This window comes from Flavobacterium piscinae, from assembly GCF_004122145.1.
GTDB lineage: Bacteria > Bacteroidota > Bacteroidia > Flavobacteriales > Flavobacteriaceae > Flavobacterium > Flavobacterium piscinae.
Genome location: NZ_SBKQ01000007.1, coordinates 1 through 115,343 on the forward strand (window position 1 = coordinate 1; position 115,343 = coordinate 115,343).

Consider the following 115,343-nt stretch of genomic DNA (forward strand, 5'->3'; position numbering starts at 1 on the left):
GCTATTGACCGTTACTGTTGGAATAGGATTTACCGTGACAGTTATTGTAAAAGTATCTGTACAAATATTCGGTGAGGTACCAACTGAAGCCGTTACTGTATAAACTACATCTATTGGAGCAGTGGTTGTATTGGTTAATGTCTGACTTATACTCGTTTGTGCTGTAGCCTCATCCGACGCTCCTGTAATACCTGCCGGTGATAAAACTGTCCATGTGTAAGTAGTGCCGGTGGGTACAATCTCTGGTGAAGCGGTAACCGGAACAACACTAAATGTCTCTCCGGAACAAATTGATAATACTTTATCATTAATAATCGGTAAAGGATTAACCCTTACTGTAATGGTAAAAGTATCCGAACAAATATTAGGAGCAGTACCTGCTGAAGCAGTTACTGTATATACTACATCCAACTCAACCTCGGTAGTGTTTGTAAGTGTTTGACTAATACTTGCCTGCGGAATAACTTGATCGGAAGCACCGGTAATTCCTGCCGGAGCTACAACTGTCCAAGTATAAGTTGTTCCAACAGGAACTAAATCTGTTCCATTTGTTGTTGGATTTACTGTAAAGACTTGACCGGAACAAATGGATGGTGAAAAGTCGGAAATACTTGGCTTAGGATTAACAACAACATTAATATCAAATGTATCGGTACAAATGTTAGGAGCTGCACCTGTAGAAGCTGTAACAGTATAGGTTACAAGCGTCGTAGCATCAGTTGTATTGGTCAAGGATTGACTAATAGATGTTTGGGGAACAGCTTGATCTGCAGCTCCCGTGATTCCGGCTGAAGCTGAAACCGTCCATGTATAAGTAGTTCCGGTTGGAACAAAATCTACACCAGCTGTAACCGGTGTTACACTAAAAGAATCTTCAGAACAAATTTCAACAAGAATATCTGAAATTGAAGGGCTTGGGTTAACTGTTAAACTAAACGTAGTTGTTCCAAATGCAGAAGGATTAGCATTCTCTTCTACTCGAACATATATTGTCTCAGTGGTACCATTATAAGCATTTGCCGGAACAATTGGTGCTGCTCCAACATTAGCATCGGCTTGATTGGTATGGTATGTAACAGTATATAAAGTAGGATCTAATCCATTTAAGGCATCATCATCATTTTGGGTTAAATCAAAAATTTCAAAATTATCGTTTAACGTCACTTCATCACATAAAACCAAATCAGAAGCGTTTGGATCTAAATCACATGAATTCCATTGAATTACAAACTCTTTTATACGATTACATCCAGTATTAAAATCTAAAACACTTGCATAAATAGTTTGAGGATTACTGATGGCTACATAATCTGTAGGATTAGGAATTTGATTCAACAATAATTCAGCGTCTGCTTCGGTTATAAAATAGCCAATACTGAAAGCAAACGGATCTCCACTTCCAATCATTACAGCATCATTTTCAGTAAGGTCAAAAAGATTTTCACATTCATTCAAATCATTAGGATCTGCTCCACTATCCGGAAATACTTCAACCAAAAAATCTCTTTCTACTTCTGTAATTTGTCCACATTGGTTGTAAGTTGCCACTGCAGTATAAGTAGAAGTAACTGTTGGACAAACGGTGATTGATAAGTCAGTACTGAAAGGTAATCCGTTTTCTAACCATTGAAAGGTTGTTGCTGATGGTCCGGAAGGCGTGAATCTCCATGCTTCGTTGAATGCAGACCATTGCGTATTAGTATTTCTACCTGGTGGCACATACCCTAAAGTACCTGCTTGATTCATTATACCGACAACTCCTCCTCCGGCTGGATTGTTCCATGTATTACAAGGTGTTCGACTTTCAATATAAACTTCAATTATATTTGAAACTTCATATAAAACCATTTGATACGTCTGAAGACCTACACCTTGTCCGCATTGGAATTGACCAAAATGGAAAAAGTTTACAATTAATTTTCGGCAAGGATAAGTTCCTTCTAGTTTCCATCCAGCAAAACGTTCATTTGGAGATGGACCTAAAGCCGGATTTGTATCTTGATAAACACCATATATTGCATTTCTAATTGGAAAACCAGGATTTGGAACTGTTAACCCAAGTAAATTCCATGGACTACCTCCATTAGGAACAATACCTGGATCGAAAGAAATAGTTCCATTTGATCCAACATGACAAGAGGTATATAAATTACCAAAAAAACAGAAATTAAATGGTAAATTAATAGTACTAGACCAAACATCATCTGTTGCTAAATTAATAGGATTGTAGGTAGGATCGTTGTAAGCAGCTTGCGGACAGTAATCAATTGAACTTATGGTATATTGTGTAGTAGAACCTAAATCCACATAAGAAGCTGATAAATCAACACATTCTCCAACTTCACAAATTTGAGCTGAAGAAGCATCTCCTAAATCAACTCCACCTGCAGTAACAGTTGCACAACCATTTAAATTAATGGTAATAGTTACACTATCTGTCAGTGGAGCAGTACATCCCGGAGGATTTTGAAAAATACTAATTAACGTAAATGTGGTGGTGGTGGTTAAAAAAGGTGTTGTAAAAGAAGCAGTACCTGCAGCATTTATTGGAATATTATAAAATGCTCCAGAACTAGATGATACTGTTACATTTGTATTGGGTGTTCCACTGAATGTTAATACAGTAGGCCCCGGGCATCCTGTCACATCTCCACTTGTAAAGGCTGCTGTTGCAGAAATGGATTGTACAGTAACTGTAACTGTCTTAGTAAGGTTACAAGTAACATCGGTTACAAATTCGATATCATCGATAGCAAAATCATTTCCTGCCGATGTGATAACTCTATCGTAGATACAAATCTCTGCAATGGTCGCTGCACCGGAATTCCATGTGTAAGTTCTTTGCACCCATCCACAAGTAGTTGAAGGAGCTAGATTAGAACCTATTGAAACACCATTAATCAATACCTCTAAATTCGCAGGATTTGGCGTAGCAACGGTTTGAACCCAATACGAAAATGTATAATCTTGCCCTGGGGTTACCGGAACAGTTTGACACCAAACACTATCATTCCCTGAATTTGCAATTGAACCATCAGCTACTAACATATTTCCGGTTCCTGTTGTATTATCAGTACAATTAGAAAAACCGGCAAACCACGATTGTGAATTAGTAACCACTGCATAGGCACCTTGCACCCCAACCGGATTGACAGGATCTAAGTATTGATAATCACTTGTAAAACCGGTGTTGCCTAACGAAAAATCACCATTAAAAATTAGATTTAGAGGTGTGACAGTAGTTGTATTGACTGTATACGTAGTTGTAACGTCCGGACTAACTACTATTGAGGCACTCGTTGGATCTGCAATTGATGGATCAGCCGGTACAGCTGTCCAAATATAATCATCTGCACCTGAAGCTGTTAATGTGGCAGATTCACCTAAACAAATCGTTCTATTTGGAGTTATTGTCAAATCATTTGGTTCTGTAATAATTATCCCGGTTGTTGTTGCTGTATTTGAATCTGAATCAGTAACAGAGGCTGAATAACTCCCTGCAGGAAGTCCTATAAAAACTCCGGTTGTATTGGTTTGATTAACAGGTCCTGAAATAGAAAAAGAAGTATACGGCTGAGTACCGCCTTGTCCATAAACAACAATAGATCCGTCATTAGCACCAAAACAAGATATATTAATGGATGAAAAATTAATATCTAAAGGTTCTAAACGTTCTAAAATAATTTCGTCAATGGCAAAATCATTACCAACGGTACTTTGATTAATATTAAATAATTCAAATCTTCGAAAAGGAGCACCCGGTTCAGAAACGGTATATTCAAAACTAACTTCCTGCCAACCTGTTGAAGGATTAGTGACTGTATAACTACCATTGAAATAGGTTGCGGCAGCGGCCATCACTCTAAATCCAATTTCAGGTTGTGGATTGGTATTGTTGACTGAGCGAATAAAGAATCTAAAACGATAGGTTTGTCCGGCTTCCAATAAAATATCCCCGTTGGTTTTCCAAAACACTTCGGATTGACCTGAAGCACCATCACAAACCATCATTAATCCGGTTCCTGTTGAATAATCGCCGGAATTGATGAAATTATTGGTGTTTAGTAAAAAAGGATTGTTAATTATGGCATACTGTCTAGGAACACTATTTGCTTGTCCGGCTCCCGGATTAGTAAAATTATAATCGGATTGGAAACCAATTCCGTTTCCTTGCTCAAAGTCTCCGTTTGGTATTAAATTTTGAGCACTTAAAAAGCTGATTACAAAACAACTAAATAAGGAAAATAGTATTCTTTTATTCATAATTTGAATTTTTTAAAGCCCGAAATTTACATATTTTTAACTTATTATTATCTTAAAATTTCTATTTTTTACAATTCATTTATTTATGTCAAAAAATTTCTATGTTTTGTTTATCTTTGCAGACTTTACTACTTTATTGATTTATATAAAAATTTAATGAATAATAACGATACTTTTTCCGATGATTTAGGTGACAACCACATTGGTAGTTCTGTGGATAATCCCATGCGAAAAGATGCATTTGAGTTAACTGATGAGCAAAAAATTGAGTTAATTAAAAAAGATGTAGCCAACATCTTATCCACCCTTGGAATGGATTTAACCGATGACAGTATGAAAGGTACTCCAAATCGTGTAGCTAAAATGTTTGTCAAAGAGATTTTTGGTGGATTAAATCCTTCAAAAAAACCCAGTTCGTCTACTTTTGAGAATGGTTATAAATATGGTGAAATGTTAGTTGAAAAGAACATAACACTTTATTCAACCTGTGAACATCACTTGCTTCCAATTGTGGGAAGAGCTCATGTAGCCTACATTTCGAGTGGAAAGGTAATTGGCTTATCAAAAATGAATCGTATAGTTGATTATTTTGCAAAGCGTCCACAAGTGCAAGAACGATTGACGATGCAAATTGTAAAAGAATTACAAAAAGCTTTAAATACAGAAGATGTGGCGTGTGTGATTGATGCTAAACACTTGTGTGTTAATTCCAGAGGAATTAGAGATATTGAAAGCAGCACGGTGACCTCTGAATTTGGTGGGAAATTTAAAGATGAAAAAGTGCGAAGAGAGTTTTTAGATTATATTAAATTGGATACGAAGTTTTAGGAAGTAGGAAGTTGATAGAAAGTAGTTTGGAGTTAAAATTTAGAAATAGTAATGAAATTATACGAAAATCAGACGTTAAAAATATACAATTCACTTTCGGGTGAAAAAGAAGTTTTTAAACCCATTCACGAAGGAAACGTTGGGATGTATGTTTGCGGTCCAACGGTTTACAGCAATGTACATCTTGGAAACGTAAGAACTTTTATGAGTTTTGACGTGATTTTTCGCTATTTTCTTCATTTGGGTTACAAAGTTCGCTATGTTAGAAATATTACCGATGCCGGCCATTTGGAAAATGATGCTGAAGAAGGAGAAGACCGCATTGCCAAAAAAGCCCGCATTGAACAACTGGAACCCATGGAAATTGTGCAACGTTATACCGTTGATTTTCATACCATCTTACACAAATTAAATTTTCTACCTCCTAGTATTGAGCCTACTGCTACCGGTCATATTATTGAACAACAGGAGATTATTAAAAAAATTATTGACAATGGATTTGCTTATGAATCAAATGGGTCGGTTTATTTTGATGTAGTAAAATTCAACGAAACGAATCATTATGGCAAATTAAGTGGTCGTAATATCGAAGATATGATTGCCAACACACGTGATTTAGACGGTGTTTCGGATAAAAAAAATCCACAAGATTTTGCCTTATGGAAAAAAGCTGAGCCGCAACATATCATGCGTTGGCCTTCACCTTGGGGAATTGGTTTTCCCGGTTGGCATTTGGAATGTACAGCGATGAGTACAAAATATTTAGGCGAAACGTTTGATATTCATGGAGGTGGAATGGACTTGAAATTTCCTCACCACGAATGTGAAATTGCACAAAACGAAGCGTGTACGGGTCATAGTCCGGTGAACTTTTGGATGCATGCCAACATGTTGATTTTGAATGGAAAAAAAATGGCAAAGTCAACCGGAAATTATATTTTACCCAATGAAATTTTCAGTGGTGAAAATGAAATTTTAAGTAAAGCTTTTTCGCCAAATGTGACTCGTTTTTTCATGCTTCAAGCTCATTATAGAAGTGTATTGGATTTTTCTAACGATGCCATTGTTGGTTCCGAAAAAGGGTTCAATCGATTGATGGAAGGCATGGAGTTGTTGGATAAATTAAAAACCGGCTCCTCCTCTACTTTGGACATTTTGGCTTGGAAAAAAAGCTGTTATGAGGCGATGAATGATGATTTTAATACACCAATTTTAATAGCCCAATTGTTTGAAGGAATTCGTTTTGTGAATCTAATAAATGATGGTAAGGAAACGATTAATGAGAATGATTTGAATGAATTGAAAGCTACTTTAAAGGGATTTATTTTTGATGTTTTGGGAATTACAAATGAACAAAATGCAAATGATAATTCAGGAAAATTAGATGGTGTGGTGAATTTAATGATTCAAATGCGAAACGAAGCTCGTGCGAATAAAGATTTTGCTCTTTCAGATCAAATTCGCGATCAACTTTTGTCTGTTGGAATACAGTTGAAAGATGGGAAGGATGGAACGAGTTTTAGTGTGAATTAGTTAGAATTGTTTCAAGTTTCAAGTTTCAGATTGAATAAATAACATATGAAATCACTTTGCCATTGAATCAGTATATTCTTTAGAAATCAAAATCAATGCTAAAAAAAATAATTCAGCTTCCTTTTATTTTTCTGATTCGGTTTTATCAAGCGGTGATTTCACCATTAACTCCCGCCACTTGTCGATTTGAACCAACTTGCTCACATTATTCTGCAGAGGCCATCCAAAAACATGGTGTTTTAAAAGGAATTTGGCTTTCTTTAAAACGTATTTCTAAATGCCATCCATGGGGAAAAAGTGGTTATGATCCGGTTCCTTGATAACGTTTTTTAAGAATTAATTACATGTTCGAAATTGCAAGTTCTGTGAAATTCGTTTACATTTACGTCAAATAACATATTTATGGTTACATCATTTTTGGCTTTTGTCTGGAATCCCTCTGAAGGATTTGAAATTGGTCCGCTCACAATTCGCTTTTATAGTTTAATGTTTGTCGTTGCTTTTGCATTGGGATGGTACATCATGAAATACATTTTTATAAGAGAAAATGAGCCATTGGAAAAATTAGACAGTTTGTTTATTTACACCGTTATTGCAACTTTAATTGGTGCTCGATTAGGACATGTAATTTTCTATCAATCTGAGTTATTTCGCGAAGATCCTTTAAGTATACTATTGCCTATTCGTACAAAACCTGAATTTGAATTTACGGGGTTTTCCGGTTTGGCAAGTCATGGTGCGGCAATTGCAATTATTTTGTTTATGATTTATTTTAGTAAAAATATCATGAAACAATCGTTGCTATGGGTTTTAGACCGTGTGGTAATCCCAGTCGCGAGTGGAGCAATCTTTGTTCGCTTAGGGAATTTTTTTAATTCGGAAATTGTAGGGCATGAAACGGATTCAGCCTTCGGAATAAAATTTGTTCAAGATTTTTACAGTAAAAAAGATGCTGTATTAAATACAAAAATAGCCAATCCAAAAGAAGCCTATAAAGCGATTTCTGAAAATCCGGATTATGCTTTTTTATTAGACAAAGTTCCGGCTTTGCATCCATCGCAATTATATGAAGCATTTGGTTATGTATTCGTATTTCTAATTTTGTTTTTTATGTATTGGAAAACAGAAGCCAGAAAAAAAGAAGGATTACTTTTCGGAATGTTTATGGTATTACTGTGGTCGGTTCGTTTTATTGTTGAATTTGTAAAAGCAAGCCAAGGTGGATTTGAAAAGTATACGTTATTTAATGCCTTAACAACCGGACAGTGGTTAAGTATTCCATTTATTTTGATTGGGTTGTATTTTATTTTTAGACCGAAGAAAGTATAATTTATTATTTATAATTTTAAACTAACCGACTCATAGAGTCGGTTTTTTTATTGAATTAAATGCAAATAGTAGCTTCTTGAAATGATATGTAATTGTGAAATACTACATATTAATTTAAACCCCACAGGTATTAAAAAAAAGATTTGATTCATCTTATGGAAAACTTATTTTGTCATTTCAATTCTTTATTCAAATCGTTATTACCATTTTTTAATACGTTGAGATTTCAAAGTAATAACCATAAAAAAACCCGACCTAAGCCGGGTTTATAATTATAAGCAAATTAAATTTACTACGCTTCTTTCTTCAAAGCTCTTTTTCTTTCTTCTTGCTTGTTTACCGTATCCGCCATAATTGGTGTTGCAATGAATAAGGAAGAATAGGTACCAACCAAGATACCAACCAAAATAGCAAAAACAAATCCGCGAATCGTTTCACCTCCTAAAATAAAGATGGCAAACAAAACGATTAAAGTGGTTAACGAAGTATTTATTGTTCTACTAATGGTTGTGTTCAGTGCTTTATTTACAACTTGATTAAAAGTACCTTCTTCATGCGTTCCTAAAAACTCACGAACACGGTCAAAAACGATTACTGTATCATTCAAAGAATAACCAATTACCGTTAAAATAGCCGCAATAAATGCTTGATCAATTTCCATGTTGAAAGGCAAAATTTTCCAGAATAAAGAATAGATTCCTAACACAATGATTACATCATGGAAAACAGCACCAACCGCACCAAGAGAAAATTGCCATTTTCTAAAACTAATTAATAAATAAAGGAAAACAACTAAAAGCGAACCTAATACAGCCCAATAAGAATTTGTTTTTATATCTTCTGCAATAGTTGGTCCTACTTTTGAAGCTTGTAAAATACCAATCTCTTTTCCATCATAGTTGGTTACAAATTCTTTGTATTTAGTAGATGGAAAATAAGATTTTAAACCATCAAATAATTTTCTGTTAACTTCTTCATCTACTCCTTCACTTTCTTCATCAACTTTATATTTTGTAGTTATTTTTAATTGATTGCCACTACCAAAAGTTTTGGCTTCAACATTAGTTCCGAATGTTTTTGTCAATGCTGAGCTAACTTCACTTGCCACAACTTCTTTATCAAATCTGATTTGGAAAGTACGTCCACCCACAAAGTCAACCCCTTGATTTAAACCGTTTACAAAAAACAATGAAACTAAAGAAGCAATTACAAGCACGCTTGAAATGGCATAAGCAATTTTCTTTTTCCCTAAGAAATCAACATTCATATTTTTAAACCAATTGTGTGTCATTGGAGTTGAAAAAGTTAGGTTTTGATTATTTCTAACACTCCAATCTAAAAACAAACGAGTGATAAATATTGAAGTAAATAATGATGTACCAATACCAATTAATAATGTAGTGGCAAATCCTTTAATTGGACCTGTTCCGAAAACTAATAAAATTAGAGCTGTTAAAGCGGTTGTAATATTCGCATCGAAAATAGAGGACATCGCACCTTTCCAAGTGAATGAATAGTTCACAGCTTCTTCTAATGTTTTACCCGCATCCAATTCTTCTTTTGCTCTTTCAAAAATAATTACGTTCGCATCTACTGCCATACCAATGGTTAAAACGATACCGGCAATACCGGGTAACGTTAGGACAGCACCTAAACTTGCTAAAATTCCAAAGATGAAAAGAATGTTTACTAACAAGGAAATGTTAGCATATACTCCGGATTTACCATAATATAGAATCATCCATAACACAACCAAAGCCATTCCGATAAGGAAAGATAACATCCCGTTATCAATTGCTTCTTGTCCCAATGAAGGTCCAACTACATCTGATTGAACGATATCTGCTTTTGCAGGTAATTTACCGGCTCTCAATACATTTGCTAAATCTTTGGTTTCATCAATTGTAAAAGTTCCTGAAATTTCAGAGTTACCTCCCTGGATTGGTCCGGAAGAAACGCCTGGTGCAGAATAAACAACATTATCTAAAACGATCGCAATACTACTTTTCTGAGTAAATGCTTTACCGGTTAACTCTTCCCATTGTTTAGCTCCTTTACCATTCATTTGCATAGAAACAGCAGGCTTTCCAAATTGATCAAAAGTATCTCTTGCATCTACCACAACACCACCACTAATAGCGGGTTTTCCAGATCTTCCGTCAGATTTTAAAGCATATAATTCTACTGCATCAACTTTTTCTTTTTTCTCATTATCGATAGTAGTTGGTTTTCCCCATACAAAACGTGCAAAACGTATTTCAGGAGATAATAAAGCTTTACTACTTTCTCTATTTAAATAATCGTTAATTGTTGCAGTATCTTTGGGAGCAAAATACCCCAAAACAGGACCACCACCATATGACAACATTTTATCAAATAAAGGATTGTTTCCTTTAGCATTCGCTAAAGAATCTTTTGTAGCATCGGTTAATAAAGTATCGATACCTGTTTTCACGGTTTCTTTTGTATCAACTTTTACTTCTGTCGCTTTCAAAGCTTCATTTAATTGACCTAAGTAAGGTGCAACTTCTTCAAATTTATGTGTTTCCCAAAATTCTAACTGAGCTGTACTTTGTAATAATTTTTTAATACGATCAACATCTTTAGCTCCCGGTAACTCTACTAAAATTCTACCGGTTTCTCCTAATTGCTGAATGTTTGGTTGAGTTACACCAAATTTATCGATACGTTTTCTTAGTACTTCAAAAGCACTTAATACTGACTCATTTACTTTTCTTTTGATAACGGCTTTTACTTGATCATCATTCATCTTAAGATCAATCTCTCCGTCTAAATTTTTGTTAAAGAATACATCCGGAGAAGCCAATTTTACTTTTCCTTGAGATTCTGCATCAAACGCTTCAAAAAAGGCATCCATATACGTTTGATTTCCTTTGATGTTTTTGGTTGCATCAGCTAAAGCTTTATTAAAAACCGGATCTTGTGAATCATTAGATAATCCAACTAAGATATCTTTAACTGATATTTGAAGAATAACATTGATTCCTCCTTCAAGGTCAAGCCCTTTGTTGATTTGTTTATCTTTAACTTCATTATAGGTGTAATCTGCAAACCCTAAGCTGAACACTTTTTCTCTACCGATTGAGTCTAAATACTTAGCTTCTTTAGCTACATCATCTCCGGCAAAAGCTTTGGCATCCGATTTAACTTTATTGGCCACAAAAGTGAATGAAAGTTGGTAAATACATACCAATGCAAATAAAATTGCGAAAAATTTAATAAGTCCTTTACTCTGCATTATTACTCGAATTAATTAATTTTTGTTGGTTAAGGTTTTGATTTATAAGCAAAAAGAAAAAATCTCCTTCTTTTCGATTTTATAAAACGTGCAAATATATAATTATGAATAGGATTAACCAATTAATTTATGGATTAATCTCAAAAAAAAGACTGCAAAAATGCAGTCTCTTCTATATAAAGTAAAAAAAATTAAGCTAAAACCGATTTCAAGTCTGCATTCATTGCTCGAACTGCATCAGCACTTTTGGCAAATTTTGCTTTTTCTTCATCGTTTAAGTCAATAGCGACAATTTTTTCTATTCCGTTTTTACCAATAATACATGGCACTCCGATACATATATCGCTTTGTCCGTATTCTCCTTCTAACAAGACAGAACAAGGTATCATTTTCTTTTGGTCGTTCAAGATGCTATCCACTAAATAAGCCACAGAAGCTCCCGGAGCATACCAAGCAGATGTACCTAATAAAGCCGTTAACGTTGCACCTCCCACCATCGTATCGGCAGCAACTTTCTCTAATCGTTCAGTAGATAAAAATTCAGAAACGGGAACCCCATTATAAGCGGCTAAACGAGTCAAAGGAATCATGGTTGTATCGCCATGACCACCAATTACCATTCCGTGAATATCATTGGCTGGTTTATCTAACGCTTGTGACAAATACGTTTTGAAACGCGAACTATCTAATGCTCCACCCATTCCGATGATTCTGTTTTTAGGTAAACCGGTTGCTTTTAAGGTTAAATACGTCATGGTATCCATAGGGTTTGAAACCACTACTACTATGGCGTTTGGCGAATGTTGCAATAAACTTTCAGCTACTGATTTTACAATTCCGGCATTAATTCCGATTAACTCTTCACGTGTCATACCCGGTTTTCTTGGAATTCCTGATGTAATGACAACCACATCACTACCGGCTGTTTTAGAATAATCATTTGTGCTTCCCGAAACTTTAGTATTAAATCCTAGTGTGGTTTGTGTTTGCATAATATCTAACGCTTTGCCTTCTGCAAAACCTTCACGGATATCTAACAAAACTATTTCGCTGGCAATTCTTCTGTAAGCAATTGCGTCGGCACATGTAGCACCAACATTACCTGCTCCTACAATGGTAACTTTCATTTTATTAATTTTTAATAATTATCTAATTGGTTTATGCGTCAATGTTAGCATAAACTGCATTTTTCTCAATAAACTCTCTTCTAGGCGGTACTTCGTCACCCATTAACATGGAGAAAATTCTATCTGCTTCCGTTAAACTGTCAATTGTAACTTGACGTAATGTTCTGAAATCCGGATTTAAAGTAGTCTCCCAAAGTTGTTCGGCATTCATTTCTCCCAAACCTTTATAACGTTGAATGGCTGCAGAACCTCCCATTCGTTGGTTAATCATATCCCGTTGATCATCATTCCAAGCATATTCTTTTTTATTTCCTTTTTTTACTAAATATAAAGGAGGTGTTGCGATATAAACGTGACCGTTTTCTATCAACTCTTTCATAAATCTAAAAAAGAACGTTAAAATTAATGTAGAAATATGACTACCATCCACATCGGCATCACACATGATGACTACTTTATGATATCTTAATTTTTCTAAATTTAATGCTTTTGAATCTTCAGCCGTTCCGATAGTTACACCTAAAGCCGTAAATATATTTCTTATTTCTTCGTTTTCAAACACTTTGTGGTGCATTGCTTTCTCCACATTCAGAATCTTACCACGAAGCGGTAAAATTGCCTGAAATGCTCTATCACGACCTTGTTTTGCTGTTCCACCCGCAGAATCTCCCTCGACTAAGAAAATCTCACATTTTTCTGGATCTTGTTCAGAACAATCCGATAGTTTACCCGGTAATCCACCACCGCCTAAAACGGTTTTGCGTTGCACCATTTCACGAGCTTTTTTCGCTGCATGACGGGCTTGTGCTGCTAAAATTACTTTTTGCACAATAATTTTTGCATCATTTGGATTTTCTTCCAAATAATTCTCCAACATTTCCGCAACCGACTGACTTACCGGAGAAACAACTTCACGGTTTCCTAGTTTGGTTTTTGTTTGTCCTTCAAATTGTGGTTCTGCAACTTTTACCGAAATAATAGCCGTTAATCCTTCACGGAAATCATCCCCTGATATTTCAAATTTCAATTTATCTAATAGACCTGAACTGTCGGCATATTTTTTTAATGTACGCGTTAATCCCATACGGAAACCTTGCAAATGCGTACCCCCTTCGTGTGTGTTGATATTGTTTACATACGAAAAAATATTTTCCGAATAACTCGTATTATAAACTAATGCCACTTCCACAGGAATCTCGCCTTTTTCATTATCCATGCTAATCACATGCGAAATGATTGGCTCACGGTTTCCATCTAAAAACTTAACGAATTCTTTCAATCCTTCTTTTGAATGAAACGTTTCAGTGACTAATTCACCTTTATCATCCAAATTTCTTTTATCACACATCGTAATCGTGATTCCTTTATTCAAAAAGGAAAGCTCACGCATACGAGCTGCTAAGGTATCATATGAATATTCAACAGTTTGAGTAAATATAGTGGTATCAGGTTTGAAAGTTACCCGAGTTCCACGTTTGGTTGTTTCCCCAATTTGCTTTACCGGATATAATGCTTTTCCGCGTTCGTATTCTTGCTCGTATATTTTTCCGTCTCTAAAGACAGTTGCTCTCAAATGGTCAGAGAGTGCATTCACACAAGAAACTCCAACCCCATGAAGACCACCGGATACTTTATACGAATCTTTGTCAAACTTACCTCCTGCTCCAATTTTGGTCATAACCACCTCAAGAGCCGAAACACCTTCTTTTTTGTGAATATCGACCGGAATTCCACGTCCATTATCTTCTACCGTGATGGAATTATCTTCATTAATAAAAACAGTGATGGTATCACAATGTCCGGCCAACGCCTCATCAATCGAGTTATCCACTACTTCATAAACCAAGTGGTGCAAACCTCTCACACCGGTATCTCCAATATACATGGAAGGACGCATTCTCACGTGCTCCATTCCTTCCAGTGCCTGAATACTATCTGCTGAATAACTATTCTTTTTGATTTCTTCGCTCATATAAATTTAATGCTAAAATGTATTTTTTGTCAAACACGCAAATATACGGAATTGTGAGGGATTTTCTATCATAACACCATCACAAAGAAGATAAGTTATTAACAAATTGTTGATTTTTTATCTGTATTTTTAAGAAGTATTCGAAACAGACAATTTGATAATTAATGAAACTTTTAACACCAAAAAAAAGCGTTCCCCACAACGAGAACGCCTTTAACAAACAAACTAAACTTCAATCTTAAAACTTTTATACCGGTATATCGATTTTAATTTTTGCAATGGTTGTATCGGCCTTAACGTGAGCGGCATTCGCTCTTCCGCTCGGGTCTTGGTTTTCTTGCCATTTCGGAATCCATTTTCGCACCGTTTGAGCGGCTGCAATTTGTGGGAAATGTTTGTGGAAAATTCTTCTATAAAAGAACGCTTCCTTTGTAATCGGAGTATTATAAGGAAACAATTCTGCTGCTTTTTCAAATTCTTCATCCGTAACTTGGCCGGAACAGTATTCGATTAACGTATCAATCCAGTTGTACCCTACTCCATCTGAAAATTGCTCTTTCTGACGCCATAATACTTCTTCCGGTAAATACGGTTGTTCCGGTGTGTCAAATGCTTTTCGAAGAATGTATTTTTCAATTCCATCATACGTTGAGGGCATTTTTTCTTCCGGTTTTACTTTAATAGCCAATTCCAAAAAGGCTTTGTCTAAAAACGGAACTCTTGCCTCCAGTCCGTGAGCCATCGTCGATTTGTCTGCACGCAGTAAATCGGCTGTAAATAGCTTTTGTACTCGTTCGATGGTTTCTTTTTGAAAATCTTCAACACTTGGTGCATTTCTAAAATATAAATACCCACCAAAAATCTCATCAGCTCCTTCTCCCGAAAGCACTACTTTGATTCCCATATCGGTAATCGCTTTTGACAAAAAGTACATGGGTGTACTCGCTCGAACGGAGGTGACATCATAGGTTTCCAAATGCCAAATCAATTTATCTAAAATTTCAATTCCTTGTTCGATGGTAAAATGAATTTCATGGTGTTGCGTACCTAAAAAATCGGCTACTTTTCGGGCAGCTTGTGCATCCGGAGCTTCTGCATCTAAACCAATTGAAAAGGAATGTAATGTTTTGCCCATTTCTTTCATATAACGAGAAGCAATGGAAGAGGTTAACGAAGAATCTAATCCGCCGGAAAGTAATACTCCAATTGGCACATCGCTCATCAAACGCTTGCGAACACTTTCAGATAAAGTTTCCCGAATGGCTTTTAAATCCAACTCTTCTACTGCTAAAGTTTCATCTTCCCATTTGGGTTGGTAATATTTTACAAATCCTGTTTTCTCAGTGTAATAATGTCCCGGAGGAAAAGTGGAAAATGTTTTACATTGATCGGCTATGGCTTTCATTTCGGAAGCAAAATACATTCTTCCACGTTCATCCAAACCGTAATAAAGCGGTTTTACTCCTAGTGGATCACGACCGGCAATAAAATCATCTCCGTCTATCACCACAAATGCAAACATTCCATCAAGCATGTCACAAAAATCGTAACCAAACTTTTCATACAAATGCACGATTACTTCGGAATCCGAAGTGGTTCTGAATGTATGGTCATTTAAAATTCCGTCTCTTAATTTTTGGTGATTATAAATTTCGCCATTATGAATCATCCAGGCGGATGATGTTCCTTGAATTGGTTGTTTACCGGTATGCAAATCAACAATAGATAAACGTTCATGGGATAAAATGTGTCCATTCTCCGTCACATGCAAATCACTTTCATCCGGACCGCGGTGCGACATTCGTTTAGACAATTCTTGAACCAATGATTCATCTTTTCCTTTTCCAATTATGGCTAATATTCCACACATACTATTTTGCTTTACTAATTATACTTTAATTGATGAAGCAAAAATCAATATTATGTTTATTTATTTAAACACAAAAACTATATTTGATTATAATTTAAAACTATAAAAATTATTTTACCGAAAAAATGAAACTTAAAATCTCAAATCCTGCTATTTTCAATTACAATCTTTAAATTTCATGAAATGGATTGAATTTTGTATGCTACATTATTGAGTGAAATTTGGTCGCCTACAACGCATCCCATCAACATTTGAGCTAAGGGTGCTTGCGGAGAAATGGCAAAAATCGTTCTTTGATCAAGTTCTACTTTTGGCAAACTAACGGAAATCAGAAAATAAATATCGTTAGCTAAAACCAAACTTCCAGTTGTTACTTTAGCCAGCTTTTTTTCAAAATCAATGGAATCAAAAATGGATTTTGTTTCCATAACTTCTTTCAGTTTTTGATTGAGTTTTTCCTGTTCCAAATGCATCATTGATAGAGCCGTTTCGTGTTTATCACCGGCTGAACCTTTGGCATCGTTTTTGGCATCTTCGGTTAAATCAGCAATCATTTGTCGAAGTGAATCGATTTTGGATTGGAGGAAATTGGAATAGTGTTGGGTGATTTTTGGTTTCATTTTCTGAGTTGCTGAGAGGCTGAGTTGCTGAGAGGCTGAGTTTAAAAAAGTCCGCAAGGTTCATTTAAAACTTTGCGGACTCTTTGTGAAAATCTTTGTTTGCGGTTAAACAAACTTAAAAATCAAATTTATAATTCGCTCCCAACACCACTTGAATTTGTTGTGCAGGGAAATTCATCCATCGTTCATACGATTGATTGAATAAGTTGTTTCCTCTTAAAAACAAAGTCAAACGTTCGTTGTATTTATAACCAACATGAGCATTCACATCAAAATAGCTATCTAAAGTAACTGTAGTAAAAGTTGAAAAATCTGGTATAATAACTTGGTCTTTTCTTTCTCCAACAAAGAATAAATTCAGACCAGCATACCATTTTTCGGTAATGTTTGCATCTACATTGGCACCAAAAGTGATGGATGGTAAATTCCAAACTTCATCCTGATTTTTTGCAGAAAGACTTCTGAAAGTTCCATTGATTCCGGCTGAAATATTTTTAGACAAATCGGCTTTTACTTCTCCGAAAAAGCTTACTGTTTTTACATCATCATATACTACATCAAATGAATTTCCAAAAGCATAAGGCTCAACATCAGTTGGTAAAGCAGGATCTAAAGCCAACGGAAACGCATTGTTTCTGAATAAAGCTTTATCATTTTCCTGCATGAATGAACCGCGAACATTATAACTGATATTTCCGGCTAATTTTCCTTTTAAACCGGCAAAAATATCATACGGTCTGCTGGTAGGTGCTACCCATAAAGTGGGTGACAAAAATGGATTTTCGTTGGTAAACTCACGGTACGAATTTTGTTGTAAATTTCCATCGGCTCCGGCATAAAATATCATCAAATCGCCTACTAATTTATAGGAAGCAGTAATGTTTGGGTAGATAAAAAACTTACTGTCACTATTTTCTAAATCAGCACTGTAAAAAAGTGAAACACCGATATCAAAAGCCCAATCATCTTGCGTTAAAGAAATGGATGGATTTAACCCAAAGTTGGTGAAACCATATTTAATTTCATTCAAATCAAAATAATTGCGTTCGAAACTTCCGGAAACATAATCAACAATAACATTGGTTTTTACGGCAACTTCCATGATATCAAACTCAAATGAAGGTTTTATCAAAAAACGATTTTCAGCAGAACCAAAATTATCCCAAAAACGATTAAATTTCAAACTGGCTCCTGTGAAAAAACTATCTTCCATACCAATTTTTCCACCTAAATAAAAGTTGTGATAGGTGTGTGATGGATCAATTTCATTATAAAAAACTTCATCTCGATTAAAATAATTTTGATCAATTCCGTACCAATTATACACTTGATGTTGATACCCTAAATCAGCGGTCCAATTGAAATTGCGTTGTTGACTTCCATACGTAACATCCAACGAAGTATTATAGAATTTATCATCTAAAATCACTTCTTCAATTCCGCCTTGAGAAGAATGATGACGCAACATTCCGCCAACATAATCACTTCGGCTTAATTGTTCGGTGATAAATAATTCACCCACTATTCTTGCATAATTTCCAAATCCAAGTGTTGCATAATTATTATACAATTTTTCTTTTTTCGGTTTATCTACACCTGCCGCTTTTCCTTTGGCCGGTGTGAATGTGGAGGCAACCGGAAAAGAAAAAATGTTGTACTGAATTTCTTCTTTTTTAGAGTTATCATCATCGTCTAAAGAGGGCGTTTCCTTTACTTTAAAGGCATCTGAAATGGTTGCAGAATAAGGTTTCACTACATTCACAACTTCGGTTCCGATGTTTTCATCTTTCTTTTGCGAAAAACCAATTTGGCTTATCAAAAAAAGAATTACTGCAATGGATTTATTTAGAGTTGAAATCTTCATGTCTTTCATTTTTGTAATATAAATTAGTTTTGGATGGATGAATTGCGTTTAGATTCTTCGGCTTTGATGGCATCTAATTCTTTTTGAGCTTCTTCGACAACGTCTGTAAATTCTTCAAAATTTTTGATTACACTTTCTAAGATGTAAGTAGCTTGGAAACTATCGTTTAAGGCGTAATTATTTTTTGCCATTAACACTAACCCTTTTGCACTGAAATATTGATAACCGGAATAATCTTGTGCTAATTTTTGAGCCACGGCATTTGACGGTTCATATTTTCCTTCTTTGTTTTTAAAATAGGCATCATAATATAATGCTTCGGCAGCCAATTCTCCTTTTGCAATCGTTTGTAACTTAGCATAAGCCGCTTTTGCTTTCACTTCATCATTGGTTTTGATAGCAGAACGAGCGATGATAATCTGAGCATCACTTTTAATTCGGTCATCTACTTTTTGATTAGCCATCACTTTATCGGCATACGAAACAGCGTTCGTATAATCCTTTTGCTCATAATATGACTTCATCAGATTGGATTGTGCAAAAGTGATATTTTGCGGAAAATCAGCTTCTGCTTCTAAGCGTTTTAAAGCGGGAATGGCTTTGGCATAATCTTTTTTCTTGAGATGAATTTCGGTTAAACGAGCCAAACTTTGTTCGGTGTATTCACTTCTTGGTTTAGAAACTACAAATTCATAATGTGGAATCGCATTGTTTTCTAAACCATCTGCAAAATACAATTGAGCTAAATAGAAATTGGCTTTTAGTGAATGAATTCCGTTGGGAAAACGAGTGACATAATTACTAAATCCGGTAATTGCTCCTTTTGGATTGTTTTGTAAATATTGTTTTTCAGCTGATTCATACGAAGTATTATCTAAATCGGCATCGGAAACTTCCACATAATCCAATGTTTTCACCCAATCGGCATATTCATTTACATTTCCGGTATCTACATAAATTTGACGGGCTGTGTTTACTGCTTCCAACGATTCAGGTGTCCGCGGATATTCTGCAGCTACTTTTTTCAATTTTGTGATGGCCAATTGCGGTTTTTCATCATTGTAATAAATTAATCCCTGACGCAATATGGCTTTCGCAGCAAATGAACCATTTTTGTATTCATTAATTAATTGATCATAGGTTTTTAAAGCCAAATCCGACTTGTTATTATTTGTATACGTGTTTCCTAATTCGAACAACACATCATCTCGGTATTGCGATTTTGGATAACTTTTCAGGAACGTATTCAAATCTTCTATTTTCTTATCATTTCTGTTAACGAAACCATAACTCAATGCTTTTTGATAGGCGGCATAATCGGCATCAACCCCTTTTAACTCAATGGCTTTGTTGTAGGCTTCCATAGCCGGCCAATATTTAGCCGAAACAAAATAGCAGTCACCCATTCGCAAATAACTATCATTCAAACGTACTTTATCCTCTTTTACGGCATCAATATGATTTTGAAAATAGCTTGCAGCTTGTTCGTATTCTTTCAACTTAAAATGTGCATAACCAATATTGTAATTGATATTTTTATATTCCGGAGTTGATTTAGCTTCTGCAAAACCGGCAAATTGTTTGAAAGTTAGCATCGCCTCGGCAAAGTTATCCAACACATATTCCGTTTCGCCTTTCCAAAAAGTGGCACGAGCGGTAAATTTTGGATCTCTAGGTTCGGCAATAGATTTTTTAAACATTTTCATGGCTTCTGTAAAATCGCCATCGGTGTATAATTCCAACCCTCTATAAAACGTTACTTTTTGATAAGCTGCTTTGTTGGAGAAGTTTTTATTTTTTTCGATTAATTCTAACGCTCCTTTGTAATTCTTTGAAGTAATGAATGAATTAATTAACAAATTTTCTACTTCTAATTTGTTTGGATTATTAGGGTATTTTTCTAAAAAGGCTGACAAAACCCCAGGAATCGTTTGGTAGGAATTTCCAATTTCATAACTCAATTTCGCATAATTTAAAAAAGCATCCTCTTGAATTTTCAGGTCAAATTCCATTTCCGAAGCATTTTTAAACGCATTCAACGCTTGTTGTTTTTTGTCGGTTTTTAAATAGCTTTCGCCTAAATGATAGTAGGCATTTTGTGCAACCCCATCGTTTCCATTGATGATTTTATTAAATTGATTAATCGCATTTTCAAAATCGCCTTGTTTATAATAGGAATAGCCGAAAAGATAATGATCCGTATTACTCCATTTCCCTTTTTTACCTTTGTAATTTTTCAAATAGGGAATCGCTTGGTCATATTGTTTTAAATTAAAATAACTTTCACCAATAATTTTATTTAACTCCGATTTTTCCATGGCATCGCTTTTAGCCATAGCAGCCGTTCCTAAATCGATTGCTTTTTGAAAATTGCCAAGTTTAAAATTCATGTCCGCTTGGTAATAGGACATTTTTTCTTTGTATTTCTGCTCCCCTTCCACTTGTTCAAAATATTCGTTGGCCACTTTGTAATCGTCTTTTTCATACGACATATAACCTAAATAATATTTTGCCTGTGAACCATATTCTTTAGAATTAACAACTTTATTGAAATAGCTTGTCGCTTCTTTTTTCTTACCTCCTGAAAAATTTGCATAACCTTTTTGAAAATTAAATCGTTCACGTTCACCGGCAGTCAAATTGCTTTCATCCACTTTTTCAAACCATTGTAAAGCTTGCGGAAATTTTCCCTCATCAAAATAATAATGAGCCACCTCGATGTAAGCTTGATTGTGTTTTGAACTCGTTGGATAATCCGCTACGAATTTTTCCATCAACAAATCGGCATTCGGTTGATTAAGGCGAATGGCACAATTGGCAATGTAGTAGGCACAATCCGATTGTACTTCATCACTTGCTTTTTCTTCACTTACTTTCTTGAAAATAATTTGGGCCGATTGATACTGTTTTTCTTTGTATAATTCTATCGCACGATTATATTCTTTTAAATCATGTGTGTAAATTTCTGTTTTTTGGGCTAATGCGGAGAAGTGTACCGCTAACCACGTTAGGAAAATAAACCAATTTTTCTTTTGCATGGGATTCGATTTTGTTTGATTTACAAATTTAGGGTTTGCTTTATGTAGTAACGAGGTGATGAAGGTGTTTATTATGAACAAGGTTTTAAACAATTGTTAATCCTCACCCCCAACACCTCTCTTTCTGAAAAGCAAAAATTATAACCAATTTTAAAACTCAGTTACTCAGCATCTCAGCCAAACTATAACTTTAAAAAAATAAAATTTTGAAAACCATCGTTAACTTAGTACTTTTACCACTTAAATTATACTTTATGTCTACTACAATTGCCTCGTTAAAGAATGTCAATATTTTTCAGGAACAAAATATGGTTTTAAAAAACATCTCATTGGAAGTCAACCGAGGTGAATTCATCTATGTAATTGGAAAAACCGGTTCCGGAAAAAGTAGTTTTATGAAAACGCTTTACGCCGATTTGCCTTTAATAGAAGGCGAAGGTTATATTGTAGATTTTGATTTAGCCAAATTAAAAGAAAAAGATATTCCATTTTTGCGTAGAAAAATTGGAATTGTTTTTCAGGATTTTAAATTATTGCCAGACAGAAGTATTTTTGACAATTTAGAGTTTGTTTTAAAAGCAACCGGTTGGAAAGAAAAAGCTGAAATGAAATTAAAAATAGATGAAGTGCTTGAAAAAGTAGGCATGAAATCAATGCTACACAAAATGCCACACCAACTTTCCGGTGGTGAACAACAACGTGTTGCCATAGCTAGAGCTTTATTAAACGATCCGGAATTAATTTTAGCTGATGAACCGACTGGAAATTTAGACCCACAAACCAGCGTTGAAGTAATGGAAGTATTGCGAAAAATCAACCAAAATGGTAAAACCATTATCATGTGCACCCATGATTATGCTTTGATTATGAAGTTCCCATCCAAAACGTTGAAATGTGAAGACAGCACTATTTTTGAGGTGGTGCAAAGAACGGTTTAGATTTTAAATAATTGGCTATAAGAATCAGAGTGAATGGATAGGTCATAATATGAAAACGATCTCCTTGATTACTTGATATTCCGGAAATACCAATGATGTAAAGTATAAAAACTGCTACAAAAAGTAGAAATATATCTTTTTTGTAATATTTTCTAATCATAATTAAGCTCAAAACTATTCCTAAAATAGTCATTATTCTATTTTGATATTTAGTTAGCCAGATTAGAAATGATTTGGTTATTTCAAATCTTTTTGAATTATTGATGTTTGAGTATGTTATCGGAACAACATTTGCCGAAGCAGTATTCCATACAAAATTATGTAGATATGCTTTTACTAAATTAATTTTATTGTTTTGCAGTTGTTCAATAATATCAGCTTTTACAATCTTCTTTTGATCGTGTACTTTAAATGTAAATAAATAATCTGCCCTTGGATTATTCATTTGATCAAAATCAGTTCCTTTTCGGTAACAATCTGCCTTGGAAAATAAATAATTATAAAAAGTAACACTGTCAATATAACTAATTGTAAAATCTCCAAATTGATATTTTATACCAATAGCTTGAATTAAACATAAACCAATAGAAGAATACAGCACAATCATAATTTTTTTTGTATAATTTCTAATGAGTTCACGAATAAAATAAAGGAGCATTAACAATGCAAAAAACTTACTTGCCGGCTTAATCAACATACTCAAAACTATAATGGAAAGTGCAAATACTAACCATTTAAACACTTTTGTCTGCCTGTATTTTTGCAAAAAATAAAAGCTAGCAACCAGAAAAAAAAGAAAAGGAGTTTCAGCTAAAAAATGAAAATTATATAATGAAATTCCGAAAAAGCAAATGAATAAGATAGACAACCAAAAAGCCACTTTTGTTGAAACATACTGAATAAAAATCTCATACATCAAAAGTATAGTCATCAACCAAAACACTCCATTTATAAATTGAGCAGTTAAATATAAGTCGAATTCAGATGCCCCAAAAACAAGTGGAAAACCATATATGGCTGCCATAAGCAACGGTCGATTACAATGTCCTCGTACATACCAATATAAATTTGTAGCAGACTCATTGTAATTTGTAGCATCCGGAAAAATAAGCGTTTGTTGATGTATATCTAACAATACAACTAATAAAAGTAAACTAATCATGCCTATTCCTGCTAAAAGGAAATGATTGGAATACTTTTTAAAAAAAAGTGTCATAAAATTATATAAATAAGTTTTCAATTTGTTGAAAAGAACTAAATTGCTCATTCAAAAAATACAGACCAAAAATAGGGTATTATTTTCAATTTTATGGAAAACAAAGGCAATCCAAAAAAATTATCTATTATTATTCCGGCTTACAATGAAGCTCGAACGATTCATTTAATTTTGAATAAAGTACGAGCGGTTCAATTAAATGAATCCATCATTAAGGAAATTATAGTTGTAAATGATGCTTCTACAGACGAGACTGAAAAAGCTGTATTAGACTATCAAATAGCTCATTCACAAGAAATAAATTATTATAAACATGAAACGAACAAAGGAAAAGGAGCTGCTATACACACCGGAATAGCAAAAGCAACCGGACATTATATTATCATTCAGGATGCTGATTTGGAATATGACCCGAACGAATACAACATTCTATTAAAACCCATTTTAGAAGGGCATGCCGATGTGGTTTACGGTTCACGCTTCATGGGTGGAAAGCCACATCGGATTCTGTTTTTTTGGCATACCATTGGCAATCGGTTTTTGACTTTTCTATCCAATATGTTCAGTAATTTGAATTTAACAGACATGGAAACCTGTTATAAATTATTTGATGCAACTATTTTAAAATCAGTAAAACTGAAAGAAAAACGGTTTGGTTTTGAACCGGAAGTTACTCAAAAAATAGCCCGAATAAAACAAATACGGATATATGAAGTTGGTATTTCCTATTATGGGAGAACCTATGAAGAAGGCAAAAAAATAAACTGGAAAGATGGTTTTAGAGCCATTTGGTGTATTTTTAAATATGGATTATTCAAACTCTAACTATGTTATCCATACTCATTCCAACATATAATTATACTGTAATTGAACTTGTTCAAAACATACACCAACAATGTTTAGCTTGTTCAATTTCTTTTGAAATTATTTGTTTGGACGATTATTCCGCAAATCATTTTCAGCATGAAAATGAACAAATAAAAGAATTAAGTTATTGTTATTACTTTAAAAATGAATCAAATTTTGGCCGAACAAAAACAAGACAAATCTTAGCCGAAAAAGCCAAATTTGAATGGATATTATTTTTAGATTCCGATGTTCTTCCTGAAAATGATAAGTTTATAGAAAAATATATTACTCATCTGAACAACTCAACTTCTGTAGTTTTTGGAGGTTATAAATATGAAAAGAGACAACCGGAATCATCAAAAATATTGCGATATAAATACGGTAGAGAGCGAGAAGAAAAGTCAGCAGAATTCCGGTCTAAAAAACCTTATCAATATGTGTTTTCAGGTAATATGTTAATTCAGAAAAAGTTATTTTTTGAATTAAATTATGTTGAAAATGATAAATTTTATGGTATGGATATTTACTTTGCCTATCAACTTTTTTCAAGAAAAATAGCCGTTCATCATATTAATAATGCTATTTTTCATCGTGGTTTAGAAAGTAATGAGGTGTTTTTTGAGAAAGCATTACAAAGTGTCATTTCCAGAAAACGATTTTTAGTAGACAAAGTTGATATTGAACAATTGAATCCGCTTTTAGCTTATTATAAAAAAATTAAAAAATACAGATTAATGTTTATCTCCAAATTATTTTTTAAGATTTCTAGGCAATTTCTAAAAAGAAACATTTTGAGTAAAAACCCGAATCTTTTTTATTTTGATTTATATCGATTAGGTTATATTTGTTCAGAAAAATAAATAAATGCACCCTTTTTTTTCCATAATCATTCCTCTTTACAATAAAGAAAATGCGATTGAAAACACCTTACAAAGCGTTTTTAATCAGTCGTTTACTGATTATGAAGTAATTGTGATAAACGACGGTTCCACTGACAAAAGTGAGCAAAAAGTAAATACATTTTCTGATGAAAGATTTCGTTTATTTTCTACTGAAAACAAAGGCGTTTCACAAGCAAGAAATTTTGGAATCAGCCAATCAAAAGGAAAGGTAGTTGCTTTTTTGGATGCAGATGATTATTGGTTTCCAACTCATTTAGAATCATTGTATCAATTGTCCAAAAATTTCCCTGAGGCAGGATTATTAGCCACCAATTATCAGTTTTACTTTTCAGATAAAAAAATAATACAACCTACTTTTGATGGAATTCCTGCCGAAAAATGGAGTGGAATTGTGCCGGATTTTTTTGCATCCAGCATGAAATTTCGTTTAGCATGGACAAGTGCCGTTGCAGTAAAAAAAGAAACTTTTGAAACCGTTGGAACTTTTGATGAAAACATCACATTAGGAGCCGGTGAAGATACTGATATGTGGATCCGAATTGCTTTGAACTATCCGGTTGCGTTTGATAATGAAGTTTCTGCCTATTATCAAATGGCAACAGAAAACCGAATTTCATTGAGCAAAACATTAGAAAGAAAATTTTCTAAACTAGATAAATTTTCAATCGAAGAACAAACAAATTCTTCCTTAAAAAAATACTTGGATTTGTATCGTGCAGAATTTGCATTAAAACACAAACTGGCCGGTGATGAAAAATCATTTCACTTTTATAAAAAGGCCATCTCAAAAGAAAATTTACATTGGAAAACAAAATTTCTTTTCAAACTTCCAACTGTATTATTACAACAACTATATTTTCTGAAAAAAAAATTGGAACTATTTGGCATTTCAACCAATGCATATCATTGATTTTACTTACTCAAAAATTCTTGATAATCTCTAATGTAATCCGATTCTTCAAAAACATCTGAAGCCAAAACCAAACAAACCGAACCGGAAGAAAAGTTCTTAAGTTCACGCCAAATGCTTTCTGTAATAAACAATCCTTCAAAAGGTTTATTTAAAGTGACGGTTTTAGTATTCGTACCGTCGTTTAAAATCACATCAAAACTTCCACTTAACGCAATGAGAAATTCTTTTTGCTGAATGTGAGCATGGCCACCCCGCTCTGCCCCAGCCGGAACGTCATATAAATAATAAACGCGTTTGACTTCAAACGGAATTACATCCTTTTCAATGACTGAAAGATTGCCTCGGGTGTCAGGAATTTTAGGAATAGCAATTAATTCACAATCTGTTACATATTTTTTTATAGTCATTTTTTCCTAAAATAGCTTGTTTGTAAAGGTTTGAAATATCAAAGAAAGAAATTTTTCTTTGTTTAATTTCAAAAAATAATTTTAAAAGTATCCAAAATTGATAAGTTGAACTAAAATTACGATAATAAAAAGCTCCCGAAGAATAATAAACGGTTTGTTTACTTAAATTAATTGAGGAATACTTTTCATCATGATAACATAAAACTTTGGGAACAAAACCGACAGTTATATTTTCTTTATCTAAATCTAAAAGTATTGAATTTTCTTCACCCAGTTCAAATTTTCCACCCAATCCAAAGTTTTCATCATACAAAATGGTTGTCTTGTCAAAAACAGTTTTTTTGAAAACAAGTTCAACCGACATGGTATTTAACAATTCCAATTTATTCAAACTTTCAATAAAATTGGTTGGATAGTTTCTTAAAAATTTCTTTTTAAATGATTGCACCTGAAACCTTAGTATGTTTTGATTTGGAAAAATTTGAAAGGAATGAATCACTTTTTCACTGAAATCATCAGCAAAAACAACATCATCATCCGTGAGAATCAGTATTGATTTTGATGCATTTTTTATACCGAGATTACGACTTTTAGACAATCCTTTTTCAAAAGAATTAATCACTTTAACTGACTCAAATTCAGAAACTAACACGTTATTTTCTGTGGTTTGATTAATAATTAAAATAGAAAAGGCTGAAAAATGACACATCGGAAACATGGGAACTAAAAAATTCAACGAAGTTTGATTCATCGTTGAAATAATAATTTCCAAATCGTTCGGCGTAAATTGGTTTGTCAATTTGTTTTATATTTACACAAATATAAAAATTTCATCTTCATTCATGCGAATACTTTTAGTTGGAGAATACAGCCGTCTGCATAATTCCCTAAAAGAAGGGCTTATTTCTTTAGGTCATGAAGTAATTCTGGTGAGTCATGGTGATCATTTTAAAAACTATTCCAGTGATTATTCAATAAAACCAATCTTTTTTTCAAGATTTTGGATTACAAAAAAAGTACGAAATGCTTTCAAACGATTTTTCAGTTTTGATTTTGAAAAAATGGAAAGAGCCATTCGATTTTATTTGATTTTACCAAAATTAAAAGGATTTGATCACGTTCAACTGATTAATTCGGATGCATTAGAACTCCATCCGAAAGTATCCTTATTTTTTTATAAAAAATTATTTGCCCAAAACAAAAAGGCATCACTTTTGGTTTGTGGCGATGAAACTCCGGTGATTGAGTATTTGCTGAAAAACGAAATGAAACATTCGATTCTGAGTCCGTATTTGAATGATTCTTCTTTAAAAAAACAGTATCGTTTTTCATTAAAATACCTTCAACCCACTTATAAAAAAGTTTTCAATTGGTTAAAAGACAATGTAAATTCAATTATTGTTTCGGATATGGATTATAAAATACCGATGGAAAAAATGAATTACAAAGTAAACTTTATACCAAATCCCATCAATACACATAAAATACTATTTTCTGAATTAAAAATGGATGAGAAAATAATTATTTTTTTAGGAATTAATCGGTTGAGTTACGATAAAAAAGGAATTCATTTTTTTGAAAAAGCGTTGAAAATAATCGAGGGAAAATATGCTGATAAAGTAGAAATTATTATCACAGAAAACATTCCTTATCAACACTACATTTCATTATATAACAAAGCTCATATTCTTTTAGACCAAGTTTATGCCTACGATCAAGGTTACAATGCCTTAGAAGCGATGGCAAAAGGAAAAGTAGTTTTCACCGGAGCTGAACAGGAATTCGAAGACTATTATGAATTAAATGAACGAGTTGCTATCAATGCTTTGCCCGAAGTGAATGAATTGGTAAACGAATTATCCTTCTTAATTGATAATCCGCAAGAAATCATTACAATTGGAAAAAATGCGAGGGCTTTTATTGAAAGAGAACACGATTATTTGAAGATTGCAAAGAAGTATTTAGAGGTTTGGAAATAATATTACATCTAATTTCCTAAAATCAATTAATTTTAGTCATAAGTTTTTTTATATATTTTTTTTCCAAAATAGAGTATAAATAACTAACAATGATTGTAAATGTAAGAGCAATCAAAAATAAAAAAATGAATTTGGTATTTCCATGATATCCAAAGTCTAAACGCTCAAAAAATCGAATAACTAATTGATGCCACATATAAAAAGGATAACTTAAAGCTCCTAAAAACAGAAATATAGATTTTTTTAAAATATAGTTTGAAATAATTCCTTTTTCAACACTAAAAATAAGGATAAAAAAACCGAGAGGTATCCAAAAGTAAATTGAATAAGCAAAGGGTAAAAAAATCTTCGGAAAGAAATTAGCAACTATAAAAAAAATCAAAAAAACGATTAAAGATGAAACTTCTAAAATAGAATAATTGTATTTTTTTTTGGAAAAATAATGACTTAATTTAAACAAATAAATTCCGAAAATAAAATCAAAGATTCTTAATATTGGAGATATGTAGAATAATGCATGATGTAATTTTTGAGGAATGAAAAGCATTAAAATAAAAATCCCAATACCAATTGAAAGAATAAGAAAGGTAAATTTTCTCAATGAAATTGTCGAAAAAAATGGAACAATAAAAGGAAAAACAAAATAACAAAACAGCAATACTGAAACATTCCATGAAACTCCGTTAAAACTAAAATAGAAGTCACCAAAAGGAATAAAAGCTTGTATTAGAAACAAGTTAACAAAAAACTTCGCTGAAAAAAACATACCATTTTCACAGACATCTTGTAACACAAAAAATACCGCAACTAGTAGTGTAATAATATGAAGCGGATATATTCTCTTTAGTCGCTTTAAAAAAAACTCCTTCTTTGATATTGAATTGGAAATTAATCTTTTTTCATAGACATACATTAAAATAAATCCACTCAAAATTATAAAAAAAGCATGCCCAACGGAAACTTTTGTAAGTCCCAAATGTCCAATAAATACCAAAAATGAAAATAAAAAACGTAAAGAAGATAGTGATTTTTTCATTTAAAAAGGTAATTTCTAAATTTTACGGAGAGAACGAATAAATAACAAAAATATGTAATTGCATGTGTCAAAACAGCTCCTTCTGCACCAAAATGATTTATGGTAAAATAACCCACTAAAATTAATATAGAATACGAAAATATTTCAGTTATAAAATAAGCAATCGTCTCTCTTTTGGCTAAAAAATGTAATGCTAAAACCCAAGAGCAAACTTTAAAAAAATCACCAACTAATTGCCAAAAAAACAAGTTAGATACGGACTGAAATTCGGTTGTAAACAATAACGATATTATCAAATTACGACAAAAATAAATCAAAACAATACCCATAAAAAAAACGGGAACAATTGTTTTGTAATAATTTCGAAAAATTAATTTGGTTTCTTCTTTATTTGAAACGGCCAATTGCGGAAGAAAATACATACTCATTAAAGAAGATACAAAAAGCATATAATAACTTGAAATTCTACTCATCGACTCCCAAAAACCTGCAACATCGATTCCGGCAGTATTTATTAAATGATTTCGTAAAAAAATATAAATTAATGGTCCGCTAATAGCTGAAAAAAGTGCCATTGCCGAATAAGAACTTAAATTGTTAAGAATACTTTTATCGAAAAATTTTAATTGAATAAATTGGAATAACTTAATTTCTTTAAACACAAAAAATGTAGCAATAAAAAAATTAGTTATTGGGGCTAAAACCATCGCAAATAAAGCTCCTAAAACATTGTAATTGAGTACTAAAAACAAAGAAAACACAAACCCAAAAATATTTCCAATAACAGAGATGTAAACTACTTTTTTGTATTTCTCTAATCCGTTGATTAAGGAAGTAAAAAAAAGTGAAAATCCATAAAACGGTAAACTAAAAATGATAGCCTTAATAATAATTTCATATTCATTCTCAGAACCGAACAAATAAGATGCAATTACTTCTCTAAAAACATACAATCCAATTCCAAAAAGTAAGATAAACAAGGTTATAGTAATAGATACTGTAGAAATTAACTTCTTAAATTGATTTTTATCTCCTTTAAATTGTGCTGTATATTTTACAATACCATTCTGAAAACCAAGTGTTACAAAGCTTTCAAGCGAAGTTTGAAAATTTCTTAAATTACCAACCAAAGCCATACCTGCAGGACCTACATAGATGGCTAAAATTTTTGAAATTACTAGTCCGAATCCAATTTTTAAAAGAATAGCAAAACTGTTCAATGAGGATATTTTGAACCAAGCTGCACCGATTATATCCTTTAAAAACTTCAATTAGTAGTGGTTTAGAGCATGAATTATTTTACTTACTTCCTCCTCCGTCAAAACAGGACTCATCGGCAAACTCAACACTTCCCGATGTATTTTTTCGGTAATGGGAAAAGATAATGCATTAAATGATGCCAATGCTTTTTGTTGATGTGGCGGTATAGGATAATGAATCATGGTTTCAATTTCATTTGCTTTTAAATAGTCTTGCAATTCCTTTCTGTTTTCTGTACGGATGACAAACAAATGAAACACATGATTTGTTGAACCATCATAATGTGGTAAAGTAATTTTATCGTTGTTGATTTCAGCTAAAAAACGCATGGCAATTTGTGTTCGCTTATGGTTATCTGCATCTAAATCAGGTAATTTTACATTCAAAAAAGCGGCTTGCAATTCATCCAAACGCGAATTAATTCCGATAAAATCATTGACATATTTCTTCTCGGAACCATAATTTCGCATGGCACGAACTATTTTATTCAAATCCTCATCATTACTAACCACCGCTCCACCATCACCCAAACAACCTAAATTTTTGGAAGGGTAAAAACTGTAGGCTTTTGCATTTCCAACTCCCAACTCCTTACTCCCTACTCCCAACTTCGCTCCGTGTGATTGAGCAGCATCTTCTACAACCAATAAATTATGTTGCTTTGCAATTGCTTCTAATGTATCCATTTCGGCTAATTGACCGTATAAATGAACCACAAGAATAGCTTTGGTCTTAGGCGTAATTTTTTCAGCAATCAAATCAGGATTCAAATTATAAGTTTCCAATTTGGGTTCAACAAAAACAGGAATTAAATCGGCTTGCAAAATCGATAAAATACTGGCAATATAAGTGTTTGCCGGAACAATTACTTCATCGCCTTTTTGTAATTTTCCTAATTCGATGTAAGCTTTAAAAATTAAAACCAACGCATCCAATCCATTTCCAACTCCAATACAATGCTTGGATTGACAATAATTGGCAAAATTTTGTTCAAATAATTTTACTTCATCTCCTAAAATATACCAACCACGTTGCATAAATACATCCATTTTTTCATGGAAAGCTGTCTCATACCGTTGATTGACTTTTTTTAAATCGTAGAATTTTATCATAATACAAATGAGTAATAATTCTGTTCTGAAATCGAACAACCTAATTCTTGCTTTTGTTTTAACAATCCTTGATTAATACTATTGCCTTGGTTTTCACTCACTGTTCCCATATCAAAAAAGTCAAACTTATCTTTGTATTCATTTAGTAAAGTAATAAATAAAAAATCTAAAGCTCTCATTTTTTCTCCTAAAGAAGTGGTAGCTCCATATTGCGATTTTACGCCATTTTTAAAAACAAAAAGTGTTATTCCTGCTAAAATTTCATTTTCAAAATAAACATTAAACTGTTTTATATTTTCCGGAAATTTCGAATGTAGATAGATTATTTCTTCTACAGTATGAACTGGGTTTGCATTATGTTTTTCTTTTAATCTTGGAATCAAAACATGATTCCAAAATAATTGAAAATTAGCATCTTCTCTAATTTCTAAACCCAAAGAGGAAACTCTCCTAAAATGCTTTAATTTACTTTTTGAAATTGAATAATTACTTTTAAAATCAATGAACAAGTTTATATCTTTTCTATACAAATCAGCCTTTTTTTGAACTAAAGAATATTCCATTTCGAAATAACTCTCATCGGTATAAAAAGGCAAAATCGGTTTGATAAAAAAATTTCTAAACTGATTTGTTTTTAAATAATCTTTTAATGATTCAAAAATTGTGATAATCGTTGTTCTTTCAAAATTGTCCTTGATAACTACCCCCCCATAGGTTAATCCCTGATGCGAAAAAAGTGTATCTTCTATTCTATTTGCGGGCAAAACAGCTACCCAACTTTTACCATCCTCAACAATTAAAGAATAATCTTCAAATCGATCTTGATGGTAGTCCATAAAATCACGATGAAAAAGAAAAGTGGCATTTTTTGCAAGAGCAATAAATTCATTCCAAGCCGAATTATCTGCTGAAGTATATTTTCTGATGGTATAATTTGGCACGAACTTTAGCAAAATATAAATCTTAATAAATAAAAACAGTATCTTTAAATCCCAAATAAAGATAACGATTCATTATGAAACGAAAATACAATTATTTTCTGTTATGGTGGCTACATTTTTTTTTATTCCCGGTTTTCGGGCAAGAAGTGCAACTGTATCAGCAATTTAATGGTCGTTTTGATTTTACTTTTATTGGAAATACGTTAAATACACAAGAAAACTTAGGGATTTTAAATTCTCCTTGTATCATCAATACTTTCTCGTCTGCTCAATTGGATTTACAACCGGAAGACACTATTGAAAAGGCCTATCTTTATTGGGCTGGTTCAGGTCCGGGTGATTTTAATATAAAGCTTAATGACATCGATATTGTTCCGGATCGCACATTCAATTTAACTCAGTCAACTTCGGGTTTAATTTTTTTTAGTGCTTTTAAAGATGTGACCGAACAAGTAATTACTACCGGAAATGGCACTTATACGCTATCAGAACTTGATTTATCAGAAATTATTCCAAACTATTGCCAAAATGCTACCAACTTTGCCGGATGGGCAATAATTATTGTCTATAAAAATGACAATTTACCTCTCAATCAACTGAATGTGTATGATGGTTTAGATTATATCAGTTTAGGTAATGAAAATTTAAATTTCTCGTTAAACAGTCTTAATGTAATCGATAATATTGGGGCAAAAATTGGTTTTATTGCTTGGGAAGGTGATTCAGGTCTTGCCGACAATGAAACGCTTCGTATAAATGGAAATATCCTAAGTAACGAACCTTTAAATCCGGCAAGCAATGCTTTTAATGGAACAAACTCAATCACAGGAAGCAACGAATTGTATAACATGGATTTGGATGTTTATGAAATTCAAAACTATATTCAACCCGGAGATCAAACCGCTGAAATTGCTTTAACTTCCAGTCGGGATTTTGTGATGATTAATGCGGTTGTAACCAAATTAAACAGTCAGGTTCCGGATGCTGCCATTTCAATTGATAACTTTTATTTGGAATGTGATTCCAGAGAAATTACGGTAGATTATACGGTGTATAACTTAGAATCTACCAATCCGCTTCCTGCTAACACACCTATTGCAATTTATGCCAACGATGTTCTAATTGAAATTACTGCCACCATCGATGTAATTGAGGTGAACGGTAGTGAATCCAATACTATTACACTTCAAATTCCAAATGAAATTCCAACCATTTTTGAATTGACATTTTCTGTGGATGATTTGGGCGATGGAACCGGAACTGTAAATGAAATCAACGAAAACAACAATATTGATGTGGAAGAAATTTCACTTTTACTTTCTCCAGAATTCAATTCTTTAGAACCTATTTTTAGTTGTAATGAAGGTTTTAGCGTTGGAACTTTTGATCTAACTTCAATTGAAAATTTGTTACTGATTGATTTTTCTAACACCATCAGCTTTCATACCTCTTTTCTTGATGCTGAAACGAAACAAAATCCACTAATTAACCTTACTAATTTTCAAGCCAATAGTGGGACAACGTTGTATATTCGTATTGAAAACGAATTTTGTTACAGTATTGCAACAGTTGATTTAATTACTAAAAATTGTCCTCCAACTGTTTATAATTTTATATCAGCAAACGAAGACGGATTAAATGATTATTTTTTTATTGATGGCTTAAGAGATATATTTTTAAACTTTGAAATTGAAATTTACAATCGTTGGGGACATTTAGTTTGGAAAGGTAATCAAAACACTGAAGATTGGCGTGGCGAAGTAACCGAAGATGTAAAATGGAACGGAAGTATTTCGGTGGACGGAACTTATTTTTATTTACTCTTTCTAAACGATCCGGATTATCCGAAACCGTTGCAAGGTTTTCTCTACATTACGCGTTAAACCTTCCCTATTGTTGGTAAATACCATTTGAATTTCACTGCCAGTAAACGAATAGTAATGATGACTAACGAAGTGACTAAATACAAAACATCATTATTCAAATTAAAATATTTTAATGCAAAAAAGACCATTCCGCCAATAATACAAATAGTCGCATAAATTTCTCTTCTAAAAATAATGGGGATTTCATTACACAATATATCGCGAATAACTCCGCCAAAGCAAGCAGTCATTGTTCCCAAAGCGATACAAATGAGGGGATGCAAACCGGTTTCAATTCCTTTTTCTAAACCAATCAATGTAAAAACCCCCAAACCAATCGTATCAAATAAAAAAAGTGAAGTACGTAAACGGTCTAATTTTTTTCTAAAAATAAGGGCAAAGAGAAATCCGAGGGAAATCATATACACATAGGTCAAATCCTGCATCCAGCCCACCGGTGTTCTTCCAATGAGTACGTCGCGTAATGTACCACCACCCACGGCTGTTACAAAAGCAATGATAAAAACCCCAAAAGGATCAAGTTTTTTATTCAAAGCAGTTAAAACACCGGAAATGGCAAAAGCCATGGTACCGATGATGTCGAGGAGGTGAAACATGTATTTTTTTAATTAAAATTGACCTTGTTATTGATATTGTTATTGTTATTGATATTGTTATTGTTATTGTCCTTTTACATATTCTGAGTATAAAAACTATAATCTTTCAAAATTGTTCTAATAAAATCGGTGTCGTTTCCGGAAATATTTTTAACTCCGGTTACTTCTTCAATTTTGTTACGAAGTTTAATCAATGTTGCATAGTCGCGTTTGGCAACAGCTACATTAAATGTTTCTTTGATAATGCGGGCATCGTTATCACTTAGTTTAATTACTAAAGGATAAGTTGGAACGTAAGCCGTATCTACTTCTTCTAAAATAGTATGATTAATATTGATGTCATTTTTCAAACTTATCACTGCAGTTCCGGCAGTCATATCTCCAAGTCGTTGTGTTTTTGAACTGGTAATCATAGCAATCAAGCCAATCACTCCACTACTTAAATTTACATCAATTATTCGAAATAACCATCGCATTAAATAATCACCAAAAGAGGCTTGATAACCATCTATTTTAACCACTTTCATTTGAAGTAATCGTTTACCAATGGTTTGTCCTTCCAAAATACTTTCAAAAATCAATGAATAAAAAATTACCGGCGAGTATACCAAAATAATGATTGCATAATAAGACCAATTGTCTAATCCGGTCATTCTTTGATTAATTCCTAAATAGTAAAAAAAGATTCCCCAAATTACAACTACATATGCTGCTTTCACCAGTAAATCAAGTATATAACCTAACATTCGGTGTCCAACAGAAGCGGCTGAAAAATTTATTGTAACATTTTGTGTTGTTGTTATAGATAATTCTGACATATTTTATATTTTAGCAAACCATGAGAGAAGTTGCCTTCATAAAGCAAAATAAAGCAAAATGGCTTGAATTTGAGCAAGCTATTTTTGGTAAAGCTAAAAAAAATCCTGATGAAATGGCTAGTTTGTATATCCATTTAGTCAATGATTTGTCGTACGCACAAACCTATTATCCTAAAAGTAAGACAGTTGTCTATCTCAATTACCTTGCTTTGCAAATTTATCAAAAGATTTATAAAACCAAGCGAACAGAGCAAAATAGAATCGTTTATTTTTTTTCAACCGAAGTTCCTTTAATCGTTTATGAGTATCGAAGGTACTTGGTTTATGCTTTTGCTTTGTTCTTTTTGTGTACCGGAATTGGTGTAATTTCAGCAAAATATGATATTGATTTTGTCCGACTTATTCTTGGTGATAGTTATGTAAATATGACACTGGAAAATATTAAAGAAGGAAATCCGGTTGCCGTTTACAAAAGTGGAAGCAATTGGGGGGGATTCATTGCCATAACGATGAATAACCTCTATGTAGGGGCACAATGCTTTATTTGGGGAATATTTTTAGGTATCGGTACATTTTATATCATGCTTCAAAACTGCATAATGCTTGGTTCATTCCAATACTTTTTTTATCAAGAAGGTGTTTTTTGGGAAAGTGTTCGCGGTATCTGGATTCATGGTTCTATGGAAATTTTTGCCATCGTAATTGAAACAGCTGCAGGTTTTATTTTAGGTGCTTCTATTCTTTTCCCTAAAACATATTCTCGAATAAATTCATTCAAAATTGGTTTCAAAAACGGATTAAAGATATTTTTGAGTACTATGCCGTTTACCATTGCGGCGGGATTTTTAGAGGGTTTCGTGACACGTTATGCTCTTGAAATGCCTAATTGGCTGAATGTAATAATCATCATAGGTACGTTGAGTTTGATCTCCTTTTATTTTTTAATTTTTCCGTTTATAGTACATAAAAAACTGAAAGCAATACCATTAAAACCCTAAAAACAATGTTCCAACTTTTCAAAAAACGAAATTTTAGCGATTACATTAGTGATACGTTTTCCTTCTTTCGAATAACCGGAAAACACTTTTTTAAAAATTATTTTATTATTAATGGAACATTATTGATTCTGTTAATGGTCCTCACTTATTTTGTTTTTAAAGTCTATTTTGAAATGATGTTTGCCAACATCGGTTCGTCAGCTCCAAATTTTTTGGAGGATTATTTCAACAATAATATTGGATTAATTATTGGCGTTTTCTTGCTTTTTTTCTTGTTGATAATGTTTATATCACTTATTAATTATGCATATCCGGTTGTGTACATGATTTTATATGACAAACACAAAGGAAACCATTTTGAATCTAAAGAAATTATAGCCGAATTAAAATCAAAATTCGGTAAAATGCTCATTTTTTTACTCGTTCTTTTTTTTCTGGGAATTACCGCCGGTTTGATTTTGATGGGATTGGTCGTAGCATTGATGTTTGTTTTAGTTGGATTTCTATTATTAATCATTTTAGGACCGGCTCTTTTAGCCTTTGTTCAATTGAGTTTCTATGAATACCTGAATGCCGAGATTGGTATTTTTGAGGCTATGGGAAAAGGTTTTGAGAAACTAAAACAAAATTTTTGGCCAATTATTGGATCCACTATTGTGATGTATTTTATTGTTCAAATTGTCATCAGTATTTTTTCGATGGTTCCTTATATAATTGGGATTGCGTCTGTTTTTACCAGTATTGAAAACCAAGGCTCACCGGAAGAATCTCTATCGTTCCTTTCCATTATGATGGTCGTTTTTATGTGTTTAGCCATGCTGTTCAGTTATATTTTAAACAATTTATTGGTGGTAAACAGTGGTATTATTTACTACAGTCTAAGAGAAAAAAATGAAAATAGAACTACTATTAACGATATTGATTTGATAGGAACGGAAAGTGAATAAAATCCTCTACATAATCCTTTTACTCAGTTGCCTAAATTCTTTTTCGCAAGATACGTTGACTTTCGAAGTAACTGAAGAAAAAATCATTTTTACCGAAAAGGATATTAAAATCGATTCTTCAACTATTGAAACCAGAAGCTTTGAAGAAAACTTTAAAGACAACTACCAAGACAGCGATTACATTTATGAACAAGCTGTAAAAGAATCGAATTGGTGGGATCGTTTTAAAAAATGGTTAGCCGATTTTTTTAAAAATCTTTTTAATCTCAGCAGCGATACCGTTTCCGGAAAAGTTGTAGATATTTTGATTAAATCTCTTGCCGTACTACTCATTGTTTTTGTCATTTATTTAATTGTAAAATCAATCATGAATGATGAAGGACAATGGATTTTTGGAAAATCTTCGGATAAAAAAGTCATTCATTATAAAGATGTTGAAAAAAATATTCACTTAGTTGATTTTGAAAAGCTCATCAAAGAAACACTCAAATCCGGTGAACAACGATTGAGCATTCGTTACTACTATTTGTGGCTTTTAAAAAAAATGAGCTATAAAAACATGATTGAATGGGATATAGAAAAAACAAATTCTGACTATTTGTATGAATTAAAAGAACCCCTATTCAAATCAGATTTTGAATACGTTTCCTATCTGTACAATTACATTTGGTATGGCGAATTTGAATTAGACGAACCAACCTTCGAAAAAGCCAAATCCGCTTTTGAAAAAATTATCAAATCCTTCTGATGAGTAGAACTATTAAAATATACATCGTATTTTTAGTTGCTATGATGGCATTAATCGTCGTCGTGGATGCCAATCGTCCTCGTCCTATAAACTGGATGCCAAGTTTTGATATCAAATCAAAAATTCCATTTGGACTAAAAGTTTTTCAGGAAGAAAAAGAGAATTTCTTTAAAGGTGATACTATTACAGAAATAAAAGTAACACCTTATGAATTTTTTGATGCCTATTATGATTTTGATACGCTCATAAACACATATAAAATAAAAGGTACATTTTTAGCAATTGATAATTACGATAATATTGATGAATCCTCAGCAGAAGAAATTTTATACTTTGTTTCGCATGGAAATAATGCGTTTTTGAGCATGAATGACTTTTCAAATAAATTGGTTGATTCTTTAGGGATTGCTGTACAAAACCATTACTTTAAAGATCGAATAGAAACGTATTTGGCCAACAAGAAAGTTGACGACAAAGAATATCAAATGAAAATGGGTGTTTCAGGTTATCATTTCTCCTCTTTCGACACTTTAAAAACAACTGTATTAGGCTATCATAAAACCCAAGATTCCACTTATGTAAATTTTATAAAAATTAATTATGGCAATGGCCATTTTTACCTTCATACACAACCTTTTGCATTTACTAACTATTATTTGCTGAAAGACCGAAATTATCTGTATGCCGAAAAAGTTTTATCCTATATTCCAAAAGGAAATATTTTTTGGTATCCTAATAAAACCTACAACAGTACCGCATCTGAATCACCACTTCGATTCATCCTTAGTCATGAAGGATTAAAATGGGCGTGGTATGTGTTTTTAATCGGAATGATTATCTTTATGATTTTTAATGCCAAACGGAAACAACGGATAATTCCGATTATCAAACCATTGGAAAATACAACTGTCGATTTTACAAAAACGATTGGAAATTTGTATTTTCAAGAAGGAAATCACGACACCATCATGGAAAAGAAGATTATTTATTTCCTTGAAAAACTGAGACAAGATTATTTAATTAATACACAAAATTTAGACGAAGATTTTATCAAAAAAGTACATCAAAAAACCGGAAAAGATATTACTCTAATTCAGAAAGCAGTTTTGCTCATCAAACGTCAACGCAAAACATTCAAAAGCACCGAAGCCGATTTGATTGAATTAAACAACGTAATTGAAAAGATTCTAGAAAGCAAATAATAAATTGAATTAAAAAATATTGATATATGGAAGAAAACCTAATCCCATCACAACCAGACGAAACCGTCAACTTTGAATCCCGCATCGACCTCAAACCTTTGCAGGAAAGTATTCAAACCATTAAACAAGAATTAAACACTGTCATTGTAGGTCAACATAAAATGATTGATCAATTGTTGGTTGCAATACTTTCAAACGGTCATGTATTGTTAGAAGGTGTTCCCGGAGTAGCCAAAACCATAACAGCAAAATTATTAGCCAAAACCTTGAGTATTGGCTTCAGCCGAATTCAATTTACACCTGATTTGATGCCATCAGATATTTTAGGAACTTCTGTTTTCGATTTAAAAAAATCAGAATTTGAATTCAAAAAAGGACCTATTTTTTCCAATCTAATTTTGATTGACGAAATCAACCGTGCTCCTGCCAAAACGCAGGCCGCTTTATTCGAAGTGATGGAAGAACGCCAAATCACAATGGACGGTACAACATACACAATGTCAGCACCCTTCTTGGTAATTGCCACTCAAAACCCCATTGAGCAGGAAGGAACCTATCGTTTGCCGGAAGCCCAATTGGACCGTTTTTTATTTAAAATCAACATCGATTATCCAAAATTGGAGGAAGAAATCAACATTCTTCAAAAAGAACACGCCTTGTTGAGTGAAAACAAATTAGGAAATATTAAATCCTTGCTGACAGCAGAAGCAATCCAACAATTTCAGGTATTGGTGAAACAAGTTTTGGTGGAACCTAATTTATTGGAATACATTGCCAAATTGGTTGTAAACACCCGAGAAAATGGCTTTTTATATTTAGGAGCTTCGCCTCGTGCTTCGATTGCCATTTTAAACGCTGCCAAAGGTTTTGCGGCTCTTCGCGGAAGAGATTTTGTAACACCGGAAGATATCAAAGAGGCGGCTATTCCTGTATTACAACACCGTGTAATCGTGACGCCTGAACGTGAAATGGAAGGCATTACCAGTAAAGAAATCATTCAACAAATCATTGAATCTATTGAGATTCCCAGATAAAATCATTCGTTTTGAAAAAAGGGTTTAAACAGCTTTACATTAATAATTTCTTTTTCTACTTGCTGGGAGGCATTGTAGCAACATTTGTATTGAGTTTCTTTTTCCCTGTTTTTTATAATGTAGCTTGGTATTTTTTACTGATTACGGTATCGTTCTTTCTTTTGGATGTTATCATTTTATTTACCGCAAAAACCGGAATTGAATCTACTCGAATTGTAGCTGAAAAACTCTCCAACGGTGATGAAAATCCGATTAGTGTTTCTACCCGAAACTATTACACATTTGCTGTTTATGCCAAAATAATTGACGAAATTCCATTTCAGTTTCAAGTGCGAAATTTCGAAATCAATCGAAAAATAAAAGCTTCTTCACAAGATGATATTCAGTATTTCCTCCGTCCTGTGGAGCGTGGTGAATATGTTTTTGGTAATTTGAATGTCTATATTTCTTCGCCTTTGCGGATAATTTCCAGACGATTTACGTTCAATAAAGATCAAATGGTGCCTACGTATCCATCCTACATTCAGTTACGGAAATACGATTTGATGGCTTTTTCTAACAATTTGTTTCAATATGGTGTGAAGAAAATCCGCCGAATTGGTCACACGATGGAATTTGAACAAATCAAAGAATACATTCAAGGGGATGACATTCGTACCTTAAACTGGAAAGCAACTGCTAAGAAAAACAGTTTGATGGTCAATCAATTTCAAGACGAAAAATCGCAATCGGTTTACATGATTATCGATAAAGGTCGTGTGATGAAAATGCCATTTAACGGTTTGAGTTTATTAGATTATGCCATCAATGCTACGTTGGTTTTATCCAATGTCATTCTGAAAAAACACGACAAAGCCGGGATGTTTACGTTTTCCAAAAAAGTAGAGAATAGAGTTGTTGCCGAAAAACGTTCCTCGCAAATGCAATTGATTATGGAATGTTTATACAACATCAAAACCGATTTTTTTGAAAGCGATTTCAGCCGATTATATACTGATGTGAAGAAAAACATCAACCAAAGAAGTTTACTTTTGCTTTACACCAATTTTGAAACGCTAGATGGTTTGCATCGACAACTCCCCTATTTAAAAGGAATTGCTAAAAATCATTTACTTGTGGTGGTGTTTTTTCAAAATACAGAACTCAATGAACTCATTCACAAAAAAGCCGAAACCGTACAAGAAATGTACGACAAAGTGATTGCCGAAAAATTCATGTTTGAAAAACGTTTAATCGTCAATGAACTTAAAAAGTACGGGATTTATTCTGTGCTTACTCAGCCTGAAAATTTGACGTTGGATACGATTAATAAATATTTGGAAATTAAAGCGAGAGGGATTTTGTAGGACCGTTATCAGTTGTCGGTTGTCAGTTATCTGAAACATAAATTACATATCTTTGTTAACCAAAATTCATTTACTTGAAAACCATCACATCCGCACAAAACCCATTCATCAAATCACTTGTTCAATTGCAGGAAAAAGCCAAAACCCGCAAACAAACCGGTACATTTTTAATGGAAGGCAAACGCGAAATTGAATTGGCTGTAAAAGGAGGTTATCAACTTGAAACCATTTTATTTTTACCTGAATTAGTATCAGTAAAAGAATTAAAAAAATTCAACGTTTCGGATTGTATAGAAATTTCAAAAGAGGTGTATCAAAAGTTAGCTTATCGCGATACAACGGAAGGAATTTTAGCCATTGCCAAATCAAAATCGCATCAACTATCCGATTTAAAATTATCTGAAAACCCACTCATTTTAGTGGCCGAAGGAATTGAAAAACCCGGAAATATCGGAGCTTTGTTACGAACTGCCGATGCGGCAAACATTGATGCCGTGATTATCGCCAACCCAAAAAGTGATTTATACAATCCAAATGTGGTTCGTTCGAGTGTTGGTTGTCTGTTTACCAATCAAATTGCATTGGGTTCGACCGAAGAAGTAATTGCTTATTTAAAAAAACATAACATTGCCATTTATTCGGCAACCTTACAAAATTCGAATTCCTATCATGTAGAAAATTACACTACTCCTACAGCTTTGGTCGTTGGTACAGAAGCAACAGGACTAACCGAACCTTGGCGATCAGAAAGCACTCAAAACATCATTATCCCTATGCAAGGCGAAATTGATTCTATGAATGTCTCAGTGGCGGCGGCTATTTTGTTGTTTGAAGCAAAAAGGCAAAGGGGGTTTTAGAATAATTTATTAAATACAATTCTTTAACAAATTTTTCAATTAACTACTCCATTAGGTATTTATTACAGTTGTCTTTGCCCACAAATCTCCTAAACGTTGATTTTTTTCCGTATTTGAAATAGTTAATATTCCTATTAATCCAAATGGAAACATATCAATGGGATCTAACAAATGTCTTTTAATAGATTGACTAAATGAAAGTTCGCCATTGTGATTAATTAAAGAAATCGGCTTTAAACCTACAATTGAATTTCCAATAGTTGCACCATAAAAAACTTCCAATAAAACAATATAAAAAAACCAAAAAAACAACGGAATTAATGCCGGAAATCCTGTAACAACATATCCTTCTGATGTTTCTGTCCCAAAAGTCATTAAATAAGTATAAAAAAATCCAAAAACAATTGAATAATCAATTAATGCTGATAAAAAACGCTTAAACAAATTTGGCTTCGTTTGAATTTCTCTCATTTAAAATTAATATGATTTTCAAAAATAAGATAAATACACTAAAATATTATTCAAAATATCTGCCTTTTTTACAGAAAAACATCTCAGTTACAATATCTATCAAACACACTTGCACAATTCAAATCAATTATCTACTTTTAGTAAGTTAAGAAATTGCTATGACTGAATTGGATTTAGAATTAGAAAATAAGGCGATTGCTAAGGAATACAAAGAACTGCTCCGCATTAGTTATCAAACACTTACTCCGGAAGACAAAAAAATAATTCGGAAAGCATTTGATGTGGCGGTTGAAGCCCACAAAGACCAACGGCGTAAATCCGGAGAAGCATATATTTTCCATCCTATTGCTGTCGCTAAAATTGTTGCTTCCGAAATTGGTTTGGGAGCCACTGCTATTGCCGCTGCCTTAATGCACGATGTAGTAGAAGATTCCCCTATTACAGTTGCTGAAATTGAAAAAATGTTTAATCCGAAAATTGCTCAATTAGTAGATGGATTAACTAAGATTGCCAAAGTAAAAACTGATCAGGAAATTTCGATGCAAGCTGAGAATTTCCGTAAAATGTTGCTTACACTAAACGATGATGTTCGGGTAATTCTTATCAAATTGGCAGACCGTTTGCACAATATGCAGACGATGGAATCGATGGTGGATTATAAACAAGCCAAAATTGCTTCTGAAACGCTTTATATTTATGCTCCTCTCGCCCATCGATTAGGTTTATATAACATCAAATCGAAATTAGAAGATTTGGGTTTAAAATATACCGAACCGGATGTATATGCTGACATTGTCAGTAAAATGAAAGAAAGTAAAGAAGAGCAAGAAGCCTACATTACTTCTATTTCTGATGTGTTAAAAAAATCACTTGACGAAGAAGAAATTGAATACACAATTAAAGGTCGACCGAAATCTATCTATTCCATTCGCCGAAAAATGTTGGCTCAAGGGGTTTCTTTTGATGAAGTGTATGATAAATTTGCCTTACGAATTGTATATAAATCCAATCCACATGATGAGAAATTCATTGCCTGGAAGATTTATTCCATCGTAACCGACCATTACCGTCCGAGTCCGAGCCGACTTCGTGATTGGATTTCTTCACCAAAATCAACGGGTTATGAAGCTTTACATATCACCGTGATGGGACCAAAAGGACGTTGGGTAGAAATTCAGGTTCGTAGTGAACGAATGGATGAAATTGCTGAAAAAGGATATGCAGCCCATTACAAATACAAACAGGGTATTTCGGAGGAAAACACACTGGATACTTGGCTTAATTTATTGAAAGAAGCTTTAGAAAATTCAACTTCGAATGCGGTTGATTTTGTAGAAGATTTTAAGTTGAATTTATATTCTAAAGAAATTTATGTATTTACACCTAAAGGAGAAATTAAATCGTTACCAAAAGGAGCTACTTCTTTGGATTTCGCCTTCAGTATTCACTCAGAAATTGGTGTAAGAACACGGGGAACAAGAGTAAACGGAAAATTGGTTCCGCTTAATCATGTGTTGAATAGCGGAGATCAAATTGAAGTGATTACCTCTCCCAATCAAAAACCAAATGCACATTGGTTGGATTATGTTACTACGTCTCGTGCCAAAAATAAAATCAAAAATGTACTCAACGAAGACACGAAGAAAATCGCTGAAGACGGAAAAGAATTGCTGACTCGAAAACTTCGCCATTTAAAAATAACCTTAAACGAGACGACCATTAATGAATTAGTGGTTTATTTTAAGCTAAAAACCAGTTTAGATTTGTTTTACAGAGTTGGAATTGGAACGATAGACAACCAACAATTAAAAGATTTTGCAGCTCAGAAAAGCAGCACATTAATGAATTTCTTCAAAAAAATGAAACGTTCACCTAGTGTTGCCCCGGAGCAAATACAAAAATATGAGCTGAGTAAAAATTTTGATATGCTCGTTTTTGGAGCAGAACAAGACAAATTAGATTACAAATTATCGGGTTGCTGTAATCCCATTCCGGGAGATGATGTATTTGGATTTTTAACCATTAATGATGGAATTAAAGTCCATAAAAAAGATTGTCCGAATGCCATCAGCTTACAATCCAATTATGCCTATCGAATCATTCAAGCCAGATGGATTGATTCGTCTCAAGAAGATTTTAAAGCCGTTTTAAAAATTACAGGGATGGATACGTTAGGATTAACTAATGAACTTACTAAGGTGATTTCCAATCAAATGCACGTGAATATTCAAAGTATTTCGTTAAGTGGAGAAGCAGGAATTTTTAATGGTCAAGTTACGGTTGTGGTGCAAAACAATACCATATTAAAACGCTTAATTGAGAACATCAAAAAAATAGATGGCATTGATAAAGTTACACGCGTTACTAACGCTAAAATGAATTAATTATTGACATTTTTTGTTGATAATCTTTATTGAAATAGGTGTTTAAAAAATGTCAAAACATAAAAAAAATGTATCTTTGCAGATATTGAAAATCCAATGGAAAACAACAAAAATCAAGATATTGTAAAAAACGTTTTCACCAAATATTTGGAAGAAAAAGGACATCGTAAAACTCCCGAACGATACGCCATTCTACAAGAAATATACAATAGTTTAGAGCATTTTGATATCGAATCGTTGTATATTAAAATGAAAAACAAAAACTATCGTGTGAGTCGTGCTACTTTATACAACACAATCGAATTACTGTTAGATTGTGGTTTAGTGAGAAGACATCAATTCGGACAAAACCAAGCTCATTATGAAAAATCGTATTTTGATAAACAACATGATCATATTATTATGACTGACACAGGTGAAGTAATTGAGTTTTGTGATCCAAGAATACAACAAATTAAGAAAACGATTGAAGAAATTTTTGGAATTGAAATACATAATCATTCTCTGTATTTATACGGAAACAAAAAAGCGGCAACTATTGATAATCCAATAGTTCCTTCTGAATAAACATAACACAACTAAATTCGAGAAAAATTCTCTAAACAAAACAACCAACAAAAAAATGACTGTAGATTTATTGCTCGGCCTGCAATGGGGCGACGAAGGAAAAGGAAAAATTGTAGATGTACTCACTTCAAAATATGACATTATTGCTCGTTTTCAGGGCGGTCCTAATGCAGGTCATACACTAGAATTTGACGGAATTAAACACGTTTTACGCACCATACCTTCTGGGATATTTCACGCTAATTCCATCAATATTATCGGCAATGGCGTAGTAATGGATCCTGTCGTTTTTCAAAAAGAATTAGAGGGATTGGAAAAATTCAACATGGATGTAAAATCTAAATTATTGATTTCCAGAAAAGCACACTTAATTCTTCCTACACATCGATTATTGGATGCGGCATCTGAAGCATCCAAAGGAAAAGCAAAAATTGGTTCTACTTTAAAAGGAATTGGACCAACGTATATGGATAAAACCGGTCGAAACGGTATTCGAATTGGCGACATTGAACTCGCTGATTTTAAAGAACGTTACCGATCATTAGCGGACAAACATGAAGCGATGATTTCTTTTTATGATGTGGATTTGCAATACGATTTAAAAGAAATGGAAGACGAATTTTTCGCTTCCATCGAAGTTTTAAAGTCACTTTCTTTCATTGATAGTGAAGAATATTTGAACCAAGCCATCAAAGCCGGAAAATCAATTCTATGTGAAGGTGCACAAGGCTCTTTATTAGATATTGATTTCGGAACTTATCCCTTTGTAACTTCTTCCAACACTACAGCAGCGGGAGCTTGCACCGGATTAGGTATTGCACCAAACAAAGTGAAAGATGTTTTTGGAATATTTAAAGCCTATACAACAAGAGTTGGTAGTGGGCCATTCCCTACCGAATTATTTAATGAAGACGGCCAAACCATGGCAAGAGTTGGAAATGAATTTGGTTCCGTTACCGGAAGAGCCAGACGTTGCGGTTGGTTAGATTTAGTTGCCTTGAAATATGCCGTTCAAGTAAATGGTGTAACTGCTTTGTATATGATGAAAGGCGATGTGCTTTCAGGATTTAAAACATTACAAGTTTGTACTGCTTATAAATACAAAGGTCAACAAATAAGTCATTTTCCCTATACTATTGAATCGGAAAATGTAGAGCCGATTTATACTGAAATGAAAGGTTGGCAAGCTGATTTAACCGGAATGACTTCGTATGAAGAACTTCCTATGGAATTAAAAAAATATATTGAATTTATTGAAAAAGAAGTTGAAGTTCCTATCAAAGTGGTTTCTGTTGGACCGGATAGAAAACAAACTATCTTAAAATAAAAAAAATCCCATCTGATCAAAAGATGGGATTTTTAATTTACAACTAACCTAAACCAATTTTTATTTTCTTGCGTGATTTTTTAAAAGTTCAATCGCTTCTGTAGCTTTTGAATTTTCAGCATGATTCAAGGCGGTTAAACCTCTTTCATCCTTAGTTTTAACATTTGCTCCTTTTTCTAAAAGCAATTTGATAATTTCAACTTGATTGTAGCGGGCTGCATACATTAATGGAGTTAATCCGTTTGTTGTTTCGTTAATATCAGCACCATATTCGATGAACTTTTTAACTACTTCAACTTCCCCTTTACTTATTGCCACACAAAGTGGAGTGGCGTAATATTTTGCATAAACACTAACTTCCGTTTTTGAAGCAGTTAAGTTTCCGTTGTTAGCAGCATTTGCTAATGTACCAAAACCCAAAAGGGCAATTCCTAAGTAAACAATTGATTTTTTCATGATGTTCGTTTTTTGATTAATGATTGATTTTTGATGATTGATATAGTAATAGACGACAGCAATTTATAATTGTTACATTTTTAATTTTATATAACATTTTTTTAACACTACTGTATAAAAAAAGCCAAGCAAAGTGCCTGGCTAAATATTTTTATGAAATGAAATTTATTTTTGAAGAAATTTCAAAACATTTGATTCAATTCTCGATTGAATATTTGAAATATCTGCTTTTACAAATTTTTCACCAAGGATGTTTTCATATAATTCAATGTATCTATCAGAAACAGACTCAATGTAATCATCCGTCATATTTGGAATTTGCTGTCCTTCTTTTCCTTGAAATCCATTTTCAATCAACCATCTTCGAACAAATTCTTTAGAAAGTTGCTTTTGATCTTCATTATTATTCTGTCGTTCTTCATATCCTTCAGCATAAAAATAACGAGAAGAATCTGGAGTGTGAATTTCGTCAATCAATACAATTTTTCCATCTTTTGTTTTGCCGAATTCATATTTGGTATCGACTAAAATTAATCCTCGTGAAGCGGCAATTTCAGTTCCCCGTTGATACAAAGCTCTGGTATATTTTTCTAAAACGATGTAATCTTCCTCAGAAACAATTCCCTTTGCTAAAATGGCTTCCCGAGATATATCTTCATCGTGTGAACCATTATCTGCTTTAGTGGTAGGAGTAATAATTGGTATGGGGAATTTATCATTTTCTTTCAATCCTTCGGGCATTTCTACACCACAAAGTAATCGTTTTCCTGCTGCATATTCTCTGGCTGCATGACCGGACAAATAACCTCTGATAACCATTTCAACTTTAAAAGGCTCACATAAATGTCCGATTGCCACATTAGGATCCGGAGTTGCAATCAACCAATTCGGAACAATATCCTGCGTTAATTGCATAAACTTTGTGGCTATTTGGTTCAGAATTTGACCTTTATACGGAATTCCTTTTGGCATGACAACATCAAATGCAGAAAGTCTGTCTGTGGCAATCATGACCAAAATTTCATCATTAATGTTATACACCTCTCTGACTTTGCCTCGGTAAACGGATTTTTGATTTGGAAAATTGAAATTAGTAGTTGTAATTGTGTTCATTTTTGTGTGTTGTTGTGAAGTGCAAAAGTAGAAATTATAACTCACTTTTTATTCATGAAAAGCTTTAAAAATTTGCATAAAAAAAAGGACGGCATTACCGTCCTTAAAAATTTATTTTGAGAATAGTTAGAACATAATGTTATACGTTGCTCCAATTCCAATTGCTTGAATATCAATATCATTTTCGGTAAACGAATGTTGATAGAAGCCATAAATGTTCCATTTTTTGTTGTGGTATCCAATTTGTGGACTCACATACATTCCTCCACTGTTGTTATCAACATTAGTTAAAAATCCATAACCTAAATCTGCTCCAACAAAAACACCTTCTGTTTGAAAATAATAACGGGCAAAACCTGCAAGAGGAATTAAACCGAAGTCTTCACCTCCATCTTTTCCAAAAAAGTGATTATAACCTGATGCAACACCAATTCCAAAATGTGGTGTAACCAAGTACTGACCTCTAACATCGGCTCCAACTGTAAAAGAACTAAAATCGGCAGTATCACCCATTGGTAAACCAGCTTTTAAACCAGCTTTAAACCAAGAATTGTCAGGCGTAATGTTTACTTTTTGTGATTGTGAAAAAGCAAAACTTGCTGTAAACAAACTGAATACTAAAAAGATTTTTTTCATTTTTAATTTATTAATTAATGTTAATTAAAAGTGGTGTGCCAAATATTGTGCCAAAAATATAAATATTTTCTTAAACACTAAAAATCAATTATTTAGCAGTGTCAGTTTTTTTTAAATAGATTAAGAAACTGTTTAAATATATAATAGGTAGAAAACAATATTCCAAAAATAATAAGAAATAATAAAACTGTAAAAAATATAATCATCCATAATGGATAAATAGTTGTATGCCAACCCGGAATAATTGATGTAGCAAAATCAATACCTAATTGATAATTTATGGCTAAAAATAACATTACAATTAATGCTATGATAATTAACTTTTTCATAATTAAAAATATAAAGACCTCATAGATACCGATATCTATGAGGTTTATTCTTTTAAATAATATTAATCCAAGTTCTCTATACTCTTATAAGCATCAATCACTTTTTTAACCAATCGATGACGAACAATATCTTTATCATCTAAATACAAAATACCAATACCTTCCACATCTTTCAAAATCAGAATCGCTTCTTTTAAGCCGGAAATTGTTCTGCGAGGTAAATCCACTTGTCCGGGATCACCAGTTATGATGAACTTAGCGTTTTTTCCCATCCTAGTTAAAAACATTTTCATTTGCGAATGAGTTGAGTTTTGAGCTTCATCCAATATCACAAAAGCATTGTCTAATGTTCTTCCACGCATAAAAGCCAAAGGTGCAATTTGAATAATTCCTTTTAAAATATAATCTTCTAGGGTTTGTGGAGGCAACATATCTCGTAAAGCATCATACAAGGGTTGCATGTACGGATCTAATTTTTCCTTCATATCACCGGGAAGGAATCCTAAATTTTCACCCGCTTCCACAGCAGGCCGGGTTAAAATAATTCGCTTAACTTGTTTTTCTTTTAATGCTTTTACGGCTAAAGCCACTCCTGTATAAGTTTTTCCGGTTCCAGCAGGTCCAACGGCAAAAACCATGTCATTTTTTGTAACCAAATCAACTAATTTTTGCTGATTGGGAGTCATGGCTTTGATGAGTTTGCCACCAATACCGTGAACCAAAATTTTGTCATGATCCGGCATACGTTGTTCTTCCTGAGAATTACTTTGAATTACTCTATCGATGACATTTGTATCAATATTGTTGTAACGCGTAAAGTGAAGCATCAATCGGTTAAAACGATTTTCAAATTCATCCAACACTTCCTTCTCGCCGTAAGCCTTCAAGGTGGTTCCCCGGGCTACAATTTTTAGCTTTGGATAGTATTTTTTGATGGTTTCAAGATGGGTGTCTTGAGCTCCCCAAAACTCTTTTGGGGCGATGTCGTGTAGTTCAATAATTCTTTCGTTCAAAAGCAACAGTTTTAAAATTAAAAAATAGTTTTTAATTAGTAGATTTGCATCACTCAAATTTAAACAAAAAACTTCGTAGGTTCTACGAATAGTTATAAACAAAAAAATGTCAATAATTACGCTTACCACGGACTACGGACTCAAAGACCATTTTGTTGGTGCTTTGAAAGGTAAAATCATATCTGAATTTCCGGATGCAAAGGTTATAGACATTTCTCACAATATCGATCCGTTTAATGCTTCCGAAGCAAGTTACATTATACAAGCCGCTTATAAAAGTTTCCCAAACGGAACGGTACATTTAATTGGTGTTGACGCCGAACGTAATTCAGAAAATGAACACATTGCCATGCAATGGAATGATCACTTTTTTGTGTGTGCCGATAACGGAATTTTAAGCATGCTCACGCAACACATAGTTCCACAAAAAATTGTGGCCATAAACATCCACGACCGTTTATCGCGAGATGCAACAGACATGGATGTGTTTAAAACCGTCGCTTGCCATTTGGCAAAAGGTGGTTCATTAAGCGTAATCGGGAAAGAAATTACAACTTTGAAACAAATAACCGATTTACAACCTATAGTTTCTAAAGATGGAAATTCTATTCGTGGAAATGTGATTTATATCGATCATTTTGGAAATATTGTCATTAATATTACCAAAAAGCAATTTGTCGAATTGGGAAAAGGAAGACCCTATGAAATTGATATTAAACCAAGACCTTTAAAAACAATTTTACCCAATTATTCGTCAGTTGCAATTTCTAATAAGTTTCCAATTAAAAATTATGAAGGAGAAAAATTAGCCATTTTCAACGAAGCAGGTTATTTAGAAATTGCCATATTTAGAAGTAATGCTGCAACTGTGGGCACAGCTACCAGTCTATTAGGAATTGGTTATCGGGATACTATTACCATCAAATTTAAATAAAAAATATGTTTGTTCGAATCGTAAAAATGAGTTTTCACGAAGAAAATATTCCGAAATTTTTGGAAAATTTTGAATTAATGAAAGAAAAAATACGAAATGCTCCGGGAAATCGTTTGTTAGAATTGTATCAAGACAAACAAAATCCTGAAATCTTTTTTACCTATAGTTATTGGGAAACTGAAAACGATTTGGAAAACTATCGCAATTCAGAATTATTTTATGATGTGTGGCAGTTTACCAAAAAATTATTTAATGAAAAACCGGAAGCTTGGAGTGTGGATAAACTAGTTTCGTTAGTTTAAGATTGTTTAAAATAGTTTAATGTTGTTCTATTAAACTTTTAAACACTTAAACCTTTAAACTTTTAAACCTTTAAACTTTTAAACCTATTAATTAAATGAAAGCAATTCTTCTTCGAGAAATAAAATCATTCTTTGGATCACCCATAGGTTATATGGTGGTGGCGATTTTTTTAATTCTAAACGGACTTTTTCTTTGGGTTTTTGAAGGTGATTTTAATATTTTGAACAGCGGTTTTGCCGATTTGAATCCGTTTTTCACCTTGGCTCCTTGGATTTTAATTTTCTTGATTCCGGCCGTAACGATGCGAAGTTTTTCGGATGAAAAGAAACAAGGAACGATTGAATTACTGCTCACTAAACCTTTAAGCAGCTGGCAAATCGTAAATGGAAAATTTATCGGGTCATTTCTATTGATTATCATCGCTCTAGTACCCACATTGGTTTATGTTTTTGTGATTTCAAAGTATGGTTCACCTGCCGGAAGTTTCGATTTAGGTAGTACTATTGGTTCCTATTTTGGATTGCTTTTCCTGGTTGCTTCTTACACATCGATTGGATTGTTCACTTCTACCCTTTCAGAAAATCAAATTGTTGCTTTTATCATGGCGGTATTTTTCTGTTTTCTGTTTTATTTTGGGTTTGAAGGGATTTCAACATTATCAGTCTCTTTTACAGATTTAATCGCTTCGTTGGGAATGGATTTCCATTACAAAAGCATCAGTCGTGGTGTTATTGATACCCGCGATATTCTCTATTTTTTAAGCGTGACGGTTTTGTTTTTGGCCGCAACGGTGTATCAACTTAAATCCTTGAAAAACTAATGAACTCCCAAACCAAAAAAAACATACTCCCGCTTTTACTGCTTTTTTTTGTACTAATTTTACTAAACATTGCAGGAAATTTTTATTTCAAACGATTTGATTTAACACAAGATAAACGTTATACTTTATCAGAAAGCACCATCAAACTCATTGAAAATATTCAAGAACCCGTTTTTATTGATGTGTTTTTAGATGGAAATTTTCCACCCGAATTCAAACGTCTGCAGAATGAAACGAGACAGATTTTAGAAGAATTTCGTAGTCATAATTCTAATCTAATTTTTCAATTCACCAATCCGTTAGAAGATGAAAGCCAAGCTCAGCAATATGTTGAAGAGTTGATTAAGTTGGGATTCATGCCGACCAACATTAACAGCAACAAAAAAGGTAAAAAAGAAGTAATCCAAATTTTTCCTTGGGCGATTGCCAATCAGAATGAAAAATCGGTTCGTGTACCACTTTTGATTAATAATTTTGGAAGTTCTCCTTCGGAAAACATCAATAGTTCTGTACAATTATTGGAATTTGCTTTTGCCGATGCAATTACTAAAATCACCACCGAAAAAAAGAAACGAATTGCGGTTTTAAAAGGAAACGGAGAATTGGCAGACAAATACCAAGCTGATTACCTCTTGAATTTGAAAGAATACTATCAATTAGGTGAATTTAATTTAGATTCCTTGCAAGACAATCCGCAAAAAATTCTGGAAAACCTGAATCGTTTTGATGCTGCTCTTATCGTGAAACCCACTGAAGCCTTTTCGGATAGTGAAAAATACATCTTAGATCAATTTGTGATGAATGGTGGAAAAAGTATGTGGTTGATTGATAAAGTGGTGGCCGACATTGATTCGCTTCAAAATGAAAACAATGCAACATTGGCATTTCCGAGAGAATTGAATTTGGATGATTTATTCTTTAAATATGGCGTTCGAATCAATTATCAATTGGTGCAGGATTTACTTTCAACACCTATTACGGCTCAGTCTGCTCAAGGTGACGTTCCAATTGATTGGTTATATTCTCCCATTATTAAATCAAATAATAATCATACGATTAATAAAAACATCAACCTAATAAAATTAGAATTTACAAATACAATTGATACATTGAAAAATGGAATCAAAAAAACGATACTTCTCAAAAGTTCTCCACAATCAAAAGTAGTTGGTGCACCACTTCAATTAAATTTGTATGAATTCATGGAAGAATTAGACGAGCAATCGTATAACAAAGGAAATCAAAATTTAGGTGTTCTTTTGGAAGGAAAATTTAATTCAGGATTTAAAAACAGGGTGAAACCTTTTGCTCTTTCTTCCAATTTAGACAACGGAAAAGAAAACAAAATGATTATCATTGCCGATGGCGATATTGTCAATTACAACTACGTAAATAAAAAACCATTAAACGGCGGCATCGACCAATGGACACAACAGATTTATGGTAACAAAGAATTTTTGTTGAATGCCATGAACTATCTATTGGATGACAGCGGACTTATTAACATTAGAAACAAAGAAGTAAAATTGGCTTTTCTCGACAAAGAAAAAGTAGAGAAAGATTATACCTTTATTCAACTGTTAACTGTTGGGTTACCAATACTGTTCTTATTTCTTTTTGCAACTTTATTCGCTTACTTACGAAAAAGAAAATATGCTCGATAGATGTTAATAAAATACTTTTTTTGTTTCAATACTTACCTTTATATTTGTGGGATATAAAAAATAAAAACCGAAATGAAGTTTATAGTATCGAGTTCGTATTTATTAAAGCAACTACAAGTATTAGGTAGTGTGATTAACAGCAGCAATACGTTACCAATTTTAGATAATTTCTTATTCGAATTAGACAATAATCAGTTGATTGTTTCTGCTTCTGATTTAGAAACCACGATGTCTGCCACACTTGAAATAGACAGCAAAAGCGAAGGAAGTGTCGCGGTACCAGCGAAATTATTATTAGAAATTCTAAAAACATTTCCGGAACAACCTTTAACATTTACAGTTGAAGAAAATAACACTATCGAAATCAGTTCTAATTCCGGAAAATATGCCTTGGCTTACGCCGCTGGTGAAGAATTTCCTAAAGCAGTTGTGTTAGATGATCCTTCTTCCACGATTGTTCCAGCCGAAGTATTAGCAACAGCCATCAGTAAAACTATTTTTGCTGCCGGAAACGATGATTTACGTCCGGTAATGTCTGGAGTTTTCTTCCAATTTTCTCCGGAAGGATTAATTTTTGTGGCAACTGATGCTCATAAATTAGTAAAGTATTCCCGCACTGACGTCAAAGCTTCTGAAGTAGCCGATTTTATTATGCCAAAAAAACCTTTAAATATTTTGAAAGGTATTTTAGGAACCTCCGATAGCGAAGTGAAAATTGAATACAACGACAGTAACGCTGTTTTCTCATTTGACAATTATATGTTGGTTTGTCGTTTGATTGATGGAAAATATCCAAACTATGAAGCCGTAATTCCAAAGGAAAATCCAAATAAATTGCACATCGACAGAACGCAATTTTTAAGTTCAGTTCGTCGTGTGGCCATTTTTTCCAACAAAACAACACACCAAATTCGTCTTAAAATTGCAGGAACCGAATTAAATATTTCGGCAGAAGATATTGACTACTCCAACAAAGCTGAAGAAAGATTAACGTGTGATTATCAAGGTGATGATATGCAGATTGGTTTCAATTCTCGCTTTTTAACAGAAATGTTGAACAACCTTCAATCTGATGAAATTCAATTGGAAATGTCGTTGCCAAACCGTGCCGGAATTCTAACTCCTGTTGACGGATTAGATGAAGGCGAAATAATTACGATGTTAGTTATGCCGGTAATGCTAAATAATTAAATTAAAATCCCTATACGAATCAACCGCAATTTCAAAATGAAATTGCGGTTTTTTTATTAGTTAAGTCTTTTATTAAAAGAAGTATAGAATAAATTTTAACCATCTTACTTAAGCTAAAAAATCAAAAAATAACGATTATAAAGTTTTAAGCTATTTACTCTAAACTACTCTCATGAATAGCTAACAAAGGTATTTGTACGTGATAAGATAATTTTTGCGTAAGACTTTGTTTGAACAATTCTTCAAAAAATCCTCGTTTATAATTGAGCATTGCCAACATATCAACGTTATAAGAATCTACAAAACGGAGTATTGTTTGTTGTACATTTTCATCTTCTATAATATGAAAAACAACTTTTTCGTCTTTGAGGAGAAATTTCCAATCTTCGATAATTACCGGATTTACGTCTGTTTTTTTTGTCTTTACATATAAACAGTGAACTTTTGCATCAAATAGCTTCGCCAATTTAATCACTTTTTTAAGAGCTTTTAAATCTTTTTCACGGAATCTGGTTGTGAAAACAATATTTTGTATACCATTATATTCAGAACTTTGTGGAACTCCAATTACATAAGCTTCTAATTCTGTCATCACACTTCCGGTATTTGAACCTAAAAAAGTTTCTTTGAGTCCGGTTGCTCCTTTGGTTCCCATCACTACATAATCAATATTTTCCTCTTTTGTAACTTTTTTAATTGTCCAAATGAGATCGCCATGCTTTAGAATATTACTGATTTTAACGTGACCTAACTTATGTTTCTCCGCGATTTCACGAAGCAATGGAATTTGGTCTTTAAAATTTTCAAAATTTTCTAATTCAATACTATCATAAACTTCTTTGAGTGTGTTAGGCAAACCTCCCATGTGAAGTTGCGGAAGTTCGTAAGCATGAAGCGTAATCAACTCTGCTTTTATTGCATCAGCTAATTTTAGAGCATAAACAAAAGCATTATTAGACGCTTCTGAAAAATCGGTTGGAAAAAGTATACGTTTCATATTCGTTAGTTTTTTAGTTTTTAGTTATCGGTTACAATTCTTTATTGCCGGGAATTCTTCTAATATTATTCAGAGTAAAGTTAGTCATTAAGATTCAATTTTAAACTGATAATTGTCAGTTATAACATTTAATTAAGATGAGAAACAAAAAGCTCATTATAATAAAATAAGCCTTTCTCACTTGTCAATTCTGCTATTATTACTATTTTTGATAAAATTTACTTTTATGCTTAAAGTTGGCGTTTTGGGTGCCGGGCACCTAGGAAAAATACACTTGCGGTTACTCAATCAATCTTCCAAATACGAATTAGTTGGCTTTTATGATGAAAATGCTGAATATGCTGAGAAAATTGCAGCCGAATTTGGCTATAAACGGTTTGATACGATTGCCAAATTGATTCACGCCGTGGATGTGATTGACATTGTGACTCCTACCCTTTCTCATTATAAATGTGCTAAGGTTTCGATTAAATCGGGGAAACATGTTTTCATTGAAAAACCGATTTCTACCACGGTTGAAGAAGCGGAAGAAATCATTACTTTAGCAAAAGAATACAATGTTAAAGGCCAGGTTGGTCATGTAGAGCGATTTAATCCGGCTTTTATTGCCGTGAAAAATCAAATTGACAATCCAATGTTTATTGAAACGCATCGTTTGGCTGAATTTAATCCTCGAGGAACGGATGTTCCGGTGGTTTTGGATTTGATGATTCACGATATTGATGCGATTTTGAGTGTGGTGAAATCGAAAGTAAAAGCGGTTCATGCCAGTGGTGTTTCAGTGTTGAGTCAGTCTCCGGATATTGCCAATGCTCGAATTGAGTTTGAAAATGGTTGTGTGGCGAATGTAACTTCGAGCCGCATATCAATGAAAAATATGCGGAAATCACGCTTTTTTCAAAAAGATGCCTACATCTCAGTGGACTATTTGGACAAAATCTGTGAAGTGGTAAAAATGAAAGACGCACCAGAAGTTCCAGGTGATTTTGATATGATTTTACAAAATGCGGAAGGCGAGAAAAAACAAATCTATTTTGACAATCCGGAGGTTTCAATGAACAATGCCATTTTGGATGAATTGGAAACGTTTGCCGATGCAATCAACAACAATACCACTCCAGTGGTGACGTTAGAAGATGGAACGGAAGCGTTGCGAGTGGCGTATATGATTATTGATTCGATGGAAAAATAATAATTTGTTTCAGGTTTCAAGTTTCAGGTTATTTAAAAACCTGAAACTTGAAACCTGAAACTTCAGACCTGAAACTTGAAACAAAAAACTAAACACACATAATGAAAACAATCGCAGTAATTGGAGCAGGAACGATGGGTAACGGAATTGCCCACACCTTTGCTCAAAGCGGATTTACCGTAAAACTTATTGATATTTCTGAAAAATCATTGGAAAAAGGAATGGCGACCATTGCTTCTAACTTGGATAGAATGGTGGCAAAAGGAACGATTTCGGAAGACGACAAACACAAAACCATTTCCAATATTATCACGTACACCGATATTAAAGATGGTGTGGTGGGAACCGATTTAGTAGTAGAAGCTGCTACCGAAAATGTAGGTTTAAAAATGAATATTTTCAAACAACTGAGCGAGGTTTGCGACCACAAGGTGATTTTAGCCACGAATACTTCATCAATTTCTATCACCCAAATTGCCGCTCAGGTGGTGCATCCGGAACGTGTAATTGGGATGCATTTTATGAATCCGGTGCCGATTATGAAATTGGTTGAAATCATTCGCGGGTACAACACTTCGGATAAAGTGACCAAAATCATTATGGATTTATCCGTAAAATTAGGTAAAACACCAACGGAAGTGAATGACTATCCCGGTTTTGTAGCGAATCGAATTTTAATGCCAATGATTAATGAATCGATTGAAACCTTATACAACGGAGTAGCCGGTGTACAAGAAATTGATACGGTGATGAAATTAGGAATGGCTCACCCAATGGGACCTTTACAACTAACTGATTTTATTGGTTTAGATGTTTGTCTTTCGATTTTGAATGTGATGTATGATGGATTCAAAAATCCTAAATACGCACCTTGTCCACTTTTAGTAAATATGGTAATGGCCGGAAAATTAGGTGTAAAATCCGGAGAAGGATTTTATGATTATTCGGAAAGTAAGAAGGCGGAGAAAGTTTCAAAACAGTTTTTAAAATAAATTTAAACTAATGATTAAGTCGGAATACCAAAATTCCGACTTAATTTTTCCATCTATTTTGAAAATAACAAATCAACACAATGATGTTTTCATAACATCCAAACCTCAATCTGAAAATATAAACAGGTACATTGCTTATTACTATTTTCATTATTCAACTGATGATGATTATAAAAAGAGTTTTATATTTTATCCAAACTATAAACATGCAATTACGGTTTACAAAAATTCAGAAATTGAAATCATAAATGATCATTCGATTGTTAAACCTTGTATTGCTTCGGATTTAACCACTTTATATTCAATAAATAAAAATAAAAGTTTCAAAGTAACGATTGAAGGTAAATTTAACAAAATTGGTATAGTTTTTAATCCTTTGGGAATTAATCATTTTTTTACCGATTATTTGTCCACTTTTCTTAAAACTGAAATTGGAATTTTTCCACATTTTGGGAAAAAATTTAACTTAACATTAGAACGAGTTTTTCATGAAAATCAAACAGAAAACAAAGTTAAATTGTTGGATCAGTTTTTCGAGGAATCGCTTCAAACCTTCAATGAAACGGTAATAAAAAAAGCCATTGGAGAAATTATAATTTCTAATGGTGGAATTAAAGTTGATGAACTTTCAAAAAAAATAAATGTAAATAGAAAAACGTTACTTCGTCAATTTCAAAAACATGTGTTGATGTCGGTAGAGGAATATCGAAAAATGGTAATGTTTAGACAAGCTTTCAATTATTTTCAAGAAAACAAAAATCAATCTAATTTAACTGAAATTGCTTTGTTTAGTATGTATTATGATCAAGCTCATTTTATTAAACATTTCAAAGCTATTACAAACGAAACTCCCTCAACCCTTCTCAATAAAATTTCCAAAATTGGTAATGAAGATACCTATTGGTATTTTGATTAATTAAATTGTCTCAATTATACAATTTTACATTTATTCCACAGATTAATTTTGTCAATAAATAACCCTTTAATTTATTAGACATGAAAAATTTATTTTTTACTATGATTACTTTAATGTCAACTGTAATAATGAGTGGACAAGAAACTGAAAAAAAACATTCCTATGGATTTTTGGCTAATGCAAAACTTGGATTTGCAAAACTAAAACAAAGTGGTTTTGTAACAATCAATGGAAACGTCAATTCCGGAGATTTTCATTTTTTTTACAGCTTACCCTCCGGAACATACTTTAGTGGTGGAATTGGACTGTTGGAATTTAGTGCAAACGGAGTTTCCGGTGGAGAAAGTTATGCACTTGAGCATAGCTATCTTAGAATTCCTTTGTACATTAATCGTTCTGTTTCCATCTTTAAAGAGCAAGCCAACAATAAAATTAATGCATACGCTGGTATTGGTATTTATGGTAATACTTTATTAAAAGAAGAGATTCAAACATTAACCACTACTTTTGAAGAAAAAAATAGGGGTTGGAATTTCGGTTTAGGATTTAATATTGGTCTAACTTTTGAAGTTAATGATTATATGACATTGGGTCTTGGATTTGATACTCAATCTGATTTAACTAAAATGAAAAAAGATGATGTAGAAAGGAAATTAGAGGCAATTAATACTGTCAATTTTATTTACAAATTAAATTTTTAAAATCTTTTGGAGATATAAAATTTTACAAATTGTTTAGGGTATAAACCGTAGAATTACAAACTAAATATTGTAATTTTACGGTTTAGTTTTTAATGAAATGAGTAAAATAATCCCCTTCAAAGCTGTTCGTCCCACTGCGGATAAAGTGGGTTTGGTTACATGCAGAAATTACGATGATTACAGTTCTGCTGAGTTGGCGGCTTGGTTGAGTTTTAATCCGTATTCGTTTTTGCATGTGATTCATCCGGCATATGTGCATTCGCAAAAAATCACGTTGGATAAACGGTTTAAAGGTGTGGCTCATAAATACCAAGATTTTAAGAACGATGGTGTTTTTGTTGAAGAAGAAAAGCCAGTATTTTTTGTGTACGAAATTCAAACGAAAACCAATTCTTTTACCGGAATTGTGGCCGGAACCTCCATTGACGATTATAAAAACAATATCATCAAAAAACACGAAGACACGTTGCAATATCGTGTGGAATTATTTAAAGATTATTTGTATCAAACGGGTTTTAATACCGAACCGGTTTTGATTACTTATCCTGACAATTCTTTAATTAATCAATGGATAGCAGAAAAGAAAAAAAATGTTCCACTTTACAATTATGCTACCACCAACAAAGAGAAACATCAATTGTGGAAAATTGATAATGAAGAAGATATTCAGTGGTTGCAACAACAGTTTGAACAAATTCCGGAACTGTATATCGCGGATGGGCATCATCGTTCGGCTTCGGCAGAATTATTACATGACGAATTTAAAGCTGAAGGAAATGAGAAACTAAACTATTTCATGAGTTTTCTAATTGCTGAAAGCGAAATAAAAATTTATGAATTCAATCGAATTATCCGGGACTTGAATGGTTTTGAAATCAATGACTTTTTAGCTCAATTAGAGGAGCATTTCATCATCAAAAACAAAGAACAAGAATTGTGGAAACCCCAAAGTAAGTTTGAATTTGGGATGTATTTGGATGGGAATTTTTATGCTCTTTTTTACAAATTAGAGAACAATAATCCTTCCATTTTGGAAAACTTGGATGCTCAAATTTTATATGATAAAGTCTTGCATCCGTTACTTGGAATAGAAGATTTACGCAACGATGAACGCATTGAATACATTCCGGGAAAACAATCAGTTTTAACCATCAAAGAGTTAATAGACGAAGGCGAATTTGAAGTAGGTTTTATGCTTTATCCTTCGGATATTTCTGAAATTAAAGCCTTAGCGGATAACAATTTGATTATGCCACCGAAGAGTACCTATATTGAACCGAAGTTTAGGAGTGGGTTGATGGTGTATGAATTGTAGAGTAATGATTGATGATTAACGAATTTTGATTTAAGAAAATAGAATATAAACAAATATTATAAACATTTACGCCATGCAAAACACTATTGTATTTTATCAATCAGAGAAAAAGAATGTAACGATTAATGTTACTTACCTCAATGAAAGTTTTTGGCTTTCGCAAAAAATGATTGCACATCTTTTTGGAGTTGACAGAACTGTAATCACAAAACATATAAAAAACATCTTTGAAACTAATGAATTATACGAAGATTCAGTTAGTGCAATTTTTGCACATACTGCCGAAGATGGTAAAAAATACAATACAAAGTTCTATAATCTAGATGTAATTATTGCCGTTGGCTATCGTGTTAATTCTAAAGAAGCAACCCAATTTAGAATTTGGGCAACTCAAACATTAAAAGAATTTATCATTAAAGGTTTTGTTTTAAACGATGAGATGTTGAAAAATGGAAAACCTTTTGGTAAAGATTATTTAGAATTATCCAATACAAAAAATATATTTCTGACTTAGATGAAATTATTAAAAATTTAAATAAATAAACTCAATTTTGTAATTTGTAGAAGAAGAAATCATAATTAAAAATGAAAAAAATACTATTCTTTCTATTATTCATTAATTTTAGTTTTTCACAAAATGAAAAATTAACAATTACGAAAATTGATAGTATTTGTGAAGCAAATGGAATTTATGGAATATCAGAAGGTCATATAAAAATTAATAAAAAAAAAAAAAGAAACTGATTGGTTCGGGTAGATTTTCAATAAAAACATATTTAAATTACTATAATCAAGAATATTACAACAACTTAAGTCTAGAAGAAAAAAAAAGGTACAATGGAGAAAAAGACTCCGAATTAATTAGAGCAGATTATAATGAAAATATTTCATATAATGACAATAATCAGGAATCTATATTTGCTCAATTTTATTACTATAAAAACCAAGTATTTTGTTTAAAATTAAAAATATCAAAAAATAAAAAAGTCTTAATCTTTTTACTTAATCAATCTGAAATTGAAAGTGAAAAGAAAATTAAGAATGAATTAGGTCTGGAATTAAATAATTGGATTATTGAAAAGAGTCGCGAAATACTAGAATTTCATAATAAATAGCTTAAAATGTCAATATCAAAAAACCTATCTAAAATAAAATCCTCTCTCCCACCGCACGTAACCCTAGTTGCTGTTTCCAAAACCAAGCCTATTGCTAATTTGATGGAAGCTTACAACGCCGGGCAACGCATTTTTGGTGAAAACAAGATTCAGGAAATGACAGAAAAATGGGAACAAATGCCCAAAGACATTCAATGGCACATGATTGGTCACGTTCAGTCGAATAAGGTAAAATACATGATTCCGTATGTGAGTTTAATTCACGGTGTGGATAGTATGAAATTGCTGAAAGAAATCAATCGATTAGCAACCAAATGGAAAAGAACAGTTGATTGTTTGTTGCAAATACATATTGCAGAAGAAGATACTAAATTTGGTTTGGATGAAAAAGAATTACATGAAATTCTATATTCAGAAGAATTGAAAACCTTTCAAAATATTCGCATTGTCGGTTTAATGGGAATGGCTACTTTTACTGTAAATCAGGAGCAAATTAAACGTGAATTTTTACATTTAAAATCTATTTTTGATAAACTTTGTCAACTGAATACTGAAAACTGCCAACTGACCACTTTATCCATGGGCATGAGCGGCGATTATCAACTCGCCATTGAATGTGGGAGCACGATGATTCGAATCGGAAGTAGTATTTTTGGCAGTAGATGAGTTTCAATGGCAATAGCAATGGCAAAATTCAATATCAATTACAAATTCAATATCAATTACAAATTCAATATCAATTACAAATTCAATATCAATTACAAATTCAATATCAATTACAACTTTAATATTTATTTTTAATTTCAAAAACCAATTATTAAATGGAGGAGAATATTACCTTTAGTGAAAAAATTTTCAATTTTGAAGATCGATTAGTTCGTTTTGCCGGTGAAAGTATTTTCTTTACAAGAAATCTAAATAAATCTTTTGAAAATGAATATTATAAAAATCAATTAATTAGATCTTCCGGGAGTTCCTCTCTAAATTTTGGCGAAGCTCAAGGAACAATTAGTGATAAAGACTTCATTTTTAAATTAACTTTAGTAGTCAAAGAATTAAAAGAATCAAGGAATTCATTAAAAATATTAAATTATATTAAAGAAGGTGATGAAAATACCAGAATTTTACTTTTAAAAGAAGTAGAGGAGTTGATAGCAATTTCGTCAAAAATGATAATTAACAAAAAGTAAAACAATAGCAATGACAATAGCAATAGCAATGACAATAGCAATGACAAAATTCAATTTGAAAGATTGATTTTTGAATTTGTTTTTTGAATTTGAATTTTGAAATTGTCATTGCTATTGCCATTGAAAATGTACGCAATCCTAGACATAGAAACCACCGGAGGTCAATACAACGAAGAAGGAATTACCGAAATCGCCATCTATAAATTTGATGGTCATGAGGTGGTGGACCAATTTATCAGTTTGGTGAATCCGGAAATTCCGATTCAACCTTTTGTGGTGAAATTAACCGGCATTAACAACGCCATGCTTCGTTCGGCTCCCAAGTTTTACGAAGTGGCCAAACGCATCATTGAAATAACCGAAGGTTGCATTGTAGTGGCTCATAATGCTTCGTTTGATTATCGAATTTTGCAAACCGAATTCAGACGATTGGGATTTAAATTTCAAAAACCAACGCTTTGCACCGTAGAATTATCCAAAAAATTATTACCCGGACACGCTTCATACAGTCTAGGAAAATTGGTTCGAGCACTCGGAATTCCGATGGCTGACCGGCATAGAGCCAGTGGTGATGCGATGGCAACAGTGAAATTATTTAAAATGCTTTTGGCTAAAGATGTTGAAAAAGAAATTTTAAAAAATTCTGTCAAAACCGAAATTAAATCGGGTATGTCACCGAAATTATTGGATATTGTAGAAAGTCTTCCATCCAAAACAGGAATTTATTATATCCATAACGAAAAAGGTGATTTGATTTATATTGGTAAAAGTAAAAATATTAAAAAAAGGGTTAACCAACATTTTACGGGAACCAATCGAAAAAGTAAAAAGATACAAATGGAAGTGTACACGGTTACCTATGAAGAAACCGGAAGTGAACTCATTGCCCTTTTGAAAGAAAGTGAAGAAATCAAAATTAATAAACCCATTTACAATCGGGCTCAACGCAAAACGTTATTTCAGTGGGCTTTGTATCCTGTAAAAAACGAAAAAGGTTACATGAGTCTTTCCCTTCAAAAAACGGACGGTCGAAAAAAAGAAATTACCTCTTTTTCATCCATTCAAGAAGGAAAAAATGTGTTATTCAAAATAACAGACCATTATCACTTATGCCAAAAAATTAATGGTTTGTATGAAACACAAAATTCGTGTTTCAAATATAAAATCAAAGAATGTGACGGAGCTTGTATTGGCGAAATTAGTCCGGAGGAATACAACGAACGTGTACAGGAATTTATAGAAAATAATGAGTTTGAAAGCCAAAACCGAATCATTATTGACCGCGGTAGAAGTTTAGAAGAACGTTCAGTAGTATTGATTGAAAACGGAATATACAAAGGCTATTGTTTTTTTGATTTGAATTATCAAATTACCAATGTAGAAGTATTGCGTAACATCATTATTCCAATGCAAAATAACCGGGATACTAAAAATATCATCAATGGTTATTTAAGAAAGCATAAAGTGATGAAGATTATTCCGTTTTAAATTAGTTAAATTTGTACATCATGAAAACAATTAAATCCAGATTTGAAATTTTCAGGCAAAAAACGCATATCATCATTTATGGTACCAATACTTTTGCCGGAAGATTATTTGATTTAATACTTTTGGGGTTGATTTTACTAAGTGTGCTCATCGTAATGATGGAGACGGTAAAAGGTTTTGATCAAAAATACCATACTGAGTTAGTATTTTGTGAATGGGTTATTACCCTTTTTTTTACAATTGAATATCTGTTAAGAATTATTTCGATTAACAAACCATTTCGATACATTTTCAGTTTTTACGGAATTATCGATTTAATTGCGACTTTACCCATGTATTTATCGCTCTTTTTTGCCGGAACAAGTGTTCTGACAACGATAAGAGCTTTACGACTTTTGAGACTTTTCAAAATTCTAAATCATCCACAATTTTCCAGTCAGTCTGTACATTTAAAAGAATCGATTTTAGCCAGTAGAGGTAGAATTTTAGTCTTTATGTATTTTGTATTAATCAGTTGTGTTATAATTGGTTCTCTAATGTACGTGGTTGAAGGAGCAGATGCCGGATTCACCAGTATTCCTACCAGCATTTATTGGTGTATAGTAACACTTACTACGGTTGGCTACGGTGATATTTCACCAGTTACACCATTAGGTCAATTTATTGCTTCATTTGTGATGATTCTAGGTTATGGTATCATTGCTGTCCCTACGGGTATTATTACGGCTGAGATTGCTAAAAACACATTACGAAAAAAATCTTTAAAGATACATTGCTTTAGTTGTGGCTCTGAAGATCACTTAGAAAATGCAAAATTTTGTCAAAATTGTGGGAGTGAATTAGATGAAGCAAAATAATTTCCTTATTACAATTATTGGTCCAACGGCTATTGGCAAAACCGCTTTGAGTATTGCATTAGCTCAACATTTTGGTTGTGAAATCATTTCTTGTGACAGTCGGCAGTTTTATAAAGAAATGAAAATAGGTACCGCTGTTCCCAATGAAGAAGAGTTAAATGCCGCTCCCCATTATTTTATCCAACATAAATCAATTTTAGAATCCTATAATGTTGGCGATTTTGAACGGGAAGCACTTTTGAAATTGGATGAATTATTTGAAAAAAAGAATATTCAAATTATGGTGGGTGGTTCCGGATTATATGTAGATGCCATTTTGAAAGGTTTTGATGATTTTCCGGATATTAATCCCGCTATAAGAAAGGAAATTAAAGCTGAATATGAATCAAAAGGGTTGGATTATTTACAACAAAAACTACAAGAATCAGATCCGATTTATTTTGAAAAATTAAGTTCTGAAAATCCGCAAACATTACAAAATCCACAACGGCTGATGCGATTTGTAGAAGTTAGTTTGGGTTCCGGAAAACCGTATTCTTCTTTTTTAAATCAGAAAAAAAATAAGCGAAACTTCACTCCGATTGTTATTGGATTAGAAGCGGATAGAGTAATAATGTACGACCGAATTAACCAACGAGTTGATTTAATGATTCAAGATGGTTTGTTGGAAGAAGCCAAAAAACTATATCCAAATAAACAGTTAAATGCATTGCAAACCGTTGGATACAGAGAATTATTTGATTATTTTGACGGAAAAACAACACTAGATTTTGCTGTAGAAGAAATCAAAAAAAATACCCGCCGTTTTGCCAAACGACAATTAACATGGTTTAAACGAACAGAAAATGTGAATTGGTTTGATTACTTAACAGATAGAAAAGAGATTATTTCAACAATAGAATCATCAATAAAGTAACGCAACCTTTTAAGCTTTTTTTTATCTCAAAAAAAAAATTAATCATGAAAAAAATAGTGCTTGTTTTCTTCATCAGCCATTTATTTTTGGCATTCCAATGTGGAACAGAAGAGCCATGCTCGGCAAAAATTATTGTTAAATTTAAGCCTCAATTAATTACAATTGAAAATTTTCAACCTATTTATAATGTTGGAGATATAATTTGGTTTAATTCGACTTTAGAAAGAATTCAAAATTTTGAAAATCCAAATGAAACTATAGACTTATACAGTTATCCTTTAGATTATGCATTTGGAATTCAATTTATTAAATCTTCAATTTACAATCCTGAAATATTTCTTTGCTTAAACAGTACAACTACAGAATTATCAACGGGTAGCTTAAACGAAACTTTAGGGTGTAATTTATTTGTATATGAAAAAATTGGAAATGAATTAAAATGCAGAATTGGAGTCAAGCTTTTAGAACCCGGAAATTATAAAATGTCCGTTTTTGATATTTCAACTTTTAGAGAAAACGGTCTAAATTGTAATGACACAGGTCTTGATATTAATACAACATTTAGCAATACTAATCAACAAGAAATTAATTTCACCGTTGAAAATTAAAAATTTATATGCCTATTTCAACTCATTTTACCTCTGAATATTCCAAAGAATGGGAAATCAATTTTATTCAATGCTATCCAAACGGGCAGTTGAAACATACCGAATTGTGTAATATTATACAACTTACGGCAGGTTTACATGCCGAGTTGGGTGGATTGAGCTTTAGCGATATGCAAGTTTTTCATCAGGCTTGGGTATTGAGTAGAATGCGTGTTGAAGTAAGTGATTTACCCAAATGGCGTGATGTGGTTACCGTAAAAACGTGGATTGTTGAAATGAAAGATTCTCGTTCGGTTAGGGCTTTGGAGTTGTATTTGGGAGACCAAAAATTGGTTGGGGCTCTCACCTATTGGGTGGTTATCAATACCGAATTACGCAAACCGGAAGCATTGGCTTTACCTTTTGATCATTTTACTTTTTATCCAGAAAGATTGCCAACCGTTAAATCTTTAGAGAAAATTGATTTGAATGTTGAGTTGCTGTCTATAAAGCATAAAACTATTTTATTATCGGATTTGGATATTGTGAATCATGCCAATAATGTGAAATATTTAGAATGGTGTTTAGACGGTTTACATCCAAATGCGATTTTGAAACATCAAATTCAAGCATTTGACATGAATTTCTTAAAGGAACTACATTGGAATGATGAAGTGGAAATTAAAGCTTCGTCAGGAGAAAATCCGGAATTGATGTGTGTTACCAAAAACGGAAAAACCAGTTTTGCTTTGAAATTGGAATATAGCAGGTAATCCTACCCCAGATTGTAACGGAAAGCATTTTGGACTAAAAAATATAGAATTCTTAAAGCCAAAAAGCGACCAAAGGAAGCTCTTTTGGGTTTGTAGAATTCTTTTTTTTAGCCCAAAATCTTGTAGTGAAAAGCTGGAATAGGTTCAAAAAAAAAGCTCCCAAAATTTGAGAGCTTTAATAGTTATTGGGCAACTTTGTTTTTGATTACCAATCGGAAACCTTCGCCGTGGATGTTAAGAATTTCAACATCTTCGTCTGATTTTAGGTATTTTCTCAATTTGGCAATATATACGTCCATACTTCTGGAAGTAAAATAGTTATCGTCTCTCCAGATTTTAGTTAAAGCTAATTCACGAGGCATCAAATCATTTTCATGAAGGGCCAACATTTTCAACAATTCGTTTTCTTTAGGCGACAATTTGATTGGTTCATCATTTTGGAACGTCAAGAAACGTAATTTTGAATTCAAGTGGAATTTTCCGATTTGGAACTCAAACTTCAAGTTGTCTGTTTTACTTTCAGACTGTTTGCGTTGCATGATGGCTTTTATCTTCATCAACAACACTTCAGAATCAAATGGTTTATTTAGGTAATCATCTGCTCCTACTTTATATCCTTTCAAGACATCTTCTTTCATTGACTTGGCGGTCAAGAAAATTAAAGGCACTTCTTTGTTTTTTTCACGAATTTCTTTGGCTAATGTATATCCATCTTTGTATGGCATCATGACATCCAAAATACACAAATCGTACGTGTCCTTTTTAAATTTTTCAAATCCTTCCATTCCGTTTTTTGCTAAAACAACTTCAAAATCGTTTAGCATCAGGTAATCTTTTAGTATGGCTCCAAAATTTGGATCATCTTCTACTAAAAGAATCTTTTTGTTTTCTGCTTCCATAGGTTAATTTATATTTAGTGGTATTTAATTTATTAATGGCAATTTAATACTAAATGTACTTCCTTTACCTTTTTCACTCTCCACGGTTATTTGTCCGTTATGTTCTTCTACTATTCTTTTCACATAAGCTAATCCTAGCCCATGTCCTTTGACATTGTGAATGTCACCCGTGTGCTCACGATAAAATTTTTCAAAAATTCTTTTTTGAGCCACTTTACTCATACCGGCACCGTAATCTTTAATTTTTATAATTAGAAAATCTTTTATGTTTTCTGTATGCACTTCAATAATTGGTTTATCCGGTGAATATTTTACTGCATTATCTAACATATTAACAAATACATTTGTAAAATGCACATCGTTTAATAAAACAGTTGTTCGTGTTGCTTTAAAGTCTTTTGTTATCGTTCCTTCTCTGTCTTCAACAATTAAACTCACATGTTCAATCGCATCATTAATAATATCATTTACATCCAAAGGTTCTTTGTTAATTTCTAGTTCCTTTTTTTCGAGTTTTGAAATGCGTAGAACATTTTCAACTTGGGCATGCATTCGTTTATTTTCGTCTCGAATCATTTGGAGATAACGATGAACTTTTTCTTTGTCTTCAATAACTTTAGGATTCTTTATTGCGTCCAAAGCCAAATTAATAGTGGCAATAGGTGTTTTAAACTCATGCGTCATATTATTAATGAAATCTGTTTTAATTTCAGAGATTTGACGTTGTTTGAACAATTGATTTAAAGCATTGGAATAAGCAATAATAATAATTAACGTAAAAATCAACGATAACATTGCAATTCCGATTAAATCTGAGAAAATAAATTTCTTTTTTTCAGGAAAACTCACTAATAATTGGTACTTACTTATTCCATCATTATCCGTGAAAATTGGAATACTGTAAGTATCGTTTTTATTGAATTTGAAATTGTCTGATTTTACCTTAGTAGCTAAACCATTACTGTAAATTCCAAATTCAAAAGGAGTATTTACACCATATTCTTTAAGTTCTCTTTGCAAAAGTTCTTGTAACTTTTCTTTTGAAATTCTTCGTTGAATCGGATAAGTCAAAGCAATATCATTGAACGATATATCATAAAGCAACTTATCTAAAATAGCCAGATTTCCGGACTTTTCCATCTTATAATCAGGTCTAGTCGTATTTTGCAAATTTGATTTATCAATTCCGTTATAATAAATTTCTGTTTTACGTTTAGATGAAAAACTTTTAATTTTCAAACTATCATTTTTTTTATCAAAGAACGAAGGTGAAATAGTAAAATCCTGTGAATTTATACTATTCGAATAAATTATAGTTTCATTCGTTTGTGAATTTCTTTCATAATAACCGAATTCTAAAAAATCAGTGTTGTCAACTTTATCAGCTCCTGTACTGTCTTTGAATTGGTTAATTTTATCAACAAATGCAAGTATTTCTTGATTTTTTATATCTTCAGAAACATTGCCTAAAACTTGTTTTACATGAAACTTGAATTGTTCTTGGTTGTTTTCCAACGAGGAATTAAACCAATATACTTGTACAAAAATTATTCCAATGAGCGACAAACTCATTAAAACCACAAGCACTCTAAACAAAACTTTATTCATCACCACAAAATTAGGATTTTAACATTTGTATTGTTAATAGATTAACCAAACATTAACATCATGCCTATTTTTTAAATTTTATTTAAAAGTTTAATTATATCGTCCACTTGTGTTTTAGTTTTCTCTAAATCAATGTTTTCAATCACAAAATCACTCAACATAATCTTCTTCTCTTCGCTCCATTGGTTGTTGATTCGTTGCAAAACACTCTGTTTATCAGATTTATCTCGTAAAATAACTCGCTCAATTCTTAACAATTGTGGAGCGACTACAGTAATCACTTTATCACATTGCTTGTGCCCGTTTGTTTCGAACAAAATTGCCGCTTCTTTAATTACGTAAGGAGCTGAATAATGGATTTTTAACCAATCCTTAAAATGCTTTTGAACTGCTGGATGTATTATTTTGTTGAGTTTTTTTAACTGTTCGGCATTGTTAAAAACAATTTTGGCTAATTTAGCCCGATCTATTTTATTATTTACTATTGTATCATTGCCAAATGTTATTCTGACCTCTTCAATGATTTCATCTAAATCCATTAATTTTTTGGCTTCTTCATCAGCTATGTAAACTGGAATTCCTTGTTCCGAAAACATCTTTGCAACGGTTGTTTTTCCGCTTCCAATTCCACCGGTTAAGCCAATGATTTTAGTCATTTTCGATTGTTTTAAAAAATAATTCCGGAAATTCTTTCTCAGGATATTTATTTAATAATTGGATTAATAAAAATGATTTTAAAAAACCAAAACCATACCCATAAAATTGAATACAAGTTGCAACTATAGATAAAGACCCAATTTTAACACTTTTGTTACAGTACGTTGCCGTAAAAAATAAAAGGAGAATATAAAAAGCATAAAGCATTAAAGGAAAGAAAAAATTAAAAAGTAAAGCGAATGCCAAGGCAAAAAAGAAACCAACTATAAATAAAGTTGGAAAGAAAAAGGTTGCTTTACTATATTCAGGATACCAACTATTAAGAATTGGTCTAGCTTTTCCAAATTTTGAAACTTGATGATAAAATTTATTCCAATCGATTCTTCTTTTATGATAAACATAAGCCGAAGAAATCAATTGGGTTTCAAAATTCATTTTCCATAATCGTATTGATAAGTCGGGGTCTTCTCCCGGATGAATATTCCCAAATCCCTTGGATGCTTCAAATGCTTTTTTGGAGATACCCATATTAAAACTTCGTGGCTGAAATTTATCAATTTTTTCTGAACCTCCACGTAAACCACCTGTAGTCATAAACGAAGTCATGCTAAAATTAATTGCCTTTTGAACATCAGAAAAAGAATCTAATGCTTTGTCAGGCCCACCGAAACAATCTGTAAAGTTATTTTTTAAAGCTAAATCAACTTCAGAAAGATAATCAGACGGAATAATACAATCGGAATCAAAAATGATAAAATAATCGCCCTTTGCTTTTTTCATCCCATAATTTCTGGAATCGCCTGGACCGGAATTTTGTTTAAAAAAATAACTAATGTTTAATTTGTCAGAGTATTTTTCTACAACATTTTTACAATCGAAATTTGAACCATCTTCCACGATAACAACTTCAAAAGGTGATTTGTAATCTTGCAGGCCAAGACTTTCCAAAAGTTCATTAATCTCATCAGGTCGATTATAAACTGGAATGATAATTGAAAAATACATGTCAAAAATTTTAACAAATATACAGCATAAAAAAACAAAAGCCATGCAACCGCATGGCTTTTGAAAAATCTATAGATTACTTTTTATTGTTTCACAATTTTAATTGTCTTTTCAAGATTGTCTTCAGTGGTAACTTTTACTAAATAAGTCCCTGCAGTTAAACTCGATAAATCTAGTTGACTTTCATTAGCATTAACATTTTTAGCAAATACTTGTTGACCTAAAAGATTAATTACACTAACATTAGAGATTGAGCTTATATAACTTAAATTTAAGACATCTTTAACCGGGTTTGGATAATATTTGAATCCGGCATTATCAAATGAACCTGTACTTAACGATGCATCAAATGCAGAAACAACGAATGAACCTTCAGCCCCGTTATAACCCCAAACTCTTACTAATAAAGTTTGACCTGCAGTTAATCCATCTAACTCTAATCTAGAATAAGGATTTGCTGGAAAATCAACATCATCATTACAATCAACTAAAACTAACGCCTCGCAACTTCCTGAGTAAACTTCCAAAACAGAATCGGATAAGCCACCATTTCCTTGCGTTTCAATTGTTAATGTTCCTGATTCAGGTACAACAACTGAAAACCAAACATCTTTTCCATTTGTTGCAAAATTAAATGCTCCGCATGTAGGCACAGGATTATCAACGTTTGCAGTAGCAGCAGCATTAGATGAAGTTAAAGAATTATCTTCAAACACAGCTCCAGGAGTAAGCGGAGTTGCATTCGCACATTCATCGTTTCCGGGTGCTGGAGGTGGGGTTACAGTTAAAACACCACTTAAGTAAGTTGTTCCATCCCAAAAACCATTATTTGTTCCACCATAAACATATGGACCGTCATTTAATCTATAACGTGTAGCATAATAATATGTTCCAGGAACTAAACCTGTACCTATATTTGCTTGGTATTCATCATTGTTACTCACATGTCCGTCATTCCAAGTAGCTGGTATCCATGTAGTCCAAGTATTTGGATTTGTATTTTCACCAATTGGACTTACACCAACCCATGCTTGTATTCCTGGAGCCTGGCCAACAATATTAGGTTCTACATCAGTTAATCCGGCAACATAAATTTGTCCATAAACAGTAACCGTTTCACCTTGTTCAATGGTAGCATCAAAAGGGAATTGTAGATTAGCAAATTCAGGAACATCGCTTGTTAAAACACCACAAATAAAGGAACGTTCGCGATCAACTTCTTCAGTTTCGCATTGATCGTTTAAGTGTGAATAAAAACGAATGACACCTGTATGATTTGATACCCAAGTTAATGGTGAATCTCCAAATGTTGCAGCAGTAACACCATCATCTGTACTAATTGTAATAAAATCAGATGTTCCTGAAGTAAATATATACGTTTCACCTTCCGTTACATTAACTAAAGAATATTCTCCGGCATAACCTAAAAGAGTAATAACATTAGAGGTTACACCATCACAATCTGTTGCTGTAAATGGCTCACCACCGGGATATTGACCTCCGGGTGCATTCAAACAAAATCCGGGAGAATCAAGTGTAGTGAAGGTCCAAACCGGACAATCTACAGCACTACCCGCAGCATTTTTAGGAACAATTTTCCAATAAAATGTAAATCCGTAATCGTTAAGTGTAATATCAACAGTTGTATCAGTAAAAGTTCCAACTAAAATGTCAACTGCTTCCGGTGTAACACCATAGAAGAAATCATAAGCTGTTGGAACACCTCCTGTAGTTGGTGCTTCCCAAGAAAAAGGTACGATACCAATTGGCACATCTATTGCGTTGTCTGCTGGAGCGATAACAGTTGCACAATTGGGTAAATCAACAGAAGGGACCATATTAACATTATCCACTGCCCAATTATCACCATCATCATTGGTCATTACAAAGGCAATATAAATAGATTGACCTTCATAGGCACTTAAATCAACCAATTTTTCACTCATCGTAAATGGAAGATCAGCTTCAGTTTGTGTATTAACGATTGTAAATGAACTAATGTCGGTTTGTGAAGTAGTTGAAACTCGAATTGTATATTCACTACCGTAATCTATTGCAAACGTTTGTCGTTGAAAAAAGGACAATGAAGTATTAGGTGCAGTAACCGTATGTAGTGGTGAAACTAACCAATCTTCAGCTAAACCACCATCTACGTTTTCCCATCGAACGAAAGCAGCCTGAGCACCTTCGCTAACATCATCAGCTACTGTGGTAACTGTCCAATCTTGGGCAGTTCCAATGCCATTTGTTCCTCTAAAGGCTGTCCAACCTGTTGGAGGAACCGTAGTTTCAAAGCTTTCCGGAAATTGAGCAAAAGCTGAAAAACTTAGAAACAATAAAAATAATAATGTAATTTTTTTCATATTTTGTTTGTTTAATATTTAATGTGATAAAATTATAAAAAAAAACACCTATAAAAAAATTATAGGTGGCTTTTAAAAGTTAAAATATAAAGTATATTATTCTTTCGTAAAATATTCCATAACATCTTGGCTGACACCCATGTTAGAAAAACCTCCGTCGTTGTATAAATTTTGTAATGTAACACGCTTTGTTAAATCTGAAAACATTGCTACAGTGTAATTCGCACAATCTAAAGCAGTTGCATTTCCAAGAGGAGACATTTTATCTGCATAAGTAATAAAGCCATCGAAACCTTTGACTCCCTGTCCGGCAGTGGTTGGTGTTGGCGATTGTGAAATGGTATTCACTCTCACTTTTTTATCTTTCCCAAAAAAGTAACCAAAACTTCTGGCAATTGACTCTAAGTAAGCTTTATTATCCGCCATATCATTATAATCAGGAAACACTCGTTGAGCAGCCATATAAGTCAAAGCGACTACACTACCCCATTCATTCATGGCATCTTTTTGATATAAAACTTGCATTACTTTGTGGAAAGAAACAGCCGAAACATCCCAACCTTTATGCGTAAAATCATAATTTTGATTAGTATAATGATTCCCTTTTCTTACATTCACTGACATTCCTATAGAATGAAGAACAAAATCTAATTTTCCGCCAAGGATTTCTGTCGCTTTCTCTACTAAATTTTCTAAATCCGCAATAGAAGTTGCGTCAGCCGGAATAATTTGCGAACCGGTTTTTTCTGCCAATTGGTTTATTGTTCCCATTCGCATGGCAATTGGAGCATTTGTTAATACAAAAGTTCCTCCTTCTTCATGAACTCGCTCAGCAGTTTTCCATGCAATAGAATTTTCGTCTAAAGCTCCAAAAATGATTCCTCTTTTTCCTTTTAATAAATTATACATAGTAGGTATTATTTTAGTTTGTATGATGTTTCAAATATAATTAAATTTTTCAGTTCAATAATGCTTTTGCATGATTTAAAGCAGAATCTGATATATTGGAACCGGATAACATTTGGGCAATTTCTACCACTCTATCCTCTTTATTTAATAATGTAATTTCGGATATAGTTTGATTTCCGTTAACCGTTTTAAATACTTTATAATGTGTTTTACCTTTGGCAGCGATTTGTGGTAAATGTGTAATGGCAAAAACCTGCATTTTTCCACTCATTTCTTTCATAATATCCCCCATTTTATTGGCTATTTCACCTGAAACACCCGTATCAATTTCGTCAAAAATGAGTGTTGGTAGGTTAGAATAGTTAGCCAAAATTGCCTTTACAGCCAACATAATTCGCGACATTTCACCACCGGATGCTACTTTTTTTAATAACCCGAAATCGGAACCTTTATTGGTGGAAATAAGAAATTGAATCGTATCTTTTCCATTGGTAAAAAAAGTTTCTGAAAGTTCAACTTTGATTTTGAATTGTACGTTTGGCATTCCTAACTGACTCAAAATACCTTGAAGCATATCACTTAATTTTGGAATGGATTTAGCTCGATTGGAATGAATTAGAATTGCCAATTCATTTAGATCCACTTCATATTTTTCTAAGCGAATTTGTATTTCTGCAATTTCATTTTCCAAAGAGGTGACTGAAATGACCTTTCCTTCCAAATCATTTTGAATTTGCAATAACTCTTCAACAGAATTCACTTGATGTTTTTTCTGCAAATTATAAATTGTCTGTAATTTTTGATTTACCAAAATCAATTGCTCCGGATCATTAACTACCGATTCTGAAAAGCTATTCAATTCATTTACAATGTCTTTTAATTCAATCAAAAGACTTTCCACTCGTTCAAAAAGTTGAGCATACTCTTTTGAATAAGAACTGATTCTTTGAATCGCATTTTTAAATTCTTTTATATTAACCAATAAGCCGAATTGCTCGCTATCAGCCAAACTGATACTTTTTTCAAGCTGCTCTTTGATTAATTCAACATTGCTTAATTGTTCAAGTTGAGCTTCTAACTCAGCTTGTTCGTCATCTACCAATTTGGCTTCAGCTAATTCATTGTAAAGGAAAGTGTTATAATCTTGTTCTTTTAACGCACTTGCATAAAGTTGCTTTTTTTCGTCTAATTGAATTTTTAATTTTTTATATTGTTTTAGTTTTTCGGAATAATCATCCAACAATAATTGATTGGAAGAAATAGCATCAATAATCTGAAATTGATATAGCTCTTCTGTTAATTCTCTGGTTTGATGTTGCGAATGAATATCGAGTAAAAATTCGCCTAATTCAACCAATTCATTAAGATTTACAGGACTATCGTTGATAAAAGCTCTTGATTTTCCGGATGGTAAAATTTCTCTTCGTATAATAGTTTGGTCTTCGTAATCCAAATCATTTTCTTCAAAAAAATCTCTAATATTATAAGTAGAAATTGAAAAATGTCCTTCGATTACACATTTTTCATCTTTATTTTTTAATGAAGTCAAATCGGCTCTTTTTCCCAAAACCAATCCTAAAGCACCCAAAAGTATTGACTTACCGGCTCCGGTTTCGCCGGTTATAATTGAAAATCCATCTGAAAAATCTATGGATAATTTTTCAATTAAAGCGTAATTCTTTATGGATAACGAAGTTAGCATTTCCTGATAGTATTCAAAATACAATGGCAATGTACTCAATAAATCGGAACTAATAAAAGTAGGGTTTGAGATAATATTGACAAAGTTATTAAAACCCTAACGTATCTTTGACCAATTCGAAGCGTTTAAAGGAGAAACTCGATTTAAATTGTCTACCAAGTCTGAAATATCAATTTTTGGACCACCGGTAAAAATGGAAAGAATTTCATCTGATTTTGTGTCAAAAAATACACGTGTTAAATATGCATTAGGACGAACAGCATTGATTTTTGATAAAGTTAATACGGCATTTTTCACACCTTCTTTACCGGCTGCTAAATCGTCTGCCATTAAATCTAAACCAGCTTTGTGGTAATCATAAAATCCTAATCGGATGGGATCAAACGTACTGGATAACAAATCATTTACTAAAAAAAATCTGTTTTGCAAGCCGTCTGACTGCGACCACCCTTTGCCACCCGCTTGAGAAACGCTTACAATATTTTGAGCGATTTCTAAATATTCATTACCTCCTTGGTATTCAAAAGAGTCGGCATCCATGGCTAAAATCATGTAAGAATAAAAAGCGATTACAGAAACCAAATTGGAATCAAAACTATTTGGATTGAAAAACAAATTTTCAAATTCTACATATCTAAAGGTAAAATCTTTATCGTTTATATTTAAAATTGGTGTACTATAAGTAGAGTTAAAAACAGGTCTTGAAGCCTGAACTTGAATGGTAGCCGTAAATATATTATTGTTAAACTCCGAAACATTGATAAACATCGAACAATCGATTCGTTCGTTATTTTTAAATTCACGCGTACTCCATTTTGTTTTATTCACAAACTCATTTAAGGACGTTTCAAGTGTTTTAAAAATTTGTTGATTAGCAGCAGTTATTCGTTCAGAATTAACTTTTACACTACAATTTAATTCTTGTGCTTGAGTTATACCCAACGCAATCAAAAAAACAAATACTAGAAGTTTACGCATGATATTGTTGTATTATTTTGTTCAAAATATCCTTTGCAACTTCCTCTTTTGATTTAAGTGGCATCGGTTCTATTTGAAATGATTTATCAATAAATGTTATTTTGTTGGTCGCTTTACCAAAACCGGCACCTTCATCATTCAGCGAATTTAAAACAATCAAATCTAAGTTTTTTTTCTGAATTTTCAACTTAGCATGCTCAATTTCATTTTCTGTTTCCAAAGCAAAACCAATTAAAAATTGGTGTTTTTTAATTTCTCCCAATGATGCTAAAATATCTTTTGTCTTTTCTAATTCAATAGAAAAATTCACATCTGACTTTTTAATTTTTTGATTAGCAACTACTTTCGGTTTATAATCAGCTACTGCTGCCGCTGCTATCGCAACATCAACGTTATCAAAATACAAATGACATTGTTGATACATTTCTTCTGCAGATTGTACACGGATTAACTGAATCGCCAAATTATTCACATTCAAATGCGTCGGGCCGGAAATCAAAATAACTTCAGCCCCCAATTGAGCTGCTTCGTTAGCGATATCAAAACCCATCTTTCCTGTTGAATGATTACCTATAAAACGCACGGGATCTATTGCTTCGTATGTGGGACCGGCAGTAATGAGTATTTTTTTTCCTTTTAGTGGTAATTTTTGCGAAATATCATTTTCCAAAAAGGATATAATATGCTCAGGTTCAGCCATTCTCCCCTCTCCGGAAAGTCCGCTGGCTAATTCACCCGATTCTGCCGGAATCATGATATTACCGAATAATTGCAGTTTGTGAAAATTATCAATCGAAGTAGGATGCTTGTACATATCCAAATCCATGGCCGGTGCAAAATATACCGGACATTTGGCAGATAAATACGTAGCTATCAGTAAGTTATCGCAATTTCCATTGGCCATTTTAGCCAACGTATTTGCGGTAGCCGGTGCAATAATCATCAAATCTGCCCAAAGGCCTAATTCAACGTGATTATTCCACAATGCATTTTCATCTTCGTCGTTATAAAACTCGGAAAAAACAGGGTTTTTTGATAAAGTAGACAGTGTTAAAGGCGTAACAAAATCTTTAGAAGCAGGTGTCATGACAACTTGCACTTGAGCACCTGCTTTAATAAATAGTCTAACCAAAGTTGCAGTTTTATAGGCAGCAATTCCGCCGGAAACACCCAGCAGTACTTTTTTCCCTTTTAAAACTGACATAAGGTTCTTATTTGGTAGTATCTCTGTGATAAATTTTTCCTTCTAACCACTCTTGTACAGCCAATGCATGTGGTTTTGGTAATTTTTCATAGAATTTTGAAACTTCGATTTGTTCCTTGTTTTCAAAAATCTCTTCTAAACTATCATTGTAAGTAGCAAATTCTTCTAATTTTTCAATTAATTCTTTTTTAATTTCAGAATTAATTTGATTTGCTCTTTTAGCGATGATTGTAATCGCTTCGTACACATTACCGGTGGTTTGCTCAATCGCTCTCTTATCATAAGTAATCGTGTTAACCGGAGCATTCGTCTTTTTTAAATCCATAACTACTATTTATTTTGAATATTGTTCTAAAAGTTTATTAACGTCTTCTTTAATTTTATCTGCTTCTTCTTTGTATTTTGTCTCGGGATATTGCTTGAAAAGCTTATCATAATTTTCCAATGTTTCATTTAATCGTGATTTTACTTTATAATCCACACTATTGATAGCATATTTGTAACTTGCCTCAATTTTATAATAAAGTGCATCTTCTCTGTAGGGTGTACCAGGATAATCAGCTATAAAATTATCTAAAGCCACAATAGGAGCCCTAAAATCTCTGATTGCTTCGGCGATTGTATGGTATTGCTTTGCAATTTCAAATGCTTTAAATTCAAGTTTTTCCCTTAAAGCCTTGACAACCACGTTTGCTTCTGTAATGTACTGAGATTCAGGGTAGGCATCAATAAAGGCTTGCATTTTTTCAATTGCTTTATCGGTGTCTATTTGATCTAAAGAATACCTTGGTGATAATTTTGAATAACAATAAGCCCCTAAATAAGCAGCTTCCTCAACTTTTTCACTTTTGGGGTAACCCGATGCAAAACTTTCAAATTGATATCCTGCAGTATAAAATTGTTCTGTTTTGTATAAACTTTGAGCATACATATAAAACATTTTTTCTGCCTGTGGTTTACCTCTGTAAGAAGGAGCTATCTGCTCAAATAAACGAATAGCTTTTTGGTATTTTTCCTTGTTGTATTTTTCTTCTGCAGCGGCATATTTTAAAGCAATATCTTCACTTTTCAATGCTTTTTGGTATGGACTGCAAGAGCTGAAAACAACTGCAAGAAGGAATACAAAATATAATTTATTCATTAGGCGAATTTTATAGGCAAATTTCCATGAATCTTTATCAAGAAAACCGGACTGCAAATTTAGTTAATAATTGCAGACTACAAAACATTTTTTTTATAGTCTTTAAAGGCAGTAAAAAAACAAAAAGATGCGATATAAACCGCATCTTTTATATTTTGATTAACATTGTTCTTATTTTGCGGGAGCCATTGGACTCACAAAGTTTTTCATTTCATTATCAAAAAGATACAAACCACCTTTGTCATCGCCAATTAAATTGATTTTATCTAAGATATAACGAGCTGTTGCTTCTTCTTCAATTTGCTCTGACACATACCATTGTAAAAAATTGTGGGTTGCAAAATCGCGTTCGTCTAAAGTAATACCCACTAAATTATTAATGCTTTCCGACACTTTAATTTCATGCTCTAACAATTGTTTGAAAAGTGCTTTATAATTGGTTAAATCCAAGGAAGGTTCTAATGTAGCTCCAACTTTTGCTTCGCCTCCTCTTTGGTTAACATATTTAATTAACTTGAGCATGTGCATCCTTTCTTCATCGGATTGGTTATACATAAAAGTAGAAATTCCTTCAAACCCTTGAACCTCTGCCCAAGAGGCCATGGCTAAATATACTTGTGAAGAATCACCTTCCATTTTAATCTGATTGTTTAAAGCTGCTAATACATTTGCTGATAACATATTTCTCTTATTTTTCTAATTAATAAATCTACCGCTAATTTACAATTTTTTTGACAGTTTGACGAATTCTGTTTGCTAAGTCTTCGTTAACATTAACCAAAGGAAGTCTTAATATATTTTCACACAAACCTAAAACATGGAAAACTTCTTTTATTCCGGCAGGGTTTCCTTGTTCAAATATCATATCGATAGCATCTGCCACTTGGTAATGAATTTGATAAGCTTCCTCTACCTTTCTTTCTAGTCCTAATCGAACCATGGTTGAGAATTGTTTTGGAAATCCTTCGCCAATAACCGAAATCACCCCTGCTCCACCGGCTAAAATCATTGGTAAAGTAACCATATCATCACCGGAAATTACTAAAAATCCTTCCGGTTTGTGTTGAATTAATTTCATGGCTTGGACAATATCGCCAGCCGCTTCTTTGATGGCTACAATATTTTTAAAGTCATTGGCCAATCGTAACACAGTCGAAGGAAGCATATTACTCGCTGTTCTACCGGGAACATTATATAAAATGATTGGAATTGGCGAAGCTTCTGCAATAGCCTTGAAATGTTGATAAATTCCTTCTTGTGTTGGTTTGTTGTAATAAGGTGAAACTGATAAAACTGCTGTAAAACTTGACAAATCTCTCGTTTTTAATTCCTCTACAACTTGATAAGTATTATTTCCTCCAACTCCTAAAACAAGTGGTAATTTATTATTATTTGCTTTGATAACTGTATTGATTACCAATTCCTTTTCAGCAGTTGTTAATGTCGCCGTTTCAGCAGTTGTTCCTAAAACCACTAGATAATCTATTCCGTTATCTATTTGATAATGAACAATCTTAGTTAACGCTTCCGTGTCAACGGATAAATCTTTTTTGAACGGAGTTATCAAAGCCACTCCGGTTCCAATGAGTGATTGCATAGTTATAGTTTGTTTAGTATTCTTAAGTATTTGAATAATTCATCAACAAAAACTGTATAGTTTTCTACATCCGTATCTATCATAAAATGATTTAATCGTTTGTCTGTTGATGTAAATCCAACTTTAAAATCTGCCTTTGATTTGTGAGTTACAATTTGAAGTGGGGTCTTCATTTCATCATAATAACTGATTAATAAATCAAATTGGTTGGATTTAAACTCTTTTGCTTCTTTTTTTTCAATAGTTCCCAACCAAGTTACATCACTCTTACTATAATGTGGGTAATTTATTTCTTCTTTCTTCTTATACCTGGTCTTGTAGGCCAACACTGAAATTTTTTCAGGTTTGATTCCATTCGAAACTATAAGTTGAATCAAAGCCTCTTTTTTATCGAAATGCGTTTCGTCTATCAAAACACCAACCGTTTGAATGGGCTTGTTTGAAATAGAAGAATTTAGATTGAGTGAACTTTTTTTTAATACTCTTTTAGCGGAAAAAGTTCTAAAATATTTTAAAAACATTGTACCTTTACTTGGATTACAAAATTATAGAATTAAAGTCGTTTTTTGATGCTAAAACTAAAAAACTATACCGTTATAATGACACATTTTGTGTTATTTATAACATTTTCATTTATTTTCTCAGGTTGTAAATCAAACTATGAAATTGTAAAAATTGAGGGAAAACAAATTGAAATAGCAAACAATTCTTCTGAATATCCTGAAATTGAAAACTTTATCGAGCCCTATCGTCATCACATTAACAAAGACTTAGACAGTGTGTTGGCTTTTTGTCCCGAAACCTTAGATAAAAGTAAAGGTGAATGGCAAACCAACATTGGTAATTTTATGGCTGATGTTTGTTTAATTGAAAGCAATACGATTTTCAGAAAACGATATGGTAAATCTATCGATATTTGCTTATTAAATCATGGAGGAATACGCTCTATTATACCTAAGGGAAATGTTACTACGAGGACAGCATTTGAAGTGATGCCATTTGAAAATAATATGGTTGTGGCTGCATTGAAAGGAAGTCAAATTATGGAAATGATTGATTATTTGATTGCTGAAAAAAAACCTCACCCGTTGAGCGGATTACAAATAACACTTGATAAGAATAAAGCTTTTAAATCAGTGTTGATAAATGGTGACGTTTTGGATTTAAACAAAGTTTACTATGTTGCTACTTCTGATTATTTAGTAAATGGTGGTGATAACATGAATTTCTTTCTGAAAAACAGTCAACTATTTGACTTAGATTATAAAATACGAAATATTTTAATTGACTATTTCAAGGCCGTTGAAGTGGTAGAAGCTTCTTCAAAACCAAGAATAATTGTTGACCAAAACTAATGCTATGAAAAGAAGAGATTTTATCAAAAATACGGTTGCCGGTTCAACATGGGTTAGTTTAGGAGGTTTGCCTTTAACAGGTTTTAGTCAAGCTAAGACAAAACAGTTAACTATTTTGCACACGAACGATGTACATAGTCATATTGACCCTTTTCCGGCAAATCATCCTAAAAACCCGAATATGGGCGGAGTTGTTAATCGAGGTATTCTTATTGAAAAAATCAGAAAAGAAAACCCAAATGTTTTGCTCTTAGATGCCGGTGATAGTTTTCAGGGAACCCCCTATTTTAATTATTATGGCGGAGAATTAGAATTCAAATTAATGTCGAAAATGGGTTATGAAGCTACCACTATTGGTAATCATGAGTTTGACAATGGCATTGAAGGGCTAGCCGCTCAAATGCCTCATGCGAAGTTTGAAATTCTTTCTGCAAACTATGATTTTAAAAACACAGTGATGCATCCTTTTGTGAAACCTTACAAAGTATTTCACAAAAACGGAATCAAAGTGGGTGTGTTTGGATTGGGTGTTGAATTAGCCGGTTTGGTTGATAAAAAGATGTATAAAGAAACGGTTTATAATGACCCGGTTGAAATTTCTAAAGAAATTGTAAAAAAATTAAAATCTAATGAAAAATGCGACTTAATTATTTGTCTCTCCCACTTGGGTTATGCCTACAAAAATGATCCAAACAAAATTTGCGATACCAAATTAGCAACGTTAACCCGAGATATTGATTTAATTATTGGTGGACATACACACACTTTCTTAGACAAACCAACTCTACTTAAAAATCTTGATAATAAAGACGTCTTGGTAAATCAAGTTGGGTGTTATGGCATTAATTTAGGGCGAATTGACTTTTATTTTGATACAGATTCTTCAGTCATTTCACAAGGTAAATCGATTATTGTTTGATGTTCTGAAAGTAATATATACCGCATAAAAAGATAATGTCCTCCAAAAAAACAGAAGGTTCGAATGGGTTTAAACACTTGAACGTATAGGTAATACTTTTCAATCATAAAAATAAAAATCAACAAGGTGAACAACAAAGTGCTTATTAGTAGCCAACTGTTTTTCATGTTATCTTCCTCTAAAACAAAATTTGAAACAGCCAATCCTCCTAAAAAGGAAATGATGAATGCATTAAGAATTGACGGTAAATAATTTATGCCTAAAGAAGCATACGTTAAAAATATCAAATAAAAACAAATTGATAAAAAAGGTAAAAAACCAAGTGTTACAGGAATAAAACTGATTTTCTTTGAATTTTTTAATACAATGATAATCGTTAATATTTCAAAAATTAAAAAGAAAAGTGTTGCAAATAAAATTCCAACATCTGATTTTAAAAACAAAAACAGTATGGATAATAGTGAGAACAATAACGAAACCAAATAGAGCTTATTTTTTTTGAAAGAACTTAAATAATAAATCAAAAAAATTAAAGAAAGTCCAATCAATCGAGTAATCAGAATGATTCTATCTATATCAAAATAAACTCCATAGGCTAGAATGCCTATAACAATAAAAAATAAGCCAGTTAAGGGTAATACTAATTTGTAGTTCTTTTTCAAATAAAAATATTAATGTTTACCAATCTGCTTTTCAGTCATTAAAATATAAAGATAAAAAAAATAATGAGCCAACATTAAAACTAAAACACGAATTGGTTGAAAAATTGGAATAAACAAATAATATTTTTGAATAACGAATAAAAATACAATAATGGTGTACAACAATGTGCTTACCAGTAACCATGTGTGCTTAAATCCTTCTTCCATTAAGTAATTAGACAAGGATAATCCGCCCAGAATTGAAACTAAAACTACATTTACAATAGCAACCATAAAACTTTGTCCTAACGAGTCCTGCGTAAGTACAATAAAATAAAGTAAAGGAAAGAGAAAAAAAACACTCCCAATTCCAACTGTAAAAAAAGAGCGTATTGGTGAAGCTTTTATCACTAAAATTATAGTTATGATTCTGTAAAGTAAAAAGGCAATTAAGCCATAATTAAGTAAGATCACATCGGTTGAAATGAAAAGAATATTTGATATTGCTGCACAAAAAAGTGCAACTAAGTAGAATCTGCTAATTTGCGTTGATGTCATAATATAAAGCAACATCAAAACCGGAATACTGATTGATTTTAAAATGTATTCGATTAATTTATTATCAAAAAACGAAACAATGATTAATAAAAAAACAATCAGAACAAAAACAGAAGTTAATACTTTAAAATGCCTATTTAACAAATATTCCTTCATAAATTATTTTATTAAAATGTAAAGAAACTAATTAGAATTTGATTTTTCTATGATTAAAATAAACTTATAAAAAGCAAAATAGGCAAACGCATTCAAACTCATGGCAATAGGTCTGAAAATCTGTAATTGAAAATAAAATTTTTCGATAAAAATAATAAAATGAAGCGTTACGAAAGACAAAACACAAATCAATAGCCATGAACTTCTTGAGCTGTCATTCATGATGTAATGCGAAAGGGCAATTCCGCCTAATAAAGAAATCAAACTATTATGGATAATCATGATGTAATATACTTCATTAGAAAGTAAATCGGTGTCAAAAAAAATATAGAAAAAAATGAATAAAAAAGGAACTGATGCCAAGATTACTGGGATAAAATCTTTAGTTTTCATTACTTTAATTATATAAAAAATATTAATTAATCGATGAAACACAAAAACAATCAACCCAATAAAAATAAATTTAAAATCGTTTGGAATAAAAAGTACATTGGTTATTAAGGATGTTACAATAGTAAGGAAAAATAAAATATCTTTTATTGGTGAACTATACCAATACAAAGTCATCAAAACCACCGAAATGAGCGGTTTGAAAATATAAATTACGGGTAAAAATCTAAAATATTCGGCAATTACCTCAATTAAAGCAACTAAGAGTAAAATACCAGTTAAAATTTTTACTTTATCCATACTAATTTTAATTTATAAATTTAAGAATAAAATTAATATGTAGTTAACTATTTAATAATTTTACTAAATAAAATGAATAAAAAAATCCGAAATACATTAAATACTTCGGATTTTTTTTACTTTACTTTAAACTTACTTTATGTCAACTAATTCAGTGTTAAAAATAAGAGTTGCTTTAGCCGGAATCACCGGTGGTCTTCCCTCTGCACCATAGGCTAACCAATACGGAATAATTAATTTGGCTTTGGCTCCTTTGTTGAGTAGAGCGATGCCTTCTTCCCATCCCGGAATTACCATTCGGTTGCCAAGTTTAAAATCGATTGGTTGATTTCGGTCGTAGGAACTGTCAAATTTTTTACCGTCAGACAGTTCTCCAATATAGTGCACAGAAACATTGTTTCCGGGCATAGCTTTTGCTCCTGTTCCTTCGCTTTCCATAATGTAAGCTAAACCGGATGGAAGAATCGTTGCTTTTGGGAAAGTCTTTTTCACATATTCATTGAATTTCACCTTCTCTGCTTTTAATTCTTCTTCTTTTTTCTTTTTCTTTGCTTCTTCTAAAGCCAATCTGCTTTCAAAAACTTTTGGTGCATCAAATTTTTTAGCAGCATCCCCAATTCTGATGATTTTAACTTTATCCATCACATCATTTTGAGCGATCGCATTCACCACCTCTTGTCCTTCAACAACACTTCCAAAAACGGTGTGTTTACCGTCTAAATGAGGAGTTGGCACATGTGTAATAAAAAACTGTGATCCATTGGTTCCTTTACCGGCATTTGCCATAGAAAGAATTCCGGGACGATCGTGTTTTAAATCGGTAATTTCATCGGCAAATTTATAACCCGGTCCACTCGTTCCGGTTCCTGTTGGATCGCCTCCTTGAATCATAAAATTTGCAATAACTCGATGAAATTTTAATCCGTCAAAATAAGGTTTCCCTTTAAGGTTTTCCGAAACTTCTTTATTTGTACCTTCCGCTAAGGAAACAAAATTGGCTACTGTAATAGGTGCTTTTTCATATTCTAATTTAAGAAGGATTTTGCCTTTCAAAGTTTGAATTTCAGCATAAAGACCATTCTCCTTTTGAGCAAATGTGCTCATGGATATGGCAAAAACGATAATTGTAACTAACTTTTTCATACTTAATAATTATTGATTTGGTATATTTTCTAAAAGTTCTAATTCAAAAATTAAATTGGTATTAGGAGGAATAACTCCACCGGCACCAGCCTCTCCATACCCAAGATGAGAAGGGATAAATAAAACCGCTTTATCACCAATACTCATTTTTTCTAATCCTTCCAAGAAACCGGGAATTAATCCAGTTTTATTTCCGTATTGAAATGGAAAAGGCACATAAGCTTTTGCATCGGCTTTTTGCTGATTGAATTTTCCAAATGCTTTGGATAGATCTTCATAACTGGAATCGAACAATTCACCACTTTCAAAAAATCCGGCATAGTGAACGTACACAGTTGAACCAACAGCCGGTTTTATGCCTTTCCCTTTTTGATAAATGGTATACTGCAATCCGTTTGCCGTTTTTTGTGCATTTTTTTTCTGCTCTTCAAAAAAGGCTACTTTTGTATCAATGACATCTTTATATTGAGCTAAAAATTCTGCTTTTTCAGCAGCTGCTTTTTCTTCAGCTTTTTTTCTATTTTCGGCTTCTACTTTTAAACGATCGTTAAATACTTTTACGGCATCAAATTTTTTAGCCGCTTCGCCATTTCTTACAATTTTTATTGACTCCATTACATCTGAAGCCACAATGGCATTCACCACTTCCTGACCTTCTTTAACTTTTCCGAAAACAGTATGTCTCCCATCTAAAAATTTGGTTTCCACATGTGTGATAAAAAACTGAGAACCATTTGTACCCGGACCCGCGTTGGCCATTGACAAGATTCCGGGTCCGTCATGAGACAAATCGGTAATTTCATCCATAAAATTATAACCAGGACCACCACTTCCGTTTCCGGCAGGATCACCTCCTTGAATCATAAAATTTGCTTCTACTCTGTGAAATGTTAAACCATCATAAAAAGGCACTCCTTTTTTAGCATTATCGGTTACATGTTCATTGGTTCCCTCTGCCAACGAAATAAAGTTGGCTACGGTGATGGGCGTTTTTTCATATTCTAATTGGGTAATAATATCACCTTTGTTGGTTTTTATCACTGCAAAAATACCATCACCTAAATGGTCATAATCTTTTCCGCAAGAGGCTAAAAATAAAGCCGTTATACTTAAAACCAGAAATTTTACTTTTTTCATTTTACTATTTACTTGTTTATTGCTTGTTAGAATTATTTTCATTTTTAATTTTTTTTAAGTCCGTTTCCTTTTTAAAATCGATTAATGTAACCGTGCACATGATAGGAACGTTAGGTCCTATTCGGTTTTTATCACCCAAATAACCATAAGCCATATGAGAGGGAAATAAAAATGTTACCTTTTCATTTTTACGCATCAATTTGATAGCGTCTCTCAAACCAATCATAATTTCTTGTTTATCGACCAAGTAATCTTGCGGACGAAGTTCCAAAGCGGTATAAATCACATTTCCTTTTAAATCATTTATTTCATATTCAAAAAATGCTACATCTCCCCTTTTAGGTCTGAGTGTATCGGTTTCATTTTTTATTTCATATGTGTACCAATAGCCTTTTTTGGATGCCAAATACTCTTTAGTTGGATTGCTTTTAATGATTGAGTCTATCTGTTTTTCTTCATAAGCTACCAGCTTTTTGTTGCGAACAATCGATTCTTTTATGAAACTTCCCGACGATTGTTGAATGGGTCGTCTTGCTTCCGTGTCTTGGCAACCGATAGCGAATAACATGCCAAAAAAAAGTAAACTATAAAAAATTTTTGCTTTCATTAGAATTTTAATTTCGGATGATTCTTTACTACATTTTCAAATTGTTTGATTGTGTCTTCCATTGACAACATTGATTTTCCACCGGCCGCATTATTGTGACCACCACCATTAAAATGCTCTCTAGAAAGCTGATTAACATCGAAATCCCCCAAAGAACGCAATGATATTTTAATGATTCCTTCTTCTTTATTTTCAATAAAAATGGCCGTAAAGATTACATCTTTAATAGACAAACCGTAATTTACTATTCCTTCAGTATCTCCTTTTTTGTAGTTAAAAAGATCTAATTCCTCTTGTGTTAAAGTAATGTAAGATGTTTTATGGTCTTTTATAACCCGTAAATTTTGTAGAGCTTTTCCCAACAATTGTAAACTCTCATAGGTATTGTTATTGAAAAGCAGATTGTGGATTTCGGTATTTTCAATTCCCAAATCGATTAAATCAGCTACAATTCGATGAGTTTTTCCGGTTGTTTTTGGAAATTTAAACGACCCGGAATCGGTTACTATTCCGGTGTAAATGCAGGTTGCAATAGTTTTATCAAGGTAGTTTCCATTGCCAAAAGATTTTATAAAATCATAAATCATTTCACAAGTAGAACCATAACGAGTGTCTGAAAAAGTTACCTTGGCATAGGTGTCAGGTGCTTGATGGTGATCAATCATAATTAAAGGCACTTGTAATGTATTTAATACATTCTCCATTTCACCGGTGCGGTGTAAAGCATTAAAATCGAGTGTGAAAATTAATTCTGCTTTTTCGAGTATGTTTTTTGTTCCGTTTCTGTCTTTTTCATAAATTAAGACATTTTGAGATTCGGGCAACCATGCCAAAAAATCAGGAAATTCATTTGGAGAAATAACAACCGGTTGATGGTTTAATTTTTTTAGAAAATGATATAATGCTAATGTTGATCCCATGGCATCTCCATCTGGATTTCTATGCGGAATTATGGCAATTTTTTTTGAACTCTGAAGCAGTTTTTTGGCTTCGATAATAAGATTTTCTTCCATAGGATGCGAAGTTACTTTTTTTCTTTCAATAACGAAAAAATAGCCTGAAATTATAAATTTTCGAATGTCGATTTTTTGAATTTATTATAAATTTTTCCTTTTACTCCGTCAATCATTTGGGTTGAATAAATACCCTTCCTACCCGAAAAAAGATAGGAAATCAGACAAGCGATGCCGAGAAACAATCCGGATTCAATGCCAAATAGTTCCATTCCCATTACAGTGCAAGCAATCGGCGTTTGAGTTGCTCCTGAAAAAACGGCAACAAATCCCATTCCTGCTAAAAGTGCAGTAGGTAAAGGAATGTAAAAGGATAAAAAACTTCCTAATGTTGCTCCTACAAAAAACAATGGTGTAACTTCACCACCTTTAAAGCCTGCCCCCAAAGTAAAACCGGTAAATAAAATTTTCAACAAGAAAACATACCCCAATTGCTGTGTTTGAAATGAATCAACAATTGTTGGTATTCCTAATCCGATAAACTGAGTTGTTCCCATCAAAATAATGGCAAATGCAATAACACTTCCTCCCACAATTGGTCGTAATGGTGGAAATGTAATGTATTTTGCAAACATATTCCCCCACCAATGCGTGCTTTTAGAAAATAACATTGCTGCAAAGCCAAATGGAATGCCCACCAACAAAGTCCATAGTACCATTTTAAAAGAAATTGCAGGGATAAAAGGTATTGAGTAATGTGTATGCTTTACCGGTAAAAACTCTACCGTGTAATAAGCAATAAAAGCCACTAAAAATGTGGGGAATACAATTTTAAAATTTATTTTACTGAAGAAAAGTACCTCGATAGCAAAAATTGCTCCGGCTAAAGGCGTTCCAAAAACAGAAGCAAACCCTGCACTAATGCCGCAAATTAATATTATTTTTCTATCTTCTTTATCTAAAGAAAAGAGATTTGTAAATTGGTCTGCAATACTAGTACTCATTTGAATTGCTGTACCTTCTCTACCGGCAGAACCCCCAAAAAGATGAGTAATTAGGGTACCTAGAAGTACCATTGGAGCCATCCTGAAAGGTATTTTCTTTCGAGGATTGGAATATTCTTCTAAAATTAAATTGTTTCCTTCAACCACCCTTTTACCGAATTTATAATAACCATATCCTATAAAGAGTCCGCCAAAAGGCAAAAAGTAAATTATCCATTGGTTAATTTCTCTATAGTCAGTTACTAATTCCAAGCTATATAAAAATAAACCCGAGGTAAAACCGGAGATAATTCCGATAATTACTGCAAGAAACGTCCATTTAAAAAAGAATTTTAATGTAGATTTTAAAAGCATTGGTTTTTATAACTTTCCAAAAATAATGAAATTATCAGATTTTTTGTTGATATTTAAATAGATTAAAAACTACAAAAAAGTTTGAAAATTAAATAATATTGTTATTTTTAACCTCAATTAAAAAGAACCAAACCAAATACCATACAATGCCCCATATAATTAAATTATGGATATTGCCATTTTTAAATCTTTTTAAAGTTGTAAAAGAAATAGCATCCTCTAAATTTAACTTGAAAGTTCCCTATTTTCTAAATCTTTCATCTACATCAATAAGTAAAGATTGGCTTTTTGTAATTGTCTTTGTGCTTTTCCTTTTCACCATTTCTTATTTAGTTTTTAGAAGAAACCTAGCTTATAACAAAAATTTTGTGAGAGATTTTTCTGAGACAGAATTTTCTAAATCAGAATATCAAAAATATTTTTTATCGCTTTCTATCATCATACCCTTTGTTGAAATTGTATTGAATGTATTTGAATTGAGAAATAAGCCGATGGTATTTTCAAATTTAGTATTTGGAGTAATCTTTTTAGGCATTTATTTTTTAAGTAAAATAAGTAGTGTTTTATTTAACTTATTGCCTCGCCTATTTATTTTCTTTTATCTCGTTTATGTATCAATCGTAATAAAAAATCTAGTTTACTACGATCCGATGGAATTAATAACCTTTTCTGCTTTATTAACTTTAATCTTTTTTTCGTATAATGTTTTTAAAAAAATTAAGCATTACTGGTTTTTTATAAGTTCATTGTTTGTCATTTTTCTACTACTTTTAATTACCGGAAAATTAGTTTTTGAAATTGGAGTAATTTGTATAATAAGTTTTTTATTAATTGTAATTTTAAATCATGTTAGACATACTTCAATATTAAATACTAAAGACAAATTTTTATTTGCTAATGAAATTGTAAATAAAGGGAACTCGCTTGTTATTGCCACAAAAAAGAACGGAGAATTAACCTATTGTAGCGAAAATATACAAGGCATTTTAGGTTATCAAGTGGAGGAAGTCTTGGGAATGGGATTTTGGCAATTAACAGAAGACCCTGAATTTATTGGAGAAGATTATCATCAAGATTACCAAAGAGATCGAGTTTATAAACGAAAACTTAAGTGTAAAAATGGTAAATATAAATTTATTCAATGGGTAGACAAAGAATTTGGTGATGATTTATTTGTTGGGATTGGAATCGACGTTACCGAACAAATAAACATAGAAAACCAATATAAAAATCTTGTTGAAACAGCCACTGATTTAATTTTTGAAACAGATAATCTTGGAAAATTTACTTACATCAATTCCTTTTCGTGTGAATTACTTGAATATGATTTGGGTGAATTGATGAAATTAAATTTTGGACAATTAATAAAGGAAGATTATCGAGAAAAAATAGTCTCTTACTATATTGAAGAATTTAAAGAAAGTGGTAGTTCAAGGCTGATGGAATTTCCCATTTTAAAAAAATCAGGCGAAGAAGTTTGGATTTCACAAAAAGTAACCGTTAAAAAAAATGATTCAGGTGAAATTATTGGCTATTCCGGTATTGCAAGAGATATTACATTAATACGAAATTTAGAGATTGAAAGAAATCAAAGGCAGGATAAAATAAAAAAATACAACAATGCTTTAACAAAATTGTCTACAACAAGTTTTGCAAAATATGATAGCATTGTATCCATAATAAAAGTAGTTTCTGAAAATGTTTCTAAATCTTCCGGAATTCAACGTATAAGTTTTTGGAATTATTTTCCTGATCGAATTGAATGTGTAAACTTATTTGAACTCAAAGACTATAAACACTCTAATCATTTGGTCATTAAAAAGAAAGATTATCCAATCTACTTTGAATCCATCGAAAAAGAGCAAATTATTATTGCTTCTGACGTAAATTTACAAAAAGAAACTTCAGAGTTTATTGATAATTATTTCTTAGAAAATAATATAAAATCGTTATTGGATTATCCCGTTTTTATTGATGGAAAATTGTCAGGAATTATTTGTTTTGAAACCACTCATTCAAAAAGATACTGGGATAACGAAGATATAAATTTTACCCGATCAGTTTCTGAAATTATTACCTTAGGTTTTGAAACAATTAAAAGAAAACAAATTGAAGATAATTTAATTTATAAAAGTGATTTATTAACCGCAGTGACCAAAATTTCTGAAAAAATATTGGTTTCAAAAGATACCTTTAAAGATTTTGATGAAATATTAGCTACCCTTGGAGATGCTACAAAAGCAGACAGAGTGTATTATTTTGAAGCGGTTGAAGAAAATAGAACAATATCGCAAAAATTTGAATGGGTAAAAGGACAAATTGAACCACAAATTGAAAATCCTGACTTACAAAATGTTCCTTATGAAATGTTTTTAGATATCGTTATTCCTTTAAAATCAAGTAAAGTATACAACAAACTTGTGAAAAATATGTTCGAGAGTGAGTTTAAAGAACTTATGAAATCACAAGACATATTATCGGTTCTCATTTTTCCAATTCAAGTTAAAAACAAACTTGTAGGTGCCATAGGATTTGATGATTGTACCAATGAAAGAGTATGGTCAGAAGATGAAATAAATATTCTCCAATCGTTAATGAATAATATTTCTTCTGCTATTGAAAGAGGTTTAAATGAAAGCTTAATTTATAGTAGTGAAGAACGTTTCAGATTGTTGGCCGATAATATTCCGGGAACAATTTATTTATCTAAATACGATTCTAAATTTACCAAAATTTATCTGAACGATGAAATCCAAAAATTGTCAGGTTATTCTAAAGATGTATTTTTAAATAATGAAATATCATATTTAGATATTATACATCCTGATGATCGAGAAAGAGTGATAAAAGATCAGAAATATGCCTTAGAAAACAATCAAAAAATACATTTTATTTATCGAATTATTCATAAAGATGAGCGAATTGTTTGGGTAGAAGAATTTGGTGATGTAATTACAAAAAACAACCAAGTAGAATTTATTGAAGGAATTTTTATTGATATCACAGAACGTAAACTACAAGAAGCAGCCATCAAAGAAAAAGAAATGGCCATTGCTGCTAATAAAGCTAAATCTGAATTTTTGGCCAATATGAGTCATGAAATTAGAACACCATTAAACGGTATTATTGGATTTACAGATTTATTAATGAACTCCGATTTAGAAAAGGGACAAGCTAAATACATGAAAACCGTCAACCAATCAGCTAAGTCATTGATGAGCGTGATTAATGATATCTTAGATTTTTCTAAAATTGAGTCCGGTAACCTTGAACTGGTAATTGAAGAAACCAAACTAAAAGATTTAGCAATCGAAGTAATCGATACCATTCGTTTTGAAGCCATTCAAAAGAAAATTGATGTAGATGTGCATGTAAACGCTGATGTCCCTAAAACGGTTTGGATTGATGCAGTTCGTTTAAAGCAAATTTTAATCAATCTTCTCGGAAATGCTGTAAAATTTACTTCCAACGGAAAAGTGAAACTAAAAATTGAAGTGATTGATAGAATTACTTCGCATCAAACCCGACTTCGTTTTTCTGTAATTGATACCGGAATAGGAATTAGACGAGAAAATCAAGCGAAAATTTTTGAAGCATTTTCACAAGAAGATAGTTCAACAACAAGACAATATGGCGGTACCGGATTAGGCTTAAGTATTTCAAACAAATTACTGGCTTTAATGAACAGTAAATTGGAATTAATTAGTGAACCTAATGTAGGAAGCTCTTTTTATTTTGATGTCGACGTTCAGTCATCGAGCAAAGAAAAAATTTCAAATCTTAATCTTTTAAAAGTGGATGAAGAATTTGTATATCAAAATTTTGATGCTCTTCGTGTATTAATTGTGGAAGACAACAACATCAATTCTTTGCTGGCAAAAACCTTAATAAAAAAGATTCTACCTAATTCAAAAATTACAACCGTTTCCAATGGTCAAGAAGCCATAGAAAAATTTGAGGTCGAACAATTTGATATTATCTTCATGGATATTCAAATGCCTTTGATGAACGGTTACGAAGCAACCAAAGTAATTCGAACAATGGATCATGGAAAAACTATTCCTATTATCGCTTTAACGGCCGGAACAGTTATTGGTGAAAAAGAAAAATGCCTAGAAATAGGGATGAATGACTATGTATCAAAACCAATAGTTAAAGGAAGTTTGGAAGAAGTAATCGCAAAATGGACTTCTTCTTAATTTTTTTGTACTTTTAATTACTAAAATCATAAATTATGAAATGGGAAGGCAGAAGACAAAGCAAAAATGTTGAAGACCGTCGTGGCATGGGCAACACCGGAAAAGTGGTTGCCGGTGGAGGATTAATTGGTATTATTTTATTGCTCATTAATATTTTTGGTGGTGAAGGTGCTCAAAACCTTACACCTATATTAGAACAATTAAATCAACAACAACAATCATCAGCAACTCCTGCACAGCCTTTGAGTGAAAAAGATGAAAAAATGGGTCAATTTGTGTCAACAGTTTTAGCCGACACAGAAGATGTTTGGCATAAAATTTTTGAAGAAAACGGTATGACTTACAAAGAACCGGGAATGGTATTATTCAGAGGTTCTGTTCAAACGGAATGTGGCGGAGCTACATCAGCCTCCGGTCCTTTTTATTGCCCGGCTGACCAAAAAATCTATATGGATTTAGATTTTTTTGATGAATTGCAAACGCGTTTCGGAGCAAAAGGTGGAGATTATGCCATTGCATATGTTATCGCTCACGAAGTGGGTCATCACGTACAAACCTTATTAGGCACATCCGGAAAAGTAAGACAATTGCAGCAAAAGTTAAGCAAAGCGGAAGGAAATAAACTTTCTGTTTCTCTTGAACTACAAGCCGATTTTTATGCCGGTTTATGGACTCATTACAATAGTAAGTACCTGGAAGAAGGTGATATTGAAGAAGCTCTTAGTGCTGCTCACGCAGTAGGTGATGATGCTATTCAAAAGAAAATGCAAGGTCATGTAGTACCCGATTCATTCACACATGGAACTTCTGAACAACGCGTAAAATGGTTTGGCAAAGGATTTAAAACCGGTGATATCCGTCAAGGAGATACTTTTGCTGCATTGAATTAATTTCAGTTTTTAAGCATTTTATTGTTCATTCAAAAAATAAATCTTCCCTTTTTTAAAACATTCGTAATTCGTTTTAAATTAGGGATTTTTTATGAATTGTTCCCTTAAATATGGGTGACACTTTTATACTTTTGTTTTTTAAAAGTACAAAAATGAACGTTGGCATCGATAGTATTTCCTTTGATATTCCTAAACTTTACTTACCCATTTCTACTCTTGCACACAAGCGTAACATAGAACCCGATAAATTGATAAAAGGTCTCGGTTTACACAAAATGAGTTTTCCGGATCAACATCAAGATGTTGTAACCTTCGCAGCAAATGCTGCTTTAAAGTTAATTCAACAGGAAAATATTAATCCATCTGAAATTGCTCGAATATATGTAGGTTCAGAAAGCGGTGTGGATAGTTCCAAACCGGTTGCCTCCTATGTGTTATCGTTATTAGAAAGTAAATTAGGTGTTGGTTCATTTCGAAATTGTGATGCAGTTGATTTAACTTTTGCTTGTATTGGTGGTGTGGATGCATTACAAAATTGTTTGGATTACATTCGTTTACATCCAACCAAAAAAGCGATTGTCATTGCTTCCGATAACGCCAAATATGATTTGGAATCGAGTGGTGAATATACACAAGGTGCGGGTGCCATTGCCATGTTGATAACTTCCAACCCAAGAGTTTTGAGTTTTTCTAGTGAAGTTGGTGTTTCCACCGAAGGTGTTTTTGATTTCTTTAAACCAAGAAGAAGTTTTTCCAAATCAGAAATAACTAAATCCCCTGAAAATGAGGAATGGTTTGGCGTTTTGGAAAATGAAGTTTCCATTTACAAAGAACAACCTGTATTTGACGGACAATACTCCAACCAATGTTACATCAACAGAATTACCGAAGCTTACGAACATTTTAAAAAAGAAAGTCAACAAACTGGAAAAGTGTATGAAAATTGGGCTTCTATTTTAATGCATCTTCCCTATTGTTTTCAAGGAAGAAGAACTTTTATAGAAATTTTTGCGAATGAAAATCCGGAATTACTCAAGAGTCAAATTGGCGAAACTGTAAAAGACAAACTAAAAGCATTGACCAAAAGTCCGGAATATTTGGAACTCATCAACCAAAAGATTTATCCCTCAGAAATTGCCTCCGGTCAAATAGGCAATATTTATACGGGTTCCATTTTCCTTGGTTTACTCTCTGCTTTATGCTATCATGCCCAACAAAACACTTCTTTAGAAAACCAAAAAGTAGGATTCATAGCCTACGGAAGTGGTTCCAAATCAAAAGTTTTTGAAGCCATAGTTTGTGAAAATTGGAAATCGGTCATTAGCCAAAATAATCTCTTCGAAACATTAGAAAATAATCATTCGATTGATTTTGAAACCTATGAAAAATTGCATAAAAAAGAATTGCAACAGGCAGTTTTAGAACCAAAAAATGAATTTGCTCTAATTTCTATCGAAAAAGAAAATCCGGTTTTGGTGGGTGCAAGGTATTATGAGTTTGTGATATAAATCCTCTCAGTGCGACAGCACTAAATTTCGTCCGACTTCAGTCGGATGAAGAAAAAAACCTCCCTAATCTTATCGTACTCCTCACCAAATGATTTTTTACGATGATGATTTTCTTGGTTTTTAATATAATTTCGAACACGCTTCAAAATAGATTCAGAAACTGATAATGCAAAAAATTCACTTTGCCATTCAAATCTTTTCCCTTTCAAATTCGGAAACAAATCAGGGTTTTGGTTAATCCAATACGAAGATTCACCTTTAATTAATTGCATTACTTTTTCAACACTTTGATTAATTCCCAATGAAATCAAACAATGACAATGATCTTCATAACCATTAACAAAATCAACATGAATTCCTTTTTGTTTTGCATTTTCTTTGATATGATTCCAAACAAATTGTCTTGATTCAATTGTGTTTAGAAATGGATATCTGTTTTTTGTGCACCAGACAAAATGGATGTAAATTTTTAGATATGGCATATAATAATGATTTTGGATTTTTTAATCCTCCGACTGAAGTCGGAGGCAAGTTAGTGCTGAAGCACAAATAATATTGATTATGCTTTTGAATTTGTCATTGATATTGATTTTTGACATTGATTACCCCAACCAACCCTCGCGATCTAAACTTCGATATTGAATCGCCTCCGCTATATGATTCGGTTTGATGTTTTCAGCAGCTTCCAAATCCGCAATGGTGCGGGCCACTTTCAAAATTCGATCATACGCCCGTGCGGATAAATTCAAACGTTCCATTGCGGTTTTAAGCAATTGTAAGGATGTTTCATCTAACACACAAAACTCTCTAATATATTTACTACCCATTTGAGCATTGTAATGCAAATTATCGAATTGTTCAAACCGTTTCGATTGAATTTCTCTAGCTAGTGTAACTCTTTTCCTGATTTCTGCACTGCTTTCAGCTTTTCGGGTTTCCGTTAATTTTTCAAAGGGAACCGGATTCACTTCAATATGAATATCAATCCTATCCAAAAGCGGACCTGATATTTTACTTAAATACCGTTGCATTTCCGCCGGAGAAGTACTGACCGGTGCATCCGGGTCATTGAAATAACCACCCGGACTCGGATTCATACTCGCCACTAACATAAAAGAAGATGGATAAGTAATCGTAAATTTTGCTCTGGAAATGGTTACTTCTCTATCTTCTAACGGTTGCCGCATAACTTCCAACACTTCGCGTTTGAACTCCGGTAATTCATCTAAAAACAAAACACCGTTATGTGCCAATGAAATTTCACCCGGTTGCGGATAACTTCCACCTCCAACAAGTGAAACTGAGGAAGCCGTATGATGCGGACTTCTGAACGGACGCTGACTCATCAAACCGGCATCTTTAATTTTTCCGGCAACGGAATGAATTTTGGTGGTTTCCAACGCTTCCTTCATGGTCATGGGTGGCAAAATACTCGGCATTCGTTTAGCCAACATCGTTTTTCCTGAACCGGGTGGGCCAATTAAAATGATGTTATGACCACCGGCAGCAGCAATTTCCATACAACGCTTGATGCCCTCCTGCCCTTTTACGTCCGAAAAATCAAATTCCGGAAAATCTAAGGTTCTTGAAAATTCGGTCTGGGTATCAATAACAGTTGGTTGTAAATCGCCTTTCCCTTCAAAAAAATCAATGACTTGTAACACATTTTCTACTCCATACACATCTAAACCTTCTACAATCGCGGCTTCTTTTACGTTTTGAATCGGGAGAATAAATCCTTTATAGCCTTCTTCTTTAGCTTTAATGGCAATTGACAACGCTCCTTTTATAGGTTGTAAACCGCCATCCAATGAAAGTTCGCCCATAATGATGTAACGATCTAATTCCTCCGCTTGAATTTGTCCGGTAGCAACTAAAATACCAATGGCAATCGTAAGGTCATAAGCCGAACCTTCCTTTCTCATATCAGCCGGAGCCATATTGATGGTGATTTTTTTAACCGGTAAAGAATAGTTGTTATTTTTGAGGGCGGCAGCAATGCGGTAACTGCTCTCTTTGATAGCATTGTCGGGTAATCCGACCAAGTGGTAGCCCACTCCTTTATCAATATTTACTTCAACTGTAATCGTGGTGGCTTCAACGCCGAAAACGGCACTTCCAAATACTTTAACTAACATGGCGTATACATTTAATGTGACAAATATCACAAATTGATTTGAATAATTACTTTAATTTTGAAAAAAATTTAACATGTGTTGGTCAAAATATTTCAAATTCGTATTAATTTTACTACTCTCAGCCACTTCCATTTCACAAAATAAAATCACTGAAAATCAGCAAATTTGGTTAGGATACATCACACAAACAAAGTTATCCAATCATCTTTCATGGTGGAATGATGCTCACTGGGTTCCGGAGAGTTTTGGTTTAGTCAGAACTGGAATAACTTATCATTTCGGTAAAAAAAATCAAATGACCACAACTGTCGGTTATGCTTTTGGGAAAATATATCCGCCGGAAGGAGCAGAAACTTTTCGACCGGAACATCGCTTGTGGGGTCAAACAACATTAAGCCATAAACATAATGATTTTTCGTTTTTACACCGATTACGTTATGAAGGACGATTTAGAGGAAAAATTATCGAAGATCATCTTCAAAATGAATTTAATTTTAACTACCGATTACGCTATTTACTGCAAGCACGATACTATTTTAAAAATCAAGAAAAAGGAAAATTTTATCTAATGGCATCCGATGAAGTCTTATTTAATGTGGGAGATGAAATAAAAAATAATTTCAGATTAGACCAAAACAGAATTTCGCTTGGCGTTGGTTATCAGCTAAAAAAAATGACTTTTCAGGTGGCATACATGAATCAATTGATAGAATCCAATACAAGTTACACTTTTAAAATGAACCATAATTTGCAAATTTTGGTTTTGCATCACTTCGACTTACGGAAAAACCCGAAAACGAATTAACTTTTTTAAAACCATACTTTTAGTTTTTACGTATATCCATTTACCAATAAAACGAAAAACAAAAAGTATGGATAAATTAATTTCATTAACCAATGAGCACCAAAGGTTAGCAGCCCTAAAAAGTTATAACATTTTAGACACTCAACCTGAAAAAGATTTTGATGATATTACTGAATTAGCCTCTCAAATTTGTCAGGTTCCAATTTCTGCTATCACATTGATGGATAAAGACCGACAATGGTTTAAATCAAAAGTAGGTTTTGATAAGGTCGAAATTCCGAGAGAAGAGGCTTTTTGTACTTATATGATGGACAACAATTTGAAATCCATAGAAGTACAAAACATGCATATGGATAACCATTTCAATACGAATCCATATGTGGCAGGCGACCCAAAAATAGCTTTCTACGCTGGAGTTCTTTTAATTGATCCGGACGGACAAACCTTAGGTAGTTTGTGTGTTTATGATCTTGAACCAAAACAATTAACTGATTTTCAACTCAATGCTCTTGAAAAACTTGCACATCAGGTAATTCAGTTATTGGAACTTCGAAAAAAGAATGCTCTTTTAGAAGAAAATAATGCCAATCTCCTATCAAAATATAATGAATTGGAACAATTTGCCAGAGTAGTTTCACATGATATTAAATCGCCTTTAAACAATATAATTTCACTAACCAATTTATTTCAAGAGGAATACGGAAACAGCATAGATGAAGCCGGAAATGAATATTTAGAATACATTTCGAAATCTTCATTGGAATTGAAAAATTTTGTGGATGCGATTCTGATTTACTACAAAAGTGACACCATCAATACCACACAAAAAGAAGAAATTAATTGGAATGAATTGTTTCGTAAAACAATTTCGATGTTAGATTCTAAAAATGAATATGAGATTGTTTTTCCTTCAAACAATACCGTTCAATTTTATTCTAACAAAATGGCGATGGAACAAATCATTTCCAATTTAATCAGTAATAGCATCAAATACAATGACAAAGAGAAAGTGAAAATTGAAATTGGTTTAACGGAACGAACAAAAGAAATTTTACTCACCATCAAAGACAACGGAATTGGTATTGCTAAAGAAGATTACGAAAAAGTCTTTTCATTTTTTACAACTTTAGGCAAAAAAGATCGTTTTGAAAATAACGGAACCGGAATTGGTCTTTCAACTGTGCAAAAAATGGTACACAAATTAGATGGCCGAATTGAATTAGAATCAGAAATTGGTAAAGGTTCTACCTTCACATTATATTTCAAAAAATAGTTAGTGAGTTAGTTTACGTTTTTAAATCGAAAAAGCCACTCTAAAAAGTGGCTTTTTTATATTTATTTTTTAAACTTGTCAATTCCTTCTCGCAACCATTTTTCGTATAAATCGATGTCTGGATCATAACTTGCCGGTTCTTCTGAAATGGTATTTCCATCGGTATCTAAAATCAAGTAATACGGCTGTGCATTGGCTTTGTATTTAGTGATTTGGAAATCACTCCATTTATTACCAACTGTTTTTATTTTTTTGCCGGTTTCTTTAGAAACATATTTGTCTTTTTCGGCTAATTCTTTTTTATCATCTACATAAAGAGAAATCAATACTACTTCATTTTTTAAAATAGAAAGTATTTTTTTATCCGACCAAACATAATCTTCCATTTTACGGCAATTCACACATGCATAACCGGTAAAATCAAGTAAAATAGGTTTATTTATTTGTTTGGCATAAGCCAATCCGTCTTCATAATCATGAAAAGCAATAATTCCATGTGGGCCCGAATGAGCTCCTTTAGGTAAAGCTCCTAATTCTGAAGAACCGCCACTGCTTCCAATTCCGGTTGGACTTTCGCTGTAATTCAATGGTGGTGGAAAACCTGAAATAATCTTTAATGGAGCACCCCAAAGTCCGGGAATCATGTAAATAGTGAAACTCAATACAAACAATCCCATAAATAATCTTCCTACGGAAATATGTGTCATCGGACTATCATGAGGTAAAGTTATTTTTCCGAATAAATACATTGCCCAAGTTCCAAAAACAGCTATCCAAATCGCTAAAAAGGTTTCTCTTTCAAACCAATGCAATTGCAATACCAAATCGGCATTGGATAAAAATTTAAACGCAAAAGCTAATTCTAAAAATCCTAATGAAACTTTTACTGTGTTTAACCATCCGCCTGATTTGGGTAAGGAATTCATCCAACCCGGAAATAAAGCAAATAACATAAATGGTAAAGCAATGGCTGATGAAAAGCCTAACATTCCGACAATCGGAGCAATTCCGCCTTTAGAAGCCGCTTCCACAATCAATGTTCCAACTATCGGACCGGTACAAGAAAATGACACGATGGCTAACGCTAATGCCATAAAAAAGATACCGATGATGCCTCCTCTATCCGCTTGACGGTCTACTTTATTGGCCCAAGAATTAGGTAAAACAATTTCAAATGCTCCTAAAAAAGAGGCTGCAAAAAAGACTAATAACCCAAAAAACACCAAATTAAAAGTAACGCTGGTAGATAATTCATTCAACGAATCAGGACCGAATATAGCAACTATGGCAGTACCTAAAAGCACATAAATAACTATAATAGAAGCACCATAAATAATTGCATTTTTGATTCCTTTTGCTCTATTTTTACTTTGTTTAGTAAAAAAACTCACCGTCATTGGAATCATTGGAAATACACAAGGAGTCAACAAAGCGAGAAATCCTGAGAAAAACGCAAGAATAAAAATAGTCCATAAATCCTTCTGTTCTTCTTTTTTTGTTTCTTTTTCAATTTCCTCCTTTAATTCTTTTGAAGCTAATTTTTCTGAAATTTCATCATTTGATGTTGTAATTGTATCAATAGTTTCAACCGGAGCAGCAACTACACTTTCTTTTAGAGGTAATTGAAATTCAAAATTCTTAAATTGTTGGATACACTGTTCCAAACAAGCTTGATATTCTACCTCCACTTTAATCGACTTTAAAGCTGGATTCGTGACTTTTACTAATTGTGAAAATTGAGCGGAACCTTCAAACATGTATTCATCTACTTCAAAAATTTCGCTATACACTTTTTTGTATTTACTTTCTGTCGTTTTACCGATTAACTGATAGTTTCCTTTTGAATCGTTGTAAATGAATACTGTAGGTAAAGAACCTCCATCCGGCGTAAACTGTGAAAAGAAATGCCAATCCTTTTGAATGGTTGCATCAAATTTTAAAAGAAATTCCGTATCCGATTTTTGTTCTATGGACGTTTTCCATTTCACAGGATCTAAAATTTGTGCTTGCGTAATCGTAATTACAAAAAAGGAAAGTAGCGTAAAAAATAAATGCTTCATTATACTAATTGAATTTTTAGGATAGTTTGTGTGTTTTCGGTTACTTTGAATCGTTCGTCCATTCGTTTCCCAACGAGCCAAACAATTTGATTGTCAGAGCATAAAAGCCATGCCTTTTCTTTATCGATGATAGAAAATTTTTCGTCTTTAAAAAATTTACTCAACTTCTTTTTTCCATTCATTCCAAAAGGGTAAAAATAATCACCTTCTTGCCAATTTCGAAGTTGTAAAGGAAACTTTAATGCCTCTGCATCCACAAAGATAGTTTTTGCATCGGATTTTCCAATTTCACATACACTAATTAACCTCAACTTTAAGGGAAAATTAAGTTCATCTTGATGTTCATGAATAAAATACTCACTAGAAATTTCAGTAGATTTTGTTTCGACAATCAATGTATTTCTATTTTTCAGTAATCTGAAATGCTCCGAAAAAATTTGTTTTCCGGATTGAGCATTCACTAAATCATAAATATCCAGCCATGCCGAAAATCCGAATGGTGACAACCATTGAAATAAATATGCTTGATAATTAGGTAATTGTAGTAGTTCATTTAAATTAATTATCTTTTGATGATCAACATCTTGCACTACTTTTCGATACACCATTCGCGAAGCATCATCCACTAAACTTTGTGTTTGATTAAGGTTTTGAAGGGTGTTTTCAAACGAATCTAAAAAACTTGGATTCAATTCTTTTAAAACCGGAACCAGTTGATGACGAATTTTATTACGTACATATTTATCAGACGCATTACTGGAATCTTCTCGCCATTTTAGATTGTTTTCTTTGGCAAACGTTTCAATTTCTGCTCTTGAAAAATGTAAAAGCGGTCGAATAATTTTATCATTTTGGGATGGAATTCCGCACAATCCCTCCAAACCGGTTCCACGAGATAAGTTTATCAAAAAGGTTTCCAATTGATCATCTAAATGATGAGCAGTAAGCACAAAATCGAAATTTTCAGTAGCTAACAATTCATAAAACCATTCGTACCGCAACTTTCGAGCAGCAACTTGAAACGATAATTTTTCGTCTTCGGCAAATTGTTTCGTATCAAATTTTTGAAAAAAACCTTTAATAGAATTGGAAGTACAATAAGATTGCACAAAATGCTCATCTTCATTACTTTCATCACCCCTAAGTTGAAAATTGCAATGAGCCACTGCAAATTCTACATTCATTTTCGAAATTAAATCCAACAAAACCATACTATCTAAACCGCCACTCACCGCAATTAGTATTTTTGCCTTTTGCAGAAAAGGAAATTGAGTTGAAAAGTGATTTTGGAATTTCAAAAACATTTTCAAAAGTAAGGAATTTTGTCCGAATGGAATAATGCTAATTCAACACCTCAAACATAGCCTTCGCTTTCAACAAACATTCTTCATATTCGCCTTCCGGTGTGGCTTCGGAAGTAATGGCACTTCCTACTGAGAAAGATAGATATTGATTTTTAGCATTGAATAAAATACTTCGAATGACAACATTGAAATCGAAGTCGCCTTCAGGCGTAAAATAACCAACAGCCCCACTATACAGACCGCGTTTTGTTTCTTCTAATTCTTCAATGATTTTCATCGCTGAAATTTTGGGAGCACCAGTCATACTTCCCATCGGAAAAGTCGTTTTGATAATTTCTACAGCAGAAGTTGTATTTTCCACTTGAGAAACAACTGTCGAAATCATTTGATGGACTTGCTGAAAGGAGTAAATTCCACATAATTCTTCCACCTCAACCGAGCCTTTCGAAGCTGTTCGAGACAAATCATTGCGAACCAAATCGACAATCATAATGTTTTCAGCTCTTTCCTTGGGATTATTTTCCAAATCAACTTTCGATTGTTCATCCAAAATTGGATTTGAATTCCGTTTAGCTGTTCCTTTAATGGGTTGGGAAATCACTTTTATTCCTTCCTTTTTCAAATAGCGTTCCGGCGAAGCCGATAATAAATACTGATGATTATTTTTGAAATAGACGGCAAAAGGCGGTTGCGAAATGGCATTAAGTTTTTGGTAAATTTCTAAAGGCTCAATACTTGCATTCTCAGCAAAAAATTCCATGCAAAAATTGGCTTCATAAATGTCGCCGTAATGAATATATTCGAGCATTTTGGAAACTTTTTGAAGATAAGCTTCTTTTGAAATACGTTGTTGGATTTTAATTTCGCTTCCTACTCCAAACTCCTTACCCCCAACTTTTGACTCCCAACTTCCCTCATTCAAAATTTCATGAAAATCATCCTTCATTTCATCATCACACAAATTCAGATACTTCATTTCAACTTGATTGTCTTTTAAAAAAAACAACTTCTTCGGTTGAAAAAAAAACAAATCCGGAAAGTCTAATCCATCAAAATTTTTCGAGTTTAAAGCTTCCGTATCGTTTTTAAGATCATACGACAAATAACCAAACAACCAATCTTGGGTTTTACTTTGGTATTGATGTAAATCTTCAAAAGCATTAAAATAATCGGTTTTAATGGAAGTAAAAGCATCTACAGCCAAAACCGCATCATAACAGGAATACTTTTGATGGTAATTATTGCTATCTAAGAAAACAACTTCTCTGAATTGATTAGCCCAAATCAACAATTTTTGTTTGAAGATTTCAGGATGTTCAATGGTAAAGACTTTTGTAGCTCTGAGCATTTTTTGAAAAAAATTACTTTAAAACAGCTTCAAACTGATGTAGTTTAGCTACAATTTCATTTTTAATATCTTCATTACTGATTTTCGTTTCTTCAACAGAAAAATTTTCTTTGAAAGATGGAAAGGAATAAGTTGAAACAACTTCTCCACCAAAACGAGGAATTAATTTTTCAACAACTTCCAAAGCACTCATTCCGCCACGAGCTCCGGTTGAAGCACTTAATAAAAATACTTTTTTTCCATCTAAAAACTTTCTATCCAATCGTGATAACCAATCCAATACATTTTTAAAGAAAGCAGATGGGTTACTGTTGTGTTCGTTAACGGAAATAACTAAACCTTCTGCTGCTTGAATATGTTTGTAAATTTGGTTGATTGAAGAGGGAAACCCGTTATCTCGTTGTTCATCTTCACTGTACACAATCAAATCCATATCGGATAATTTGAATAATTCAAACGAAGTTTCTTTTAATTGAGTGGTTAAATAAGTTACTAATTGGTGGTTGATGGAAGTGGAAGAGTTACTTCCGGCAAAGGCTAAAATAGTTGACATAAAAATACTTTTTGTAAAGGTACGGAAGAAAAAAATTCAATTCAAATTAAAATGCTAGGGTTTACTCTATCTTTTTAAATTATTTTCTTTGGTTTGACGCTTTGGACATAACTCTAAAAAAAACTTTCTTTTAAAATTGAATATTTTATTTTTACAGAAAAAAACATGAAACATTGGTATTTGATATTAATATTTATTACGCAATCAATTGTAAGCCAAAATTACTCTATTACCTACGAAAAATGGAGTAACGGTACAAAAATTGAAAACCAAGACCCACTTTTAGTTTACACGAATTCATTATTAACTTTAGTTAGTTCGGAGGGAATATTTTCAGGTAAAAATAATTTTCCTTTGGAACAAATTTACATTGATCGAGATAAACAAACGCTCATTCAATCAGCTCAATTAAATCAAAATAAATTAATTGCCTCAAAGGACTCATTAGCTTTAGGAAAACAAACTTTTGAACTGTTAAATGAAACCAAAACCATTTTAGGTTACAAATGCACAAAAGCAAAAACTATCATAAATTCTAACACGATTGAATTATGGTATACCAACGACCTCAACGTGAAAGGTGCTCCAACGGTTTTAGGTCAGAATTTAGGATTGGTTTTAGAAATGAATCGCAACAATAACTTTGTGATTACCGCCACTAAAATTGAAAAACTAAAAAAATTACCTTCTCAAATTTCTTTGCCAAACTCCAATTTTTCTGATGCATTAACCTATCGCGACTTACTTTGGAAAAGTCGTTTTATTTCGCTTTCTGTTTTTGAAAACGAGACCATCAATTTTTCGGATGAATCTAAATCAACTGATAGTATTTTACGATTTGCCAATGGAACTGTCATTTTGAGAAAAGTAAAATTTCCGGAAATCAAAAATGGAAGTCCGATTTTTGCTGAACTAAAAACCAATTCTACAGGTGATGCTTATGATAGAACCGGTTCCATCTTCGTCATTCCCGTGAAGGCTGAAAATTCTTTTTTTAATGGTCTAAAAAATGGTATGAATACCCTACCAAGCTATCAAAATGGAAATGGAAAAACCTATCAAGGTGTTGTGTTAAAAGATGATTATCAGCCGTTAACAGAGTTAATGCGGTTTTTTACACCTTTTGGAATTAAGCAATACAATCATATTTCGTTAAAAGACAAAACGTGGCATAATGAAGTTCCGTATCGTCAAGACATTTCTGAATTGCAACCCATTTTAAATAATCAAGAAATGTGGGTGGGAGCTTTTATCGGTAATTATGACAAAGGTGGTCACCGAGTGACTGTAGAAATTACAATTCATCCACAAGACAATGAGCCTAAAAAAACATCCTTTGCTTTACCACTTTTTAATACAACCAATGTAATGGAAATGGGTGGACAAGAATATGCTACGATGTTTTCGGAGGAAAAAGGTTTGGAAGTAATTTTTAATTTAGAAAAACCGATTAAAAATGCTCAATTACGATACATTACCACCGGACATGGCGGCTGGGAAAACGGAGACGAATTTGTTCCCAAGAAAAACAGCATTTACCTTGATGAACAACTTGCCTTTTCATTTATCCCTTGGCGACAAGATTGTGGTTCGTATAGGTTGTTTAATCCGGCTTCAGGGAATTTCAGTAATGGTTTATCCTCATCGGATTACAGCCGCTCCAATTGGTGCCCTGGTACAGTAACCAATCCAATGTTGATTGATTTGGGGGATTTATCGGCCGGAAAGCATTCCATTCGAATTCAAATTCCGCAAGGATTACCGGAAGGCGGCAGTTTTAGTGCTTGGAATGTTTCGGGAGTAGTGATAGGAGAACCGGTAGAGTAAAATTCCCTACCGATTTCCCTTCAATCAACCAATCAACTAAAACAATCAATCTTTTATTTTAAACACTTTTGTCAAAATATCATCCATCAAACACCATTTGGTTAAGGATGATTGTAATAAATTGGCTCCTACAAATGCAGTGAACCACAACCAATTTTGGTTGACATAAATAGCCAGAAGTAAACTAAGTAAAATAAACGTTCCGGCAATACCACGTACGATTCTGTTTTTCATTTTTTTAAGGTTCTAAGGTTCTGAGGTTCTAAGGTTCTGAGGTTGGGAACTATTTTTATCTTAATCCCTCAGTTCCTCAGCACCTTAGTCCCTTTTATATAAATTTTTCGATATTAAAAGTCGCCAAATGCACTTTAGATTTGGTTTCTAATTCTTGATTAAAAGCGAAAATTAATGCATATAATTTTTCTAAATTTTCAATTGGCACAAAAGCATAAAAAGCAATCGATTCATTTTCGTTTACTTCGCTGCCAAACCAATTGGAAGCTAATGCTTCTTCTGATACATCTTTAAATCCGGTTACGTTACGATACGAATAGGTTTTTACACCGGATTCTTTAAGCAAATGCTGTATCTCTCTTTTGAAAGAATGGACAGCGGTTATAAGGACTAATTTCATTTTTTATAAGGTTCTAAGGTTCTGAGGCACTAAGGTTCTGAGGTTTTACTAATTACTATTCACTATGGACTAAGGACTAATCACTAAGGACTAATCACTATCCTTCTCCCATTTCTTCCGTTCAGTGATGTAATAAATTAAGGGTACTACAATTAAAGTTAAGAGTGTCGATACAATCGCTCCCGCCACTAGCGAAATCGCTAATCCTTGGAAAATCGGGTCAAACAGAATAATTGAGGCTCCAATGACTACGGCTCCGGTGGTTAACAAAATAGGCGTGGTTCGCACCGCTCCGGCTTCGATTATGGCTTGTTTGATTTCGATACCGTCATTTAACCTGATTTCTATAAAGTCGATTAAGAGAACCGAGTTCCGAACCATCACCCCGGCCAAAGCAATCATACCGATGAAAGATGTAGCTGTAAAAAATGCTCCTAACAACCAGTGACCTAAAACAATTCCCACCAAGGAAAGTGGAATGGCCACCATCATCACAATGGGGGTTTTAAAGTTTTGGAACCATCCCACAATCAACATATAGATAATGATGATGACTACTAAAAAGGCAGCCCCTAAATCACGGAAAACTTCTAATGTAATTTGCCATTCTCCATCCCATTTTACGGTAAAATCATTTTCATCTGTGGGCTGTTCCATATACAATTCATTTACTTTGTAGCCTTTGGGAAGTTGCATTTTTTCCAATTTTTCATTCATCCCTAAAATAGCATACACCGGACTCTCCAAAGCTCCCGCCATATCGGCTAATACATATACCACTCGTTTTTGATCCTTACGGTAAATCGTATTTTGCAAGGTATCGGTTGTTACTTTAACCAAATCACTTACCGGAACCACATTGCCTCTACTTCCTTTAATTTTTACATTTTGAAGGTCTTCGATGGAGGTTTTATCTGCATCGTATAAGGATAAAGTAATTCCAACCGGATTGTTTGAACGTTCGTCATACAAATTGGAAACCGGCATTTCTCGTAACAAATACGTCAAATTACCCACCACTTGCTGTGGAGCGATTCCGTTTAACATGGCTTTCTCTCGGTCAATTTCCAATTTGTATTCTACTTGAGGAGCCTCTACCATCCAATCGGTATCCACTACATCAGAAGTACTTTCCAAAATAGATTTCACTTGATTAGCCACTTTAATTTGTTCTTGATAATCGGGTCCGTAAACCTCCGCCACCAAAGTGGAAAGCACAGGAGGTCCTGGTGGAACTTCAACAATTTTTACATTAGCTCCATATTTTTTCGCAATTTTTTGAACTTCGGGACGAACTAATTTCGCTAAATCATGACTTTGTAAATCTCTGTCTTCTTTGTGTAATAAATTCAATTGAATATCGGCCATATTGCTTCCGCCACGCATATCATAATGACGCACCAACCCATTGAAAGTTATGGGTGCAGAAGCACCTATATAATTTTGATAATCCACCACTTCAGGAACCGTTGACAAATATTGAGCAATTTCTTTCGTAACTGCTGCCGTTCGTTCTAAAGTAGTTCCTTCCGGCATATCAATCACCACTTGGAATTCATTTTTGTTGTCAAAAGGTAACATTTTTACGGCTACCGATTTGGTAAAAAACATGACTACTGACCCTATCAATAAAACAAGCGTTACTAAGAACATCGCATTTCGCTTTTTAGAATTGTCCAATAAGGGTTGTTCTATTTTTTTGTAAATTCTATAAATCCAAGATGTTTCTAGACCTTGTTCTTCTTTTTGTTCTTGTTCGTCTTTTTCATGCAATAAATGATAACCCAAATAAGGTGTCACCGTTAAAGCCACGAATAAAGATAAAAGCATTGCGATAGAAGCACCAATCGGCATCGGACTCATGTATGGTCCCATCATTCCGGACACAAAAGCCATCGGAAGAATTGCCGCAATAACCGTAAATGTGGCCAAAATGGTTGGATTACCTACTTCATTAATCGCATAAATCGCAGCTTGTTTAAAGGGCAATCGCTTCAATTTAAAATGTCGATGCATATTTTCGGCTATAATGATACTATCATCTACCACAATTCCAACCACAAACACTAAAGCAAAAAGCGTGATTCGATTTAATGTATAGCCTAACAGATAATAGCTAAATAAGGTTAAGGCAAACGTCAATGGTACAGAGAAGAAAACAACCAAACCACCTCTCCATCCCATGGCTAACATTACTAAAACCGTAACCGCAATGATGGCTACACCTAAATGTAATAACAACTCACCTACTTTGTGCGAAGCTGTTTCGCCATAATTTCGGGTTACTTCTACATGTACATCATCCGGAATAAGTGTTTTCTTTAATACTTCCACTTTATCCAAGATTTTTTCGGCAATTTTCATCGCATCAGCCCCTTTTACTTTGGCAATTGAAATGGTTACTGCAGGGTACTCTGAATTATATGTTGTATATTTTTCATTGGCTTTTCCGTAGCCAAAAGAAACATAGTTTTTAGCTGTTTGCGGTCCATCTTGAATGGAAGCCACCTGTTTCAAATAAACCGGTAGATTGTTGTTCACCCCAACCACTAAATTCTCAACATCCTCAGAAGTGGCTAAAAATTTTCCGGTGGTGACCAAATACTCTGTATCATTTTGTACAAAAGAACCCGATTGTGAACTCCCGTTATTGGCTTGAATCATTTGCATAATGCTTAGTGCATCCACTCCATTTTCCGCCATTTTATCTTTGTCTAAAACCACTTTCAATTCTCGGGTTCGTCCACCAATTTCTTTGGTAATAGCCACATCTTTTACCTTTTCAATTTCAGAAGTTACTTCTTCTGCTAATTGTCGGATTTCAAAATCATCGTATTTTTCACTCCACAATGTTAGTCCCAACATAGGAACATCATCAATCGAACGGGTTTTAACTACCGGTTGCATTACCCCTGTCGGGAACATATCTCGGTGTTTCATCAATTCATCATATAATTTCACATACGAATCTTCACTGTTTTCACCTACATAAAATTGCACCACCATCATGGAGTAGCCATTCATCGCCATACTGTGAATATGCTCTACCCCTTTGATGTTTCCGATTACTTTTTCTAACGGTTTCACCACTCTGCTTTCAATTTCAGACGGACTGGCTCCCGGATACATCACCATGACATCCGCCATGGGAACATTAATTTGTGGTTCTTCCTCTCGTGGAATTAAAAACGAACTATATGTACCAATAATCATCAACGCTACCATTAATAAAATGGTTAGTTTGGAGTTGATAAAGAAATTGGCAATTTTACCTGATATACCTTCTTGC

At 33.0% G+C, this 115,343-nt stretch carries 100 protein-coding genes (1 of these 100 running past the window's edge); 46 read left to right on the forward strand and 54 right to left on the reverse strand.

Features of this window, described 5'->3' with window-relative positions; translation table 11 throughout:
- Positions 1 to 4,263 (reverse strand): PKD-like domain-containing protein (locus tag EQG68_RS07595; protein ID WP_317125515.1); only part of this gene is annotated, 4,263 nt, incomplete at its 3' end.
- Positions 4,264 to 4,419: 156 nt separating this feature from the next.
- On the opposite strand from EQG68_RS07595, the gene folE reads away from it, so the two are divergent.
- From folE to lgt, 4 genes are all read left to right on the forward strand, one after another.
- On the forward strand, positions 4,420 to 5,091 hold the full coding sequence (folE, locus tag EQG68_RS07600) for a GTP cyclohydrolase I FolE (protein ID WP_129464215.1): 672 nt from the start codon (positions 4,420 to 4,422) through the stop codon (positions 5,089 to 5,091).
- 51 nt (positions 5,092 to 5,142) lie between these two features.
- A complete protein-coding gene (gene cysS, locus EQG68_RS07605; protein ID WP_129464216.1) occupies positions 5,143 to 6,624 on the forward strand; it encodes a cysteine--tRNA ligase in 1,482 nt (493 codons plus the stop codon).
- A gap of 95 nt (positions 6,625 to 6,719) precedes the next feature.
- The gene (gene yidD, locus EQG68_RS07610; RefSeq protein ID WP_129464217.1) at positions 6,720 to 6,944 is read left to right on the forward strand and encodes a membrane protein insertion efficiency factor YidD; all 225 of its coding nucleotides are present in this window, start codon (positions 6,720 to 6,722) and stop codon (positions 6,942 to 6,944) included.
- An 82-nt stretch (positions 6,945 to 7,026) separates the two neighbouring features.
- Positions 7,027 to 7,953 (forward strand): prolipoprotein diacylglyceryl transferase, encoded by a 927-nt coding sequence (gene lgt / locus EQG68_RS07615; RefSeq protein WP_129464218.1) that lies wholly within the window; start codon positions 7,027 to 7,029, stop codon positions 7,951 to 7,953.
- Positions 7,954 to 8,245: 292 nt separating this feature from the next.
- On the opposite strand, the gene secDF is transcribed toward lgt, so the two are convergent.
- The 7 genes from secDF to EQG68_RS07650 form a co-directional block, all read right to left on the reverse strand.
- Positions 8,246 to 11,212, reverse strand: a complete 2,967-nt coding sequence (gene secDF / locus EQG68_RS07620) for a protein translocase subunit SecDF (protein ID WP_129464219.1) — start codon at positions 11,210 to 11,212, stop codon at positions 8,246 to 8,248.
- 191 nt (positions 11,213 to 11,403) lie between these two features.
- On the reverse strand, positions 11,404 to 12,339 hold the full coding sequence (gene mdh / locus EQG68_RS07625; protein WP_129464220.1) for a malate dehydrogenase: 936 nt from the start codon (positions 12,337 to 12,339) through the stop codon (positions 11,404 to 11,406).
- A 31-nt stretch (positions 12,340 to 12,370) separates the two neighbouring features.
- On the reverse strand, positions 12,371 to 14,311 hold the full coding sequence (gene gyrB / locus EQG68_RS07630) for a DNA topoisomerase (ATP-hydrolyzing) subunit B (RefSeq protein WP_129464221.1): 1,941 nt from the start codon (positions 14,309 to 14,311) through the stop codon (positions 12,371 to 12,373).
- 247 nt (positions 14,312 to 14,558) lie between these two features.
- Positions 14,559 to 16,181 carry an asparagine synthase B gene (gene asnB / locus EQG68_RS07635; RefSeq protein ID WP_129464222.1) on the reverse strand — a complete coding sequence of 541 codons (1,623 nt, stop codon included), beginning with the start codon at positions 16,179 to 16,181 and terminating at the stop codon, positions 14,559 to 14,561.
- Between the two features lie 176 nt (positions 16,182 to 16,357).
- Positions 16,358 to 16,801 carry a hypothetical protein gene (locus EQG68_RS07640; protein ID WP_129464223.1) on the reverse strand — a complete coding sequence of 148 codons (444 nt, stop codon included), beginning with the start codon at positions 16,799 to 16,801 and terminating at the stop codon, positions 16,358 to 16,360.
- 115 nt (positions 16,802 to 16,916) lie between these two features.
- On the reverse strand, positions 16,917 to 18,665 hold the full coding sequence (locus tag EQG68_RS07645) for a TonB-dependent receptor (RefSeq protein ID WP_129464224.1): 1,749 nt from the start codon (positions 18,663 to 18,665) through the stop codon (positions 16,917 to 16,919).
- A 23-nt stretch (positions 18,666 to 18,688) separates the two neighbouring features.
- Positions 18,689 to 21,703, reverse strand: coding sequence for a tetratricopeptide repeat protein (locus EQG68_RS07650; RefSeq protein ID WP_129464225.1), 3,015 nt, complete (start codon positions 21,701 to 21,703; stop codon positions 18,689 to 18,691).
- A 254-nt stretch (positions 21,704 to 21,957) separates the two neighbouring features.
- Between EQG68_RS07650 and EQG68_RS07655 the strand changes: the two genes are divergently transcribed.
- Positions 21,958 to 22,641, forward strand: coding sequence for a cell division ATP-binding protein FtsE (locus EQG68_RS07655; protein WP_129464226.1), 684 nt, complete (start codon positions 21,958 to 21,960; stop codon positions 22,639 to 22,641).
- Here EQG68_RS07655 and EQG68_RS07660 read toward each other — a convergent pair.
- A complete protein-coding gene (locus EQG68_RS07660) occupies positions 22,610 to 23,857 on the reverse strand; it encodes an ArnT family glycosyltransferase (protein ID WP_164975417.1) in 1,248 nt (415 codons plus the stop codon). The genes EQG68_RS07655 and EQG68_RS07660 overlap by 32 nt on opposite strands.
- 93 nt (positions 23,858 to 23,950) lie before the next feature.
- Here EQG68_RS07660 and EQG68_RS07665 point away from each other — a divergent pair, with 93 nt between their 5' ends.
- Genes EQG68_RS07665 through EQG68_RS07675 form a run of 3 tightly spaced genes read left to right on the forward strand, consistent with a single transcriptional unit; the run spans position 23,951 to position 26,518 of the window.
- Complete coding sequence (locus EQG68_RS07665) at positions 23,951 to 24,682, forward strand: glycosyltransferase family 2 protein (RefSeq protein ID WP_129464228.1); 732 nt, start codon at positions 23,951 to 23,953, stop codon at positions 24,680 to 24,682.
- A 2-nt stretch (positions 24,683 to 24,684) separates the two neighbouring features.
- Positions 24,685 to 25,566, forward strand: a complete 882-nt coding sequence (locus tag EQG68_RS07670; protein WP_129464229.1) for a glycosyltransferase family 2 protein — start codon at positions 24,685 to 24,687, stop codon at positions 25,564 to 25,566.
- 4 nt (positions 25,567 to 25,570) lie between these two features.
- Positions 25,571 to 26,518 carry a glycosyltransferase family 2 protein gene (locus EQG68_RS07675; protein ID WP_129464230.1) on the forward strand — a complete coding sequence of 316 codons (948 nt, stop codon included), beginning with the start codon at positions 25,571 to 25,573 and terminating at the stop codon, positions 26,516 to 26,518.
- Between the two features lie 2 nt (positions 26,519 to 26,520).
- Here the strand turns inward: EQG68_RS07675 and EQG68_RS07680 are convergent, their stop codons facing one another.
- Both EQG68_RS07680 and EQG68_RS07685 read right to left on the reverse strand, forming a co-directional pair.
- Positions 26,521 to 26,928 (reverse strand): sugar 3,4-ketoisomerase, encoded by a 408-nt coding sequence (locus EQG68_RS07680; RefSeq protein WP_129464231.1) that lies wholly within the window; start codon positions 26,926 to 26,928, stop codon positions 26,521 to 26,523.
- Positions 26,897 to 27,727, reverse strand: a complete 831-nt coding sequence (locus EQG68_RS07685; protein ID WP_129464232.1) for a glycosyltransferase — start codon at positions 27,725 to 27,727, stop codon at positions 26,897 to 26,899. The genes EQG68_RS07680 and EQG68_RS07685 overlap by 32 nt, the downstream gene beginning before the upstream one ends.
- Before the next feature lie 43 nt (positions 27,728 to 27,770).
- Between EQG68_RS07685 and EQG68_RS07690 the strand changes: the two genes are divergently transcribed.
- Positions 27,771 to 28,907, forward strand: coding sequence for a glycosyltransferase family protein (locus EQG68_RS07690; protein ID WP_129464233.1), 1,137 nt, complete (start codon positions 27,771 to 27,773; stop codon positions 28,905 to 28,907).
- A 22-nt stretch (positions 28,908 to 28,929) separates the two neighbouring features.
- On the opposite strand, the gene EQG68_RS15360 is transcribed toward EQG68_RS07690, so the two are convergent.
- From EQG68_RS15360 to EQG68_RS07710, 4 genes are read right to left on the reverse strand one after another with little or no spacing between them, the layout of a single operon-like run.
- Complete coding sequence (locus tag EQG68_RS15360) at positions 28,930 to 29,943, reverse strand: acyltransferase family protein (RefSeq protein WP_129464234.1); 1,014 nt, start codon at positions 29,941 to 29,943, stop codon at positions 28,930 to 28,932.
- Entirely contained in the window at positions 29,940 to 31,214 is a 1,275-nt protein-coding gene (locus EQG68_RS07700; RefSeq protein WP_246011679.1) for an O-antigen translocase, read from the reverse strand. The genes EQG68_RS15360 and EQG68_RS07700 overlap by 4 nt, the downstream gene beginning before the upstream one ends.
- Positions 31,215 to 32,315: a DegT/DnrJ/EryC1/StrS family aminotransferase gene (locus EQG68_RS07705; protein ID WP_129464235.1), complete on the reverse strand. Its 1,101-nt coding sequence runs from the start codon at positions 32,313 to 32,315 to the stop codon at positions 31,215 to 31,217.
- Positions 32,312 to 33,268, reverse strand: coding sequence for a FemAB family protein (locus tag EQG68_RS07710; RefSeq protein WP_246011680.1), 957 nt, complete (start codon positions 33,266 to 33,268; stop codon positions 32,312 to 32,314). The genes EQG68_RS07705 and EQG68_RS07710 overlap by 4 nt, the downstream gene beginning before the upstream one ends.
- A 62-nt stretch (positions 33,269 to 33,330) precedes the next feature.
- Between EQG68_RS07710 and EQG68_RS07715 the strand changes: the two genes are divergently transcribed.
- Positions 33,331 to 35,139: a gliding motility-associated C-terminal domain-containing protein gene (locus EQG68_RS07715; RefSeq protein WP_129464236.1), complete on the forward strand. Its 1,809-nt coding sequence runs from the start codon at positions 33,331 to 33,333 to the stop codon at positions 35,137 to 35,139.
- Here the strand turns inward: EQG68_RS07715 and EQG68_RS07720 are convergent.
- Positions 35,136 to 35,738 (reverse strand): trimeric intracellular cation channel family protein, encoded by a 603-nt coding sequence (locus tag EQG68_RS07720; protein WP_129464237.1) that lies wholly within the window; start codon positions 35,736 to 35,738, stop codon positions 35,136 to 35,138. The two genes, EQG68_RS07715 and EQG68_RS07720, sit on opposite strands and share 4 nt — an antisense overlap.
- A gap of 74 nt (positions 35,739 to 35,812) precedes the next feature.
- On the reverse strand, positions 35,813 to 36,556 hold the full coding sequence (locus EQG68_RS07725; protein ID WP_129464238.1) for an RDD family protein: 744 nt from the start codon (positions 36,554 to 36,556) through the stop codon (positions 35,813 to 35,815).
- 20 nt (positions 36,557 to 36,576) lie between these two features.
- Between EQG68_RS07725 and EQG68_RS07730 the strand changes: the two genes are divergently transcribed.
- From EQG68_RS07730 to EQG68_RS07760, 7 genes are all read left to right on the forward strand, one after another.
- Positions 36,577 to 37,554 (forward strand): stage II sporulation protein M, encoded by a 978-nt coding sequence (locus EQG68_RS07730; protein WP_129464239.1) that lies wholly within the window; start codon positions 36,577 to 36,579, stop codon positions 37,552 to 37,554.
- A gap of 5 nt (positions 37,555 to 37,559) precedes the next feature.
- Positions 37,560 to 38,501 carry a hypothetical protein gene (locus EQG68_RS07735; protein ID WP_129464240.1) on the forward strand — a complete coding sequence of 314 codons (942 nt, stop codon included), beginning with the start codon at positions 37,560 to 37,562 and terminating at the stop codon, positions 38,499 to 38,501.
- On the forward strand, positions 38,494 to 39,249 hold the full coding sequence (locus EQG68_RS07740; protein WP_129464241.1) for a DUF4129 domain-containing protein: 756 nt from the start codon (positions 38,494 to 38,496) through the stop codon (positions 39,247 to 39,249). Before EQG68_RS07735 ends, EQG68_RS07740 begins: the two co-directional genes overlap by 8 nt.
- Positions 39,249 to 40,451 (forward strand): DUF4350 domain-containing protein, encoded by a 1,203-nt coding sequence (locus EQG68_RS07745; protein WP_129464242.1) that lies wholly within the window; start codon positions 39,249 to 39,251, stop codon positions 40,449 to 40,451. The genes EQG68_RS07740 and EQG68_RS07745 overlap by 1 nt, the downstream gene beginning before the upstream one ends.
- 26 nt (positions 40,452 to 40,477) lie before the next feature.
- Positions 40,478 to 41,485: an AAA family ATPase gene (locus EQG68_RS07750; RefSeq protein WP_129464243.1), complete on the forward strand. Its 1,008-nt coding sequence runs from the start codon at positions 40,478 to 40,480 to the stop codon at positions 41,483 to 41,485.
- A gap of 11 nt (positions 41,486 to 41,496) precedes the next feature.
- Positions 41,497 to 42,831 (forward strand): DUF58 domain-containing protein, encoded by a 1,335-nt coding sequence (locus tag EQG68_RS07755; protein ID WP_222845207.1) that lies wholly within the window; start codon positions 41,497 to 41,499, stop codon positions 42,829 to 42,831.
- A gap of 74 nt (positions 42,832 to 42,905) precedes the next feature.
- Entirely contained in the window at positions 42,906 to 43,688 is a 783-nt protein-coding gene (locus EQG68_RS07760; RefSeq protein ID WP_129464244.1) for a TrmH family RNA methyltransferase, read from the forward strand.
- 51 nt (positions 43,689 to 43,739) lie between these two features.
- On the opposite strand, the gene EQG68_RS07765 is transcribed toward EQG68_RS07760, so the two are convergent.
- Positions 43,740 to 44,159 (reverse strand): RDD family protein, encoded by a 420-nt coding sequence (locus EQG68_RS07765; protein ID WP_129464245.1) that lies wholly within the window; start codon positions 44,157 to 44,159, stop codon positions 43,740 to 43,742.
- 158 nt (positions 44,160 to 44,317) lie between these two features.
- Here EQG68_RS07765 and EQG68_RS07770 point away from each other — a divergent pair, with 158 nt between their 5' ends.
- The 3 genes from EQG68_RS07770 (at position 44,318) to EQG68_RS07780 (ending at position 48,437) form a co-directional block, all read left to right on the forward strand.
- Complete coding sequence (locus EQG68_RS07770) at positions 44,318 to 46,543, forward strand: RelA/SpoT family protein (protein WP_129464246.1); 2,226 nt, start codon at positions 44,318 to 44,320, stop codon at positions 46,541 to 46,543.
- Between the two features lie 96 nt (positions 46,544 to 46,639).
- The gene (locus EQG68_RS07775; protein WP_129464247.1) at positions 46,640 to 47,110 is read left to right on the forward strand and encodes a Fur family transcriptional regulator; all 471 of its coding nucleotides are present in this window, start codon (positions 46,640 to 46,642) and stop codon (positions 47,108 to 47,110) included.
- 55 nt (positions 47,111 to 47,165) lie between these two features.
- Entirely contained in the window at positions 47,166 to 48,437 is a 1,272-nt protein-coding gene (locus EQG68_RS07780; RefSeq protein WP_129464248.1) for an adenylosuccinate synthase, read from the forward strand.
- A gap of 60 nt (positions 48,438 to 48,497) precedes the next feature.
- Here EQG68_RS07780 and EQG68_RS07785 read toward each other — a convergent pair whose 3' ends face one another.
- The 4 genes from EQG68_RS07785 to EQG68_RS07800 form a co-directional block, all read right to left on the reverse strand.
- On the reverse strand, positions 48,498 to 48,893 hold the full coding sequence (locus tag EQG68_RS07785) for an ankyrin repeat domain-containing protein (RefSeq protein ID WP_129464249.1): 396 nt from the start codon (positions 48,891 to 48,893) through the stop codon (positions 48,498 to 48,500).
- Between the two features lie 165 nt (positions 48,894 to 49,058).
- Positions 49,059 to 50,006 carry a phosphoribosylaminoimidazolesuccinocarboxamide synthase gene (locus EQG68_RS07790; protein WP_129464250.1) on the reverse strand — a complete coding sequence of 316 codons (948 nt, stop codon included), beginning with the start codon at positions 50,004 to 50,006 and terminating at the stop codon, positions 49,059 to 49,061.
- A gap of 126 nt (positions 50,007 to 50,132) precedes the next feature.
- Complete coding sequence (locus EQG68_RS07795; RefSeq protein WP_129464251.1) at positions 50,133 to 50,642, reverse strand: hypothetical protein; 510 nt, start codon at positions 50,640 to 50,642, stop codon at positions 50,133 to 50,135.
- Positions 50,643 to 51,033: 391 nt separating this feature from the next.
- The gene (locus EQG68_RS07800) at positions 51,034 to 51,984 is read right to left on the reverse strand and encodes a PhoH family protein (protein WP_129464252.1); all 951 of its coding nucleotides are present in this window, start codon (positions 51,982 to 51,984) and stop codon (positions 51,034 to 51,036) included.
- Between the two features lie 106 nt (positions 51,985 to 52,090).
- On the opposite strand from EQG68_RS07800, the gene EQG68_RS07805 reads away from it, so the two are divergent.
- The 5 genes from EQG68_RS07805 to dnaN all read left to right on the forward strand — a co-directional run bounded on the left by EQG68_RS07805 (position 52,091) and on the right by dnaN (position 56,896).
- Positions 52,091 to 52,918 carry an SAM hydrolase/SAM-dependent halogenase family protein gene (locus EQG68_RS07805; protein ID WP_129464253.1) on the forward strand — a complete coding sequence of 276 codons (828 nt, stop codon included), beginning with the start codon at positions 52,091 to 52,093 and terminating at the stop codon, positions 52,916 to 52,918.
- Positions 52,919 to 52,923: 5 nt separating this feature from the next.
- A complete protein-coding gene (locus tag EQG68_RS07810; RefSeq protein WP_129464254.1) occupies positions 52,924 to 53,220 on the forward strand; it encodes a putative quinol monooxygenase in 297 nt (98 codons plus the stop codon).
- A gap of 95 nt (positions 53,221 to 53,315) precedes the next feature.
- Positions 53,316 to 54,041 carry a gliding motility-associated ABC transporter permease subunit GldF gene (gene gldF, locus EQG68_RS07815; RefSeq protein WP_129464255.1) on the forward strand — a complete coding sequence of 242 codons (726 nt, stop codon included), beginning with the start codon at positions 53,316 to 53,318 and terminating at the stop codon, positions 54,039 to 54,041.
- On the forward strand, positions 54,041 to 55,705 hold the full coding sequence (gene gldG / locus EQG68_RS07820) for a gliding motility-associated ABC transporter substrate-binding protein GldG (RefSeq protein WP_129464256.1): 1,665 nt from the start codon (positions 54,041 to 54,043) through the stop codon (positions 55,703 to 55,705). Before gldF ends, gldG begins: the two co-directional genes overlap by 1 nt.
- A gap of 72 nt (positions 55,706 to 55,777) precedes the next feature.
- On the forward strand, positions 55,778 to 56,896 hold the full coding sequence (gene dnaN, locus EQG68_RS07825; RefSeq protein WP_129464257.1) for a DNA polymerase III subunit beta: 1,119 nt from the start codon (positions 55,778 to 55,780) through the stop codon (positions 56,894 to 56,896).
- 154 nt (positions 56,897 to 57,050) lie between these two features.
- Here the strand turns inward: dnaN and EQG68_RS07830 are convergent, their stop codons facing one another.
- Positions 57,051 to 57,893 carry a universal stress protein gene (locus EQG68_RS07830; protein WP_129464258.1) on the reverse strand — a complete coding sequence of 281 codons (843 nt, stop codon included), beginning with the start codon at positions 57,891 to 57,893 and terminating at the stop codon, positions 57,051 to 57,053.
- Positions 57,894 to 58,119: 226 nt separating this feature from the next.
- On the opposite strand from EQG68_RS07830, the gene EQG68_RS07835 reads away from it, so the two are divergent.
- The 13 genes from EQG68_RS07835 to EQG68_RS07895 all read left to right on the forward strand — a co-directional run bounded on the left by EQG68_RS07835 (position 58,120) and on the right by EQG68_RS07895 (position 69,935).
- Positions 58,120 to 59,085, forward strand: coding sequence for a Gfo/Idh/MocA family protein (locus EQG68_RS07835; protein ID WP_129464259.1), 966 nt, complete (start codon positions 58,120 to 58,122; stop codon positions 59,083 to 59,085).
- Between the two features lie 101 nt (positions 59,086 to 59,186).
- A complete protein-coding gene (locus EQG68_RS07840) occupies positions 59,187 to 60,077 on the forward strand; it encodes a 3-hydroxyacyl-CoA dehydrogenase family protein (protein ID WP_129464260.1) in 891 nt (296 codons plus the stop codon).
- Between the two features lie 10 nt (positions 60,078 to 60,087).
- Positions 60,088 to 60,993: a helix-turn-helix domain-containing protein gene (locus EQG68_RS07845; RefSeq protein ID WP_129464261.1), complete on the forward strand. Its 906-nt coding sequence runs from the start codon at positions 60,088 to 60,090 to the stop codon at positions 60,991 to 60,993.
- Positions 60,994 to 61,073: 80 nt separating this feature from the next.
- Positions 61,074 to 61,694 (forward strand): hypothetical protein, encoded by a 621-nt coding sequence (locus EQG68_RS07850; protein WP_129464262.1) that lies wholly within the window; start codon positions 61,074 to 61,076, stop codon positions 61,692 to 61,694.
- Between the two features lie 97 nt (positions 61,695 to 61,791).
- Complete coding sequence (locus EQG68_RS07855; protein ID WP_129464263.1) at positions 61,792 to 63,009, forward strand: DUF1015 domain-containing protein; 1,218 nt, start codon at positions 61,792 to 61,794, stop codon at positions 63,007 to 63,009.
- Between the two features lie 73 nt (positions 63,010 to 63,082).
- Positions 63,083 to 63,523 carry a virulence RhuM family protein gene (locus EQG68_RS07860; protein WP_129464264.1) on the forward strand — a complete coding sequence of 147 codons (441 nt, stop codon included), beginning with the start codon at positions 63,083 to 63,085 and terminating at the stop codon, positions 63,521 to 63,523.
- Between the two features lie 607 nt (positions 63,524 to 64,130).
- Complete coding sequence (locus EQG68_RS07865) at positions 64,131 to 64,790, forward strand: YggS family pyridoxal phosphate-dependent enzyme (RefSeq protein WP_129464265.1); 660 nt, start codon at positions 64,131 to 64,133, stop codon at positions 64,788 to 64,790.
- A 155-nt stretch (positions 64,791 to 64,945) separates the two neighbouring features.
- On the forward strand, positions 64,946 to 65,314 hold the full coding sequence (locus EQG68_RS07870; protein WP_129464266.1) for a four helix bundle protein: 369 nt from the start codon (positions 64,946 to 64,948) through the stop codon (positions 65,312 to 65,314).
- A gap of 126 nt (positions 65,315 to 65,440) precedes the next feature.
- Complete coding sequence (locus tag EQG68_RS07875) at positions 65,441 to 66,802, forward strand: exonuclease domain-containing protein (protein WP_129464267.1); 1,362 nt, start codon at positions 65,441 to 65,443, stop codon at positions 66,800 to 66,802.
- Positions 66,803 to 66,822: 20 nt separating this feature from the next.
- Positions 66,823 to 67,659 carry an ion transporter gene (locus tag EQG68_RS07880; protein WP_129464268.1) on the forward strand — a complete coding sequence of 279 codons (837 nt, stop codon included), beginning with the start codon at positions 66,823 to 66,825 and terminating at the stop codon, positions 67,657 to 67,659.
- Positions 67,646 to 68,575, forward strand: a complete 930-nt coding sequence (miaA, locus tag EQG68_RS07885; RefSeq protein WP_129464269.1) for a tRNA (adenosine(37)-N6)-dimethylallyltransferase MiaA — start codon at positions 67,646 to 67,648, stop codon at positions 68,573 to 68,575. The genes EQG68_RS07880 and miaA overlap by 14 nt, the downstream gene beginning before the upstream one ends.
- Positions 68,576 to 68,619: 44 nt before the next feature.
- Complete coding sequence (locus EQG68_RS07890) at positions 68,620 to 69,183, forward strand: hypothetical protein (protein WP_129464270.1); 564 nt, start codon at positions 68,620 to 68,622, stop codon at positions 69,181 to 69,183.
- Between the two features lie 8 nt (positions 69,184 to 69,191).
- Entirely contained in the window at positions 69,192 to 69,935 is a 744-nt protein-coding gene (locus EQG68_RS07895; RefSeq protein WP_129464271.1) for an acyl-[acyl-carrier-protein] thioesterase, read from the forward strand.
- A 182-nt stretch (positions 69,936 to 70,117) separates the two neighbouring features.
- On the opposite strand, the gene EQG68_RS07900 is transcribed toward EQG68_RS07895, so the two are convergent.
- The 14 genes from EQG68_RS07900 to EQG68_RS07965 all read right to left on the reverse strand — a co-directional run bounded on the left by EQG68_RS07900 (position 70,118) and on the right by EQG68_RS07965 (position 84,519).
- Positions 70,118 to 70,834 (reverse strand): response regulator transcription factor, encoded by a 717-nt coding sequence (locus EQG68_RS07900; protein ID WP_129464272.1) that lies wholly within the window; start codon positions 70,832 to 70,834, stop codon positions 70,118 to 70,120.
- A 24-nt stretch (positions 70,835 to 70,858) separates the two neighbouring features.
- The gene (locus EQG68_RS07905) at positions 70,859 to 72,442 is read right to left on the reverse strand and encodes a sensor histidine kinase (protein ID WP_129464273.1); all 1,584 of its coding nucleotides are present in this window, start codon (positions 72,440 to 72,442) and stop codon (positions 70,859 to 70,861) included.
- A gap of 71 nt (positions 72,443 to 72,513) precedes the next feature.
- Positions 72,514 to 73,098 carry a dephospho-CoA kinase gene (gene coaE, locus EQG68_RS07910; protein ID WP_129464274.1) on the reverse strand — a complete coding sequence of 195 codons (585 nt, stop codon included), beginning with the start codon at positions 73,096 to 73,098 and terminating at the stop codon, positions 72,514 to 72,516.
- Positions 73,091 to 74,104, reverse strand: coding sequence for a glycosyltransferase (locus EQG68_RS07915; RefSeq protein ID WP_129464275.1), 1,014 nt, complete (start codon positions 74,102 to 74,104; stop codon positions 73,091 to 73,093). Before EQG68_RS07915 ends, coaE begins: the two co-directional genes overlap by 8 nt.
- A gap of 83 nt (positions 74,105 to 74,187) precedes the next feature.
- Positions 74,188 to 76,467 (reverse strand): T9SS-dependent choice-of-anchor J family protein, encoded by a 2,280-nt coding sequence (locus EQG68_RS07920; RefSeq protein ID WP_129464276.1) that lies wholly within the window; start codon positions 76,465 to 76,467, stop codon positions 74,188 to 74,190.
- A 96-nt stretch (positions 76,468 to 76,563) separates the two neighbouring features.
- Positions 76,564 to 77,376: an enoyl-ACP reductase FabI gene (locus tag EQG68_RS07925; RefSeq protein ID WP_129464277.1), complete on the reverse strand. Its 813-nt coding sequence runs from the start codon at positions 77,374 to 77,376 to the stop codon at positions 76,564 to 76,566.
- A gap of 49 nt (positions 77,377 to 77,425) precedes the next feature.
- A complete protein-coding gene (gene recN / locus EQG68_RS07930) occupies positions 77,426 to 79,078 on the reverse strand; it encodes a DNA repair protein RecN (protein WP_129464278.1) in 1,653 nt (550 codons plus the stop codon).
- Positions 79,079 to 79,174: 96 nt separating this feature from the next.
- Complete coding sequence (gene porD, locus EQG68_RS07935) at positions 79,175 to 80,056, reverse strand: type IX secretion system protein PorD (RefSeq protein WP_129464279.1); 882 nt, start codon at positions 80,054 to 80,056, stop codon at positions 79,175 to 79,177.
- Entirely contained in the window at positions 80,049 to 81,260 is a 1,212-nt protein-coding gene (gene coaBC / locus EQG68_RS07940; protein WP_129464280.1) for a bifunctional phosphopantothenoylcysteine decarboxylase/phosphopantothenate--cysteine ligase CoaBC, read from the reverse strand. The genes porD and coaBC overlap by 8 nt, the downstream gene beginning before the upstream one ends.
- Before the next feature lie 7 nt (positions 81,261 to 81,267).
- Entirely contained in the window at positions 81,268 to 81,585 is a 318-nt protein-coding gene (locus EQG68_RS07945) for a DNA-directed RNA polymerase subunit omega (RefSeq protein WP_112085507.1), read from the reverse strand.
- Positions 81,586 to 81,594: 9 nt separating this feature from the next.
- Complete coding sequence (locus tag EQG68_RS07950; RefSeq protein ID WP_129464281.1) at positions 81,595 to 82,401, reverse strand: outer membrane protein assembly factor BamD; 807 nt, start codon at positions 82,399 to 82,401, stop codon at positions 81,595 to 81,597.
- 171 nt (positions 82,402 to 82,572) lie between these two features.
- Positions 82,573 to 83,082, reverse strand: a complete 510-nt coding sequence (locus EQG68_RS07955; RefSeq protein WP_129464282.1) for a ferritin — start codon at positions 83,080 to 83,082, stop codon at positions 82,573 to 82,575.
- 34 nt (positions 83,083 to 83,116) lie between these two features.
- A complete protein-coding gene (gene dapA, locus EQG68_RS07960; protein ID WP_129464283.1) occupies positions 83,117 to 83,998 on the reverse strand; it encodes a 4-hydroxy-tetrahydrodipicolinate synthase in 882 nt (293 codons plus the stop codon).
- Between the two features lie 2 nt (positions 83,999 to 84,000).
- Entirely contained in the window at positions 84,001 to 84,519 is a 519-nt protein-coding gene (locus tag EQG68_RS07965) for a DUF6913 domain-containing protein (protein ID WP_129464284.1), read from the reverse strand.
- Between the two features lie 78 nt (positions 84,520 to 84,597).
- Here EQG68_RS07965 and EQG68_RS07970 point away from each other — a divergent pair, with 78 nt between their 5' ends.
- Together EQG68_RS07970 and EQG68_RS07975 are read left to right on the forward strand one after the other, a co-directional pair.
- Positions 84,598 to 85,353, forward strand: a complete 756-nt coding sequence (locus tag EQG68_RS07970) for a 5'-nucleotidase (RefSeq protein WP_317125516.1) — start codon at positions 84,598 to 84,600, stop codon at positions 85,351 to 85,353.
- 4 nt (positions 85,354 to 85,357) lie between these two features.
- Positions 85,358 to 86,272 carry a bifunctional metallophosphatase/5'-nucleotidase gene (locus tag EQG68_RS07975; RefSeq protein ID WP_129464286.1) on the forward strand — a complete coding sequence of 305 codons (915 nt, stop codon included), beginning with the start codon at positions 85,358 to 85,360 and terminating at the stop codon, positions 86,270 to 86,272.
- Here the strand turns inward: EQG68_RS07975 and EQG68_RS07980 are convergent.
- The 8 genes from EQG68_RS07980 to EQG68_RS08015 form a co-directional block, all read right to left on the reverse strand.
- Entirely contained in the window at positions 86,218 to 86,934 is a 717-nt protein-coding gene (locus EQG68_RS07980) for a hypothetical protein (RefSeq protein ID WP_129464287.1), read from the reverse strand. The two genes, EQG68_RS07975 and EQG68_RS07980, sit on opposite strands and share 55 nt — an antisense overlap.
- A gap of 9 nt (positions 86,935 to 86,943) precedes the next feature.
- Positions 86,944 to 87,627, reverse strand: coding sequence for a hypothetical protein (locus EQG68_RS07985; RefSeq protein WP_129464288.1), 684 nt, complete (start codon positions 87,625 to 87,627; stop codon positions 86,944 to 86,946).
- Between the two features lie 27 nt (positions 87,628 to 87,654).
- Positions 87,655 to 88,317 carry a lysoplasmalogenase family protein gene (locus tag EQG68_RS07990; protein WP_129464289.1) on the reverse strand — a complete coding sequence of 221 codons (663 nt, stop codon included), beginning with the start codon at positions 88,315 to 88,317 and terminating at the stop codon, positions 87,655 to 87,657.
- A 132-nt stretch (positions 88,318 to 88,449) separates the two neighbouring features.
- Complete coding sequence (locus tag EQG68_RS07995) at positions 88,450 to 89,460, reverse strand: peptidylprolyl isomerase (protein WP_129464290.1); 1,011 nt, start codon at positions 89,458 to 89,460, stop codon at positions 88,450 to 88,452.
- Between the two features lie 9 nt (positions 89,461 to 89,469).
- A complete protein-coding gene (locus tag EQG68_RS08000; protein ID WP_129464389.1) occupies positions 89,470 to 90,597 on the reverse strand; it encodes a peptidylprolyl isomerase in 1,128 nt (375 codons plus the stop codon).
- Positions 90,598 to 90,613: 16 nt separating this feature from the next.
- Positions 90,614 to 91,204, reverse strand: a complete 591-nt coding sequence (gene gldI / locus EQG68_RS08005; RefSeq protein ID WP_129464291.1) for a gliding motility-associated peptidyl-prolyl isomerase GldI — start codon at positions 91,202 to 91,204, stop codon at positions 90,614 to 90,616.
- Complete coding sequence (locus EQG68_RS08010) at positions 91,204 to 92,217, reverse strand: DHH family phosphoesterase (RefSeq protein WP_129464292.1); 1,014 nt, start codon at positions 92,215 to 92,217, stop codon at positions 91,204 to 91,206. Before EQG68_RS08010 ends, gldI begins: the two co-directional genes overlap by 1 nt.
- Before the next feature lie 50 nt (positions 92,218 to 92,267).
- A complete protein-coding gene (locus EQG68_RS08015; protein WP_129464293.1) occupies positions 92,268 to 93,515 on the reverse strand; it encodes a voltage-gated chloride channel family protein in 1,248 nt (415 codons plus the stop codon).
- Positions 93,516 to 93,661: 146 nt separating this feature from the next.
- On the opposite strand from EQG68_RS08015, the gene EQG68_RS08020 reads away from it, so the two are divergent.
- The 3 genes from EQG68_RS08020 to EQG68_RS08030 all read left to right on the forward strand — a co-directional run bounded on the left by EQG68_RS08020 (position 93,662) and on the right by EQG68_RS08030 (position 100,112).
- Positions 93,662 to 97,714, forward strand: coding sequence for a PAS domain S-box protein (locus tag EQG68_RS08020; protein ID WP_129464294.1), 4,053 nt, complete (start codon positions 93,662 to 93,664; stop codon positions 97,712 to 97,714).
- Between the two features lie 35 nt (positions 97,715 to 97,749).
- A complete protein-coding gene (gene ypfJ / locus EQG68_RS08025) occupies positions 97,750 to 98,604 on the forward strand; it encodes a KPN_02809 family neutral zinc metallopeptidase (RefSeq protein ID WP_129464295.1) in 855 nt (284 codons plus the stop codon).
- A gap of 152 nt (positions 98,605 to 98,756) precedes the next feature.
- Positions 98,757 to 100,112: a hydroxymethylglutaryl-CoA synthase family protein gene (locus tag EQG68_RS08030; RefSeq protein ID WP_129464296.1), complete on the forward strand. Its 1,356-nt coding sequence runs from the start codon at positions 98,757 to 98,759 to the stop codon at positions 100,110 to 100,112.
- A gap of 20 nt (positions 100,113 to 100,132) precedes the next feature.
- On the opposite strand, the gene tnpA is transcribed toward EQG68_RS08030, so the two are convergent.
- Positions 100,133 to 100,594, reverse strand: a complete 462-nt coding sequence (tnpA, locus tag EQG68_RS08035; protein WP_129464297.1) for an IS200/IS605 family transposase — start codon at positions 100,592 to 100,594, stop codon at positions 100,133 to 100,135.
- A gap of 120 nt (positions 100,595 to 100,714) precedes the next feature.
- Positions 100,715 to 102,250 carry a YifB family Mg chelatase-like AAA ATPase gene (locus EQG68_RS08040; protein WP_129464298.1) on the reverse strand — a complete coding sequence of 512 codons (1,536 nt, stop codon included), beginning with the start codon at positions 102,248 to 102,250 and terminating at the stop codon, positions 100,715 to 100,717.
- Between the two features lie 73 nt (positions 102,251 to 102,323).
- Here EQG68_RS08040 and EQG68_RS08045 point away from each other — a divergent pair, with 73 nt between their 5' ends.
- Together EQG68_RS08045 and EQG68_RS08050 are read left to right on the forward strand one after the other, a co-directional pair.
- Positions 102,324 to 103,055 (forward strand): DUF2490 domain-containing protein, encoded by a 732-nt coding sequence (locus tag EQG68_RS08045; RefSeq protein ID WP_129464299.1) that lies wholly within the window; start codon positions 102,324 to 102,326, stop codon positions 103,053 to 103,055.
- A 67-nt stretch (positions 103,056 to 103,122) separates the two neighbouring features.
- On the forward strand, positions 103,123 to 104,328 hold the full coding sequence (locus EQG68_RS08050) for a GAF domain-containing sensor histidine kinase (RefSeq protein WP_129464300.1): 1,206 nt from the start codon (positions 103,123 to 103,125) through the stop codon (positions 104,326 to 104,328).
- A gap of 62 nt (positions 104,329 to 104,390) precedes the next feature.
- Here the strand turns inward: EQG68_RS08050 and EQG68_RS08055 are convergent, their stop codons facing one another.
- Genes EQG68_RS08055 through EQG68_RS08070 form a run of 4 tightly spaced genes read right to left on the reverse strand, consistent with a single transcriptional unit; the run spans position 104,391 to position 109,593 of the window.
- A complete protein-coding gene (locus EQG68_RS08055) occupies positions 104,391 to 106,388 on the reverse strand; it encodes a protein-disulfide reductase DsbD family protein (protein WP_129464301.1) in 1,998 nt (665 codons plus the stop codon).
- Entirely contained in the window at positions 106,388 to 107,692 is a 1,305-nt protein-coding gene (gene tilS, locus EQG68_RS08060; RefSeq protein ID WP_129464302.1) for a tRNA lysidine(34) synthetase TilS, read from the reverse strand. Before tilS ends, EQG68_RS08055 begins: the two co-directional genes overlap by 1 nt.
- Positions 107,693 to 107,729: 37 nt before the next feature.
- The gene (locus EQG68_RS08065) at positions 107,730 to 109,040 is read right to left on the reverse strand and encodes an anthranilate synthase component I family protein (protein WP_129464303.1); all 1,311 of its coding nucleotides are present in this window, start codon (positions 109,038 to 109,040) and stop codon (positions 107,730 to 107,732) included.
- Between the two features lie 13 nt (positions 109,041 to 109,053).
- Positions 109,054 to 109,593: an NADPH-dependent FMN reductase gene (locus EQG68_RS08070; protein WP_129464304.1), complete on the reverse strand. Its 540-nt coding sequence runs from the start codon at positions 109,591 to 109,593 to the stop codon at positions 109,054 to 109,056.
- Between the two features lie 165 nt (positions 109,594 to 109,758).
- Between EQG68_RS08070 and EQG68_RS08075 the strand changes: the two genes are divergently transcribed.
- The gene (locus EQG68_RS08075; RefSeq protein WP_129464305.1) at positions 109,759 to 111,420 is read left to right on the forward strand and encodes a GLPGLI family protein; all 1,662 of its coding nucleotides are present in this window, start codon (positions 109,759 to 109,761) and stop codon (positions 111,418 to 111,420) included.
- 45 nt (positions 111,421 to 111,465) lie between these two features.
- Here EQG68_RS08075 and EQG68_RS08080 read toward each other — a convergent pair whose 3' ends face one another.
- From EQG68_RS08080 to EQG68_RS08090, 3 genes are all read right to left on the reverse strand, one after another.
- Positions 111,466 to 111,654: a YgaP family membrane protein gene (locus EQG68_RS08080; RefSeq protein WP_129464306.1), complete on the reverse strand. Its 189-nt coding sequence runs from the start codon at positions 111,652 to 111,654 to the stop codon at positions 111,466 to 111,468.
- Positions 111,655 to 111,748: 94 nt separating this feature from the next.
- Positions 111,749 to 112,054 carry a hypothetical protein gene (locus EQG68_RS08085; protein ID WP_129464307.1) on the reverse strand — a complete coding sequence of 102 codons (306 nt, stop codon included), beginning with the start codon at positions 112,052 to 112,054 and terminating at the stop codon, positions 111,749 to 111,751.
- A 90-nt stretch (positions 112,055 to 112,144) separates the two neighbouring features.
- On the reverse strand, positions 112,145 to 115,343 hold the 3' portion of the coding sequence (locus tag EQG68_RS08090) for an efflux RND transporter permease subunit (protein WP_129464308.1). It continues 2 nt past the right edge of the window; only the last 3,199 of its 3,201 coding nucleotides appear in the window; only part of the start codon is in view: it crosses the right edge, with 1 base visible at position 115,343; the stop codon is at positions 112,145 to 112,147.

Excerpts from the sequence above, each read along its gene's own strand:
- EQG68_RS07640 (WP_129464223.1), bottom strand. The coding sequence starts at position 16,801 with ATGAAACCAAAAATCACCCAACACTATTCCAATTTCCTCCAATCCAAA.
- EQG68_RS07870 (WP_129464266.1), top strand. The coding sequence starts at position 64,946 with ATGGAGGAGAATATTACCTTTAGTGAAAAAATTTTCAATTTTGAAGAT.
- EQG68_RS08075 (WP_129464305.1), top strand. The coding sequence starts at position 109,759 with ATGAAACATTGGTATTTGATATTAATATTTATTACGCAATCAATTGTA.
- EQG68_RS07770 (WP_129464246.1), top strand. The coding sequence starts at position 44,318 with ATGACTGAATTGGATTTAGAATTAGAAAATAAGGCGATTGCTAAGGAA.
- EQG68_RS08015 (WP_129464293.1), bottom strand. The coding sequence starts at position 93,515 with ATGCTTTTAAAATCTACATTAAAATTCTTTTTTAAATGGACGTTTCTT.
- porD (WP_129464279.1), bottom strand. The coding sequence starts at position 80,056 with ATGCGTAAACTTCTAGTATTTGTTTTTTTGATTGCGTTGGGTATAACT.
- ypfJ (WP_129464295.1), top strand. The coding sequence starts at position 97,750 with ATGAAATGGGAAGGCAGAAGACAAAGCAAAAATGTTGAAGACCGTCGT.
- EQG68_RS07655 (WP_129464226.1), top strand. The coding sequence starts at position 21,958 with ATGTCTACTACAATTGCCTCGTTAAAGAATGTCAATATTTTTCAGGAA.
- EQG68_RS08080 (WP_129464306.1), bottom strand. The coding sequence starts at position 111,654 with ATGAAAAACAGAATCGTACGTGGTATTGCCGGAACGTTTATTTTACTT.
- EQG68_RS07680 (WP_129464231.1), bottom strand. The coding sequence starts at position 26,928 with ATGACTATAAAAAAATATGTAACAGATTGTGAATTAATTGCTATTCCT.
- EQG68_RS07945 (WP_112085507.1), bottom strand. The coding sequence starts at position 81,585 with ATGGATTTAAAAAAGACGAATGCTCCGGTTAACACGATTACTTATGAT.
- EQG68_RS07950 (WP_129464281.1), bottom strand. The coding sequence starts at position 82,401 with ATGAATAAATTATATTTTGTATTCCTTCTTGCAGTTGTTTTCAGCTCT.
- EQG68_RS07645 (WP_129464224.1), bottom strand. The coding sequence starts at position 18,665 with ATGAAGATTTCAACTCTAAATAAATCCATTGCAGTAATTCTTTTTTTG.
- folE (WP_129464215.1), top strand. The coding sequence starts at position 4,420 with ATGAATAATAACGATACTTTTTCCGATGATTTAGGTGACAACCACATT.
- EQG68_RS08020 (WP_129464294.1), top strand. The coding sequence starts at position 93,662 with ATGCCCCATATAATTAAATTATGGATATTGCCATTTTTAAATCTTTTT.
- EQG68_RS07840 (WP_129464260.1), top strand. The coding sequence starts at position 59,187 with ATGAAAACAATCGCAGTAATTGGAGCAGGAACGATGGGTAACGGAATT.
- EQG68_RS07785 (WP_129464249.1), bottom strand. The coding sequence starts at position 48,893 with ATGAAAAAATCAATTGTTTACTTAGGAATTGCCCTTTTGGGTTTTGGT.
- EQG68_RS07890 (WP_129464270.1), top strand. The coding sequence starts at position 68,620 with ATGAAAAAAATAGTGCTTGTTTTCTTCATCAGCCATTTATTTTTGGCA.
- EQG68_RS07995 (WP_129464290.1), bottom strand. The coding sequence starts at position 89,460 with ATGAAAAAGTTAGTTACAATTATCGTTTTTGCCATATCCATGAGCACA.
- gyrB (WP_129464221.1), bottom strand. The coding sequence starts at position 14,311 with ATGAGCGAAGAAATCAAAAAGAATAGTTATTCAGCAGATAGTATTCAG.
- EQG68_RS08055 (WP_129464301.1), bottom strand. The coding sequence starts at position 106,388 with ATGAAGCATTTATTTTTTACGCTACTTTCCTTTTTTGTAATTACGATT.
- EQG68_RS07925 (WP_129464277.1), bottom strand. The coding sequence starts at position 77,376 with ATGTATAATTTATTAAAAGGAAAAAGAGGAATCATTTTTGGAGCTTTA.
- EQG68_RS07920 (WP_129464276.1), bottom strand. The coding sequence starts at position 76,467 with ATGAAAAAAATTACATTATTATTTTTATTGTTTCTAAGTTTTTCAGCT.
- EQG68_RS08085 (WP_129464307.1), bottom strand. The coding sequence starts at position 112,054 with ATGAAATTAGTCCTTATAACCGCTGTCCATTCTTTCAAAAGAGAGATA.
- EQG68_RS07985 (WP_129464288.1), bottom strand. The coding sequence starts at position 87,627 with ATGAAGGAATATTTGTTAAATAGGCATTTTAAAGTATTAACTTCTGTT.
- EQG68_RS07865 (WP_129464265.1), top strand. The coding sequence starts at position 64,131 with ATGTCAATATCAAAAAACCTATCTAAAATAAAATCCTCTCTCCCACCG.
- EQG68_RS07835 (WP_129464259.1), top strand. The coding sequence starts at position 58,120 with ATGCTTAAAGTTGGCGTTTTGGGTGCCGGGCACCTAGGAAAAATACAC.
- EQG68_RS08030 (WP_129464296.1), top strand. The coding sequence starts at position 98,757 with ATGAACGTTGGCATCGATAGTATTTCCTTTGATATTCCTAAACTTTAC.
- EQG68_RS07725 (WP_129464238.1), bottom strand. The coding sequence starts at position 36,556 with ATGTCAGAATTATCTATAACAACAACACAAAATGTTACAATAAATTTT.
- EQG68_RS07720 (WP_129464237.1), bottom strand. The coding sequence starts at position 35,738 with ATGTTTCACCTCCTCGACATCATCGGTACCATGGCTTTTGCCATTTCC.
- EQG68_RS07875 (WP_129464267.1), top strand. The coding sequence starts at position 65,441 with ATGTACGCAATCCTAGACATAGAAACCACCGGAGGTCAATACAACGAA.
- EQG68_RS07810 (WP_129464254.1), top strand. The coding sequence starts at position 52,924 with ATGTTTGTTCGAATCGTAAAAATGAGTTTTCACGAAGAAAATATTCCG.
- EQG68_RS07730 (WP_129464239.1), top strand. The coding sequence starts at position 36,577 with ATGAGAGAAGTTGCCTTCATAAAGCAAAATAAAGCAAAATGGCTTGAA.
- EQG68_RS08040 (WP_129464298.1), bottom strand. The coding sequence starts at position 102,250 with ATGTTAGTTAAAGTATTTGGAAGTGCCGTTTTCGGCGTTGAAGCCACC.
- coaE (WP_129464274.1), bottom strand. The coding sequence starts at position 73,098 with ATGACTAAAATCATTGGCTTAACCGGTGGAATTGGAAGCGGAAAAACA.
- EQG68_RS07790 (WP_129464250.1), bottom strand. The coding sequence starts at position 50,006 with ATGAACACAATTACAACTACTAATTTCAATTTTCCAAATCAAAAATCC.
- EQG68_RS07735 (WP_129464240.1), top strand. The coding sequence starts at position 37,560 with ATGTTCCAACTTTTCAAAAAACGAAATTTTAGCGATTACATTAGTGAT.
- EQG68_RS07805 (WP_129464253.1), top strand. The coding sequence starts at position 52,091 with ATGTCAATAATTACGCTTACCACGGACTACGGACTCAAAGACCATTTT.
- coaBC (WP_129464280.1), bottom strand. The coding sequence starts at position 81,260 with ATGTCAGTTTTAAAAGGGAAAAAAGTACTGCTGGGTGTTTCCGGCGGA.
- EQG68_RS07955 (WP_129464282.1), bottom strand. The coding sequence starts at position 83,082 with ATGTTATCAGCAAATGTATTAGCAGCTTTAAACAATCAGATTAAAATG.
- asnB (WP_129464222.1), bottom strand. The coding sequence starts at position 16,181 with ATGTGTGGAATATTAGCCATAATTGGAAAAGGAAAAGATGAATCATTG.
- EQG68_RS07860 (WP_129464264.1), top strand. The coding sequence starts at position 63,083 with ATGCAAAACACTATTGTATTTTATCAATCAGAGAAAAAGAATGTAACG.
- dapA (WP_129464283.1), bottom strand. The coding sequence starts at position 83,998 with ATGCAATCACTCATTGGAACCGGAGTGGCTTTGATAACTCCGTTCAAA.
- EQG68_RS08065 (WP_129464303.1), bottom strand. The coding sequence starts at position 109,040 with ATGCTCAGAGCTACAAAAGTCTTTACCATTGAACATCCTGAAATCTTC.
- EQG68_RS07990 (WP_129464289.1), bottom strand. The coding sequence starts at position 88,317 with ATGGATAAAGTAAAAATTTTAACTGGTATTTTACTCTTAGTTGCTTTA.
- EQG68_RS07650 (WP_129464225.1), bottom strand. The coding sequence starts at position 21,703 with ATGCAAAAGAAAAATTGGTTTATTTTCCTAACGTGGTTAGCGGTACAC.
- EQG68_RS07965 (WP_129464284.1), bottom strand. The coding sequence starts at position 84,519 with ATGTTTTTAAAATATTTTAGAACTTTTTCCGCTAAAAGAGTATTAAAA.
- EQG68_RS08045 (WP_129464299.1), top strand. The coding sequence starts at position 102,324 with ATGTGTTGGTCAAAATATTTCAAATTCGTATTAATTTTACTACTCTCA.
- EQG68_RS08070 (WP_129464304.1), bottom strand. The coding sequence starts at position 109,593 with ATGTCAACTATTTTAGCCTTTGCCGGAAGTAACTCTTCCACTTCCATC.
- EQG68_RS08000 (WP_129464389.1), bottom strand. The coding sequence starts at position 90,597 with ATGAAAAAAGTAAAATTTCTGGTTTTAAGTATAACGGCTTTATTTTTA.
- tnpA (WP_129464297.1), bottom strand. The coding sequence starts at position 100,594 with ATGCCATATCTAAAAATTTACATCCATTTTGTCTGGTGCACAAAAAAC.
- EQG68_RS07895 (WP_129464271.1), top strand. The coding sequence starts at position 69,192 with ATGCCTATTTCAACTCATTTTACCTCTGAATATTCCAAAGAATGGGAA.
- EQG68_RS07855 (WP_129464263.1), top strand. The coding sequence starts at position 61,792 with ATGAGTAAAATAATCCCCTTCAAAGCTGTTCGTCCCACTGCGGATAAA.
- EQG68_RS07975 (WP_129464286.1), top strand. The coding sequence starts at position 85,358 with ATGAAAAGAAGAGATTTTATCAAAAATACGGTTGCCGGTTCAACATGG.
- EQG68_RS07970 (WP_317125516.1), top strand. The coding sequence starts at position 84,598 with ATGACACATTTTGTGTTATTTATAACATTTTCATTTATTTTCTCAGGT.
- EQG68_RS07750 (WP_129464243.1), top strand. The coding sequence starts at position 40,478 with ATGGAAGAAAACCTAATCCCATCACAACCAGACGAAACCGTCAACTTT.
- lgt (WP_129464218.1), top strand. The coding sequence starts at position 7,027 with ATGGTTACATCATTTTTGGCTTTTGTCTGGAATCCCTCTGAAGGATTT.
- EQG68_RS15360 (WP_129464234.1), bottom strand. The coding sequence starts at position 29,943 with ATGAAAAAATCACTATCTTCTTTACGTTTTTTATTTTCATTTTTGGTA.
- EQG68_RS07795 (WP_129464251.1), bottom strand. The coding sequence starts at position 50,642 with ATGAAAAAAATCTTTTTAGTATTCAGTTTGTTTACAGCAAGTTTTGCT.
- dnaN (WP_129464257.1), top strand. The coding sequence starts at position 55,778 with ATGAAGTTTATAGTATCGAGTTCGTATTTATTAAAGCAACTACAAGTA.
- gldG (WP_129464256.1), top strand. The coding sequence starts at position 54,041 with ATGAACTCCCAAACCAAAAAAAACATACTCCCGCTTTTACTGCTTTTT.
- gldI (WP_129464291.1), bottom strand. The coding sequence starts at position 91,204 with ATGAAAGCAAAAATTTTTTATAGTTTACTTTTTTTTGGCATGTTATTC.
- EQG68_RS07915 (WP_129464275.1), bottom strand. The coding sequence starts at position 74,104 with ATGTATTTTTCAATTATCATTCCAGTTTATAATCGACCTGATGAGATT.
- EQG68_RS07775 (WP_129464247.1), top strand. The coding sequence starts at position 46,640 with ATGGAAAACAACAAAAATCAAGATATTGTAAAAAACGTTTTCACCAAA.
- gldF (WP_129464255.1), top strand. The coding sequence starts at position 53,316 with ATGAAAGCAATTCTTCTTCGAGAAATAAAATCATTCTTTGGATCACCC.
- mdh (WP_129464220.1), bottom strand. The coding sequence starts at position 12,339 with ATGAAAGTTACCATTGTAGGAGCAGGTAATGTTGGTGCTACATGTGCC.
- EQG68_RS07905 (WP_129464273.1), bottom strand. The coding sequence starts at position 72,442 with ATGAATAAAGTTTTGTTTAGAGTGCTTGTGGTTTTAATGAGTTTGTCG.
- EQG68_RS08050 (WP_129464300.1), top strand. The coding sequence starts at position 103,123 with ATGGATAAATTAATTTCATTAACCAATGAGCACCAAAGGTTAGCAGCC.
- EQG68_RS07900 (WP_129464272.1), bottom strand. The coding sequence starts at position 70,834 with ATGGAAGCAGAAAACAAAAAGATTCTTTTAGTAGAAGATGATCCAAAT.
- EQG68_RS07845 (WP_129464261.1), top strand. The coding sequence starts at position 60,088 with ATGATTAAGTCGGAATACCAAAATTCCGACTTAATTTTTCCATCTATT.
- EQG68_RS07675 (WP_129464230.1), top strand. The coding sequence starts at position 25,571 with ATGCACCCTTTTTTTTCCATAATCATTCCTCTTTACAATAAAGAAAAT.
- EQG68_RS07690 (WP_129464233.1), top strand. The coding sequence starts at position 27,771 with ATGCGAATACTTTTAGTTGGAGAATACAGCCGTCTGCATAATTCCCTA.
- cysS (WP_129464216.1), top strand. The coding sequence starts at position 5,143 with ATGAAATTATACGAAAATCAGACGTTAAAAATATACAATTCACTTTCG.
- EQG68_RS08010 (WP_129464292.1), bottom strand. The coding sequence starts at position 92,217 with ATGGAAGAAAATCTTATTATCGAAGCCAAAAAACTGCTTCAGAGTTCA.
- EQG68_RS07830 (WP_129464258.1), bottom strand. The coding sequence starts at position 57,893 with ATGAAACGTATACTTTTTCCAACCGATTTTTCAGAAGCGTCTAATAAT.
- EQG68_RS07745 (WP_129464242.1), top strand. The coding sequence starts at position 39,249 with ATGAGTAGAACTATTAAAATATACATCGTATTTTTAGTTGCTATGATG.
- EQG68_RS07715 (WP_129464236.1), top strand. The coding sequence starts at position 33,331 with ATGAAACGAAAATACAATTATTTTCTGTTATGGTGGCTACATTTTTTT.
- EQG68_RS07670 (WP_129464229.1), top strand. The coding sequence starts at position 24,685 with ATGTTATCCATACTCATTCCAACATATAATTATACTGTAATTGAACTT.
- EQG68_RS07765 (WP_129464245.1), bottom strand. The coding sequence starts at position 44,159 with ATGAGAGAAATTCAAACGAAGCCAAATTTGTTTAAGCGTTTTTTATCA.
- recN (WP_129464278.1), bottom strand. The coding sequence starts at position 79,078 with ATGCTAACTTCGTTATCCATAAAGAATTACGCTTTAATTGAAAAATTA.
- EQG68_RS07780 (WP_129464248.1), top strand. The coding sequence starts at position 47,166 with ATGACTGTAGATTTATTGCTCGGCCTGCAATGGGGCGACGAAGGAAAA.
- miaA (WP_129464269.1), top strand. The coding sequence starts at position 67,646 with ATGAAGCAAAATAATTTCCTTATTACAATTATTGGTCCAACGGCTATT.
- EQG68_RS07880 (WP_129464268.1), top strand. The coding sequence starts at position 66,823 with ATGAAAACAATTAAATCCAGATTTGAAATTTTCAGGCAAAAAACGCAT.
- EQG68_RS07850 (WP_129464262.1), top strand. The coding sequence starts at position 61,074 with ATGAAAAATTTATTTTTTACTATGATTACTTTAATGTCAACTGTAATA.
- secDF (WP_129464219.1), bottom strand. The coding sequence starts at position 11,212 with ATGCAGAGTAAAGGACTTATTAAATTTTTCGCAATTTTATTTGCATTG.
- yidD (WP_129464217.1), top strand. The coding sequence starts at position 6,720 with ATGCTAAAAAAAATAATTCAGCTTCCTTTTATTTTTCTGATTCGGTTT.
- tilS (WP_129464302.1), bottom strand. The coding sequence starts at position 107,692 with ATGTTTTTGAAATTCCAAAATCACTTTTCAACTCAATTTCCTTTTCTG.
- EQG68_RS07705 (WP_129464235.1), bottom strand. The coding sequence starts at position 32,315 with ATGATAAAATTCTACGATTTAAAAAAAGTCAATCAACGGTATGAGACA.
- EQG68_RS07660 (WP_164975417.1), bottom strand. The coding sequence starts at position 23,857 with ATGACACTTTTTTTTAAAAAGTATTCCAATCATTTCCTTTTAGCAGGA.
- EQG68_RS07665 (WP_129464228.1), top strand. The coding sequence starts at position 23,951 with ATGGAAAACAAAGGCAATCCAAAAAAATTATCTATTATTATTCCGGCT.